Here is a 97,839-nt window from a genome sequence, read left to right as displayed (position 1 = left end):
GCCACCTTCATCGACGGCAAACTCATCGAACGACCCGCAGAATCACCCGTCCCCACAGCCGCCTAAGAACTCATGATCCACAAGTCTTGACTATTGCTCTAAAGGATGACGCTCCATACCGAAGAGGTCAGCACCATGTCAGCACCCGTGTTGATATGCACCACAATCAACCACAAACAACAAGAAGCCCCAGACTCGGGATTCGCGTCCTGAGCGGGGGCTTTGTCCTGTGTTTGACCAGGTCAGCCTGGTGTGCTGGGGGAAGTGTCGGTTTGATTAGGAAGATCATGCGCCAGCCCGTGCCGAAGAAGTCGGCGTCCACCAGCCAGCTCGCCAGCACGGGGCCGCCGACCGAGGAGATGGTCATGACCGGCCCGAACATGCCGAACGCCTTGCCCAGCTCGTGCGGCGGGAACATCTCCTTGATCAGCCCCAGGCCCTGCGGCAGCATCACGGCCCCGAACAGGCCCTGCAGCACGCGGCTGGCGATCAGCATCTCGGGGCTCACGGAGATGCCGCACAGCAGCGAGGCGAAGGTGAAGCCGGCTTGGGCTGTCCGGGGGCTTGGGCCGTCCTGGGCTTAGGTCGTGCTTAGGCCCATGTGCCTAGGCCCCGCGCCCGATGTGCTCTCCTGCCGTTTCGCCATAGTTTTCCGGTTATGACAACGACGGTTGAAGGAACTGCGGACGCGCCGGCCGGTGTGGTGTCCCGGCCGTACCGCGCACTGAGCATCGGACTGGTGGCGCTGGTCACGCTGCAGGCGTTCGAGGCCATGGCGGTGGCCACGGCCATGCCGGTGATCGCGCGTGAGCTCGACGGCATGTACCTGTACAACCTGGCCTTCAGCGCCACCCTGGCGGCCAGCGTGATCGCGACCGTGCTGGGCGGGCGCTGGAGTGACGTGCGGGGGCCGCTCCAGCCCATCGGCGTCGGCGTGGCGGCCTTCGTGGCAGGGCTGCTGCTGGCCGGGTTCGCGCCGACCATGGAGGTCTTCGTGGCGGGCCGGTTCGTGCAGGGGCTCGGCATGGGGCTGACCCAGGTGGCGCTGATGGTGCTGGTGGCCAGGGCGTACCCGGCGGCGATGCATCCGCGGGTGTTCGCCCTGTTCTCGGCGGCCTGGGTGGTGCCCTCCATGGTCGGGCCCGCCATCGCCGGCTTCATCGCGGAGAACCTCGACTGGCGCTGGATCTTCCTCGGCGTCACGGTGGTCGTCGTCCCGGCGGCGCTGCTGCTGTGGCGCGGCACCGCCGGCCGGGACGTCGAGCAGGGCGTCGCCGGGCCCGCCCCCGGTCTCGGCCGCAAGCTCGTCTTCGCCACGCTGACCGCCGTCGCCGCCGCCCTGATCCAGTACGGCAGCGCGCTCAAGCTCGCCGGCCTGCCCCTGCTCGTGGCCGGGGTCGTCCTGCTGGTCGTCTCCCTGCCCCGGCTGCTGCTGCCCGGCTCGCTCAGGGCCGCCCGCGGCCTGCCGACCGCGCCGCTGCTGCGCGGGCTGGCCTTCGGCTCGTACACGGCGGCCGAAGTGCTCATCCCCCTCATGCTCAAGAACGAGCGCGGTCTGAGCGCCACCGCGGCCGGCCTCGTCCTCACCCTCGGGGCGCTCGGCTGGTCCGCCGGCTCCTGGCTCAAGGGCCGCGGCCTGGTCGGCAACATGACGGCCCTGCGCGGCGGCGGGCTGCTGATCACCGCCGGCATCTCGCTGGTCACGCTCGTCCTGCTCGACCCGGTGCCGCTCGCGCTGGCCTACGTCGGCATGACCGCCGTCGGCCTGGGCATCGGCATGCTGCACCCCACCGTGTCGGTCCTGGTGCTGGAGATGTCGAAGGAGGGCGAGGAGGGCAACAACTCCGCGGCCGTGGGCGTGGGCGAGTCGGTGTTCACCGTGGTCGCCGTCGCGGTCAGCGGCGCCCTGTTCACCGCCGCCGCCGAGAACTACGCGGCCGGTCTCCTGTTCACCGTCGCGCTCGCCCTTCTGGGCGCCGTCCTGGCCCCGCGTTTCGTGCACTCCTCCGCAGCGGGCACTATGGAGAGAACCGCGTCATAAGGGGGGTACATGCCGCGAGTGCGGGAGCTCGAGGTCTTCCGGCTGGTCCTGCCGTACGGCAGGAGGTCGGAGACCCTGCTCGTCAAGCTCACCGACCATGGCGGCATGACCGGCTGGGGCGAGATGACCTCACCAGGGGCGAAGACCTGGTCCAAGCTGGAGGAGTCGCTGGCGGCGCTGCTCGTCGGGGTCGACTGGGAGCACCCCGACACGGTGCCCAGCGGCGACCCGGCCGTCGACATGGCCTGCTGGGACCTGTGGACCAGGATGCGCGGGGTGCCGCTGGCCGAGGCGATCGGCGGCACCCGCACCTCGCTCATGGCCACCGTGCGGCTGGCGCCCGACCCGTCCGTGGAGAGCCTCGTGTCCCGGGTCAACCAGCAGGTCTGCGCGGGTTACGGGCACGTGACGCTCGACGTCAGGCCCGGCTGGGACGTGGAGCCCGTACGCGCGGTGCGGCAGGCGTACCCGGCGCTGACCCTGGCCGTCGACTGCGGCAACGCCTACACCGACCTCGGCCAGCTCGTCGCGCTCGACTCCTACGGCCTGGAGGTCATCGAACGGCCCTTCGCCACCACCGACGTCTACGCCCACGCCTCGCTCCAGGACCAGGTGGCCGCCTCGGTCGCGGTCGAGGCCCACTCGGCGGCCGAACTCGACGACTACCTCACGCTGCGGGCGGCGCGGGTGCTGCTGCTGCGGCCCGCCGCCTTCCCGTCCCTGTCGGAGACCAGGCGCGCCCACGACCGGGCCGCGGCGGCGGGCTGGGACATCCAGTGCACGGGCGGCCAGGGCGCCGGCCTGGCCCGCGCGGCCACGGTCGCGGTCGCCAGCCTGCCCGGGTGCACCCTGCCGTGCGACGTCACGCAGCCGCCCCGCCAGAACCAGATCGTCTCCCCGATCGTGGGCGCCAACGCCGGCGTCATCGCCGTCCCCCTGACCCAGTCCGGGCTGGGCCACGACATCGACGAGCCCCGCGTCCGCCGCATGGCCAAGGAATCCTTCCACTCGTAACCGGGGCGGTCACGGGCGCGAGGCCGGCTCGGCGGGCAGCACCGCCAGGGCCCCGGTGCCGGCGGCGGCGTAGTCGCCGCGCATCTTCAGCGCCGGGCTGTTGGCCGAGACCGTGCTGAGCCGGGCGGTGTTGTCGCCGGCCGGCGCCTGGTCGAGCAGCCTTCGCGCGAGCGTGCGCACCCGCCGGGAGCGGGCGTCAGATGGGCAGGGCGTCGCGCAGGCTGACGCCGGTGAGGATGTCGGCCAGGCCGTAGAAGCGGGAGCCGGCCTCGATGACCGCGTCCCGGATCCGGTGCGCGCGATGGGTCAGCCCGCCCACGGGGGTGCTCGCGACGGCGACGCCCGGGGCGTAGTCGGTGGTGGTGGCGACGGCGGGGCCCGCAAGGGCGAAGGCGGTCAGGGCAGCGGCGGGCAGGGTGGTGGTGAGCAGGGCGGTGGTGAACAGGCGGGCAGGGCGGTGGCGCATGGCGGGATCTCCCGGGTGAACGTACGGCGACGGCCTCGTCCCAGGAGATCACGGCCCGTCACGGCTTCGGAGAGTGCGCCACGGCGGCCAGACGGGTTCTTTAACGCGCGACGGTCAGGGCGTCCCCGGCGCGGGCTCCAGCAGGCGCACGATCTCGGCGTGGCCGGTGCTCAGGAAGTACTCCGCGCGCAGCTCGCCCGTGGCCTCGCGGACCTCGGCCACCACCCGGACGTCGCCCCCTTCCGTCTTCTCGCGCCGCACGCCGATCCGCGTCCCGGGCGGCGCGTGCTCCCCGGCCCGCGCGCGCAGCTCCGCCTCGATGTCCTGGCCGGCGTGGCGGCGGGCGAGGTCGACGGGGCGCAGGCCCCTGGCGTCGGCCGCCGCCGGCCGCGCGCCGCCGTCGAGCAGCGCCCTGACCACGGAGGCCGCGCCGCGCTCGGCGGCGTGGGAGAGGGCGGTGCGGCCGGCGGAGTCGCGGGCGTCGGGGTCGGCGCCGTGGCCGAGCAGCGCCCGCACGACGGCGAGCCGCTCGTTCGCGGCGGCCCAGTGCAGGGCCGTCATGCCGCCGGGCTGCTCCGGCAGGCCGGGGCCGGCGCCCGCGTCGAGCAGGGCGGTCACCACGTCGAGGTGCCCCCAGCAGGCCGCGGCGCACAGGGGCCGCCCCTCGCCGTCGCCCTCGCTGACGCGGTCGGGGTCGGCGCCGGCCGCCAGCAGCGTGCGCACGACGGCCGCGTGCCCCTGTACGGCGGCCCGGTAGAGCGCCGTGTCGCCGTCGGCGCCGGGCCGGTCAGGGGGCGTGCCGGCGTCGAGGAGCCGCCTGACCTCGTCGTGCTCTCCGAGTGCCGCCGCCGTCAGCAGGTCGTCCGTGCTCATGCTCCCCGAGTCTGTACGCCGCACCCCGTCCGATTCCACCCGTTTTTCATGATCTACAACGTAAAGGCGGGTTCATCCCTTCGTGGACGCGCCCCCGCACCCCTCCGTCAACCCCTTGGTCGGGTCCTCGCCGCCCTCCCGGACCGGCTTCTTCGCGGACTTCCTGGGCGACGGCGACGACGAGAGAGCCGGCGAAGGGGCGGACGAAGGGGCGGCGGAGGCGGCGACCGGCGCCTTCGTCCGGGCCGAGTCCCTGATCGCCTTGGCCGCGATGTCGCGGATCTTCTCCCAGTCGGGGTAGCCCGTGTTGATCAGCGGTGGCACGAACTGCACGCTCGACACCTCGGCGTTCTTCACCTTCAGCGCCAGCGGCACCAGGTGCTGGAGCATCGGCCGGGGGATGTCGGTCCTGATCAGCTCCTTGGTGGCCAGCGCGATCTGGTTGAACCTGGTCAGCACCGTGCCCGGGTCGGCCTGGTCGAGGATGGCGCCGAGCACGCACTTCTGGCGGCGCATCCGGGTGTAGTCGTCGCTGTAGGTGCGCGAGCGGGCGTACCACATGGCGTCGGCGCCCTTGAGCTTGCGCGTGCCGGCCTTGACCAGGCCCTCGTTGTACTTGCCGAAGATGACGTCCTGCTCGACGGTGATGGTGACGCCGCCGATGGCGTCGATGAGGCGGGCGAAGCCCCACATGTTGACCAGGGCGTACCAGTCGACCTTGAGGCCGAGGGTGTAGCCGATGGTGTCCATGAGGACCTTGGCGCCCTGGTGCTGCTTGCCGTCGAAGAGCTCGGGGTGGGCGTCGGCGTACTCCCAGACGCTGTTGAGCAGGTCGCTGGCGCCGCCGCCGGGGTCCTTGGGCAGGTCGAAGCCGTTGGGGAAGCGGCGGGCCATGGGGGTGCCAGGGCGGAAGCGCACGTCCTCCAGGTTGCGGGGGAGGCTGAACAGCACGGTGTTGCCGGTCTTCACGTCGACGCTGGCCAGGTTCATGCTGTCGGTGCGCACGCCGGTCCTGTGGTCGTCGGCGTCGCCGCCGAGCAGCAGGATGTTGACCCGGTCGCGGCCGGCGAAGGGGTCTTCCGGCTTGGGCTCGGGGGGCGGGGGCTGCCCGTCGTTCTCGGGCGTCCTGAAGATCTGGTCGAGCGCCTCGCGGGAGGTGACGGCGGTCTGCGCGGCGTACCCGAAGGGCACCACGACCACGACGGCGAGCAGCCCGGCCACGGTGCCGGTGAGGATCTGCCCGGACTGGGCGAGCCGGCCGGGCCGCAGGACCACGAAGGAGTGGACGATGAGCGCGAACCAGGCCAGGCCGAGGACGATGGCGCCGGTCATGATGGCGGTGAGCCAGGAGTCCTGGGTGGCCGAGCCGGCCAGGGCGCCGAGGTCGTTGGTGAGGACGAACGCCAGCAGGCCCAGCAGCAGGGCGGCGAAGCAGGAGACGAGGACCAGCCCGGTCTTGCGCCAGCCGGCGCGCAAGTGGGCGGCCCCGGGCACGAGTGCCGCCAGCACCAGCCACCCGAGGACCGCCGTGGCGCTCACTGGTTCCTTAGCCTGCCGCACGCGCACGCCTTCCCCGTTTCCCCGCGCATTCCACCATAGGCGCAAAGTCCGCAACCTGCGCTCAACAACGCGATGCGGCCGCCTCGGGCCTTCATAGAGGCGGCAGCCTACGCATCAGATACGAAATATGTCTTTATCGGAGGGTGAACATCCGTAACCGAATAAGATTCGGGGCATGGGCTTCTCGGAGATCGAGTACGGGGTGACCGATCGCATCGCCACCGTCACATTGAAGCGCCCGGAGCGGCTGAACGCCTTCACCTTTACGATGCGCGGAGAGTTGATCGAGGCGTTCGACCGCGCCGACGCCGATGACGACGTCCGCGCCGTGGTGGTCACCGGGGCGGGCCGCGCGTTCTGCGCCGGCGCCGACCTGGGCGGGGGCGGGGGCACGTTCGGGCGCCTGCACGAGGGGGAGCGCGCGGAGGAGACCGTGGACGGCGCGCCCCGCGACGGCGGCGGCACGGTCGCGCTCCGCATCGCCCGCTCGCTCAAGCCCGTCATCGGCGCGATCAACGGCCCCGCCGTGGGCGTCGGGCTGACGATGACGCTGCCCATGGACGTCAGGCTCGCCGCCGACACGGCGAAGTTCGGGCTGGTGTTCGCCAGGCGCGGGATCGTCACCGAGGCGGCGTCGAGCTGGTTCCTGCCCAGGATCGTGGGCATCGCCCAGGCCATGGAGTGGGCGGCGACCGGCCGGGTCTTCCCCGCCGCCGAGGCGCTCGCCGGGCGGCTCGTCTCCCGCGTCTACCCGGCCGATGAGCTGCTGCCGGCGGCGTACGCGCTGGCGCGGGAGATCGCCGACAACACCTCGGCCGTCTCGGTGGCGGCCATCCGCCGGCTGATGTGGTCGGGCCTGTCGGCCGCCTCGCCCTGGGAGGCGCACGCGGCCGACTCCCGCCTCATGGCCGAGCTGGGCGGGGCGCCGGACGCGGTCGAGGGCGTCACGGCGTTCCTGGACAAGCGGCAGGCCGCCTTCCCGATGAAGGTGAGCGAGGATCTGCCCGCCGGTGTGCCGTCGTGGCCGGACGATCCCTATGGTGTCTAGCATGTACGAGATCACCGTGCTGCCCCTGCCCGACGACTTCGAGGGCGAGGTCGTGGCGACGCTGGTGTCCAGGAGGGTCGGCGCCGGCTCCCGCAGGGCCGTGCTCTACCTGCACGGGTTCACGGACTACTTCTTCCAGGACCACCTGGCCGAGCACTACGTCCAGCGCGGCATCGACTTCTACGCGCTCGACCTGCGCAAGTACGGCCGCTCCTTGCTGCCGCACCAGACCAGGGGCCTGATCAGGAGCGTCACCGACTACTTCCCCGAGATCGACGAGGCCGTGCGGATCATCCGCCGGGACCACGACGAGCTGACGATCAACGCCCACTCCACCGGCGGGCTGATCGCGCCGCTGTGGGCCGACCGGGTCCGCGGCCGGGGGCTGGTGCAGGGGCTCGTGCTCAACAGCCCGTTCTTCGACCTCAACGTGCCCACCCCGCTGCGGCTGGCGGCCGACCTGCTCAAGACGCCGCTGTCGTACACGCGCAGGGCGCTGCCGCTGGGCGTCAGCACCGTCTACGGGCGCACCCTGCACCGCAGCGAGCAGGGCGAGTGGGACTACGACCTGGAGCTCAAGCCGCTGGGCGGCTTCTCGGTGCACGGGATGTGGCTGGCGGCCATCAGGCGGGCGCAGCGGCGGCTGCACGCGGGCCTGGCGGTGGACGTGCCGGTGCTCGTGCTGGCCTCGTCGGCCGGGCTGCGGGTGCGCGACTTCGTGCCGGAGGCGCTCTCGGCCGACGTCGTGCTCGACCCGCGGCAGATCGCCCGCTGGTCCACGGCGCTCGGGCCGCACGTCACGTGCGTGCGCATCACCGACGGGCTGCACGACCTGGTGCTGTCGGCCGAACCGGCGCGCAAGCAGGTCTTCGCCGAGCTCGACCGGTGGATGAACGCGTACCTGCCGGGGGAGGGTGCGTAAAGCCGCGCCCCCATCGCGCGCCCGTTTCACCAGGGGAAGGAGAACAGGCCGTAGTAGGCCGCGGCCACCAGCAGCAGCCCGGTGCCGCCGAGCACGCCCCCGACCGCGACGTGCTGCCACCGGCTCGGCTGCAGGCCCTCGCGCAGCGCCGACACGTACGCCGCCACCGCCGTCACCTCCTGGATGAGCATCAGCACGGCCAGCACCCGCACGACCAGCCAGCCCGCCAGCACGGCGGGCCAGGCGCCGGCCTGGTTGATCGAGAACAGCACCAGCAGCGTGATGAACGCGACCACCGAGGCCAGCAGGCCCAGCCCGGTCCACGCCATCCTGCTGAGCCTGCGCCTGATCGGCGCCCACAGCCTGGCGTTGGTCTCGACGGAGGTGTGGCGGTGGCGCAGGCGTACGACCATGGCGGCGACCGGGCCCGCCACGTAGCCGACGGCGGCCAGGCAGATCGTCAGGCCGAGCATGGTGCCGCCGGCGTACCAGGGGGCGGCCGGCACGTCGCTGGCCTCGAAGCGCTGGACCGGGGTGGCGCCCGCCATGTGCACGGCCGGCTTCGCGGTGCCGGGCAGGCCCTTGATCCAGTTGGCGAGGGTTTCGAGGTAGCCCTTGGTGAACGGGCCGCCGTGGACCCGCATGGCGTGGTCGCCCTCGGCCATGAAGCGGATCGTGTAGTTGTCGTTGCCCGCCCTGCCCATCGCGGTGATGAGCGCCTTGGTGGACTCGACGAAGGGGATCGAGGGGTCGGTGGTGCCGTAGAACGCCAGGACCGGCTGCCTGACCCGGCTTAAGGCGGGCATCGCGTCGTAGCGCAGGAAGTCGAACCCGACCCCGCCCATGGCCCTGGTCAGCAGGTCGCGGGCGCCGATGGGCGCGCGCAGGCGCAGGAGCTGCTCGTTCAGCGCCCAGGCGACCTGGCGCAGCGGGGAGACGTTCGGCGAGGACACCAGCACCATGAACCCGACCGAGGAGCTCTTGGCCGCCGCGATCGGCACCACCCAGCCGCCCTCGGACACGCCCCAGATGCCGATCCGCGTGGGGTCGATCTCGGGGCGCGTGCGCAGGTACTCGACCATCCGCAGCGCGTCGTCGGCCAGCAGCCCGAAGTCGCGGTGGCGGAAGTCGTAGCCGATCGTGCGCTTGTCGAACGCGATCGTCGCCACCCCGGCCCTGGCCAGGAACTCCGCCTGCGGCGTGAACTCCGTGCGCGAGCCGTTGCCCGACCCCGACACGAACACCATCGCCGGATGCCGCCCCGGGGTGAGCGGCACCCGCAGGGTGCCCTCCAGGCGCTGGGCCTCCGCGGGGAGCGAGATCTCCTCGCGGCGGACGGGGCCGTTCGCCGCGACGGGCCGCCGCTCCTCGGCGGGTTGCGCCGGGATGGCCTGGAACGCCGGATCGACCTTGAGGGGTGGCGGGTCGAATGCGGGTGGCAGAACGTATCCGACCGAAGCGAGAGCCACCAGCACCAGGCCGGCGGCGACGCTCAAGGTGCCACGGCCAGTGCGCATTGGCCTCCCCATGTGCGTTGTTTTGCCCGCTGATCGTCCAGCCTACTCCCGGCGCTGGGACGGAAGAGACCGCATTTGTCGGTGGGACCTGTTAGCTTCCTGCGACATGCGGATCCTGCACACCTCCGACTGGCATCTGGGGCGCTCCTTCCACCGGGAGAGCCTGCTCGCCGGTCAGGCGGCGTTCGTCGATCACCTGGTCGAGACGGTGCGGGCCGAGCGGGTCGACGTGGTGGCGATCGCGGGCGACGTCTACGACCGCGCGCTGCCGCCGGTCGACGCGGTGGCCCTGCTCGACGAGGCGCTCGGGCGGCTGCGCGGGGCCGGGGCGCGGGTGGTGCTCATCAGCGGCAACCACGACTCGGCGCTGCGGCTGCGGTTCGGCTCGGCGCTGTTCGAGGAGGCGGGGGTGCACGTGCGCACCTCGCCCGACCGGTCGTGGGAGCCGGTGCTGGTGGACGGCGTGGCCTTCTACGGCATCCCCTACCTGGAGCCGGAGCTGGTGCGGGCGGCGTGGGAGCTGCCCGACCGCAGCCACACCGCCGCGATCTCGCACGCGATGACCCGCATCAGGGCCGACGCCGCGCGGCACCGGGCCTCGGTGGTGCTGTCGCACTGCTTCGTGACCGGGGGGCAGGCCAGCGACAGCGAGCGCGACATCAGCGTCGGCGGGGTGGCGCACGTGCCGCTGCCGGTGTTCGACGGGGTCGACTACGTGGCGCTCGGCCACCTGCACGGGCGGCAGCGCATGTCGGAGACCGTGCGTTACTCGGGCTCGCCGCTGGCCTACTCCTTCTCCGAGGTGGGGCACGTCAAGGGGTCGTGGCTGGTGACGCTGGGGGAGGGGGCGGAGTTCGTGCCCGCCCCGGTCCCGCGCCCGGTGGGCCGGCTCCGCGGCGAGCTGGCCGACCTGCTCGCCTCCTCCCGCTACACCGCCTACGAGGACCACTGGCTCCAGGTGATCCTGACCGACGCGGTGCGCCCCAAGTCGGCCATGGAGCGGCTGCGCGCCCGCTTCCCGCACACGCTGGCGCTCTCCTTCGACCCGGTGGGGGCCGCCCCCGCCGCCGCCCCCGTGCGGGTGAGCGGCCGGCCGGAGGCGGAGGTCGCCCTCGACTTCGTCCGCGAGGTGCGCGGCGAGCCTGCCGCACCCGAGGAGGAAGACCTGCTAAGACAGGCCATCGAGGCGTCGAGGGCGAAGGAGACGATGGCGTAGATGCGGCCGCACCGGCTCACGCTCACCGCGTTCGGGTCCTTCCCCGGCACCGAGACCGTCGACTTCGACGCCCTGTCGGAGGCCGGCCTCTTCCTCGTCCACGGGCCGACCGGGGCGGGCAAGACCACGATCCTCGACGCGTTGTGCTTCGCCCTCTACGGCCAGGTGCCCGGGCAGCGCAACAGCGCCCGCAGCCTGCGCTGCGACCACGCCCCGCCCACGGTGGGCCCGTCGGTCACGCTGGAGGTGTCGATCCGCGGGCGGTTACTGCGCATCCAGCGCTCCCCGGCCTGGCAGCGGCCGAAGCTGCGCGGCGCCGGCACCACCGAGGAGAAGTCCAAGGTCGTCCTGTCGGAGTGGCGCGAGTCCGACTGGCACGGCCTGACCACGCGCCTCGACGAGGCCGGCGACCTGGTGGGCCAGCTACTGGGCATGAACGCCGACCAGTTCTGCCAGGTGGCGATGTTGCCGCAGGGCGACTTCGCGCGCTTCCTGCGCGCCGACGGGGAGGAGCGCTCGAAGCTGCTGGAGCGGCTGTTCACCGTCAAGATCTTCACCTCCGCCGAGTCGTGGCTGGCCGACCACCGCAAGCAGGCCTGGCGGGAGGCGCAGGAGCTGCGGCAGCAGGTGGACTTCGCGGTCAAGCGCGTGGAGGAGGCCGCCGGCGACGACCTGCCCGCCACCCTCACCACCACCTTCACCACCACCGCCGCCCAGCCTTCCTTCGCGCCCGACGAGGCCGGCCCTGACGAGCCGGCGGCGCTCTTCGACCTGCCCGCCGACTCGCAGTCCGCAGGCGGGGGAGCCGTGGGCGGTTCCGTGGCGGAGGAGGAGGCGCCGACGCCGGAGTCCGATCCGGTGCGGTGGGCCGGGGCGCTGCTGGAGGCCGCGCGGGCCGTCGTGCGGCGGACCGAGGAGGAGCACGAGGCCGCCGGTCGCTCGTTGCGGGCGGCGCGGGCGCGCTTCGAGCAGGCCGCCGCCCTCGCCGACCGCCGGCGCCGCCACGCGGAGGCGGTCACCCTGCGCCGGACGCTCGACGAGCGTGCCGACGAGCGCGCCGACCTCCAGGCCATCCTCGACGACGCCGCCCGGGCCGACCGGGTGATCCCGCTCATCACGGCCGTCGGACAGCGCGTGGAGACCGCCGTCAAGGCCCGTACGATGGCCGCCGACGCCCTCGCCCGCGCCCGCCCCCTCCTGCCCGCCGCCCCGTCCGGCGCACCCACGACCCACCACCTCGACGCCCCGGCCGCGCACGCCCCGGCCGCCGGTGCCGGGGGGACCGGAGGGTTCGCGGACAGCGCCGGCGCCGGTCCCGGCGGTGGCGGGCCGTCCGTGGCCGAGCTGGCCGCTCTGGAGCGGCGGAGGCAGGACGAGATCGCCCGGCTGTCCGAGCTGCTCACCGAAGAGGCCAGGCTCTCGGTGGTGCGACGGGACCTGCGCAAGGTCGAGGAGGAGCTGGACGGGCTCGTACACACCGACGAGGCCGTGGCCGCGCGGCTGGCCGTGCTGCCCGAGCTGATCGAGCGGGCCGAGGCCGGGCTCGCCGAGGCCCGGGTGGCCGCCGCGCGGATTCCGGCGGCCAGGGCCGTACGCGACGCCGCCGCCCACCTGATCGACATCGACCGGGAGCTGGCCGGGCTGGCGGTGGAGCTCGACGCGCTGACGCAGCGCGAGGCCGAGATCGCCGCCGCGGAGGCCGAGCTGCCCGGCCGGCTCGCGGACGCCGGCGCCGCCCTGGCCGAGGTGCGCGCGCAGGCGGCGGCCATCCCCGCCGCGACCGCGGCCCTCGACGCCGCCAGGGCCGCGGCGCAGGCCGCGCACCGGCGGGAGGCGCTGGCGGCGGAGCTGGCGGCGGCCGGCGCGGCTCACCAGGTGCTCGTCGACCAGGCCCAGGCCCTCCGGGAGCGCTGGCTCGACCTGCGGCAGGCCCGCATCGACGGCATGGCGGCCGAGCTGGCGCGCGACCTGGCCGACGGGCGGCCGTGCGCGGTCTGCGGCTCCGAGCACCACCCGCACCCTGCCTCCCCGGCCCCGAGCGCCCCGTCGGCCGACGACGAGCGCGAGGCCGAGACCGCCCACGAAGCCGCCCTGGCCGCGCGCGAGGCCGCCGAGCGCGACCTCGCCTCGCTGCGGTCCCGGCACGCCGACGCGGTGGAGGCCACCGGGGGGCTCGACGTCGCGGCGGCCGAAGAGCGGGTGGAGCTGGCCGAGCAGGAGGTGGCCCGCCTCCGGGCGGCGGCCGACCGGGAGCCGGCCCTGGCCGCGGCGCTCGAACGCGTCGAGTCCGAGCGCGAGCGCGTCCGCGACCGGTCCCGCGAGCTCGCCGAGGCCCTGGCCGCCCACCGCTCCCACCGCCTGCACCTGGAGTCCGAACGCACCCGGGTCCGCGACCAGCTCGCCCGCACCCTCGACCTCACACCCCCGACCCCCGCCGGCGTGGACGGTGGCGGCGTGGACGGTGGTGGCGCGTCGGGCGCGAGCGCGCTGGACGGTGGCGGGACGCCGAGAGCGAGCGCGGCCGATGGCGCCGAGGTGGCCGGGGCGAGCGTGGTGGACGGTGCGGCGGTGCTGGCCGTGGCCGAGCGGGAGCTGCGCGGGCTGGAGGCGGTCGCCGCGCGGGAGCGCGCGCTGGCCGAGGAGGCGGGCGGGCTCAACCGGGAGCGGCAGGAGCTGGAGGAGCGCGGCCGGCGGGTGGCGGCGCGGCTGGCGGCCTGCCGCACCCGGCAGGAGGAGCTGAGCGGCGACGCGGGCCGGCTGGGCGCGCGGCTGGACGCGGCGCGGGCCGGCGACGCCACCCTGACCGCCCGCCTGTCCAGGCTGAACGACGAGGCCGAGCTGCTGCGCGAGGCGCTGGAGGCGATGCAGGCGGCGGTGGCGGCCCGTGACGAGCTGGCCAGGGCCGAGGCGGCGGCCGAGGAGGCGGCGGCCGAGGCGGGGTTCGCGGACGTGCGGGAGGCGGAGGCGGCCTACCGGAGCCAGGCGGAGCGGGAGGGCAAGGCGGAGCTGCTGCGCAGGCTGGACGACGAGCACGCGGCCGTCAGCGCCGTGCTGGCCGACCCGGAGCTGGTGGCCGCGGCGGCCGAGCCGGCGCCCGATCTGGCGGCGATCGAGGCCGAGCGGGACGCGCTGGAGGCGGCGTACACGAGGGTGTCGAGCGCCCGCGACCGGGCGGCGGCCAGGGCGCGGCGGCTGGAGGAGCTGCACGCCGAGCTGGCCGAGTGCGTCGAGCGCTGGCGTCCGGCGGCCGACCGGCACCGGCTGGCCGAGCGGATGGCGGCGCTGGCCGGCGGCACCTCCACCGACAACCGGTGGAGCATGAGCCTGTCGTCGTTCGTGCTGGGCGAGCGGCTGCGGCAGGTGGTGGCCGCCGCGAACGAGCGGCTCGACCACATGTCGGGCGGGCGCTACCTGCTACGGCACGACCTGCGCAAGACGGCGGGCTCCCGGGGCCGCGCGGGCGGCGGGCTGGGCCTGCGGGTGGCCGACGGGTGGACGGGCGTCGACCGCGACCCGGCCACGCTGTCGGGCGGCGAGAGCTTCATCACCTCCCTGGCACTGGCGCTCGGGCTGGCCGACGTGGTCATGGCCGAGGCGGGCGGCACGGAGCTGGGCACGCTCTTCGTGGACGAGGGCTTCGGCACGCTCGACGAGGACACCCTCGACGGCGTGCTCGACATCCTGGACGGCCTGCGCGACGGCGGCCGCGCCGTCGGCATCGTGAGCCACGTGGCGGAGCTGCGCTCCCGGATCACCGCACAACTCAAGGTCACCAAGACCCGCACCGGCTCCACCTTGGCCACGACCGGCGTCGGCTGATCGAGGTGCGGCCATCCCGCCGAACTGACCCACCGGCTGCCCTCACCCCGGTGGCGGCCTGCCCGCCTCTTGCGCGGACCGTGGAGGAGACGCGCCTCGGCCGGTGAGAAGGGGCGCTCTCCGACGTACGGAGTCCGGTGGCGCGGCCGGCCGGTGCGGCAGGTCCGGGTGCCCGGGATGGGCTCGGGCGTATCGGCGATGTGGGACCGGGATGGGGACGGGTGTATCGGCAGTGCGGGATCGGGGCGGGGACGGGCGTATCGGCAGTGCGGGATCGGGGAGCGATGTGCGCCCCGTCAGCGCCGGTCAGGTGCGGTAGCGGAGCCAGACCAGGCCGTCGGGGAGGCTCTGCGCGGCGACGAGGGTGAGGGGTGCGGCAGCCGGGCGGTCGCCGTACCAGTAGCGGGTGGCGCGCTCGCCGGCCAGGCAGGGGTGGACGAGGAGGCTGACCTCGTCCAGCAGCCCGCCCGCCAGCAGGGCGCCGATGAGGCGGCCGCCGCTGTCCACGCGCACGACGCTGATGCCGTCGTCGCGGGCGAGCGTGCGCAGGGCGTCGGCGAGGTCGACCCGGTCGGTGCCCGTGACGAGCTCGCGTACGGGCCGGTCGGGCGGGCGCGGGGGAGTGGCGTGGCTGTGCAGGGCCACGACGTCGGACCAGTGACCGGCCTGGCGCAGCGCCTCCCACCGGGTGACGCGGCCGCGGCCGTCCACGACGGCCAGCAGCGGCCTGCCAGCGGCCGGGCCGGGCCCACCGGCCCCGGCCCCGGCCTCGGCTCCGGCCTCGGTTGCGGTCTCGGTTGCGGCCAGGGCCGCCTCCTGGGCGAGGATGGTGTCGGAGCCGGTCAGGGTCAGGTCTTCGTTCCAGGTCTGGGCGAGCCCGTAGAAGAGGGCGAGGTCCGGCTGGAATCCCGTGGTGGCCCCGTCGAGGGACACGGCCACGTGCGCCACCACGTACGGACGTTGCGTACCTGAAGACATGCCTTCACGGTACGCGGCCGCTCAGTCGAGGGCGGCGATCAGGTCGGGCAGGGTGGCGGGGTCGTGGAAGAGCGTCGCGCCCAGACCCGACAGGCGGGAGGCGGGGGTGAGGCCGCCGGCGAAGGCGAGGCAGCGCATGCCCGCGCTGATCGCCGCCGTCACACCGAACGGGCTGTCCTCCACCACCACGCACCGCTCCGGCTCGGCGCCCATGGTGGCCGCGGCGTGCAGGAACAGGTCGGGCGCGGGCTTGCCCCGTTCGACGTCCTCGGCGCTGAAGACGCGTCCGGCGAACCGGTCGGCCAGGCCGGTCGTCTCCAGGCTGCGGCGGATGACGTGGTGCCGGCCGTTGGAGGCCACGCAGGAGGGGACGGTGAGCCGGTCGAGCGCCGCCTCGATGCCCTCGACCGCGCACAGCTCGGCCTTCAGCGCCGCCGCGTAGTCGGCGTTGACCTGCTCGCGCCAGCCCGGCGGGGTGGGGCCGATCTGCTCCTCCCAGTACTCGTGGCTGCAGCCGACGAACCGCTCGATGTACTCGGCCTCGTCGATCGTCCAGCCCAGCCGTCGTACGGCGGCCAGGCCCACGCGTACGGAGATGCGCTCGCTGTCCACGAGCACCCCGTCACAGTCGAAGATCACCAGATCGATGGCCAAACCGTGTTCCTTTCCATGAGTCACTGCCGGGTGAAACGTAACATTGCGCAGGTGGTAGCTTCTCTGTACCGCTTCACAAGACGCTAGTCCGCATAGTGAGACCGCATATGACGACATCCCCCCAGACCGCGGCGCCCAGCCGGTCACGGATCGCGGCCGCCAGCCTCATCGGCACCGCGATCGAGTTCTACGACTTCTATATCTATGGCACGGCCGCGGCCCTGGTGCTCAACACCGCGTTCTTCCCCGACATGGACCCGGTGGCGGGCAGCCTGGCGGCGTTCTCGACGTTCGCCGTCGCGTTCATCTCGCGCCCGCTCGGCTCGGCCGTGTTCGGGCACTGGGGCGACCGGGTCGGCCGCAAGTCCATGCTGGTCGTCTCGCTGCTGGTGATGGGGCTGTCGACGGTGCTGATCGGGCTGCTGCCCGGCTACGCCGCCCTCGGCGTGATCGCGCCCGTGCTGCTGGTGCTGCTGCGCTTCACGCAGGGCATCGGCCTGGGCGGCGAGTGGGGCGGCGCGGCGCTGCTGGCCACCGAGCACGCCCCGCCCGGCAAGCGCGGCCTGTACGCGATGTTCCCGCAGCTCGGCCCGTCGGCCGGGTTCATCGTGGCCAACGGGCTGTTCCTCATCCTCGGCGAGACGCTCAGCGACGCGCAGTTCGACAGCTGGGGCTGGCGGCTGCCGTTCGTGGCGAGCCTGCTGCTGGTGATCGTCGGCCTGTACGTCCGGCTGAAGATCTCCGAGACCCCCGTCTTCCAGCAGGCCATGGACCAGCGCAGGATCGCCCGCGTGCCGTTCGCCGGGCTCATGCGGCACCAGTGGCGGCGCGTGCTGCTCGGCGCCGGCGCGATGACCATCGCCTACACGCTCTTCTACACCGCCACCACCTACTGCCTGGCCTACGGCACCGACACCCTGGAGATCCCGCGGACCACGATGCTCGCGCTCACCATGATCGGCGTGGTGTTCATGGCGGCGGGCACGGTGGTCTCGGCCATGGTCTCCGACCGGCTGGGCCGCCGCCGGACGCTGATCGCCGGCACGGTCGTGGCGGTCGTGTGGGGGCTGGTGATGTTCCCGCTGATGGAGACCCGCTCGATCTTCCTGGTCGGGCTGGCGCTGGCGGGGGCGCTGGCGCTGATGGGGCTCATCTTCGGGCCGATGGGGGCGTACCTGCCGGAGCTGTTCAGGACCGAGTACCGCTACAGCGGCGCGTCCGTCGCCTACAGCCTCGGCGGCGTGCTCGGCGGCGCGGTGCCGCCGCTGGTGGCCACCAGCATGCAGGCCGGTGGGCTGGGCGTCATGGCGATCGGCGGGTACGTCTCCGCGATGGCCCTGCTGAGCCTGCTCTGCCTCATCGCCCTGCCGGAGACCGGCGACAAGACGCTCTGAGCGCGCCGACCCGCTGAGCGCGTGACCCGGGCGACCGGGCTCTCTGAGCGCGTGACCGGGCTCTCTGAGCGCCTGAGCCGGGCGGCCGGGCTCTCCGGGCGCGTGAGCCGGTGCGGGTGCGTCCCCGCCCGCCCCGGCTCTTCGGAAGAGGAGCCGGGTGGATCGCGAAAACTGTCACAAACGGCGGTGCTGTCCCGTCCTTCAGGTGGAAGACCCGAAAGGAGACGGGGCAATGAGGAAGCACATCCTGGTCGTCGGTGGCGGATACGTCGGCATGTACAGCGCGATGAGGCTGCGCGGGCTCATCCGCTCCGGCGAGGTGAGCGTGACGCTGGTGGACCCGCGCGGCTACATGACCTACCAGCCGTTCCTCGCCGAGGCGCTCGGTGGCGCGATCGAGCCGCGCCACGTCGCCGCCCCGCTCGGGCAGGTGCTCAAGGGCGTGCGGGTGCTGACCGGGCGCGTCACCCGGGTGGACCACGGGGCGCGCACCGCCGAGTTCCAGCCCGTCCAGGGCCCGGCCAGGACGATCGCGTACGACATCGTCGTCATGGCGGCCGGCTCGATCACCCGCGCGCTGCCCATCCCCGGGCTGGCCGAGCACGCGGTCGGCTTCAAGACCATCGGCGAGGCCGTGCACCTGCGCAACCACGTGCTGGCCCAGCTCGCCGCGGCCGCCTCCACCGACGACGAGCGGATCCGGCGCAGGGCGCTGACGTTCGTGGTCGTCGGGGGTGGCTTCGCCGGCGTCGAGGCGCTGGCCGAGATGCAGGGGCTGGCCGACGAGGCCCTGCGCTACCACCCCGAGATCGGGCCCGCCGAGCTGAGCTGGACGCTGGCCGAGGCCAACGACCGCATCCTGCCCGAGCTCCACGAGAACCTCGGCCGCTGGACCGTGGACGTGCTGCGCAAGCGCGACGTGGACGTGCGGCTGAACGCCCGCCTGACCTCGGCGGCAGACGGTATCGCCGAGCTGTCGGACGGGACCAGGATCGACGCCGGCACCCTGGTGTGGGCGGCGGGCGGCCGGCCGAACCCGATCGGGGCCGCCAGCGGGCTGCCGGTGGACGGCATCGGGCGGATCAGGGCGACCGAGTACCTGACGGTGGCGGGCGTCGAGGACGCCTTCGCCGCCGGTGACGGCGCCGCCGTGCCGGACCTGACCCGGCCGGGGGAGTTCACCGCGCCCAACGCCCAGCACGCGGTGCGGCAGGGCAAGCTGCTGGGGCGCAACCTGGTCGCGTACGTGCGGGGGCGGCGGCTCAAGCCGTACCGGCACGCCTATCTCGGCTCGGTCGCCGGGCTGGGCCACCACCAGGGCGTCGCCCAGGTGTACTGGATCAAGCTCACCGGGTTCCTGGGGTGGCTGGCGCACCGGACGTACCACCTGGGGTGGGTGCCGACCGCCCGGCACAAGGCCGCGGTGCTGGCCGACTGGATGCTGGCGGCGCTCTTCCGGCGCGAGACGGTGCGGCTGGAGGCCGTCGAGCACGCGGACGAGGACTTCCGCCAGGCCATGGCCGCCCTGCGACCCCCGGCCCCCGAACAGCCCGGCGGGGATGCCCGGCCGGCGCAGACCGTGGAGACCGGCGGGCACGTTCACCCCGCCCCGGCCCCCCCACAGCCCGGCGGAGAGGTCCGGCAGCTGCCGGCCGCCGAACAGGACGGGCAGGACGGGCAGGACGGGCAGGACGGGCAGGGTGTCCGGCGGACGCCGGCCGCGTGAGCGTCAGGCGTAGCCGGGGAACATCAGCGACAACTCGCGCGGGTAGGCCGCGATCAGGCGCAGCTCGTCGTCCGTGAGCGGCCTGCCCGTCATCGCGTTGCAGAGCTGGACCAGCCGGAACGACGCCTCCTCGTCGGCCACCTCCACCCCCAGCCCCTCCGTGACGTGCCGGAAGCCGGCCTTGCCGCCGTATTCGCCGGTCAGCACCACCCGGCCGGGCCGCGCGTGCCAGTCCTGCGGGAACGGCCCCAGCGTCGCCTCGTCGTACAGCTCGTAGTTGCCGTGATCCTTCAGCGCGCCGTCGGCGTGGATGCCCGACTCGTGCGCGAACGCGTTGCGCCCCACCCCGACCTGGTGGTACGGCAGCGGCTGCCCCAGCGCGTAACTCGCCCACAACCCGAACCTGCGCGCCCACGAAAGGTCCAGCGGGTCCCCGATCTCGGTCCCGGCCAGCCCGAACCCGTGGCGGAAGGCCAGGATCGTCGACAGCAGGTCGGCGTTGCCGGAACGCTCGCCGATGCCGTTCACGCACGTGTTGATCCAGGCGTCCTGCCCGGCGTCGAGGTCGCCCAGCGCGCCCGACACCGAGTTGGCCACGGCCATGCCCAGGTCGTTGTGGCAGTGGGTCTCGACCGGCATCGCCGTGGCCGAGGCCAGCCCACCACAACGTCGACTTCGCCCTGGCCGCGCTCGGCGCCGTCAGCGGCATGGCGCCCGGCGCCGGCGAGGCGATCTTCGCCGTGGCCAGGACGGCGGGCTGGCTGGCGCACGCGATGGAGGAGTACGAACGCGGCTCCCTCCTCCGCCTCCGCGCCTCCTACACCGGCCCGCCGCCCACCTGACCCCGGCCCAGCCGACCGCCTGCCCCCGGCCCGCCGCCCACCTGACCCCGGCCCAGCCGACCGCCTGCCCCCGGCCCGCCGACCGCCTGAGCGCCCTGGCCCCGGCCCGCCGACCGCCTGACGGGGCCGTCCGCCGCCGGTCAGGTGAGAGCGGGGGCGCCCCGGTCGACGTACGCCGCCAGCGCCCGCACCCGCTCGGCGTGCTGATCGTGCCCGATGATCACCGGCGGCTCGTTGTACGGCATCGCGTCCGACGACCGCCGCAGCTTGATGTACTGCCCGCAGGCGTCGATCGCGTACGGCTCCATGTCGTCCTGCAACGCCCCGATCACCGTGATCCCGTACGTCTCCCCGATCCGCCGGAACAGCGCCACCGCCTCCCTGCGGTGCTCCTTGCCCAGGTTGCGCCCCAGCTCGTCGAGCACCAGGCACAGGTGCCCGCCCCCGGACGAGGCGATGGCCGCCGCGCACACCAGCTTGACCGCCTTCTCGTCCATGAGCGCCGTGTTCGCCCGCCGGTTGTACGGCACGAACCCCTGCCCCTCGCCGCGCCGCCACTTCGGCGTCACCCGCCACTGCCAGCGCTGCTCGGGATCGGCGGGCGCGGGCGGCACCGGGAACTCCAGCGTCGCGCCGTAGCCGCCGTAGGAGGTGTCGAGCTTGTCGAACTCCTCGGCCACCCGCGTCAGCCGCGCCTTGATGGCCGCCGTCAGCGCCGCCCGGTGCACGGCCGTGGACTGCGCCGCCTCCTCCGCGCCCCTGGCCGCCGCCGCCAGGTCCCGCTGCCGGGAGACGATCTGCGCCTCGATCTGCCGCCGCTGGTGGCGTTCGTACTCCTCCTGACCCCGCAGGTAGGACGCCAGCGACCCGCACACCGCCGCGAACGTCGCCTGCTCGCGCGCCGTGCTGCCCTCCCGCTCGCTGAGCAGGAACCGCAGCTCCTCCGGGATCTCCTCCTCGTCCTCGGACGGGAACGTGTCGCGCAGCGCCTGGTCGAGGTGGCGTTCGGCGACCCGCCACCACTCCTCGGCCGCGCGGGGCCGCTCCTCCTCGGGCAGCGCCTGCAGCCATTCGCGGGCCGTCTCGACCGTGCCGCCCCATTCGGCGGCCAGCGCGCCGAGCTTGAGCGCCTCCCGCTCCGCGCCGACCCTGGCCTCCTGCTCGCGGGCCTGCGCCCGCTCGGCCTCGTGGCGGTGCCGGCGGCCCTCCAGCCGCTCGATCTCCATGTCTCTCGTGCGCGCCCGGAAGTCGAGCGCGCCCGTCTGCCGCTCGGCCTCGGCGACCCTGGGGGCCAGCTCCTCGATGGCCGCGTTCAGCTCGCCCAGCCTGGCCCGCCGCTCGGCGAGCCTGGCCTCCAGCTCGGCCAGCCGCACCCCGGCCCTGGCCCCCTCCAGCCGCCGCTGCGCCTCCGCGACGGCCTCCTCCCCGTCGCGCACGGCCTGCGCCGCCGTCTCCTGCACGTCTCTGGCCCGGTGCAGCCGCTGCTCGGCCGCCTTGATCCGGGCCTCCCGGCCGGTCGCCACCCCGTCGAACGCCCCCACGACGCTCACCCCGGCCGCGCTCACCAGCACGGACCCGGGCAGCTCCGCCAGAGCGGCGGCGGCCACGTCGAGCCGCGCGGCGTCGACGATCACGGCGTGCTCGTCGGGCCAGCCGCGCAGCGTGCCGGGCGCGGCCTCGCGGGCCTGCTCGGCTACGTCCAGCGCGTCCAGCAGGCCGGTGGCATCGATCCCGGCCGCGGCCAGCGCGTTGAGCTGGGCCGCCGCCGGCCCGCCCTCGGCGTCGTCCAGCGCGGCCTGGGCCGAGGCCACCTCCCGGTCGGCCACGCCGAGGGCCTTGAGCGCCTCGTTGAGCCGCAGGCGGACCTCTGCCAGCTCCCGTTCGGCCGCCGGCACGTCGCGGCCGTCGGAGAAGCGCCGCGTCTCCTCCAGCGCCGGGATCATTCCGCGCAGCTCGTCGGCGGAGTTCTCCGCCACGGCGCGGTCGGCGTCGAGCTTGGCCGCCCGCGCCTGCATGGCCGCCAGCTCCTTGCGGGCCTGCGAGACCTGCCGGTCGAGGGTGTCCTCGCGCAGGGTGGCGATCTCCGCCTTGACCAGGGCGATGGCCTCGGCCGCCGCCTCGCCGGCCGCCCGGTGGCGTTCGAGCTCGGCGGCCAGCGCCTCGTCCTTGCCCGCCGCGTCGGCCAGCTTGCGCGCCTGCCGGCCGCGCCAGCACCGCAGCGCGTCCGCCAGCCGGACCCGCGCCTGGTCCCGCCGGTCGAACGTGGTCAGCAGCGCCTTCGACTCCGCCTCGAACTCGGCCAGCCGGTCGGCCGCCTGCGCCGCGCGCACCCGCTTGGCGTGCTCGTCGCGGCGGGCCTCGCGCTCCTGCTCCAGCTCGGCGTCCAGGCCGGTGAGCGCGGCGATGGCCTCGAAGACGCGCTCGGGGGAGATCTCGTTGAGCGGTTGGGAGAGCAGGTTGGTGGCGACCTTGCTGCGCACGGACGTGGACAGGAACGACACGCACCTGACCTTGTCGCCGTACAGGACCTTGGTCAGGTCACGGGCCACGACGTCGCGCCGCCCGGCCGACTTCGGCAGCGACGCCCAGATCTCGTCGGCCCGCGCCACCCGCTCGGCCTCCGACGGGGACGCCGCCAGGTGCACGCCCTCCCGCCAGCGGATCTCCAGGTGCGGCGCCTCCTGGTTGACCCGCAGCCACACGGTGAGCGCCCCGCCCGAGGTGTCGGGCACCTCGAACAGCTCCCCACCCCCCTCGCCCTCGTCCGCGCCGAGCACCGGCTCCGCACCGCCCTCGCCGGGCGCGAGCCTGCCGTCCCCGCCCGTGATGGTGGCCGTGGCGGCGGAGGCGGCGGCGGAGGCGGCGGAGGTGGCGGCGGCGGCGTCCTGCGCCTCGCTCGGGGCGGGCCCATCCAGGGAAGGGGCCGGGTCGAAGCCGTTCATGCCGGGCGGCCCGAAGACGCCCACGATGTAGCCGTGGTCGGCGCTCGACCACTGCCGCGCGCCCGCGCCGCTGGCCAGCTCGGCGTTGAAGAGCAGCTCGGACACCGCCTTGGCGCCCGAGGCGAACCGCCACTGCTCGTCACCCAGCAGCGCGGTGATCGAGGCGATGAACGAGGACTTGCCCGCCCCGTTGGAGTCCTTCGGCCCCGCGCCCGCCACCACGATGAGCGTGCCGGGGACGGTGGGCACGGGATGGGTCGAGAGCCGTGAGATGTTGACCGCCTGCATGGCGATCAGCACCCGGTCCCCGACGACGTTCTCCACCTGCGACACCTCGAACCCCCGTAACCCTTCCATCCGTGACTTGCGTGACACCCGAGCCCGCCGGCTCCCCGCCACCCGCCCCCGCCGCGACCGGCGCGGCTTCCGGCCCGTGTCTCATCTGGCCGATCTTCTGGCCAGGACCGCCGCCGCCAGCGGGGTGTTCGGCCCGGCCGCCAGGATCAGCTCCTCCTGCAACCGCCGCCGCGCCGCCGGGGTGAGCCGGTGGAACTGCGGCCCGGGCACGTAACCGCCGGCCTCCTCGCCCGCCTTCACCTGGCCGAGCAGCCCGGCGTGGCGCAACCTGCGCAGCGCCGTCTCCAGCTCGCCGATCGGAAGCTGGGTGTGGCGGCGCAGCTCCTCGGCCGGCGTGGGATGCGGCGACATCCACGAGTCCTCCGGCAGCAGCCCCTCGGCCCTCGGGATGGCCACCGAATGCACCAGCACCAGCGCCAGCACGGCCCGCTCGCTCACTCCGAGCCGCCCACCCCCCGGCCCGGCCGCATCCGAGGCTCCGGCCGCGTCGAGGGCGTTGACCGCGGCGGCGACCCCGTCGTCGTAGCCGGAGGTCCACCGGTCGCGGTGCTGGATCAGCGTGCGGCCCCGCCGGGCCAGCATCTCGCCGAGCGTGTGGCGCAGCGCCGGGTCGCGCAGGGCGGCGAAGCGCACCTCCTGCACCGGCTCGGCCGCGTGCTCGACCACCATGAACGCCGCCACCAGCTCCGCCCGCCGCCGCTCGTCGTAACCACCGAGCAGGTCGTCGAACTCGGCCGCGCCCCACTCGACGCGCCCGCCGCCGAGCAGGCCCTCGGCCCCGCCAGGCCCGCCCGCGTCCGGCCCGCCCTCCTGGACGCCCTCGGCCCGTCCGTCGCCCGGCGCATTCGCGGGCGGCTCGCCGTCCCGGGGGCTGCCGCCGCGGGCGGCGGCGACGATGTCGGCGTCGCCGACCACCGTCAGCTCCGCCCGCTCCGGCTCCGGCAGGCGCCGCACCAGCTCCTGGAGCTGCGCGTGCGCCTCCACCGGCCACAACGCGCAGCGCGGCCCGAGCAGCACCACGCCGTCGTCGAGCACCACCCAGGCCGAGTCGTGCAGCCGCCGCAACGCGCCCCTGGCCCAGTTGCGCATCAGATCGTCGGTACGCCCGATCAGCTCCCGATAGGTGTCGAGCACCAGCTCCACCGGCGCCGGATCGCCCGGCCACGGGTCGGCGGACAGGTCGCTCCAGCAGCACTTGAGCACGGCGGCCAGCACCCGGCGGGTCTCGCCGGACCGCTCCACGGGCACGGGCGCCACCTGGTGCTCCTCCAGGAGCGACGGCGTCACCCCGTCGGGCCACACCGGCAGGGCCTCGCCGGTGGAGTCGGGCCGGGTCAGCCGCGCCATCCCGGGGGCGGCCGCCACCCCGGCGCCCAGCCGCGCGGGCCCGTAGGCCCGCACCAGCGCGTGGGCGACGGCGGATTGCCGCTGGTTCATGAGGTGCGCTCCAGGTAGCCGTGGGAGAGCCAGGCCGGCTCGCGCTCGGGGTCGATGGTCAGCCCGTCGGACCAGACGAGCCGGTAGGGCAGCTCGGGCCGCAGGTCCACGGTCGTCAGGTCGGCGAGCACCCGCCGCGCGGCCACCCAGTCGGAGCCGAGCACGTCGCCCAGGGCCACTCGCGGGGCGTCGCCCAGCAGCGACTCGGCCGTGCGCGTGAGGCGTTCGAGCACGGCGTCGGGCGAGTCGTCGAGCGAGGAGCCGGGACCGGGGTCGGGCAGGGTGGAGCGCGGGGGAGTGGGCTGGGCGGGGGCGGGGCGCGGGGCCTCGTCGACGGCGCGGGCGATGGCGGCCGGGTCGTGCCACGGCGCGGGCGCGTCGAAGACGAACCCGTCGAGGATCGCCGCCAGCCGCTCCTTCGACGCCGTCTGCGCGAACGTGCGCCACGTCTCGGTCGGCAGCAGCGTCAGGTTGCGGGTGGTGCCCGCCGAGTCGGCCAGCCGGCCGGCCGCGCGGCGGGAGGCGTCGCTGTAGGCGTAGATGGCCGCGCGCAGGTCGGTGCAGACCCGGTCGAGCTCGGGCCAGCGGGTCAGGATCGTGCCGTGCAGGCTCTGCGCGCGCCGCGCGATCTCCTCGGTGCCCCACAGCTTGGGCGCCTGCTCGCGCAGCTCCTCGATCGTGCCGGTGGTGAGCGTGATCAGCTCCAGCGCCCACAGGCGGAAGGCGCGCGCCAGGTTGAGCGCGCTCTGCCTGGCCTCCTCCATCGTGGTGCGCGGGTCGGCGACGTTGAGGTCTTCGAGGGCCAGCAGCCGGTGCATCTCGGACTGGCCGCCGTCGTCCATCATCCGCCGGATGAACATCAGCCCCACCACGCTCGTGAACGAGGCGCGGTAGCGGAGCTGGTTGGGCTTGGGGAACACCTCGCGGATCGCGCCGAGCCCCTTGAGCACCCGCAGCCGGTTGTCGAACTGGTCGGTGGGGTAGGCGCGGCAGGCGAAGCGCATCTGCTCGTGGGTCAGCCACTCCTCGCCGGCCTCCGCGAACGCCGCGAACAGCGTCTCGGCGATGTCGACCAGGGCCGGGTCGTCGACCACCGCCCCGCTGTCGCGCGCCAGGGCGGCGAACATGCGGCGGTAGGTGGACAGGACCGCCTCGTCGGTGAGGACGGAGTCGAGGGTCAGGGGCTGTTCGGACACGGGCACTAAGGTACGGCTTCGCACCGACACTCTGGGCACGCCGGGACCGCCGCTCCCATGGCTACCAGCGAGTATGGAGGCGGAAGGGACTCTCGGGCGCTAGGGTGATGCCCGATAATGAGCGGGCGAAACGCTCCGTAATCGTACAAACCGGGGTGAGTGACGGGTGCGGGTGCGCATGCTCCGAGGCGATCGGACCACGGCGCTGATCGCCGGCGCGGCAGCCGTGCTCCTGGTCGCCGCGGCGGCGTGGCTCGGAGTGGGCGTCTCCAGCGCCAACCCCAAGCTGGCCGACGTCGGCGCGTGGTTGTGGACCGCGGCCCGCGGCCGGATCGTGCACGTCAACGGCCTGTCGGGCGAGGTGGACGGCTACCTCGACGACAAGGCGGGTCGCCGGCTGCGCGTCGTGCAGGACGGCGGCAACGTGCTGCTCGTGGACGACCGCACCGGAAACGTCAGCCGGGTCGAGCCGAGCCGGCTCGAAGTGGACCAGACCCGCGACTTCGGCGCGGCCGGCGTGCAGCTCGCGGTGTCGGGCAACATGGCGTACGCGATCGACCCCGCCGCCGGGAAGATCCAGCAGATCGACCCCGCCACCCTCAACACCCTCGGCAACCCGGTCACCCTGCCGGCCCCGCTCGGCGCGGCCCGCATCGACGGCGGCGGGCGGCTGTGGGTGCCCGTGACGGCGAGAGGCGAGGTCGTCCCGGTGTCCGGCGGGACCGCGGCCGAGCCGGTCAAGGCCGGCGAGCCCGGCGAGGAGCTGTCGGTCACGATCGCCGGCGGCCTGCCCGTCGTGGTCAACAGCCGGGCCGCCACCGCCACGATCATCGGCGCGGACGGCGGCGTCGGCGAGATCACGCTGCCCAAGGGCGTGACCCGGGCCGGCGCGGGCGGCGCGCTCACCCCGGCCGCCACCGAGGGCCCCCTGGTGCCGATCCTGGCGCCCGGCGACTCGGGGCTGCTCGTGGTGATCGACACCGGCTCCAACTCCGTGCTCGGCACCAAGATCGCCGCGGCCGACCCCGCCCGGCTGGGGGTGCCGCAGATCCTCGGCTCCAAGGTGTACGTGCCGGACCGGGGCACCGGCTCGCTGATCGTCTGGGACAGCGCGGACGGCGGCCGTCCCACCACGCTGCGGGTGGCGCAGCGGCCGGGGCCGGTGGACGTGTTCGTCAAGGACGGCCTGCTCTGGGCCAACGACGAGAACGGCGACAAGGCCGTCGTCATCGACCCCGAGGGCCGCAAGCACGACATCGACAAGGGCGACTCCGACGTACCGGGGCCGAGCACCACCCCCAAGCCCCGGCCGACCCCGAGCCGGCAGCCCACGCGCACCACCGGCCCGCCGCTCCCCGACCCCGACCCGGTGAAGACGACCGCCCGGCCCGGCTCCACCCCGACGCGCGAGCCCGCGAAGACCCCGAGCCAGAGCCCCACGCCGTCCGCGAGCGCGCCCGGCGCGCCCGGCGCCGTCACCGCCAGGTCGGGCCCCGGCAAGGTGACGATCACGTTCGGCCCGTCCACCGGGGGCCGCGTCGAGCGCTACACGCTGAAGGCGTCCGGCCCGGGCAGCTCCCTGCCGCGATCGGTGGACGCGGGCGGGCCGTTCCGGTTCGAGTTCACCGGCGGGAGCTGCGCGGACGAGTACACGTTCACCGTGGTCGCCCACTGGGCGGGCGGCGAGGTCGAGTCCGAGCCCAGCGCGGGCGCCAGGCCGTGCGTGGCGCCCGGCGCGCCGACCGGCTTCCAGGCCAAGCCCAGGAACCGGGGCGCGGAGCTGAGCTGGACCGCTCCGGAGGGCGCCGACGCCGCCACCACGTACGAGCTGGCCGGCGCCGCCGCCGCCGAGGCCGTCAAGGGCACCTCGTACACCGTGGAGGGGCTGAAGAACAACCACAAGCACGCCTTCACGCTCAAGGCCAAGAACGCGGCCGGGGAGAGCCCCGAGGTGGTGACGGCCGAGGTCGACCTGGCCTATCCGCGACAGCAGTACAGGAACGCCAGCAACGACGACACCAACACCCTCATCCGCCCCGGCCCGTCGAAGAACGGCACGGCCGGCACGATCCCGAAGGGCCAGTACATCACCCTCACCGTGATCTGCCAGGTCAGGGGCGAGTCCTACACCGACAGCTCCACGGGCAGGAGCAGCGACATCTGGAACCGGATCGAGAGCCAGTACGGCAACGGCTACCTGAACGACACTCTTGTGGCCACTCCGGACGGCGGTTTCCCCGAGGGGCCGCTCTTCGAGTGCACCGACTGAGAAGGGGACTCAGTTGACCCAGTACAACTACCAGGACCAGCAGCCGCCGTACCAGTCCCCGCTCCCGCAGGTGCAGCCGCAGGGGCAGCAGCAGCTCGCCGGCCAGTTCGCCCAGCGCTTCCAGCTCCTGGCCGGCAACATCGAGCGCGTCATCCGCGGCAAGCACGAGGCCGTCGAGCTGGCCCTGATCTGCCTGTTCTCCGAGGGGCACCTGCTCGTCGAGGACGTCCCCGGCACCGGCAAGACCACGCTCGCCCGCGCGCTGGCCGCCAGCGTGGACGCGGAGTGGCGGCGCGTGCAGTTCACGCCCGACCTGCTGCCCAGCGACATCACCGGCGTGTCGATCTTCAACCAGGCGCACCAGAGGTTCGAGTTCCACCACGGGCCCGTCTTCGCCAACATCGTGCTCGCCGACGAGATCAACCGCGCCTCCCCGAAGACGCAGGCCGCGCTGCTGGAGGTCATGGAGGAGCGCCGCGTCACGGTGGACGCCGAGCCGCATCCGGTGCCCCGGCCGTTCCTGGTGGTGGCCACGCAGAACCCGGTGGACATGGAGGGCACGTACCCGCTGCCGGAGGCGCAGCTCGACCGGTTCCTGATGAAGATCTCCGTCGGCTACCCCGACCACGCCTCCGAGGTCGAGGTGCTCAAGGGCATGCCAACGGGGCCGCAGGTGGAGCGGCTGCCGGTGGTGGCGCGGGCCTCCGACGTGGCCGGGATGATCGACTTCGCCGCGCGCATCCACGTGGCCGACCCGGTCTACGACTACATCGTGGCGCTGTGCGGCGCCACCCGGACGAGCCCGCACCTGCGGCTCGGCGCCAGCCCCCGGGGCAGCCTCGCGCTGCTGCGCGCGGCGCGCGTCAAGGCCGCCGCGGCCGGGCGTCACTACGTGGTGCCCGAGGACGTCAAGGCGCTGGCCGTGCCGGTGCTGGCGCACCGCCTGATCCTCACCCCCGAGGCCGAGCTGCGCGAGGTCACCGCCGCCGCGGCGCTCGGCGAGATCCTCGCCGGGATGCCGGTGCCGCAGGCGGCGTAGGTGCGCTCCCAGCCGCCCCCGCCCGCCTCCCGCCCGCGGTCCGGCACGCGGTCCGGCACGCGGCTCGCCGGGGCGCTGACCCCGCTGGGCCGGGGCACGCTGGCCGGCGCGGCCGTCCTGTACGCGGCGGGCTTCGTCCTCGGCTACCCCGAGCCCGTCGTGCTGGCCACGGGCGCCCTGCTCGCGCTGGCCGCCGCGCTGGCGTGGACCGCTCCGAAACCGGCCCTGGAGGTGCGCAGGGAGGTCACCCCGCTCAAGGTGCCGCGCGGCGAGGCCGCCGTGGCCGTGCTGCACGTCGCCAACCTCGGCCGCCGCGGCCTGTCCGGGCTGCGCGCCGGGGACCGCGTGGGCGGCGCCGAGCACGTCGTCGACCTGCCCCGGCTGCCCAGGGGCGCGGCGCGCACGGTGTCGTACCCGCTGCCGACCGGCGAGCGCGGGGAGATCCCCGTGGGGCCGCTCGTGGTCGTGCGCGCCGACCCGTTCGGGCTCACGCGCCGCGTGCGCGAGTACGGTCCGCCCGCCACCCTCCTGGTACGCCCCCGCACGCTCCCCCTGCCCGTCCCGCCCTCCGGCAGGGCCCACCACCTGGAGGGCCCCGCCGGCGACAACGCGCCGAGCGGCACGGCCACCTTCCACACCCTGCGCGAGTACGTGGTGGGCGACGACCTGCGCCACGTCCACTGGCGCTCCAGCGCCCGCACCGGCACCCTGATGGTGCGCCGGCTCATCGACGCGGCCCTGCCCACGACCACGGTGGTGCTGGACACGCTCGGCCTGACGGAGCCCGCGGTGGACGCCGCCGCCTCCGTCGCGGTGGCCGCCGCCCGGGCCGGTTTCCCCGTACGCGTCCTGACCGGCGACGGCCTCCCGCCCGACGCCAGGCCGGACGCCGAGACGATCCTGGACCGGCTCGCCCTGGTCCGGCCGGGCACCGGCGCGGCGGGCGCCGCCGAGGTGCTGCGGACGGCGCGCGGCGGCGGCTCGCTGGTGCTCGTGACGGGCGACCCGGCGCAGGTGGGACGCGCGGCCGGCCTGCGCCGCCGCTTCGACCACGTCATCTGCGTGTACGCGGGCCCGGCCCCCGCCCCGGCCCCCGCGCCCGGCGTGACGATCGTCCCCATCACCTCCCTCGACGACCTGCCCCCGGCCTGGAGCACCCGATGACCCGGGCCCCTCTCGACACCCAGCACACCCCGGCCACCGCGCCACCGGCCGCGCCGCCGCGCCCTGCCGGTCACGGCGGGCGGCAGGCGTCGACACGTCCCACCGGCCGGGGCGGGTGGCAGGCGTCGTCGCGCCTCACCGGCCGGGGCGGGCGGGAGGCGTCGCCGAGCCCCGCTCCCGGCGGCGGGCGGCGGGAGCCGGGGTGGCGGTGGACGGCCGGGCTGGTCGTGGTGGCGGCCGTGTCCGGCGTGGCCGGGTGGGGGTTCCACCGGGTCTTCCCCGGCGCCGAGCTGCTGCTCGCCATCGTGCCCGCCGCCCTCGCCCCCGCCGCGGTCGCCGCGCTCACCCGCCGCCGCCCCCTCTGGCTGGCCCTGCTGCTGGACGTGCTCCTCTGGCTGGCCGGCACCGTCCCCCTCTACGGCACGCTGAGCCCGGCGGTCGTCAAGGACGTGGCCGACTCCTGGCACGCCCTGCTGTCCACCCTGCTGCCCGCCCGGCCGGACCCGGAGCTGCTGGTCCTGGTCCACACCCTCGTCTGGGCGGCGGCCACCATCGGCGCCGAGACCCTGACCCGCACCCGCACCCGGATCGCCGCCGTGCTCCCCGCCCTGGCCGTCCACGGCCTGGCGCTCGTGCTGGGCGTGGACGGCGAGGGCTCGAACCTGCCAGTGGCGGCCGCGCTCTTCGTGCTGGTCGCCGCGCTCGCCCTGCTGCGCGGCGATCATTCCCCGCTCTGGCTGCCCGCCGGCCTCCTGGCGGCCTCCGTGCTGGCCGCGCTGGCGCTGGTGGCGGCCCCGCTGCTGCCCATCGCCGCGCGGCCGTACGATCCGCGCGAGCACGCCGACCTCCCTCCGCCCGCCCGCGTGGACAGCGTCAGCCCGCTCGACCGCGTCTCGGCCTGGCTGCAGATCCCCGACCGCGACCTGTTCACCGTCAAGGCCGACCGGCCGCTCAACTGGCGGCTGGCCGTGCTCGACCGGTACGACGGCGTCCGCTGGACCTCCTCCGCCCGCTTCCGGCCCACCGGCGGCCGGGTGCCCGAGGGGGAGTGGACGGGCGCGGCCGACGTCGTGCGCCAGCGGGTCACCCTCGGCGGCCTGCCCGGCACCTGGCTGCCCGCCGCCGAACGGCCCGAGCGGGTCACCGGCGTGCGCGGCCTGGCCGTGGACCCGGACAGCGGCTCGCTGCTGGCCGCCGCCAGGCCGCCCGAGGGGTTCGCATACGAGGTGACCTCGCGGGTGCCCAGGCCGTCCAAGGAGGAGCTGCTCGCCGCCGTCCCCGTCCGGGACCCGGCCCTGACCGACGTCCCCGACGGTCCGCAGGAGCGGCTCTTGCGCGAGCTCGCCCGGCAGGCCGTCAAGGGCGCGCAGGAGCCGATCAGGCAGGCGTACCGCCTGCAGAACTACCTGCGCACCACCGCCGGCTACGACGTCACCGCGCCGCCCGGGCACTCGCTCAAGGGGCTGGAGTTCTTCCTGCGCACGACGCACCGGGGGACGTCGGAGCAGTTCGCGGCCGCGTTCGCGCTCATGGCCAGGACGCTCGGGCTGCCGTCGCGGGTGGTCGTGGGGTTCCGCCCCGGGCAGGCCGCCGGCGGGGTGTACCACGTCAGGTCGGGGCACGTGATGGCGTGGGCGGAGATCAAGTTCGCCGGGCTGGGCTGGCGGCCGTTCTACCCCACGCCCGGCCGCAGCGGGGCCAGGGACGACCACGAGGTGGCCTCCTCGGCGATCGAGGAGAGCCAGGAGCTGGCGGACGAGCTCGCCGAGGGCGGCGCCGACCGGCCAGGGAGGTCCGAGCCGCGGGCCGCGGAGCGGGGCGGGCAGGACGAGGCGGCCGGCGTGGACCCGTGGGCGCTCGCGGGGGCGCTGGCGGCCGGCGCGGCGGCGGCGTACGCGGTGGCGGTGGCCGTGGTGCCGTGGTGGCGCAGGCGGAGGCGGCGGCGCGCGCCGGAGCCCGGGCAGCGGGTGCTGGGGGCGTGGCGGCAGGCCTGCGACGACCTGGGGCTGCGGGGAGAGCACGCGCTGACGGCCGCCGACGTGGTGTCCGGGCAGCCGGAGGATATCTCCGTACATCTCCGGCCGCTGGGTGAGATCGCCAACTTCGTACGGTACGCCCCGGAAACCGGCACCGAGGCGACGGTTACCGAGGCGGCGGCCGTCGAGGCGGCGGCAAGCGAAGCCTGGCGGCACAGCGACGCCGTCCGGCGCGCCGCCCGCGCCCGCACCCCTCTCCCCGCCCGCCTGCGCGACCGCCTCCTCCTGCGATGACGCGTCCGGCTCCTGGGATGATGCCCAGCATGCCCACCACGCCCAGCACCTCAGAAAGCCGCAGCACCCCGGAAGGCCGCAGCACCCCAGAAAGCCGCAGCACCCCAGGAAGCCGCAGCACCCCGGAAAGCCGCAGCACCCCAGGAAGTCGCAGCACCTCAGGCGCGTCCGGTGAGGCGTCCGGCGTGACCGGGCCGAGGAGCGTCGAGGCGCAGCTCCTGCACCGCCCGGCCGGCCTGGGCGCGGGGGAGATCGTCCGGCGGCTGGGCGCGATGCAGGCCCAGGACGTCCCCTCGGCGCTGCTCGCCTTCCGCGCCCGCTCCGCCACCCTCACCCCGGCCGACGTCGAGGCCGCCTGGCAGGCCCGCGAGATCGTCAGGACCTGGGGCCCGCGCGGCACCCTCCACTTCGCCCACGCCGACGACCTGCCCTGGATCCACGCCGTCGCCGGCCGCGCCACGAACACCCTGCGCCGTCTCGCCGAGGAGGGCGTCACCGGCGACGACCTGCTCCCGCTCATCACCGGCGCCCTCGCGGGACAGGGCCCGCTCACCAAGGCAGACCTGGAGGAGCGGCTCAAGGGCCGCGCCACGGGCCAGGGCGTGGTGCACCTGGTGGCGCTGGCCGCCCACCACGGCCTGGCCGTGCTGGGGCCGTCCCGCGCGGGCAAGCCCACGTACGTGCACGCCGCCGACTGGCTCGGCGCCCCCGTCACCCCCGAGCCCGACCGCGAGCGCGCGCTCCGGGAACTGGCCGTCCGCTACCGCCGCGCCCACCACCCCGCCGGTCCCGAAGACCTGGCCGCCTGGTCGGGCCTGCCGCTCGGCGAGGCCCGCGCCGCCTGGCGCCTGAGCGCGGACACCCCGCCCCCGCCCCCGGCGCGGCGGCCGGTGGTGCGGCTCGCGCCCGCCTTCGACGAATACCTCATGGGCTGGCGCGACCGCACCCCGGTCCTGGCCGCCGAGCACACGCGGAAGGTGTTCCCCGGAGGGGGCGTGCTGCGTCCGTTCGTGCTGGTGGACGGCGTGATCAGGGGCGTGTGGGGGAGGAAGGGCGCGCAGGTGGAGGTGCGGCCCTTCGCGGAGCTTCCCGGGGGGCTGCTGGAGGAGGAGACGGCCGACGTACGGCGCTTCCTCGGCGCGTGAAAGCGAACCGGTGCATCGGGTGATAACAGATGACCACTGATCCATCGGAAGGTTGCACATGACGGGGGAGACCATCGCGGCCACGATGCCCTGGGCGGCCCGCGCACCCGGCCCCGCCCTGGACGCCGGGCCCTCGGGGGACGGGCCTCCGGACGCCGGGGCTCCGGACGACGGGATCCTGCGTGACACCGCCCCGCGCGGCGATCACCCGCACGCGCTGGACCACCCGCAAGCGCTGGACCACCCGCACGCGCTGGACCACCCGCAAGCGCTGGACCACCCCGCGCTGGGCCACGCGGACGCTTTCGCGGCCGTGTTCGACGCGTACTTCGGGGAGATCCACACCTACGTCGCCCAGCGCCTCGGCGCCGACATCGCCGAGGACATCGTGGCCGAGACGTTCCTCACCGCGTTCCGCAAGCGGGACCGGTACGACCCCGCCCGCGCCGGGGTCCGCGCCTGGCTGTACGGCATCGCCACCAACCTCATCGGCAAGCACCGCCGCCTGGAGGCCCGCACCCTGCGCGCGCTCGGCCGCCTCGGCCGGGACGCCGACGCCCCCGGGCACGAGGAGACCGTGGCCGTGCGCGTCAGCGCCCAGAGCCTGCGCCCCGAGCTGGCCGCCGCCCTGGCCGCGCTCGACCGGCGCGACCGCGACGTGCTGCTGCTGGTCGCGCTGGCCGGGCTCAGCCACGACGAGATCGCCACCGCGCTCGGCATCCCGTACGGCACGGTCGGCTCCCGCCTGAGCCGCGCCAGGAAGAAGCTGCGCGCCCGGCTCGGGGAGGTGCGCGTCGATGGATGAGCTGGTCCGCGAGCTGTACGGCCGGCCGAGCCCCGGCCCGCACGCCCAGAGCAGGGTGTGGCGGCGGGTGACGGCCCGGCGGCGGCGCAGGCGGCTGCCCTGGCCCGCGCTGATCCCCGCCGTGGCGGCCCTCACCCTGCTCCTGGTCAGCGTGCTTGCCCGGGAGCAGCCCATGGAGCCCGGCAGGCGGATCCTGCTGACCGCCGCCACCTCGGCCGCGAGCTCCACCACCGAGGGCGCCTACTGGCACGTGCGCAAGCTGCACGACGGCGTCAGGGAGACCGAGCTCTGGGTGACCAGGCAGGGCAGGGCGTGGACCGCCGAGCGGGGCCGGGTCACCCCCGTCACCGGGCGGTCGCCGTTCAGCATGGCGGGGCGCGACGTGACGTACGAGCAGATCCAGGCCCTGCCCGCCGACCCCGCCGAGCTGCGCGAGCGGGTGGCGGCGATGTTGCCGCCCGGCTCGGAGGGCCTGCTCGCCGACGCGCTCGGCGGCCTGTTGTGGACCAAGCCGTCCCCGCCCCCGGTGCGCGCCGCCGCCTACCGCGCGCTCGCCGACCTGCCCGGCGTCCGCTACCTGGGCACCGCCACGGACGAGCGGGGCCGCCACGGGCAGTCGTTCGCGTACGCCCTGCCGGCCGGCCGCGTGCGGACCCTGACCATCGACCCGGCCACCTCGCAGGTGCTCTCCAGCGACGACGGCGAACGCTCGGAGGTCGTCCTCGCCGCCGGCTGGACCGACGAGGGCCCCGGCTGAGCGGCCGTGACCTCGGCTGAGCGGCCGTTCAGCCGGTTGGTCGGCCGAGACGCCGGTTGGGCGGCCGTGACGCCGGTCGGGCGGCGGCCGTGACGCCGGCCGTCGCGCCGGCAGGGATGCCGCCGAGCTGAGACCCCGTTCGCGCCGCGCGGTGGGTTCCGCGCGCCCGGAAACAGGAGCCACGACATGTTCTGGCGTGCCCGCACGACCTCGGGCAGGGCCATCTGCCTGAGCGACCAGTTCCCCGGCATCAAGGTGGAGGAGGTGATGGACGGGCTCGTGACGTTCGTGGGCCTGCCGCCCGTACGGCTGGGCACGGAGTCCGACCCGGCCGCGATCGACTGGACCGCCAACCCGCACGGCAACCGCTCGTGGGCGCTGAACCTGCACGCCCTGCGCTGGGTGGGCCGCCTGGTCGCCGCCTACGAGGGCGGGGGCGAGCGGGCGTGCCTCGACCGCGCCGCCGCCGTGGCCGACCACTGGATGCGGGCGAACCCGCGCGGGGGGCCCGGCGTCAGCGAGTGGGCCTGGGCCGAGCACGCCGTCGCGCTGCGCGCCCCGGCGCTGGTGTGCCTCAGCGAGCACGTACGCACCGAGCGCCTGTGGGACGGCCTGGCCGAGCACGGCGAGGTCCTGGCCGACCCCGCGCTGTATCGCGAGGGCCACAACCACGGCCTGGACCAGGACATCGGGCTGCTGGTGATCGGCTGCCGGCTGGGCCGGGCGCGCTGGCGCGACCTGGCCGTGCGCAGGATGACGGCCTCGGCCGAGCTGGCCATCGACGCGCAGGGCGCGCTGCACGAGCAGGCCCCCCGCTACGGCCTGTACGTGCACCGGCGGCTCGGCGTCGCCCTGCGCGCGATCCGCGAGAGCGGGGCCGAGCCGCCCGAGCGGCTGGTGGCCAGGCGCCGGGCGCTGGAGTCGTACGTGGCGCACGCGACCCAGCCGGACGGGCGGCTCGTCCCCATCGGCGACAGCCCGGCCGACGCCCGCGCCGACGGGTTCCGGCACGAGGGGCCGGTGGTGAAGGTGTTCGACGCGGGGTACGTGTTCGGCAGGACCGCGTGGGACGACCCGCGGGCCGCGTACTACTCGATCAGGTTCGGGCCGGGCCGGCGGCTGCACGGCCACGAGGACCACCTGGGCGTCACCTACTCGGCGCGGGGCCGCGCGATCCTGGTGGAGACCGGGTTCCACTCCTACGAGCGGACGGGGTACGCCGACTGGACCCGTTCACCGGAGGCGCACAACGTGCCCGTGCCCACCGCCGGCACGTTCCGGCCCGGCACCGCCACCCGGCTGCTCGCCTCGTCCGCCGGCCCGTCGAGCCAGTCGTACGAGCTGGCCGACGACGCCTACGGGGTGCGCAGGACCCGGCGCGTGCTCGTCGGCCACGACCCGGATGTGATGGTCGTGCACGACTGCGTCGACTCGGGGACGCTGCGCAGCCTGTGGCACTTCGACCCGGCGCTCACGGTGGTGTCCCGGCGGGACGGGGAGGTGGTGCTGGGGGACGCCGGCGGGTTCCGGGTCACGCTCACGCAGTTCCCCGGCGGGGGGCAGGCGGTGCGGCCCGCGCTGGTCTCGACGGGCTACCTGCGTACGGCCGAGGCCGTCACCGTCCTGTCCCCCGAGGCGCCGAACGTGCTGACCGTGATCAGCGTCGGCGAGGAGCGGCCGGCCCCCGTTCCGGACCTGCCATAACCGGCCATGCCCCCCATGACCTGGCCTTGACAGTCGATCAATGCCATCGATACTGAAGGGCGTCAAGCCCCAGGACGGGTCATGGGCGGCGGAACCTCCGCGTCCTTCGTTTCCTCCGCGCGTGACCCCTGGTCTCCGGAGGAAAGGACGTACCCGCGCATGGGCATCCCGCGTGTCGCGACCGTCGCCGCGTTATGCGCCGTGGCCCTCGCGATCCCGCTGTCCCCGGCCGCCGCCGAGGAGCGGACGTCAGGCCCCGCACCGCAGCCCACCCGGGAGGTGAGCATCACCGGCCCCGGCCTCTACATCCCGCAGACCCGCGCCTTCAAGCTTGCGCAACGCGAGGAGTTCCCCGGCCTCCTGGACCGGACCCACCGGCTCACCGGCCAGGAGAACGGCCCCTTCAAGGAGCCGGCGCCGCCGGAACCCCGGCCGGACCTGTCGGCCTTCGGGCCGGGCTGGCGGGCGGAGTTCCTCGGCGGCCTGACCGGCCGGCTGCTCGACCTGAACGACGACCACGCCCGGACCGTCGAACTCGACGAGGGCGAGACCACCCGGTACACCCTGCGCGACGCCGAACCCGGCCGCCGCACCTACCGGGCCGCCACCGGCTCCGTCCTCACCGTCACCACCGCCCAGGACGCGCGGACCGGCCGCACCGTCACCCGGGCGACGGAGACCATCGCCCAGGGGGCCGGCTCCGGCGCGGACGGCTCCACGGTCAAGCCCGCCGACCTCGACCTCGTCCTCACCTGGGAGCACGTCGCCGGCGCCTGGCGCGTCACCTCCGCCGGCACGGCCGCGTACGGCACCTCCACCGTCACCTACGACGACCAGGGTCGCGTCACCGCCATGACGGACCTCGACGCGGGCGCCGGCCCGGAGACGAAGCTCACGCTGACCTACGCCGGGACGACGACGGCCACCACGGACAAGCCGGGCGACTTCGCCGGCCGCCTCGTCTCCGTCAGCAGCGAGTCCAGGCAGAGCACCGCCCGGCGGAACGCCACGTACGCCTACGACCCGCAGGGCCGCCTGCGCACCGCCGTCCTCGACGACGGACGCACCTCGGCCTACTCCTACGACGCCCAGGGCCGCCTGACCCGGATCACCACACCCGACTCGGGCACCTGGACCCTCTCCTTCCCGGCCACGGGCAGCCGCCCGAAGGCCGCCCTGGAGCGGCCGCCCGCCACCGGCGCGCCCCGCGCCGGCCTCCTCAACTACCCGCCGACCTGCCCGTACGCGTCGCAGTGGCTGTGGCACACGCAGGCCGAATGCGAGGCGGACCCGGTCGCCCACTACGGCTGGCAGCCGTCCGGCCCCAGGACCACCCCGACCGGCCACACCGTCATGGGCATCAACCACGACCACTGCAGCTCACCGACCGGGAACACGCCCGGCGGCTACGACTTCACCGCCGCCTGCGACATGCACGACTACGGCTTCGGGGTCATCGGCAACTCCTACAAGCTCCCGAACGTCACCCACCACATGACCCCTGACAAGAAGTCGGCCGTCGACGACGTCTTCTACACCACCCTGACGGACCGCACCTGCCCCGCCTACGGCTCCCCCTTCGGGTGCAGCGCCTGGGCCTGGACGTACCGCCAGGGCGTCCGCCTCGGCGACCCCCGCAACGGCGCCGACGCCACCCCGAACAACCCACCCACCCTGGCCAGAAGCAGGACCTGACCCCGTAGACCAACACACCCACCCCGCAAAGCCGAGGCCCAACCCCGTTGAAAGCAGCCCGCCCCGAAAGGTGAGGCCCAACCCCGTGAAAGCAGCCCGCCCCGAAAGGTGAGGCCCAACCCCGTGAAAGCAGCCCGCCCCGAAAGGCGAGCCCCAACGCCATTGACCAGCCCATCGCGGAAAGGCGAGGCCCAACCGCGTTGAAAACAGCCCATCCCGGAAAGGTGAGGCCCTAACCCGCTGAACTCGCCCGCCCTGGAAAGCAAGGCCCCAACCCGACAACGAGCCCACCTAAGAGGTGAGGCCCAACCCCTGACAACGGGTCTCATCCCAAGAGGTGAGGCCCCCAACTCCCAACAACCAGCCTCATCCCGATGGGTGGGGCCCAAACTTGACCCATCCGTCCTCGCCGACCGCTTTCCCGCGGCCCCGGCGAGGACACCCCACCGACCGCTTTCCCCAAGGCCGCGGAAGGCCGCTCCACCGGCGGCCAGGGCATGCCTCGCGGTCGAGGAAGGACACGCAACCGACGACCTCCCTCCCAGCCGGGGAAGAACGCTCCACCGACGGCCACGGGGCATTCCCGGGGTCCGGTGAGGACGTACCACGACGGCCACGACCTCCCCTTGTGGCCGGACGAGGATGCCCTACCGACCGGTGGAACGGGTGAAGCCGATCAATCCGGTGGAAAGGACCACGAACAACATGAGGAGCAGGCCATTGGCAACGTGGGTGGCGGGAAGTTACGCGGCACTGGTGATCCTTCTCGGGATCGTGGCCTGGTTCACCTCCCGGCGCGGCGTGCCGGACGCCTTCACCATGATCCAGACGTTGATCACGCTACCGCTGAGCTACGTCGTGTCCCGCACGACTCTGAGCGGACTCGGCTGGATCCTGGCCGTCGACCTGGTCGGCCTGATCCAGGCCGGCGCACTCTGGCTAGTCCTCGGCGGCCTCAAACACTGACCCCGCTCCGCCCTCCGACGCAACCAAAGCTTTTCCCCAGCACACGCCCCGTGCCACCCCCGAACGTCCCACCACCAAGCCCAAGACCAGCATCAGCCCGTGAACGCCCACGAACCTCCTGCGCACGCCCGGGAATGCTCACGAGCCCCTGCCGGCATCCGGGAATGCTCACGAGCCCCTGCCAACGTCCTGTCATCGGCATGGCCGGAGCCCTTCAGCGATCGAACCCACCGGCACCCTGAGCCGGCCCGGACAGATCATCCAGCATGGCCAAGGTCTGATCGACCAGTTCCCCGAAGGCCCGATCCCACTCCAGAAGCCCACCGGAAAGGAGCCCACCGGAAAGGCCGGCCTGTGCCCCGCCCTTGAGCCCTCCGCCATCGACCAGCCGAGCCAGAGTGACCATGTCACTCGCATGCTCGTCACGCAACCGCAGAATCCGGCGCTTGGCCGTGTCAAGCCGTTCTTGCGTCACCATCGCCGTCCGATCTCGTCGTGGCCGGTGTGTAAGCCGATGCGGCGGTGGAACGCCCAGGCCGAAAGCATCGTAAACCCACCCGCAACCCCTCCGAAGTCGAATCCCCCCATCCCGCCGAAAAACCTATAACCCAAACCCCTCCAAATCCCCGCAAAACCCAGAACCAACACCATGCCGACCCACTCTCACCACCTCACCGGGAATGATCCCCAGCCCTGCTCCCCTTCCGGCCTCACCCGGCCTTGTCCAGCAGAACAGGTTTGAGCTGCCGGAAAAACTCGACCGCATCCGCCAGCGCATCCCTGCCTGCGGCGTGCTCCACGATGTTGACGGTGAGAAGACGCTTGTAGTCGGGTGTCCATCCATAGACAAACGCTATGGTCTGCCCTTGCGCGTTCTTCCGCCGCGCCGCGAACCCTGGCCCCAACCCCTGGGGAAGGTCTTGCCCGTGTGTGGACGTCTTGGTCTTCTCCAGGCCTCCGGGGCTCGTAGGAGGTGGTGCGAAGACTTCGATCATGAGTCCTCGCTCATCTTGTCTGTCCGGGCTCGCGCTCACTGTACAGGACTCGAAATCTCGCCCCATATCCGTCTTTGTGCCGAACGCGTGATAGGTGGTGAGTCCTGTTGCGATTTGGATTGCGTTGGCCGAAATCAAATCGCATTCTCGCGGAGGATTGGTAACGATGCCCAGAGGCCGATGATCCGGTGCCGAAGCAGGTGAGGACATGCATCCGGTGGTCAGGGCGAAGACAATGAAAGTCGAGACGATCAGTGATTTGATCCTCATGGGCCACTCGCGGAATAGTATGTTTTGGCACTTGCAAAACCGATCTCAATGGCCTCATCCGGCGGGCCGAATATCCGGCCAGTCTCGTTCAGTGACAACCATTCGCCGTAGGACCTCCGCTCCTCGGCATTCATGCTCGCCCATGACTTGATCTTCCCGCCGGTCATGAAGCAACCATCTGAACCAGGGGAGAAGTCCCTGTATTTGTATGGGTGCGTCCCGGCGGGGACGGCGCCATCGCCAAACAGGCCATGACGCATCATCGTGGCGGCGGTGAGGTCGGTGAACATGTGTTTGGCCAATGTCGTTGCGCTGTCGGCGTTCGTGCGCACCGTGTCCTCGTGGCTGGACCTCGTCTGCCCGAGAATCAAGACCTTGGCTTCGTCCACGAGGAGGCCGATCAATTTTCCCTGCGGTCCCGGAGCGAGTTCTACGACCTGCTCGGTCATCGCCTTGAAGGTGGCGAAACGTGCGTCGGCCGCCTTTGCCGCTTCGATATCGGAGATATGTGCGGCGTCGGTGATCACCCAGGTTGTTCTACTCAAACCGCGTGTTGCCCGGGTGAATTCGGCGCCTCCGCTACGGCTCATACGATCTTCGAGGATGTCTTGCCGGGCGGCGTTGAGTTGCTGTGGGGTCGCCCCTGGATGTGTCTTTCGCCATTGTGCGAAGTCCGCCCTGACCTCGGCGGCGATCTTGCCGGCGACTTCGTCCAGCATCTTGGTCGCATAGACGCCGTGCGCGGCGACCACGGTGCGGAATGCGTCGTCGTCTGCGAATGCCCAGCTCATCGCTCTCTTGATGCTGGTGGCGTCGAACAGCGCGCCATACGGTTCCGTGCCGTGCAGATTCTTGTCGGGGTCCTGATATGCCATCACGCCAGGAACCTCCTCGCTGAAGGCTCGCGTGGCTCGGTGTACGTCGCCCGTGTACTGGGCCAGGATTCGGCTGAGGTGGGGGCGGGTGTTCGGGAGGTTGGATTGGGTTTTGGGGTCGCTCCAGAAGTGGACCGCCCACGAGGCGATCAGGGCGGACTTGTAGCCGCGTGAGCCGCCCGGCGGGAGGTCGTGGTCGCGGAACTCCGTGGCGGAGGCTTCGATGGCCCAGCCGAGCCGGGCGTCGGCGTCGCCGTGCCAGTGGTGCCGGCGCATCAGGTAGTCGAGCGGTCTGCGCTGCGGGTCGGTGAAGAAGTCCTGGGCGACGGCGGGGTGGTGGGCCAGGGCGAGCAGGGCCGTGCCCATGGGGCTGAGGTCGCCGGGAGGGGCGTCCCTGGGGCCGGGCATCGACCAGGGGTCCCGGGGCAGGGACGGGTCGGGCGGGTGGGCGAGGTCCCGGTCGTACAGTTTGCGGACGGTCGTGAGCAGGAAGGCGTGGCCGAACTCCCCGTCCTGCAGCAGCCCTCGCACCGCGAACGCGTCCTGGGGGTTCTCGATGCCGTCCACCAGCCGGTCGGCGTAGTCGTCGGGCAGGCTCATCCGGCCCGCGCCGCGCGAGGCGGTGCCGAGGAGCCTGGCGAGCATGGTGACGAGCCGGTCGGGGGTGCCGGCGTCGAGCTGGGACGGGCGGGCCGACGTGGGGAGCCCGGCTCCGTAGGCCCTGTTGATCAGGGCCTTGAGCTCGTGCGGCGGGACCTCCATGGCGAAGGCCATGGCGAAGTACGGGTCGTTCGCGTGCCGTTCGAGTTCGGCCACCAGGCGAGGGTCGAGGGAATGACCGCCGAGCTGTTCGCGTAGTTTCGTGGCCAGCGTCCTGGCGGCGGCCGCCCCTTCGGCGGGGGATTTCGAGAGCCAGGCGGATTCGTTCGCCCAGAGGATGCCGTCGTCGCCGGAGACGCGGTCGGGTTCGGCGAGGATCAGGTCGAGGCGGCCTTGGAGCGCGGGGATCTGGTCGCTCATCTGACGGCCGATCGCACGCAGCGGGGAGGGGCCCCACAGCGGGATGCCGAGTGACGTCAGCGCGTGTTCCACCTGCCGATCGACGTCCGGGATGATGCTGCTGGCCCGCTTCATGCCGTTGATCAGCCGCGTCATGAGCAGGGGGTCGATGCCGACCATGGCGCTCACCGGGACGTCGCCCCCTGGCCGGGCTCGGTCGGCCGGAGCGAGTCCAGGAGCGACAGGGCGCGGGTGAAGCGGTCTTTGAAGCCCCGGTCCCAGGCGCGCAGGTCGGCGGCGAGCCGGTCGCCGGCCGCGCCTTTGAGCGCGCCGTCATCCACCAGCCGGATGAGCGCGGTCACCTCGTGCGCGTGGTGGTCACGCAATTGTTCGATGCGCCGCCTGGCGGCGTCGATTTGTTCCCGCGTCGCCATCCTCGCCTGATCTCGTTCGTTTCATGGAACGGGTACGCCGAACCCATGGCATGGTAACCGGAGCCCGGCGACGGAGCACGCGGGAATTCGCCGTCCCTGCTGAACGGCTATGGGACGGAATTGAGCCGCCGGCGGTTCGTGCCGTTTGGCCGAGTTGTGCGGGAAGATATCTCGACGCTTATATCAATGGAATAGCTTGATATCTCGCAGCAAACGCCGACATGTCGTCGCAGCCGGCTAGAGCCAGTCGCGGCGTTTGAAGACCGTGTAAAGGGTCACGCAGACGGCGGCCATCAGCACGATGGCGAACGGGTAGCCCAGCGCCCAGTGGGTCTCGGGCATGAAGTCGAAGTTCATGCCGTAGACCGTGCCGACCAGGGTCGGCGCGAAGAGGATGGCGGCCCAGGCGGAGATCTTCTTGACCTCCTCGCCCTGCCGGATGCTGGCCTCCGTCATCCGTGCCATCTCCTCGTTCTGGGCCTGCGTCACCAGCGTCGAGTTGACGACCAGGATGTTCTGCAGCATCTGGCGGAAGGACGAGATGCGCTCGGTCACGGTGATCGCGTGGTCGGCCACGTCGCGCAGGTAGCTCTGCAACTCGTCGGTCACCCCGTACTTGCGCGCCCCCGCGATGAAGCCGTGGATCATGCCGACCAGTGGCGCCGTGGCCCGCTGGAACTCGATCACCTCGCCCGACAGCTCGTAGACGCGCCGCGACACCGACGGGTCGCCGCCGAAGACCTGGACCTCGATCTCCTCGATGTCCTTCTGCAGCCCGGCGACCACCGGCGCGTAGCCGTCGACCACGGCGTCGAGGATGGCGTACAGGACGGCCTGCGGGCCCTGCCGCAGCAGGTCGGGGTCGGACTCCATGCGCTTGCGCACGGACTGCAGGTCGGGGGCCTCGGCGTGGCGTACGGTGATCACGAAGTTGGGGCCGACGAAGACGTGCAGCTCGCCGAACGCGACCTCCTCCACGTCGTCGAGGTAGCGCGCGGCCCGCAGCACCACGAACAGCGTGTCACCGTAACGGTCGGACTTGGGCCGCTGGGAGCCGACGATGGCGTCCTCCAGCGCCAGCTCGTGCAGCTCGAACTCCTCGCCGAGCTTGACCAGCTCCCACTCCTTCGGCCGGTAGAGCCCGATCCAGGCCATCGCGTCGGGCATCTGCTTGAGGCGTTCGAAGGCGTCGGCGAGCGAACCGGGGTTGTCGATGCGCTCGCCGTTCTGGTAGATCGCGTTGTCGATGACGGTCGGGCGGTAGGGCCGCTCCTCCTCCAGGGCGCGCGGGTCCATCGAGTGCTCGGGCGCCTCCTCGCGGACCTCTCCGCTGCGCCTGAACCCCTTCGCCCTGGCCATGGCCCCTCCACTTTCGGCTATGACGGGCTCAGCCCGTCGAGCTGCGCCGTCGCGCGGTCCCTGATGGTCTTGCGCCACATCGGTGTCCATCCGAACAAAAGCCCATGTGGCCTGCCAAGTGCCATTTTCGACCATCGTTTGAAATCGAAGTCGTCGTGATGGCGAACAATCAGGTCGTCCTCGAACCTGAACAGCGCGTCGATCTCGTTGACGACCGCACGCCCCGTGCTGGAGAAGGTGTAGCGGGCGGTCCAGTGGGCGGTGCCGGTGAAGTCGTCGGCCGTCACGTCGCGGTACTCCGACTTCAGCCCGTCCCGCACGCCGAGCTGCAGCCGCCACATCCTCATCACCCTGTCGCGCCCCTCCACCTCCTGGAAGATGGGGTCGCCGAAACTCACCTCGGGGTGGTAGCAGCGCTCCATGGCCGCGAAGTCCGCGCGGCCGAGAGCGTCGTAGAAAGCGCTGATGAGCGCCACGTGCCGATCGTTCACTCTTCTATCAGACCACGCCCGGCCCGTTGTCCCGCCACGCGGTCCTGAGCGGAGAGGGAGGGCACGCGGGCCGGGACGCGAGCCGGGACGCGAGCGCGCGGGGTCAAAGCCGGTACGAAGCGGGCCCCAAGCGGGCTGGCCCCAAACGGGCCCAAGGCGGGCCCGCAGCGAGTCCCGAGCGGGTCCGGGGTGAGTCCCGAGCGGGCCCGCAGTGAGTCCCGAGCGGGTCCGGGGCGAGCCCCGGGCGGAGTCCGATGCGGCTCCCGGGCGGGGTTGTTCCCTTCCCGGCACATCACCGGCCTTCTCCGCTCCGGACGGCGGGCCGAGCGGTTAGGGTTTCTCCTCGATGGACAAGTTCTGGGCCCACCTGATCAAGGTGCAACCCGACCCCGACCCCCGGGTCGTGCTGGGTTCGGCGCTGGCCGCGCTGCTGATCGTCGGCTTCCGCATGCCCTGGCAGGTGTCCCGGGGGCTGATCACGATCGCCCACGAGGGCGGCCACGCGCTGATGGCGCTCCTCACCCGCCGCAAGCTCGAAGGCATCCGCCTGCACTCCGACACCTCGGGCGTGACCCTGACCAGGGGCAGGCCCACCGGGCCCGGCATGGTGCTGACCGCGCTCGCGGGCTACCTGGCGCCCCCGCTGCTGGGCCTGGGCGCCGCGTGGATGACCGAGCAGGGCCTCATCACGCTGCTGATCTGGGGCGTGCTGCTGCTCCTGGTCTGCATGCTGCTGCTGATCCGCAACCTGTACGGCGCGCTGATCCTCCTGGTCACCGGCGGCGCGGTGTTCGCCCTGATCATGTACGCGCCCGCGCAGGTCCAGCAGGTCGTGGCCCTGGTCGCGGCGTGGTTCCTGCTGTTCGGCGGGGTCCGGCCGATCATCGAGCTGCAGCGCAAGCGGCGCAGGCGGCAGGCCAGGGACTCCGACGCCGACCAGCTCGCCCGGCTGACGTTCCTGCCCGGCGGGTTCTACGTGTTCTTCTTCCTGCTGGTGTCCCTGGTGTCGGTGGCGTTCGGCGCATACCTCATGAATCCCTTGTAGCCACTGCGGTCCCACTAAACTCCATAGGGCAACAGGGGGAGAGTGCAGTGCTGCCAGTCGAGGACGCGCCCGGCTACCGGGTGCTCGATCAGGCCGGCCAGGGCGGGTTCGCCGTCGTCTACCGCGCCTACCAGGAGCGTCTCGACCGGGTCGTGGCGCTCAAGGTGCTGTCCGTGGACCGGGTCGACCAGCGCACGATGCGCAGGTTCCAGCGCGAGCTGCAGCTCACCGGCCGCCTGACCGGCCATCCCAACGTCGTGACCGTCTTCGACACCGGCGTGACGAGTTCGGGCAAGCCGTACATCGCGATGGACTTCTTCGAGCACGGCTCCCTCCGCGACAAGGTCCGCAAGGAGGGGCCGCTGCCGGTGCTCGAGGTGCTGCGGGCGGGCGTGAAGCTGGCCGGGGCGCTGGCCGCCGTACACGACGCCGGGGTGCTGCACGGCGACATCAAGCCGCAGAACATCCTCATCTCCCGGTACGGCGAGCCCGCGATCGCCGACTTCGGCGTTGCCAGGGTCGTGGACGCCGCCGAGATCTCGGCCACCTCGCAGGCGTTCACCCCGCTGCACGCCGCCCCCGAGGTGCTCACCGGGCAGCCCCACTCGGTCGCCTCCGACCTCTACTCGCTCGGCTCGACCCTCTACCACCTGCTGGCCGGCCGGCCCGCCTTCCACAACCCGGACGACCCGTCGATCGCGCCGCTGATGTACCGGGTGCTGAGCCTCGACCCGCCGCCGATCAACCGCCCCGACCTGCCGCCGGCGGTGTTCGAGACGGTCCTGCGGGCCATGTCCAAACAGCCCGGAACACGGTACGCGTCGGCGCGCGAGCTGGCCCGGCGCCTCCAGGCGGTGCAGGCGGAGCTGGGCCTGCCGGTGACGGACCTGATCGGCCAGGACGCCGGCACCCCGGCGACCCCGGCCCCCGGCCCGCACCACCCCCACACCCCCGCGACTCAGCCTCCCGGTCCGCACTCCTACGCCCCGGCGACTCAGCCTCCCGGCCCGCACTCCTACCCGCCGGCGACCCAGCCTCCCGGCCCGAGCGCCGACGTGCCCGCGCGGCGGCCGGAAGTGGCGTACCAGCAGGACGCTGGTGGCGTCGGGCCCGTCGCCACGGTCCGGCCGGACTCCCGGGGCGGGTCGGGCGGGCGCAGGGGGATTCTGATCGGGGTCGCGGCCGTGGCCGTCCACCTCTCGCTCCGGCCCCCCGCCACCGGCGCCGCCCAGCCCGCCCAGACCCCCGCCGCCCAGGACACCTCCGCCCCGTCCGGGAGGCAGGACACGTCCGCCCTGGTCCCGCGCCAGGTCAAGGTGACCGCCGACCGGGGCGTGGTGGTGGAGCTGCGCTGGTCGCTGCCCGCCGCCGCCCGCCGCCACCCGGTGGTCCTGCAGCGCTCACCCGGGGAGAAGGAGCAGCACACCCTCACCGCGCTCGGTCAGGGCGTCACCTCCACCCGCGTGGCCGGCCTGGACCGGGAGCGTGGCTACTGCTTCCTGGTGGGAGTTCCCCTGGAGATCTCCCGCTCGTCCGTCGTCGCCTGGTCCAAGCCGGCCTGCATCAGGGGCGCGGTCGCCGCATCGACCCAGTGACCGCGGCCCACCGACCGGCCCACCGACCGGCCCACCGCGCCCACCGACCGGCCGAGTGATCGGCGCAGGGTGCTTCACGCGGCGATCAGCCCAGAAGCTTGCGGGCCGCCTGCTCGATCTCCTCCTCCGACATCAGCACGTGATCGGCCGCCCTCCCGAGCGGGATGAAGCTGTCGGACGAGGTCACCCGCGCCACCTTCCCGGTGAACCCGGCGTCGATCAGCTCGGTCACGATCCCCTCGGAGACGCCCCCGGTGCGCCGGGTCTCGTCGGCGATGAGCACGTTGCCGGTCAGCTCGGCCGCGCGCAGCAGGTCGTCGATCGGCAGCGGCGCCAGCCAGCGCAGGTCGAGCACGCGGCAGCCGTAGCCCTCCTGGGTGAGCCGGACCGCGGCGCGCAGGCTCATCCGCACCCCGTTGCCGAACGTCACGATCGTCAGGTCGCGCCCGTCGCCGTAGGAGCGCGCCCGCCCGATCGGCACGTGGGTCTCCGCCCAGCGCGCGGGCGGCGCGTACGGGGCCGTCCAGCCCCCGTCGTCGGGCTCGAACAGGTCGCGCGTGTGGTAGAGCGCGATCGGCTCCAGGAACACGCACACCGACCCCGACGTGCGGGCCGCGGCCAGGCAGGTGCGCAGCATGGCGGCGGCGTCGTCGGGGCGCGCGGGCGAGGCGATGACCAGCCCGGGGATGTCGCGCAGCGCGGCCACCGCGTTGTCGTTGTGGAAGTGGCCGCCGAACCCCTTCTGGTAGGCGTACCCGGCCACCCGCACCACCATCGGGTTGGTGTAGGCGCCCCGGGAGAAGAACGACAGCGTGGCCGCCTCGCCGCGGATCTGGTCGAGCGCGTTGTGCAGGTAGGCGAGGTACTGGATCTCGGGGACCGGCAGCAGCTTCGACACCCCGGAGCCGAGCGCCAGGCCCAGGATCGCCTGCTCGTCCAGCAGCGTGTCGAACACCCGCCCGGCCCCGAAGCGCTTCTGCAGCCCCCGGGTCACGCCGTAGACGCCGCCCTTCTTGGCGACGTCCTCGCCGAACACCGTCATCTCCGGATAGACGGCCAGCGCGTCGGCGAGCGTGCGGTTGATGGCCTGGGAGAGCGTCATCGGCCGGTCGTTCTCGGGCAGCGCGCCGGCGAACGCCTTCTCCCTGACCGGTGCCGAGGCCGCCATCGGGCTGATCTTGGCGATCAGCTCGGGCCTGCGCGGCGCGATCGGCTCCATGATCTGCTTGGCGGAGCTGAGCCGCGGGCTGCGGGAGATCTCCAGGGCGATGCGCAGCACGTGCTCGCGCGCCGACTCGTACGTCTTGAGCAGCTCCTCCGGCGTCTCCAGCCCCGCCTCCACCAGCAGCTCCGCCGTGCGCAGCAGGGGGTCGCGCGCCAGGTCGGCCCTGATCTCCCGCTGGGTGCGGTACGCCGACTCGACGTCGGAGCCCGCGTGGCCCATCAGCCGCACGGTGGACAGGTGCAGGAACGCGGGGGAGCGGTGCTCGCGCACGTGGGTCACGGCGCGTACGGCGGCGTCGTAGGCGGCGGCCAGGTCGCAGCCGTCGGCGGCGATGTACTCGATGCCGGGCCGCCGCGCCGCCGCCTCCACCCACCCCTTGGGGGTGCGCACGCTGATGCCGATGCCGTTGTCCTCGCACACGAACAGCAGCGGCAGCGGCTGCCCCTGGTAGGTGGCGTAGGCGGCGGTGTTGAAGCCCGAGAGGGCGCTGGCGTGGTTGATCGAGGCGTCGCCGAAGCTGCACACCGCGACCGCGTCCTCCGGCCACGCGGCGCGCACCCCGAGCGCCCGCGCCCGCTCGATGGCGAACGCCACGCCCACGGCCCTGGGCAGGTGGCTGGCGATCGTGGAGGTCTGGGGGATGACGGCCAGGTCGGGATGGCCGAACACCTTGTGCCGGCCGCCCGCGATCGGCTCGTCGGCCGCCGCGGTGAGCCCCATCAGCACGTCGCGCAGGCCCTGCTCGGGCAGCCGCCCCGCCTGCTCGGACCTGGTCAGGTAGAAGGCGCCCGAGCGGTAGTGCAGCAGCGCCGGGTCGGTGGGGCGCAGGGCGGCGGCGACGGCCGCGTTGCCCTCGTGGCCGGCCGAGCCGATCGTGTAGTGGCCCTCATCGCGCTCGCGCAGCCAGCGGGCCGCGATGTCGAGCAGCCGGCTGTCGAGCTGCCGCCGGAAGAGCGCCGCGCACTGCTCGCCGGTCAGGGAGGTGCCCTCCCGGACCGGAGACCCCGGATCTCGCGCCGGGCCCGCCTTGAGCGTCTCGACCGTTTGGGTGAAATGAGTCTCAACTGTGTCCCGCGCCACAGCATCGATTATGTCTTTCATCGGCTCCGGCGTCTGCCGGAAGCCGGTGACTGTTGGTGGAGCGGTCCGATTGACCGGCATCTATAACTGTTTGTCAGAATTCCCAACTTTCCCGGCGGACCGCACGTCTACTAGAGGCACACGTGGCACCCTCAAGGCCGCGTTGAAGCACTGGGGTCTCCAGGAAAGGAACCCGCATGTTACAACGCATTCGTGTCGCCGCCCTCGCCCTCGTGGTCGGCGCCGGGGCGCTCGCCCTGGCCCCGCCCCCCGCGACGGCGGCAGCCGCCCCCACCATCTCGGACGTGACCATCAGCCCCGCCCCGCCGATCGTCGTCTTCGACGACGACGTCAGCGTCACGTTCACGTTCACCACGACCGGCACCGACAAGGCCGAGCTCAAGGTCGGCGGAGCCGCGGTCGCCGTCACGCCGGCCACGGTCTCCGGCGGCCTGAAGTGGACGGGCACCAGGTCCTTCGGCCCCGGTGCCGCCGGCAAGGTGAGCTACACCGCCACCGCCGTCGGCGAGGGCAACCCCGCCAAGTCGGGCACGTTCGACGTCGTCAAGGCGCTCACCACCACGTTCGCCGACTTCGACGCCAGCCCCGACCGGGTCGAGAAGGGCGAGACCCTCAGGCTCTCCGGCCGCCTCTTCGCCGACGGCAAGGAGTACGACGACCAGACGGTCTCCATCTCCTTCCGCGCCCGCGGCTCCGCCGACTACCGCGAGGTGGCCAAGGCGAAGACCGTCCGCGGCGGCTGGTTCGGCGCCCGCGTACGGGCCGAGGCCACCGGCTGGTGGCGCGCCCAGTTCGCGGCCACCGGCGTCGCCCGGGGCTCCGTCAGCGACGCCGACAGAGTGGACGTCAGGCGGGGCGCCCTCGCCAGCCGCATCGCCGGCTTCGACGTCCGGCCCGAGCCCGTGGACAAGGGCGACCGGCTCACCTTCAGCGGCGCCCTGCGCGTCGAGGAGCGCGGCGGCCTGCCCGGCCAGCGCGTGGGCATCTACTTCAAGGCCGACGGCTCGCGCAGGTGGGAGTACGTCACCAGCGACGTGACCGGCCGCCACGGCCGCTTCCACGCCTCCGCCGAGGCCGTGACCTCCGGCTGGTGGCGCGCCGAGTACCGGGGCACGCGCGGCGTCAACGGCTCGGTCGGCAACCCCGACTGGGTGCGGGTCGAGCAGCCCGCCCCGCCGCCCGAGGAGAAGGCCGACAGCCGGCTGATCAGGTTCAACGCCTCTCCCGAGCCGGTCAAGCGCGGCAAGTACCTGAGGTTCGGGGGCCTGCTGCAGATCGACGACGAAGGCTCGTGGGAGGGCTACGAGGGCAAGGTGGCGCTGTACTTCAAGCCGCTGGGCGCCCGGAAGTGGCAGTACGTGAAGTCCACCTGGTCCGCCGACAGCGGCCGGCTCCACACCAGGGTCAAGGCCTGGAACTCGGGTCACTGGAAGTTTGTGTTCGCCGGTGACGAGGACGCCTACGGCGACCACAGCCGCAGGGACTACGTCCGCGTGCGCCGCTGACGCGCCGGCACGGGAACGAGGCCCAAGGGGCACCACCCCGGGCCTCGTTTCCTTTTCCGCCTTTAGATGGGCCGCCTTAGTTGGGCTGCCTTAGTTGGGCTGCGGGTCGGCCAGCTTCGCGTCGATGCCGACCAGCAGCGCCTCGATCCGATCGAACCGGCTGTCGTGCCCACCGAGCCGCTGGTCGATCCGGTCGAAGCGGCCGTCCTGCGTGTCGAGCCGCTGGTCGATCCGGTCGAAGCGGCCGTCGTGTTCGTCGAGCCACTGGCCGAGCTTGTCGATCCGCAGGTCCCGTAGGCCGGTGTCGTTGTGGATCGTCTGCGCCAGCTGGGTGACCTTGGTCAGGTCCGACTGGAGCACATTCAGTTGCTTTCCGAAGTCGGTGAAGCGCTCTTCGACCTCGCCGAAGCGCTCGTTGATCACGAGCCGGACGTCGCCGATCTCGTGCTCGATGACGGTGAATCGTTCGTCGACCGACGCCTTGAAGCCGGTGAGCTCGGTCTTGACGCCGCTCAGGTCGGTCTTGACGGTGTGCAGGTCGACTTTGACGTCGCCCAGTTCGGTCTTGACGCTGCTCAGGTCGGTCTTGACGGTGTGCAGGTCGACTTTGACGTCGCCCAGTTCGGTCTTGACGTCGCCCAGCTCTGTCTTGACGTCGCCCAGTTCGGACTTGACGTCGCTCAGCTCCTTGTCGAGCCTTGCGAAGCCTTTGTCCATCTTGTCGAGGATGTTATTGCCGACAGTGTCCACGCGGGAGTGGAGCGTGTCGAATCGTTCTGCGATGGTGGAGCCGGGCATGCCACTGACCGTAACCTGCTCGAGCTTCGCGACCCTGATCTGCAGGTCACGACACGTCCTTCGAAGGTCGAACATCATCGGGTGCGCTCCTTTACGCGCCTGAGGGAAGGGTGAAGCCGCGCGGCACATCCGGAAAGCTACCCTCCGTACATGATCGGCCGCAGTCGGATGCGAAAGCCAGTCCTATTCCGTCTTCCTGAGACGTGCGGCTTGGCCTCCGACAACGCCGGGGCGACGATGTGTCGCGACAATTGCCTCACCACGGCACTGTCCGAAAGTTAACGACCCTTAACGGACGGCGGCGGCGATCGCGGCCCGTGCCATCGCGTGCAGCATCGGCCGCATGTCCTGCGCGGGCAGCTCGCCGGCGCTGTGCGGGGTCGAGTTGAGCAGCCCGAACACCGCGTGCGTGGCCGCGCGCAGCCGGGCCGCCGGGGCCGCCGGATGCAGCTCGGCCAGCACCGTCACCCACTCCTCGACGTAGAGCCGCTGCAGCCGCCTGATCTGCCTGCGGGCCGGCTCGGGCACGTTGCCCAGCTCCCTGTCGTGCACGGTGATCAGCGCGGGATGCTCGATCGCGAACTCGATCTGCACGTCCAGCAGCGCGTCCAGGATCTCTTCCGGGCCCGCGGCGGCGGTGGTCACCACCGTGACCGCCGACTCGCGCAGCCGCGAGCTGACGTCCAGCAGCATCTCCGACAGCAGCGCGTCCTTGCCATCGAAGTGCCGGTAGAGCGCGGGGCCGGAGACGCCGACCGCGCCCCCGATGTCCTCGATCGAGACGCCGTGGAAGCCGCGCGCCGCGAACAGCCGGGCCGCCGCCTCCAGGATCTCCGCGCGCCTGTTGCGCCGGGTGCGGGTAGGTGTCGGAGAGGCGGTGGTCACGTCTCACATGCTAGACGATGAGGTTAATGATGACTAACATCCGTGCCATGAGAGGGGACTCATGAGCAGTGACTGGCCGGTGCTGAAGTCGGCCGCGGACCGGGGCGGCGAGGCGTACAAACGCAACGCCGAGCTCAACGAGCGGCTCGCCGCCGAGCTGCTCGAACGCCTCGCGGCCGCCGCGCCAGGCGGGCCCGAGCGGGCGCGGCGGCGGCACGTCGAGCGGGGCAAGCTGCTGCCGCGCGACCGGGTGGACGGCCTGCTCGACCCGGGCTCCCGCTTCCTGGAGCTGTCGCCGCTGGCCGCGAACGGCCTCTACGACGACCAGGCCCCCGCCGCGGGCATCATCACCGGGGTCGGCCGGGTCTCGGGCCGCGAGTGCGTGGTCGTGGCCAACGACGCCACCGTCAAGGGCGGCACGTACTATCCGCTCACCGTCAAGAAGCACCTGCGCGCGCAGGAGGTGGCGCTGCACAACCACCTGCCCTGCGTCTATCTCGTCGACTCGGGTGGAGCGTTCCTGCCCAAGCAGGACGAGGTGTTCCCCGACCGCGAGCACTTCGGCCGCATCTTCTACAACCAGGCCACGATGTCCGCGCGCGGCATCCCGCAGATCGCCGCCGTGCTCGGCTCGTGCACGGCCGGCGGCGCGTACGTCCCGGCGATGAGTGACCAGGCGGTCATCGTCCGCGGCCAGGGCACGATCTTCCTGGGCGGCCCGCCACTGGTGAAGGCGGCCACCGGCGAGGAGGTCACGGCCGAGGAGCTGGGCGGCGGCGACCTGCACGCGCGCGTCAGCGGCGTCACCGACCACCTGGCCGAGGACGACGCCCACGCGCTGGCCATCGTCCGCGACATCGTCGCCACGCTGGCCCCGCGCGCCCCCCGCCCCTGGGAGACGATCGCGCCCGAGCCGCCCGCGCACGACCCGCGCGACCTGTACGGCATCGTGCCCGCCGACACCCGCCAGCCCTACGACGTGCGCGAGGTGATCGCCAGGATCGTGGACGGCTCGCGCTTCCTGGAGTTCAAGGCCGAGTACGGCGCAACCCTCGTCACCGGCTTCGCCCACGTCCACGGCCATCCGGTCGGCATCCTGGCCAACAACGGCATCCTGTTCAGCGAGTCGGCGATGAAGGGCGCGCACTTCATCGAGCTGTGCGACCAGCGCCGCATCCCCCTGGTCTTCCTGCAGAACATCAGCGGCTTCATGGTCGGCAAGGCCTACGAGGCGGGCGGCATCGCCAAGCACGGCGCCAAGATGGTGACGGCCGTGTCGTGCGCCAGGGTGCCCAAGTTCACGGTGGTGATCGGGGGGTCGTTCGGGGCGGGGAACTACGCGATGGCGGGGCGGGCGTACTCGCCCAGGTTCCTGTGGATGTGGCCGAACGCCCGCATCTCGGTCATGGGCGGCGAGCAGGCCGCGAACGTGCTCACCACCGTCGGCGACGCCGACCCCGACGCGATCAGGGCCCAGTACGAGCACCAGGGCAACCCCTACTACTCCACGGCCAGGCTCTGGGACGACGGCGTGATCGACCCGCTCGACACCCGCACGGTCCTGGGCCTGGCGCTGTCCGCGGCGGCCAACGCGCCGCTCGAACCCGCCGGTTTCGGCATCTTCCGGATGTGACGCGCATGCTGTTCGACCGTGTTCTGATCGCCAACAGGGGCGAGATCGCCGTGCGGATCGCGCGTACGCTGCGCCGGCTCGGCATCACGTCCGTGGCCGTGCACACGCCGTCCGACGCCGGGGCCGGGCACGTACGCGCGGCCGACCTCGCCCTCGAAGTGCCGCGATATCTGGACATCGAGGCGATCGTGGCGGCGGCGCTCGCCTCCGGGGCGCAGGCCGTGCACCCCGGCTACGGCTTCCTCGCCGAGAACGGCACGTTCGCGCGGCGCTGCGCGCAGGCCGGGGTGGTGTTCGTCGGGCCGGGGCCCGAGGCCATCGAGGCGATGGGCGACAAGATCCGCGCCAAGGCCACCGTGTCCGCCGCCGGGGTGCCCGTGGTGCCGGGCGCGACCGAGCCGGGGCTGGAGGACTGGCGCGACTTCCCCGCCCTGATCAAGCCGTCCGCCGGCGGCGGGGGCAAGGGCATGGTGCTGGTACGGTCGGCCGCCGAGCTGCCCGACGCCCTGGAGTCGGCCCGGCGCACGGCGCGGGCCGCGTTCGGCGACGACACCCTGCTCATCGAGCGTTACGTCGAGAGCCCTCGCCACATCGAGATCCAGGTCCTGGCCGACGCCCACGGCGGCGCCGTCCACCTGGGCGAGCGCGAGTGCAGCCTCCAGCGCCGGCACCAGAAGATCATCGAGGAGGCCCCGTCGCCCTTCGTCGACCCCGCCACCCGGGCCCGCATGGGCGCGGCGGCGGTGGAGGCGGCGCGGGCGGTGGGCTACGTCGGGGCCGGCACGGTCGAGTTCATCGTGGACGGCACCACCGGCGACTACCACTTCATGGAGATGAACACCCGGCTGCAGGTCGAGCATCCGGTCACCGAGCTGGTCACCGGCCTGGACCTGGTGGAGCTGCAGCTGCGGGTGGCGGCGGGGGAGCGGCTGCCGTTCGGGCAGGACGACGTGCGGCTCGACGGCCACGCGGTCGAGGCCCGCGTGTACGCCGAGGACCCCGCGCGCGGCTTCCTCCCCACCGGTGGCCGCGTCCTGGCCCTCCGCGAACCCGGCGCCACCGCCCCCGGCGCGCCTCCGGGCGGTGCGGTCCCGGGGGGTGCGGTCCCGGGTGGCGCGGTCCCGGGTGGCGCGGCCGGCGGCGGGCGGGCGGTGGTGCGGGTGGACTCCGGGCTGGTCGAGGGCGGGGTCGTCGGCAGCGAGTTCGACCCCATGCTGTCGAAGGTCGTCGCCTGGGCCCCCGACCGGGCCGCGGCGATCGAGGAGCTGGACCGGGCGCTGGCCCGCACGGCGGTCCTGGGCGTGGTGACCAACATCCCGTTCCTGCGGGCCCTGCTCGCCCATCCGGCCGTGGTGGCGGGCGAGCTGGACACCGGCCTGGTCGAACGCGCCCTTCCCGAACTGGTGCCCGCCGAACCCGTGCCGTCCGGTGACGCGCCGCCGGACGAGGCGGTCGTGGCGGCGCTCGTCTTCCACGCCATGCCCCAGGGCGACGACCCGTGGGAGATCACCGACGGTTGGCGGGTCGGCGGCCGGGCCTGGACGACGTGGCGCCTGCAGTCCAGGGACGGCGTGCACGCCGTCCGGGTGCGCGGCCTGCCGGAGGAGTCCGCCGAGGTGCTGCTGGACGGCGCGGCCGTGCCGGCCCGCCTCCGCCCGGCAGGCCCCGCCGGTCACGCGCCCGGCGCGGGCGCGCCACACCGGAACACGATCGCGGGCGGTGCCGACCGGTACGGCGGCGTCGAGGTGGTCGCCTCGATCGGCGGGCGCGGCGAGCGCTACCTCTGCGCCCGCGACGGCGACACCCTCTGGCTCGGCAGGGACGGCGCCTCACGGTCGTTCACCCGCCACCACCTCGGCGACCCGGGAGACCGCCCGGGCGCGGCGGCGGCGGGCGACGGCGTGGTCAGGAGCCCCATGCCCGGCACGGTCCTGGTGGTCAAGGCGCAGCCGGGCGACCGGGTGCGCGAGGGGCAGCCGCTGGTCATCGTCGAGGCGATGAAGATGGAGCACACCGTCACGGCCCCGCGCGACGGCGTGGTCGCCGAACTGCCCGCGCAGGCCGGCCAGCCGGTCGACATGGACGCCGTGCTGGCCGTGGTCACCGCTGAGGAGGTGTGATGGCGTACCCGATGCGAGGTCTTCCGCAGCAGGTCACCGTCTATGAGGTGGGCCCGCGCGACGGGCTGCAGAACGAGTCGGCGATCGTGCCCGTCGAGGTGAAGGCCGAGTTCATCGCCCGGCTCGCCGACGCGGGGCACAAGGTGATCGAGGCGACCAGCTTCGTGCACCCCACGTGGGTGCCGCAGCTCGCCGACGCCGACGAGCTGCTGGGGCGGCTGCACCGGAAGCCGGGCGTGCGCTACCCCGTGCTGGTGCCCAACCTGCGGGGCCTCGACCGCGCGCTCGGCCTGGGCGTGGCCGAGATCGCGATCTTCGCCAGCGCCACCGAGACGTTCGCCGCCAAGAACCTGAACCGCAGCCTGGAGAGCCAGTTCGAGATGTTCGAGCCGGTCGTGGCCAGGGCGCTGGAGCACGGGGTCAGGGTGCGGGCGTACGTGTCGATGTGCTTCGGCGACCCCTGGGAGGGGCCGACGCCGATCGCGCAGGTGGTCACGGTCGGGGAGCGGCTGCTCGGGCTCGGCTGCTACGAGCTGTCGCTCGGCGACACGATCGGCGTCGGCACCCCCGGCCACGTCACCGAGCTGATCGGCGCCTTCCGCACGCCGGAGCGGCTGGCCGTGCACTTCCACGACACCTACGGCCAGGCGCTGTCCAACACGCTGGCCGCCCTGAGAGCGGGCGTGACCACGGTCGACGCCTCCACGGGCGGCATCGGCGGCTGCCCGTACGCCGAGTCCGCCACCGGCAACCTCGCCACCGAGGACCTGGTCTGGATGCTGCGCGGGCTGGGCATCGAGACGGGGCTCGACCTCGGCAAGCTCGTCTCCACCAGCACCTGGCTGGCCGAGCTGCTGGGCCGGCCCAGCCCGTCCCGCGTCGTACAGGCGCTGTCGAAAGGCTGAGAGATGCTCAAGGACGAGTACGAAGAGCTGCGCAAGACGGTCGAGGCGTTCTCCCGGGAGGTCGTCGCGCCGGTGATCGGCGACTTCTACGAGCGGGAGGAGTTCCCGTACGACATCGTGCGCCAGATGGGCGCCATGGGCCTGTTCGGGCTGCCCTTCCCCGAGGAGCACGGCGGGATGGGCGGCGACTACTTCGCCCTCTGCCTGGCCCTGGAGGAGCTGGCCCGGGTCGACTCCAGCGTGGCGATCACCCTGGAGGCGGCGGTGTCACTGGGCGCGATGCCGATCTACCGCTTCGGCGACGACGGGCAGCGCGCGACCTGGCTGCCCCGGATGGCCGCCGGCGAGCTGCTGGGCGCGTTCGGGCTGACGGAGCCCGGCGGCGGCTCCGACGTGCCGGGCGGCATGCGCACCACGGCCGTGCTCGACGGCGGCGAATGGGTGATCAACGGGACGAAGGCGTTCATCACGAACTCCGGCACCGACATCACCGGCGTCATCGGCGTCGCCGCGCTCACCGGCGAACGGGAGATCTCCACGATCCTCGTCCCGAGCGGCACGCCGGGGTTCACGGTGTCGAAGAAGTACTCCAAGGTCGGCTGGAACGCCTCCGACACCCGCGAGCTGTCCTTCACCGACTGCCGGGTGCCGGCCGCGAACCTGCTGGGCGAGCGCGGCCGCGGCTACGCCCAGTTCCTGCAGACCCTCGACGAGGGCCGCATCGCGATCGCCGCCATCGGCGTGGGCCTGGCGCAGGGCTGCGTGGACGAGTGCCTGAAGTACGTCAGGGACCGCCGCGCCTTCGGCCACCCCATCGGCCACTACCAGGCGATCCAGTTCAAGGTCGCCGACATGGAGGCCCGCGCGCACACCGCCCGCCTGGCCTACTACCACGCGGCCGAGAAGATGCTGGCCGGGGTGCCGTTCAAGAAGGAAGCGGCGATCGCCAAGCTGGTGTCGTCCAACGCGGCGATGGACAACGCGCGCGACGCCACGCAGGTGTTCGGCGGGTACGGGTTCATGAACGAGTTCCCCGTCGGCCGCTTCTACCGCGACGCCAAGGTGCTGGAGATCGGGGAGGGGACCAGTGAGGTGCAGCGCATGCTCATCGCCCGGCAGCTCGGGCTGGGCGATCTGTGAACGGGTGTTTGCATGAGCGACGTACGACGATCTAGGGTCGTTGCTCATGACGGCTGACGATCTTCTCATCAGGAGGGCGGAGAAGTCGGACGCGGACGAGGTGTTCGCGCTGGCCCGCGAGTTCGGCCTGACCTTCAGGCCCGAGCGCGCGGCCTTCGACGCCGCCCTTCCCGCGCTGCTGGCCAACGACGACGCCCTGCTGCTCGCCGCCGTCGTGAACGGGCGGGTGCGCGGCTACCTGCTGGGCTTCGTGCACCTGACGCTGTTCGCCAACGGGCCGGTCGCCTGGGTGGAGGAGGCCATGGTGCAGTCGGGCTCGCGGCGGCAGGGGATCGGGCGGTCGCTGCTGGAGGAGTTCGAGCGGTGGGCCCGGTCGCGGGAGGCCGGTTACGTGGCGATGGCCACCCGCCGGGCGCCGGAGTTCTACCACGCGCTGGGATACGAGGCGTCGGCCACCTTCTTCCGCAAGGTGCTGCGCTGAGCCGTCTCTCGCGGGCGGTCGTCCGTGAGGGGTGGTCGGGGAGTGGGCGGAGTCACGTCCGTGACGGGCGTTCCCGTCGTGCGCTGATGGCATCCTTAGGGCGTGAGCATTCACGCTGAGAGCCCCACGTTCGTCGGGCGTGCCCGCGAGCTGGCCGCTCTCGGTGACGCCCTGGTCAGAGCGCGCGCCGGGGCGTCGTCCACCGTGCTGGTCGGCGGGGAGGCCGGGGTCGGCAAGACCCGGCTGATCAAGGAGTTCACCGCCCACCGGGCGGGCGACGCCCTGGTGCTCGTCGGCGGCTGCCTGGAGCTGGGCACGGAGGGCCTGCCGTTCGCGCCGTTCACCGCCGTGCTGCGCGGCCTGGTGCGCGAGCTGGGCCGCGACGGCGTGGCCGGGCTGCTGCCCGGCGGCAACGCGCGCGGGCTGGCGCGGCTGCTGCCCGAGTTCGGCGAGCCGGGCAAGGACGGCGCGGAGGCCAGGGCGCGGCTGTTCGAGCAGGTGCTCGGGCTGCTGGAGCGGCTGGCGGAAGAGCGGCCGGTGGTGCTGATCGTGGAGGACGCCCACTGGGCCGACCGCTCCACCCGCGACCTGCTGACGTTCCTGGTCCGCTATCAGCGTACGGCGGCGCGCCTGCTCGTCGTGGTGACCTACCGCACCGACGAGCTGCACCGCACCCACCCGCTGCGGCCGCTGCTGGCCGAGCTGGGCCGGGTCGAGTGGGTGAGCAGGGTCGAGCTGCGCAGGCTCACCCGCAAGGAGGCCGTCGCCCTGGCGGCCGGGATCCTGGAGCGCGAGCCGTCCGCCGCCGACATGGACCGCATCTACGCGCGCAGCGAGGGCAACCCGCTGTTCGTCGAGGCGCTGCTCAGCGAGTCGGGCGGGTCCGGCGGCGGCGCGACGCTGCCCGAGTCGCTGCGCGACCTGCTGCTGGCCAGCGTCGAGCGGCTGCCGGAGGAGACGCAGGAGCTGCTGCGCGTGGCCAGCGCCGGCGGCCAGCGCATCGAGCACGACCTGCTCACCGCCGTCGCCGGGCTCGACGACGGCGACCTGTCGCGGGCGCTGCGGCCCGCCGTGGCGAGCAACGTGCTCGTGGTCGACGGCGAGGGCTACGGCTTCCGCCACGCGCTCATCCGCGAGGCCCTCCACGACGACCTGCTGCCCGGCGAGCACACCCGCCTGCACACCCGCTACGCCGAGGCGCTGGAGCGCGACCTGTCGATCCTGCCCGCCCCGCGCGGCGCGATCGAGCTGGCCCACCACTGGCACTCCGCCCACGACTCCACCTGGGCGCTGGTCAGCGCCTGGCGCGCGGCCGAGGCGGCGCGCAGGTCCACCGCCTACGACGAGCAGCTGCGGATGTTGTCCCGGGTGCTGGAGCTGTGGGACCAGGTGCCCGACGCGGCCGAGCGCATCGGCGACGACCGCATCGGCGTGCTGAAGCAGACCTCCACGGTCGCCCACCTGGCCGGCGAGTACGAACGCAGCGTCGCCCTGGCCACCGCCGCCCTCGCCGAGATCGACCGCGCCGCCGACCCGGTCAGGTCGGCCCTCCTGCTGCGCCAGCGCGGCCTGACCCGCTACGACCTGGGCCGCCCCGGCCACGTCGACGACCTGCGGGAGGCCGCCGCGCTCGTGCCCGCCGACCGGCGCCGGCTGCGCGGCCAGGTGCTGGAGAGCCTCTCACGCATGCTGCACCGGCCCGAGGAGTGGCCCGAGAAGATCGCCTCCGCCCAGCTCGCCATGGAGATCGGGCACGAGGTGGGCGACGCGCCCGTCGAGGCCCACGCGCTGATCAGCCTGGCCTGGGCCAAGGCCCGCTACTCCGACATGGACGCCCAGATGGAGGCGTTCGCGCAGGCGCGCCGCATCGCCCGCCGCGCCGACGCGTACAACGCGCTGATGCGCTGCGCCATCTCCGAGTCCGACGCGCTGGAGGGCGCGGGCCGGCACGAGCGGGCCGCGCAGGTCGCCCGCGAAGGCGTCGAGGAGTCGGTCCAGTACGGCCTGGCCCGCACCTCCGGCGCGTTCCTGTCGATCAACCTGGCCGAGCCGCTGGCCTCGCTCGGACGCTGGGACGAGATGCTCCAGGTGGTCGAGCACGCGCTCGACCTCGCGCCGCCCGCGCCCTACCGGGCGAGCCTCCAGGGGTTCGCCACCGACATCGCGCTGGCGCGCGGGCAGCTCGACCGGGCCGGGCAGCTGCTCGACTCCTCGCGGAGCATCCTGTCGCGCGGCGTCCACCGGGACCAGGTCGTGCTGCCGCACCTGCGCAGGGAGATCGTGCTGCTGCAGGCGCGGGGGCAGCTGGGCGAGGCGGTGGAGTTCGCGGCCCGGGCGCTGGAGGAGCGCGACCTGGTGAGCAACCCGCGCTACTCCTGGCCGGTGCTGGTGGCCATCGCGCGGCTCGTCTGGGCGGCGGTGCCGCCGGCGCGGCTCACCGAGGCCCTGACGGCCGGTGGCTTGGCCGCCGCGGCCAGTGCCGTGGGCGATGACGCGGCCGGCGCGGCCCTCCCCGGCGCGGCCCTCCCCGGCGCGGCCCTCCCCGGCGCGGCCCTCCCCGGCGCGGCCCTCCCCGATGAGGCCCTTTCCGGCGCGGCCCTTTCCGGCGGGCGCGGCGGGGCGGGCGCGGGGGCGGGCGCGGGGGCGGGCGCCGCCGTCGCCGGGGGAGCTTCCGACGGTGCCGGAGGGCTCGGGGCGCTGGCCCGGCTCGCGCTGTCGCTGGTGCCCGCGCTGCGGCGGCTCGGGCGCGAGCTGGAGGTCGAGGGCGATCTGCAGCAGGCCCACCGGCTCACGTTCACGGCGCTGACCGGGCCCGAGACGCCGCCGCAGCCCGGCGCCGAGCCGGCCGCGTGGTGGTTCGGGGCCTGGGAAGCGGCGGTGGCGGCCTGGGAGGCGCTGCGGCAGCCGTACGCGGAGGCGCAGTGCCTGGTGGGCGCGGCGCAGGCGGCGCTGGCGGGCGGCGACCGGCAGGGAGCGGCGGCGCGGCTGGCGCGGGCCCGCGAGCTCGCCCGCGACCTGGGCGCCACGCCGCTGCTGGAGCAGCTCGACGCCTTCGCCCGGCGGGCCAGGATCGCGGGGGGCGCCTCCTCCTCCGAGGAGGGGGCCGACGGGCAGCCGCTGGGGCTCACGGCCCGGGAGCTGGAGGTGCTGCGGGAGGTGACCCACGGGCGCAGCAACCGGGAGATCGCCCAGGAGCTGGTCATCTCCGTCAAGACGGTGAGCGTGCACGTGTCCAACATCCTGGCCAAGCTCGGCGTCGCCACCCGGGGCGAGGCCGCGGCCACCGCCCACCGCCTCCACCTGTTCGACCCGGCCCCGTGAGCCGCGCCGGGGTCAGGCGGTGAGCTGGGCTTCCAGGCGGTAGCCGTCCACCGTGACGTACACCTGGTCGCCAGGCCGGGCGTTCAGGCGCATGAGGACGGGCTGGAGCGAGTCGAAGACCGGCTGGTGACCCTGCCAGACCAGGACGATGGCGTTGTTGCCCGGGCCGGTCACCGACAGCAGCGTGCCGGGACGCATGCCGAGCTGCGCCGCGTACCCCTCGGGGACCGCCACCGGGCCGCCCCTGAGGTGCTCGGGCGTGACCTCGATGCGCTGCCAGCGGCGCGGGTCGGAGGACGGGCTCGGCAGCGGCGGGGGAGGCGTGGACGGCGCGCCGGCGGCAGGCAGCATCGACGGGCGCCCGCCCGACAGCGCCGACAGCGTGGCCAGGGCGGCGGAGGGGTCGATCGAGCCGGCCGTCGCCGACGGGATGGGCTGGCCGCCGCGATGGTGGTGGCCGTTGGCCCCCGGCGTGCGGCGGGGGAGCGGCTGGGCGGGCGACGGGGCCGAGGCCACCGGGTCGCGGGACGTCTCGGGAGGCAGGGCGTCGAGCCAGGCCTGGGCGGAGTGCGTACGGATGCCCAGCTCGGCCACCAGGCCCACGAGGTCGGCGTCCGGCGGGGCGGAGGCCAGCAGCTGCCGCGTACGCGCCTGGAGGCCGTGGAGGTCGCCCACGACCAGCCAGCCGTCCTGGAGCCGGCGGTCGGGCATGAGCGTGACCAGCACCCGCCACAGCGGCGTGCGCAGCGACGGGACCATCACCGGGTGGGCCGGGTCCGCGCCGATGAGCTGCTCCTCGGTGGCCGCCGCGCCCAGCCACTCCGTCAGCCGGAACATGTGGCCCGTGACCGGCGCGGACTCGGAGGAGCGCAGCCACTGCAGGATGCGCTCCTCGGCGGTGCGCTGGGCCTGCGAGAGCGCATCCCGCTCCACCAGCATCTTGTGGGCCAGGGTGCGCAGGCTGACCGGGTCCTCGGCGAACAGCCGGTGCACGGCCACGGCCAGCTCCAGCTTGTCCAGGGCGCGGAAGAGGTTGTCCACGACCCGGACCATCGCGTGGTCGGTGTCGGAGGGGACGGGGGTCGCGTACGAGGGCGCGCCCTTGGCGGCCTCGGAGCCGGGGACGGGCGGCAGCGAGCCGCCGGGCAGCGGCGGGATCGAGCCGGTGCTCGGGCCGCTGGCGGCGGGAGCACCCGGGACCGGACCGGGAGCCGGGGCCGGCCCGGGCGTCGAGACGGAGCCGGGGGTCGAGATCGAGCCGGGGCTGCCCGGCAGGGAGGGGGAGCCGGGGCCGCCGGGGCGGGAACCCTGCTGGCCGGGCTGGCCGGGCTGGCCGGGCTGGCCGGGCTGGCCGGGCTGGCCGGGCCGGGGCGGGGTCGCTCCCGGGGCGGCCGGCGTGGCGCCGGGGACGGACGGTGCGGCGCCCGCGCCGGATGGCGTGGCGCCGGGCTCCTGGCGGCCCGCCTGCGGGCCGGTGGGGCGCTGGGGCAGGCGTTCGGGCTGGCCGGGGGCCTGGCGTTGCGGCAGGCCGTTCTCGCCGGCGAGCCCCTGACGCGGCGCGTCACCGCTCTGCGGCTGCGCCGGGAACGATCCGCTCAGAGGCTCCGGCAGCGGGCCGCCCTGGGACTGCCCGGGAGCGCCCTGCGGCCGGCCGGGGAGCGGACCGGTCTGGCGTGACCCCGGCGCGCCGTCTTCACCCGGCACCGCGGGGAAGGAGCCGGTCTGGCGGTCGGAGGGCTGCGGCGCGCCGGGGAAGGAGCCGGTCTGACGCTCCGAGGGACCCGCGCCCGGGAAAGAGCCGGTCTGACGGTCGGAGGGGCCCGCGCCCGGGAAGGGGCCGGTCTGGCGTTCGGGAGCCTGCGGCGCGCCCGGGAAGGGCCCGGTCTGACGGTCGGAGGGGCCCGCGCCGGGGAAGGGGCCGGTCTGGTGCTCGGCGGGCTGTGCCGCGTTCGGGAAGGGGCCCGTCTGGCGTTCGGCGGGCTGCTGCGGCGCGCCGGGGTAGGAGCCGGTCTGGGACTCGGGGTGCTGCGGCGCGGCCGGGAAGGAGCCCGTCTGGCGCTGCGGGTGGCCGCCGCCCGCGCCCTGCCCCGCGAACGGGCCCGTGGTGGGCTGCGCCTGCCCGGCGGCCTCGCCCTGGGCCGGGAACGATCCGCTCTGGGCGGCGAGGGCCCCCGGCTGGGCGGGGAAGGAGCCGGTGCCCTGGCCGGCCGGCTGCGGCGACTGGCCGCGCTGGAGCGGGCGGGTGACCTCGGGATGGCCCGGCCGCGCGCCGGCGGCGGACGAGGGCGCTTCGCGCTGGGCCGGGATGCGGCCGAGGATCTCGCGGAAGACCGAGCCGATCACGACCTCGGGCGTGGCCGACGGGGTGCTCAGGTCACCGGGGGACAGGCGGCGCAGCCGCTGCCATCCGCCGAGCCCGGCGATCGCCGTGCGGGTGGCCTCGGGCCAGCCGGGCAGCGCGGGGTCGATGTGGTGAACGGCCAGCGCGGGCAGCAGGTCGGCCAGCGGCAGGTGGTCCCAGCGGGAGGCGGCCAGCCGGGCCAGGCGCTCGCAGATCCAGTCGAGTCCCGCCGTGCCCAGCGCCTTCGACAGCGCCAGGGAGGACCACCAGCCCGCGGGCAGGCGTGGATCGCCCAACGCCTCGGCCACCTGCTGCGGGCGGCTCCAACGCAGCGCAGGGACTAGGTCGCTCAGGCAGATCGATGACTCGACTTCCATCGGCGGACCTTATCCTCCCCAGTGAGCCGCGTGGTGCTGCCCGTAACGCATGTGGCTAATGGTGCAGCCTACGCGGCAAGCTATCAATCAGTGTGAATAGGGTAAAGACGGTTCAGATCCAAACCGTACCGTGGACGGCCGCCCACCTGGGCCACACATTCGGCACCAGCACGGCAACCCGCCTCCAGTGCGGCCTGCTCATCGGCGCCGCGCAGGGTCGCCGTGAGGAAGCCCGCGGCGAAGGCGTCGCCCGCTCCCGTCGAGTCCACCACCTCGGCCGACACGCCCTTCGCCGACGCCACCACCGCGCCGTCCACTGCGGCCAGCGCGCCGTCCGCGCCCAGCTTAACCACGGCTGTGCCGTATCTCTCACTCAACCGCACGGCGGCTTCGCGCGCGCTCCCGGCGCCGCTGAGGAGCAGGGCCTCGGCGAGGTTGGGGATGACCAGGCCGGCCGGGGCCGTCTCCTTGATGAAACGTTCGACGCCGAAGTCGCGCAGCGGGCCGGTGGAGGCCGGATCGACGCTGATCGCGACGCCCGCCTCCGCCGCGTCGGCCATCGCCCGCCGGGCCAGGCCGAGGCCCGGGTCGGCGAAGAGCACGTAGCCGGACAGGTGCAGGCGGGCGACGCCGTCCAGCAGGGACGGGTCCCAGTCGGCCTCGGAGATCAGGCCGCCCGCGCCGCGGTTGGTGAGCATCGAGCGCTCGCCGCTCTTGTCCACCATCGCGATCACCACGGCCGTGGGCCGGTCGGGGTCCACGACGGTGTGCGGCCGTACGCCCGTCTTGACCAGCTCGGTGGTGTGCCACTCGCTGCTGTCGTATCCCAGCCTGGCCAGCAACCGCACGTCGCCGCCCAGGCGGGCGGCCCAGGCGGCGGTGTTCGCGCCGGAGCCGCCGGGGCGCAGGACGATGTCGGCGGCCGTGTCGGTGCCGCTCATGACCGGAGAGCCGTGCAACGCCACCACGTCGGTGACGACGTCGCCGATGACCAGGAGGCCGCCGCCCCGGCCCGGCCCCGTCATGATCGGGCCCACGCCACGGCGATCCGGGCGGCCAGCGCGGTGTTGCCGCGCACGGCGGCCAGGTTGGCCTCCAGGGAGGCGCCGGCGGTGCCGTTCACCAGGTAGCCGAGCAGGAACGGGGTGATCGCCTGCCCCTTGACGCCCTCGCGCTCGGCGGCGGCCAGCGCCTCGCCCAGCACGCGGTCGTGCAGCTCCGGATCGAGCTGCTGGTCCTCGGGCACGGGGTTGGCCACGATGAGCGCCGTCTCGGGGCCGCCCAGCACGTCCTGGCCGCGCATGATCGCCGCCGCCTCCTCGGGCGTCTCGATCCGCCAGTCGATCGGCTGGCCTGAGGAGTGCAGGTAGAAGCCGGGGAAGGTCTCCGTACGGAACCCCGCCACGGTCACGCCCCGCGTCTCCAGCCGCTGCAGCGTGGCCGGCACGTCGAGGATCGACTTGACGCCCGCGCAGACCACGGTGATGCGCGTGCGGGCCAGCGTGTCGAGGTCGGCCGACTCGTCCTGGTCCTCGGTCCAGCCGCGGTGCACGCCGCCCAGGCCGCCGGTGGCGAAGACCCGGATCCCGGCGCGGGCGGCCAGGAACGACGTGGCCGACACCGTGGTCGCGCCGCTGGCCTTCAGCGCCGCCGCCACCGGCAGGTCCCGCTGGCCCAGCTTGCGCAGCCCCGACTCGGTCGCGACGCGCTCCAGCTCGACCTCGTTCAGCCCGACGCGGGGCACGCCGTCCAGCACGGCGATCGTGGCCGGCACCGCGCCCGCCGCCCGCACGACCGCCTCCAGCTCGCGTGCGACCTCGAGGTTGCGCGGCTGGGGCAGCCCATGGGAGATGATCGTGGACTCCAGCGCCACGACCGGCGCGCCGGCCGCCAGAGCCGCGGCGACCTCGTCGGACGGCTGAATTACGGAGTCGATGGTGCTGCCCATGGTGAGTTTCGTGCTCCTTGAGTGGTCCTGGCCCGGCTAACGAGGAACGGCCGCTTTCGCGGTATTTGTTCCAAACTGAGCAGAATACGGGGCCGTGGCCCGGCCGTCCACTACGAGAATCACACGAGCAACAGGACCCCGGCCAGAGACGTGGCCGCGATGATCGCCGTCGCGATGCCGCCGAGCAGCGCCGCCCGGCCACCGCGGAGCAGTTTCCGCACGTCGATGCCGGTGCCGAGGCCGAACAGCGCGGCGGCCATGAGCACGTTCGTCACCCCCGGCACCGCCTCCGTGACGGCCTCTGGCACCAGCCCGGTGCTGCGCACGGCCACCATGGCCAGGAACGCGCCGACGAACAACGGCACGATCGGCGGCCTCCGCCCCGCCTTCCGCCCCGCCGCGTCTCCCCGCCCCGCCTCGTCTCCCCGCTCTGCCGTGTCCCTCCGCTGTGCCACGCCCCGCCGGGCGGCGGGGCGCGCGCTCCCGGCCGCCCGCCGCCGGTACGACGTCAGCGCAACGATCGGCGCCAGCAGGACGACGCGGCCCAGCTTGACCGTCACGGCCGCGGCCAGGGTGCCCGAGGTGGCGCCGATCGCGGCCACCTGGGCCACCTCGTGCACGGCCGCGCCCGTCCACACGCCGAGCTGGGCGGGCGTCAGGCCCATGAGGGAGGCCAGCAGGGGCATGAGGGCGATGGCGGCGGTCCCGTACAGCACCACGACGCCGAGCGCGCCCCCCGCGGCCTCCTCGTCGTCGGGCAGGTCGGTGCTCTCGCGCATCGCCGCGATGGCCGCCGCGCCGCAGATCGACACGCCCGTCGCGATGAGCAGGGACGTGCCGGGGCTCAGCCCGAGCCGGCGGCCGATCGGCGGCGTCAGGGCGAACGTGAGCCCCGTCGCCACCGCCACCACGGCCAGGGTCTGCCAGCCGAGCGCGAGCACGTGCGGAACGGCGATCTGCAGGCCGAGCAGCGCGATCGCCACCCGCAGCACCCGCCGGGACACGAACGCCAGCCCCGGCCGCAGCCGCTCGCCCACGCCCGCGGCGTTGGCCAGGGCCGCCCCGGCGGCGACGGCGACGACGGCGGTGCTGAGCGCGGGGACGTACCGGTTGACGAGCGCCGAGAGCACCACGGCCACGGCCGCGACGGCGAGACCCGGGCCGAACGGGCGCACCCGGGTGACGGCGCTGGTGACGGCACTGAGGACAGCACTGGGGACGGCACTGGGAACGGCGCGGAGCCGCGCGCGGACGGAGGAGCGGGGGTGTCCCTGGGCGGGGGTGGTGCCGGGACGGGGCGGCCGCGGGGTGGCGGGCCCTGGTGCGCTGGTGAGCATGATCTCAGTCTTCTGACCGGCCGGAACGCCCGGTAGCCACGCCTTGCCTGTGAGGTCATAGCCTGTGGCTATGAGTGCGCTGCCCGATCTCGACTCGCTCAAGCTCCTCGTCGACGTCGGCGAGCTGGGCAGTCTCGGCCGCGCCGCGAGGGCGGCGGGGATCGCGCAGCCGTCGGCGAGCAAGCGGATCGTCCAGCTCGAACGCGGCCTCGGCGTGCCGCTGATCGAGCGCACGCCGCGCGGCTCCACGCTCACCTCCGAGGGCAAGATGGTGGCCGGCTGGGCCGCGCAGGTGCTGGCGGCGGCCGAGGAGCTCATGCGCGCCGTGCAGGCCGTGCGCCACCGCGAGGCCGTTCACCTGAGGGTGGTCTCCAGCATGACGGTGGCCGAGTACCTGGTGCCGCGCTGGCTCGGCGAGCTGCAGAACCGGGAGCCCGAGGTCCAGGTGGGGCTCGACGTGATCAACTCCGCCGACGTCGCGGCGCGGGTGCTCGCCGGGGAGGTGGAGCTGGGGTTCGTGGAAGGGCCGGGCCTGCCGGACGGGCTGGCGGGGCGGGTCGTGGGGACCGACCGGCTGGTGGTCGTGGTGGCGCCGGGGCACCCGTGGGCGCGCCGCCGTACGGTGCTGCGGGCGCCCGAGCTGGCCGCGACGCCGCTCGTGGTGCGCGAGCCCGGCTCCGGCACCCGCGAGACGCTCGACGTGGCCTTCCGCGGCCTGCACCGGGCCGGTCCGCGGCTGGAGCTGGGGTCGAACTCGGCGGTCAAGGGCGCGGCGCAGGCGGGCGTGGCGCCGGCGGTGCTGAGCGGGTACGCGGTGGAGTCCGACGTGGCCACGGGACGGCTGGTGGAGGTGCCGCTGGCGGGCGTGAACCTGGTCAGGAACCTGCGCGCGGTGTGGCGGCGGGGCCGTCCCCTGACCGGCCCCGCCGCCACGCTCCTGTCCATCGCCAGCCGCCCCTGACCGGGTCGGCCGCCGGCGGCCGACGTCCGTGACCTGCGGCCGGTGGCCCGGGTGGGCGTGGGCGTGGGAGGCGGGGCGTTGACGGGGGAGGCCGGGTGGGTCGTAGGGTGCGGGGGTGGGCTCGTATGACGTGGTCGTGGCAGGCGGGGGACACAACGGGCTGGTCGCGGCGGCGTACCTGGCCGGGGCCGGGCGGCGGGTGCTCGTGCTGGAGAGACACGCGCACGTCGGCGGCCTGGCGATCTCCGCGCGGCCGTTCCCCGGCGTGGACGTGCGCCTGTCGCGTTACTCCTACCTGGTCAGCCTCCTCCCCTCCAAGATCGTCCGCGATCTGGGCCTCGACCTGGAGCTGCGCCGCCGCAGGTACGCCTCCTACACCCCCAAGGGCGACACGGGCCTGCTGGTCGACAACGAGGACGACCTGCGCACGGCGGCCTCGTTCAGGAGCGTGACGGGCGGCGAGGCGGACCACGCGGCCTGGCGGCGCTTCTACGGCCTGGTCGGCGAGGTGGCGCACGTTCTGGCCCCCACCCTGCTCGAACCCCTGCGCTCCCAGACCGAGATCGAGCGGCTGGTCGGGCCGGAGGCGTGGCGCGACCTGTTCGCGCGACCCATCGGCGAGACGGTGGACGAGCGGTTCGGCGACGACACCGTACGCGGCGTCGTGCTCACCGACGCGCTGATCGGCACGTTCGCCGACACCGCCACCGACCTGGCGGCCAACCGGTGCTTCCTCTACCACGTGATCGGGGACGGCACCGGCGAGTGGAACGTCCCCGTCGGCGGCATGGGCGCGGTCTCCGGCGCGCTGGAGGCGGCGGCCAGGCGGGCGGGCGCCGAGATCAGGACGGGCGCCGAGATCATCGGCATCTCACCGTCGGGCGAGGTGACGTTCACGACCCGGGACGACGAGACCGGGGCGAGCGGCGGGCCCGGGACGAGCAACAAGCCCGGGACCGGCGGGTCCGGGACGAGCGGCGGGCCCGGGACCGGCGGGCGGGAGCGCGAGCACACCGTGACCGGCCGGCACGTGCTGGTCAACCTGCCGCCCGCCGTGCTGGACCGGGTGATGGGCCGCCCGGCGACGGCGCCCGAGGGCGCCCAGCTCAAGGTCAACATGGTGCTCCAGCGGCTGCCCCGGCTCAAGGACGCCTCGGTCGACCCCCGGGCGGCCTTCAGCGGGACGTTCCACATCAACGAGGGACGCGACCAGCTCGCGGCGGCGTACGAGCAGGCGGCCCGCGGGCAGATCCCGGCGCTGCCGCCGGCCGAGGTCTACTGCCACTCGCTGACGGATCCGTCCATCCTCGGCCCCGAGCTGAGAGGCCGGGCGGAGACGATGACGCTCTTCGGCCTCCACATGCCCGCCCGGCTCTTCCGGGAGAATCCCGAGGCGGCCAGGGAGGCGGCCCTGCGCGCGACGTTCGCCTCCATCGACTCCGTCCTGGCGGAGCCCATCGAGGAGTGCCTGCTCACCGCGCCCGACGGCACCCCGTGCGTGGAGGTCAAGACCCCGGTGGACCTCGAACGGGAGGCGGGCCTGCCCGGCGGCCACATCTTCCACACCGACCTGAGCTGGCCGTACGCGGAGGAAGGCGGCTGGGGCGTGGAGACCGGGCACGAGCGCGTGCTGATGTGCGGGGCGGGCGCGCGCAGGGGCGGCGGCGTCAGCGGCATCGGCGGCCACAACGCCGCCATGGCCCTCCTGACCCCTTAGTCCTCCTGCCCTCTTAGCCCTCCTCACCTGCCCGGGGAGGGCGTTCATCAGGTTCTCATGATGTTCGCTTAGCGTTTGCTGTATGAGTGAGCCCGCACGGTTGCTGGTGGTGGACGACGAGCCCGCGTTGCGCGAGGCGTTGCAGTCGAGCCTCGAGTTCGAGGGCTACAAGGTCGTCACGGCCGTCGACGGGCAGGAGGCGCTCGACGCGCTGGCGGCCGACTCCTATGACGCCGTGCTGCTCGACGTGATGATGCCCCGGCTCGACGGCCTGACCACGTGCCGCAGGCTGCGCGCGTCCCGCAACCACACGCCGGTCCTCATGCTCACGGCCCGCGACGCGGTCGGCGACCGGGTCTCCGGCCTCGACGCGGGGGCCGACGACTACCTCGTCAAGCCGTTCGAGCTGGACGAGCTGCTGGCCAGGGTGCGCGCGCTGCTGCGGCGCGGCGCGCTGAGCGCGGGCGCGCAGGAGGGCGACACGCTGACCTACGGCGACCTGCGCATGGACCCGGTGACCAGGGAGGTCACGCGCGGCGCCCGCATCCTCGACCTGACCAGGACCGAATACCTGCTGATGGAGCTGTTCCTCGCGCACCCCCGCCAGGTGCTGACCAGGGACCAGATCCTGAGCGAGGTGTGGGGCTTCGACTTCGAGCCGACCTCCAACTCGCTCGACGTCTACGTGATGTACCTGCGGCGCAAGACCGAGGCCGGCGGCGAGCCGCGCGTGATCCACACCGTGCGCGGGGTGGGTTATGTGCTGAGGGCGACGGCATGACCGGTGGCCTGAAGACCCGCCTGACGGCGCTGGCCATGCGGGGCAGCCTGCGCACCCGGCTGACGCTCCTGGTCACGGTGGCCGTGGTGGTGGCCATCGCGATGTGCGCGGGCTTCTCCTACATCATTCTGGCCGACCGGCTCCGCGGCGGCCTCGACATGAGCATCCTGGAGTCCGCGCGGCAGGGTGACAAGGGATTCCTGGAGCGCAACTGCACGCCGGACGGGACGGGCCCGTTCGTCGACGGCATGGCGACGCTGCTGACGGCCGGCGGCGAGACCTGCTCGATCGGGCCTCCCATCGTGCCCGACTACAACGAGGACGTGAAGGCCTTCGAGCCATGCGACCCGGTCTACCGCTACGGCAAGACGCGCGAGGGCAAAGAGGTCCGCGTCGTGACGATCAACTTCAAGCCCGGCGTGGCCGTGCTGGAGGCCAGGCCCCTGGGGCACATCGAGCGCACCAAACGGATGGCCGCGCTCATGCTCGGGGGCATCACCGCGCTCGGCGCGATCGGCGCGGCCTGGGCGGGGCTGGCGATCTCGCGGGCCGCGCTGCGTCCCGTGGGCGACCTGACCAGGGCGGTCGAGCACATCGCGCAGACCGAGGACCTCGACACCCGCATCCCCGTCACGGGCACCGACGAGATCGCCCGCCTGTCCTCCTCGTTCAACGCCATGACGGCCGCGCTGGCCGGGTCGCGGGAGCGGCAGAAGCAGCTCGTCGCCGACGCCGGCCACGAGCTGCGCACCCCGCTCACCACCCTGCGCACCAACATCGACCTGCTGCTGCGCAGCGAGCAGACCGGCCGCAGCCTCGACCCGGGGGCCAAGGAGCGCCTGCTGGTCAACGTCAAGGCGCAGTTCGCCGAGCTGTCCACGCTGGTCGCCGACCTGCTCCAGCTCGCCAGGGGCGACAACGACCACGAGCCGCACGTCGAGCTGGGCTTCCACGAGGTGGTCACGGCCGCCGTCGAGCGCGCCAGGCTGCGCGGCGCGGAGGTCGTCATCGACCTCGAACCGTGGTACGTCGTGGGCAACGCCACCTCCCTGGAACGCGCCGTGCTCAACCTCATCGACAACGCCGCCAAGTTCAGCCCCGGCGGCCAGGTCGAGGTGAAGCTGCGCCACGGCCGCCTGACCGTGCGCGACCACGGGCCGGGGCTGCCGGAGGAGGAGCTGCCGCACGTCTTCGAGCGGTTCTGGCGCTCACCGTCGGCGCGCGGCCTGCCCGGCTCCGGGCTCGGCCTGGCGATCGTGGCGCAGTCCGTCGCGGAGGCCGGGGGGACGGTCAGCCTGGCCAACGCCCCAGGTGGCGGGGCCATCGCGACCATGGATCTGCCGGGAACTCTCATCCGCCGCTCACAAACGGATAAGTCACCTTAAAGGCCCAAAACGTGAGCTGGCTGCATGGAAACAACAGCAGTGCGGACCCGCCTGGTCGAGGTGGTCGTCCCGGTCCACAACGAGCAGCGGGCATTGCGGGCCAGCATCACCCGGCTGCACACCTACCTCACCGGGAACCTCCCCTACGGCTTCCGCATCACGATCGCCGACAACGCCAGCACCGACAACACCTGGCAGCTCGCCACCGAGCTGGCCGGGGAGCTGCCCCACGTGCGGGCCGTGCACCTCGACGAGAAGGGGCGCGGGCGGGCGCTGCGCCGGGTCTGGTCGCAGAGCGAGGCCGACGTCGTCAGCTACATGGACGTCGACCTGTCCACCGACCTGGACGCGTTCCTGCCGCTGGTGGCGCCGCTGCTGTCCGGTCACAGCGACCTGGCCATCGGCACCCGCCTGGCCAGGGCCGCCCGGGTGGAGCGGGGGCCCCGGCGGGAGTTCATCTCGCGCTCGTACAACCTGCTGCTGCGCCTCGGCATGGGCGCCGGGTTCTCGGACGCGCAGTGCGGCTTCAAAGCCGTCCGTACGGAGGTCGCCCAGGCCCTGCTGCCCGCGGTCGAGGACGAGCAGTGGTTCTTCGACACCGAGCTGCTGCTCCTGGCCGAACGCCACGGGCTGCGCATCCACGAGGTGCCCGTGGACTGGGTGGACGACCCGGACAGCCGGGTGGACATCGTCAGGACCGCGCTCGACGACCTGCGGGGCCTGGTCCGGGTCACCCGCAAGGCGCTGTCCGGGGCCGCCCGCCGCACCGCGCCGGCCGGGGCCGAGCGGGCCGCGCTGCCCCAGGGCATGGCCAGGCAACTGCCCAGGTTCGCCGTGGTGGGGGTGGTCAGCACGCTGGCGTACGTGCTGCTGTACTCCCTGCTGCGCCAGGTCGTGCCCCCGCTGGCCGCCAACGCGGTCGCGCTGCTGGTGACGGCCGTGGCCAACACGGCCGCCAACCGGCGCTTCACCTTCGGCGTCAAGGGCCCGGGCGGGGCCGTGCGGCACCAGGTCGAGGGGCTCATCGCCTTCCTCGTCGGGCTCGCGCTCACCTCGGGCGGCCTGGCGCTGCTGCCCGCCGGGGTCTCGCACGGCGTGGAGCTGGCCGCGGTCATCGCCGCGAACGCGGCGGCCACCCTCGTACGGTTCCTGCTGCTGCGCGCCTGGGTCTTCAACCCCGGGCGCCGGGCCCGGGGGAGCGACGCCCGATGAGCGTCACCGCGATCCGCACCCCCGGCCGCCGGGCCGCCGGGAGGCGCGGCGCGCCCGCCCGCGCCCTCCTCGGCGCCGAGGGCGATCCGCGCTGGTCACGCCCCGCGCTGTGGGCGGTGCTCGCCGCCGCGTTCGTCCTGTACGCGTGGGCGCTCAGCGGCGACGCCAACGAGTACTACGCCGCCGCCGTCCTGTCCGGCACGCAGAGCTGGAAGGCGTTCTTCTTCGGCGCCATCGACGCCGGCTCCTTCATCACCGTGGACAAGCCGCCGCTGGCGCTGTGGGTGATGGGGCTGTCGGCGCGCGTCTTCGGGTACGGCACGTGGAGCATGCTGCTGCCGCAGGCCGTCGCGGGGGTCGCGGCCGTCGCGCTGGTGCACTCGGCCGTGCGGCGCTCGTTCCCGGCGGAGCCCGAGCCTGCAGGCGCTCGGTCGGGCGGCCTCCGGGTCCTTCGGTCCGGTGGTCCCGGGGGCGCCCGGTCCGGTGGTCTCCGGGGCGCCCGGGCCGGCGGTCCCCGGGGCGTTCGGGCCGGCGGTCGCCCGGGGCACGTCGCGGCGCTGGTCGCGGCCGTCGTCATGACGCTCACGCCCATCACCGTGGCGATCAACCGGGACAACAACCCCGACACCGTCCTCGTGCTCCTCCTCGTGCTGGCCGGCTGGTTCTGCCTGGAGGCGCTGCGCACCGGGCGGCTGCGGACCCTGCTGCTGGCGGCGTTCTTCGTGGGGCTGGGGTTCAACGCCAAGATGTTGCAGGCGTACCTGGTGGTGCCGGCGTTCGCGGTGGCGTACCTGGTGTGCGCGCGGGGGACATGGCGGCGGCGGGCCGGGCGCCTGCTGGCGGCCGGGGGCGTGCTGGCCGGGGCCAGCGCCTGGTGGATGGTGATCACCGACCTGTGGCCGCAGGACTCCCGGCCCTACATCGGCGGCTCGACCGACAACACCGTCCGGGACCTGGTCATCGGCTACAACGGCCTGGGCCGCATCTTCGGCCAGGACGGGAGTGGCGTCGGTGGCGGCCTCGGTGGCGGCCTCGGTGGCGGCGGCGGTGGTGGTGGCGGCTTCGGCGGTGACGGCCTCGGGGGCGGGGGCGGTGGCGGCTTCGGCGGCTTCGGTGGGGAGCCCGGGGCCGGGCGGCTGTTCAACGACATCCTGGCCGGGCAGATCTCCTGGTTGCTGCCGTTCTGCGCGGTGACGCTGGCGTTCGCGCTCCTCGTACGGCTGCGGCGGCTGCCGCTGGGCGGGCCCTCGGGGGCGGCCTGGCTGCTGTGGGGCGGCTGGCTGGCCGTCCACTCCGTGGTGTTCAGCTTCTCCAGCGGGACCTTCCACCCGTACTACACGACCGCCATGGCGCCGGCGGTGGCCGCGCTGACGGGGATGGGCGTGGTCGTGATGTGGCGGGCGTACCGGTGGTCGCGGGCGTGGGCCTGGGTGCTGCCCGTGGCCGTGACGGTGACCGGCGGATGGTCGTTCGTGGTGCTGCGCCGTACGCCGGAGTGGGTGCCGTGGCTGGCCTGGGTCGTGCTCGGGGCGACCCTGGTGGCCGTGGTGGCGCTCGTCCTGGCCCGGCCGCGGGCGCGGATCGCCGTACGGCTCGCGGTCCTGGCGCTGGTGGCGGCGATGGTCGCGGGGCTGGCCGGACCGGCCGCGTACGCCGTCACGCCGCTGCAGTCCCCGATCAACGGGACGAACCCGACGGCCGGCCCTTCGACGGGCCGCGCGGGCGGCTCCGGCCGCCCCGGCGCGATGCCCGGCAGCCCACCCGGCGACCTCCCGGGCACCGGCGCATCATCCCGGCAGAACAGGCCGGATATGGGCACCCGGTCGGACGGCGGCCTGCCGGGCACGGAGGCTCAGCCGGGTTCCGGTGCACAGGGGAGCGGAGGCCGGTCGGGCTCCATGGGGCGGGGCGGCCCGGGGGGCGGCGTCAGTGACGCGATGGCCGAGTATCTGGTGGCCAACCAGGGCGGGGCCACGTGGCTGGTCGCGGTGAACAGCGCCCAGCAGGCGGCCGGCCTGATCCTGTCCACCCGCAAGCCCGTGATCGCCATGGGCGGCTTCACCGGCGGCGACCCCGCCATGACCGTGGACCGGCTGCGCTCGCTGGTCTCGTCGGGGCGGCTGCGTCACGTCCTGACGGGCAGCGGCGGCGGACCGGGCCGGGGTGACACGGAGGTGTCGAGCTGGGTGCGGGAGAACTGCACGGCGGTGGCGGGCCAGGAGGGTCTTTACAACTGCGCAGAATAGCCGAGGGCGGGGCATCGTGACGGTGCCCCGCCCATCGATGTCGAACCAGGAATACTGTCGGGTATAACAGCGAAAATCTCCGCCTGAACATAACCCGACTCGTCCGAATTTATGCTCTCAATCATCCCTACTGGGTGGGATGCCAGGGATTGGTGGGGTTCGGGGGTAATGTACTGCCGCATGGGGACGGGGCATGATCACAGCACCGGCCGGGGCGGGCCGCGCGAGGCGTACGCTCCCGTCTGGCGGCCGCCCACCGAGGTCGAGCACGGCCTGTACGAAGCCAAGACACGCGGCGACTGGCCCGCGTACTTCGACGTGCTGGCCGCCACCGACCTCTACCACGCCATGTCGCGCGCCCAGGCCGACTCGCGGCCCGGCTGGATCCACTTCAACGCTGCGCTCTGGGGCCCTCGGCACGGCGCCAAGTCCCTGGCGTTCTTCACCCCCGGGATGTTGCCCGCGCCCGTGCCCGATCCGGTCTTCTTCGCCACCGACCTGGGCCGGCTGGCCCGGGAGTGGCCGCAGGACGACGAGTGGCTGGCGATCAACCCCGGCACGCCCTGCGAGGCGTTCTTCCCCGCGACGGCCGCGCACCGGCAGACCTGGCGCCTGCACGCCGAGCGGGTGACGGCTCCCGCGCGGCCCCGGCTGCGGACCCTCTGGGTCGGCGGCCCGCTGCACGGCCCCGTCGCGCACGGGCTCGCCTGCGGAGCGCTCCTGTGCGTCAGCAACGGCTCCCTCTGGAACGCGATGGGCTGGCACGGCACAGGCTACGTCCGCGAGCGCGGGCGCCTGCGGGAGTGGTGGGACATCACCACCAGGGAGCAGTGGATGAGAGCGCAGGAGGCGCTGCTCGACGGGCGGATGAGCAGCTCCGTCTGGTCCTTCGTGCTGGGCGTGCGCCAGGCCCTCGCGCGCGGCTTCGGCGGCGTGGTGGAGGTGGACCACTGGCGGAACGCGACCACGCGCGTCCTGCGGCGCCAGGCGGGGCAGGACGACGGCCCGGGGGGCGCCGTCGTCACCGACGCCGAGGTGGAGGCCGAGATCGCCGGGGCGCAACGGCTCATCGGGCGCATCGCCCGCTACGAGGCCCGCTTCCGGGCCGACGGGCTGCTCGGCGAGGGCAGGTTCGTGCACTCGGTGGAGGCGTGGGACTACGGGCGTGCGTCGAAGATGGCCCGCTGGGGTCTCGGCGCCCGGTTCTGCAGCCTGGCGGAGGCCGAGTCTGCGGTCCTGCGCGCGGGCCGGGTCAGCCGGATCAACTACCGCTCCTGGGAGGACTTCTCGGCCGCGTACATCCTGGGGCGGTGTCTCCACTTCGACGAGGAGGAGTTCGGCGACTGGTACGAGGACATGCTCGCCGCGCACCGGATCCTGACCACCGATCCGAACAGTCCCTGGCTCAACATCCCCTTCAAGACGCCCTGACGGCGGGCGGGCAGGCGGCTCAGGCGGGCAGGGCGGCCAGGAGGAAGGCGAGGCGGGCGGCGGCGGACTCGACGTCGTCGGCGGTGCCCAGGCGGTAGCCCCACGAGGTGATGAAGGCGCCCTCTTCGGAGCAGGTCACGGTCTCCACGAGGGTGGCCGAGAAGCGGTTGCGGACCGACACATATGCAGGGTCGCTGGCCAGGGCCAGGCTCTGGACCGACAGGTCGGCGTGGCGACCGGCGTGCCAGGCGAACCGCTCGAGGCAGAGCGCGGTATCAAGCATCATGCGTCACCTCCGCAACGTCTCGCGTCAGAATTGCACGATCTTGCGGGGGCTGGCAAGCAATTGCTGCGATTAATGTGGAGGTTGTTTCCGATATTCGTGAAGAATGGAGATGATGACTTCCCGTCCAGATTCGTCGAACTCTGCCGCTTTTGCGAAGTCGTCGAAGGCGTGCACGTAGAAGGAGACGTCGTCGGGATCGCGCAGGATCAGGTCTTTCGTCATCGTGCCGACCGCGACCATGGCCTCGTTGTAGATCCAGAAGCCGTGGATCGGGTTGGCCGGCAGCTCGGTGCGGAAGGGGATGACGCCGAACTCCACGTTCGGCAGCGTGCTGACCGCGAGCAGGCGGTCGAGCTGGCCGTGCATGACCTCGGGCGGGGCCAGGGACATGCGCAGCGCCGCCTCCGTCACGACGAACCTGAACGTGCGCGTGCGGTCGTAGAGGATCTCCTGGCGCTGCATGCGCACGCGGACGGCCGCGTCGATCTGGTCGGCGGCGCTGTAGAGCCGCTTGACCTTGCGGAAGACGTGCCGGGCGTACTCGGAGGTCTGCAGCAGGCCGACGATCAGCACCGGCTCGAAGGCGCGGAAGACCTTGGTGCGCGCCTCCAGGTCGCGCATGTCCTCCTGGATCGCGGCCAGGCCGCTGCGGTGGCGCTGCTTCCAGTCGTCGTGCCGCTCCAGCAGCGCGATCGACTGCCTGAGCAGGTCGTCGGTCGTGTCGGGCGAGGCACCCACGGCCTGCGCCCACACGACCACGTCGTCCTCGGTCGCCGTCTGACGGGCGTTCTCCAGCCGGGAGACCTTGGACGGCTGCCAGCGCAGCCGCTCGGCCAGTTCCTTGCCGGACAGATGGGCGGCCTCGCGCAGCTGACGCAACTGGCTGCCGAGGTCGATGCGCGCCTGCTGAAAGGACGTCACGGCGCAAGAGGCTAGCCCGGTCGGGACCGATCATGCCAGGGCCCCGCGCGATTGTGATCAACCGGTTGCCGACGGTGTTCCGCCGCTGGTGGAGAAGGAAGTCGCTGAGCCGCCGGACAGGACGCGGCGGGCGATCTCGGTGATGAGCTCGCGGGGCGCCTCGACCGCGGTCTCGCCGTCGAGGACGTCGCGGAGGTCGGCCGGCGCCTCCGTGTCGGTGACCTGCAGACCTTGGACGACGATGGTGCCGCGGTCGGTCTCGTACAGGGTGGGACAGGCGCCCGCCTCCGAGGTGGAGCCGAGGAACCGCATGCGCATGACGATCCTCCTCCGAAACAAGTGCAATCGCGCGCAATTGTATGGCTCGGGGCGCGTCCTGTGATCGTTATCCCAAATATCGGCATACGGTGGACGGCATACGTCGGAGGTCAGTCGAGGGCGCCCTCCATGAACTCCCCGGCCCGCTCGAAGAGCCCCAGCGTCGTCGCGTGCAGCAGGTCGCCGATGTCCCTGGGCGCCTTGCCGGCGTACGCCCGGGCGTGGGTGCCCTCCAGCACGATGCCGAGCTTGAAGCAGGCCATGACCGCGTACCAGTCGATGGCCGACAGGTCCCGCTCCGACAGCGCCGCGTAGTACGCGACCAGCTCCCGCGGCGGCGGCAGCCCCGGCACGTGGCCGTTGCCCGCCGGCCACATCGCCAGCAGCCAGCCGAGGTCCACCAGCGGGTCGCCGATCGTGCACATCTCCCAGTCGACGATCGCGGCCACGCGGGGGCCGTCGGCGGCGAACATGAGGTTGGCGAAGTGGTAGTCGCCGTGCATGACGCCGGGGGTGAACGTCCTGGGCAGCCGCCTAGTGAGCCAGTCGGCCGTCTTGCGCAGGCCGGGGATGTCGGGTCCTGGGTAGCCGTCGAGCTCGCCGTACGAGTCGAGCTCCTTGAGCCAGCGCGGCACCTGCCGCTCCAGGAACCCCTCGGGGCGCCCGAACCCCGGCAGCAGCCCCGGGTCGACCCGCCCCAGCTCGGCCAGCGCCGCCGCGGCCTCCAGGCCCATGCGGTGCCTGATCGCCGGGTCGGAGGCGTGCGGCTCGGGCAGGCCCGTCGAGGGATTGAACCCGTCCACCGGCTCCATCAGGTAGAACACCGGCTCCACGGCCGTCTGCGCGGCCACCAGCCGGGGCGCGGGGACGGACGTGCCGCGCAGCGCCGCCAGCACCCGCGCCTCGCGGCGCAGCACCTCGTTGCTCTTGGCGCGGGCGTGCACGGGAGGGCGGCGCAGGATGTACGGGCGGCCGCCGCGCTCGAAGCGGACCATGACGTTCTGCGTGCCGCCCGGGACCGGCGCGACGCCGGTGATCGGGCCGCCGGGCAGGCCCTGGCCGTCCATCCACGCCCCGAGCGCGTCGAAGTCGATGGCGCCGACGTCGATGTGGGTGGAGGTCATGTGCCGTCCTTCGACATACAGAATCATATTCTGGTGCCCGACCCTACGAGAGCGCCGCTCGTACGGTCAACCCAGCGCCTGCATGAACGGCAGATACTGCGCCGGCCGGTCGCCGGGCAGGTCGCCGGCGCGCACCATCATCGAGACCTGCCAGGGATCGCCGATGCCGTGTGCGGCGGCCCACGCGATCATCGACTCGCGGGCCAGGTCGAAGTCCATGCGCACCTCGCCGCCCGCCTCCAGCGCCAGGTCGCCGATCAGCGCCCTGGCCGTCTCCTCGTCCCTGGCCACGACCGGGCCGATCACCACGTTGTCGTCGTTGCGCCAGCAGTGGCCGAAGCCGCCGTCCGCGACGCGCACCTGCACGCCGAAGCCGAACATCCGGCGCAGCAGCGGGGAGCGGTCGGTGCCGAACAGCTCGGCGTCGAGCGCGAGGATGCCCGGCAGGTCCGCCTCCGTGGCCGGGGCGGTCCGGCCCGAGGGCGCGCCGCGGAAGACGCCCGTGTGCTTGGCGGCGCGGCCGACGACCCGGAAGCCGAGCTGCTCGTACAGGGGGCGGCCGTGGTCGGTGGCGTACAACGAGACCGTGCGGTCGCCGGCCCGGTCCAGGACGTGGCTCATGAGCGTGCGGGCCAGGCCCCGGCGGGCGTACCGGGAGGCGGTCAGGACCATGCTGATCACGGCGTGGTCGTCGCCGTAGCGGGTCAGGACGGTGGTGGCGGCCAGGCCGTCCCCGTCGGCGGCGTCGATGCCGTACGCCTCGCCGACGTCGAACAGCAGGCGCCACTTGCGGCGTTCCGGCAGCCAGCCCCGGTCCTTGGCCAGGCGGGCGCAGTCGTCGAGGTCGTCGTGGGTGAGGCGGCGTACGGTCATGGGGACATTCTTCCCTCAATGGGATATCCGCCTCAAAGCGATTATTGGCCGTGGGGATGGGTGGAAAATGGGCGGATGGAATATGTCGTAGCGGTTGATGTCGGCGGCACGACCATGAAAGGCGGATTTGTCGCCCACGACGGGACGATTCTTCATGTCGAACGCCGGCCGACGCCGCGCTCCGGCGGGCCGGAGCGCGTGATCGCCGCCGTCGCCTCCTTCGTCGCCGACCTCGCCGCCACCTCTCCGCCCGCCACCTCCCCGCCCGCCACCTCTCCGCCCGCCACCTCTCCGCCCGCCACCTCTCCGCCCGCCACCTCTCCGCACGGCGGGGGCCGCCCCGCGGCCGTGGGGCTGGTCGTGCCGGGGCTGGTCACGCCCACGCACGCCGTCTTCTCCGCGGCCTTCGGGTGGCGGGACGTGCCCGTGTCCGCGTTCGCCGCCGTGGACCTGCCGGTGGCGCTGGGACACGACGTCCGGGCCGCAGGGGAGGCCGAGCTCGCGTTCGGCAGGTCCGGCGACGCAGCCGGCGACGCAGCCGGTTACGCAGCCGGCGAGCACGTGCTGTACCTGCCGATCGGCACGGGGATCGCCGGGGCCGTCGTGCTGTCCGGTGCCCTGTACGGCGGGGCCGGCGGGTGGGCCGGGCAGATCGGGCACATCCCCGTGTGGCCGGACGGGCTCGCCTGCGGGTGCGGCCAGCGGGGGTGCCTGGGGGCGTACGCGGGCGGCGCGGCCATCGCGGCGCGCTGCGGCGCGGACGGGGCCGAGGAGGTGGCCCGGCGCGTGCTGGCGGGCGACAGCAGGGCCGTGGAGGTGTGGCAGGAAGCCGTGGAGGCGCTCGCGGTGGCGCTGGCGACGTACACGCTGCTGCTGGACCCGGCGGCCATCGTGATCGGCGGCGGCGTCTCGCGGGCGGGAGAGACCCTCCTCGCGCCGCTGCGGGAGCGGCTGGCGGGCCGGCTGGCCTTCCGCGCCGCCCCGGAGGTGCGCGCGTCACCGCTCGGCCCCGACGCCGGCCTCCTGGGCGCCGCCCTGCTCGCCCGGCGGGCCGCCGCGGCGGCGTAGACCACCCCTGGACCAGGCGGCCACCGTCCGTGCCGGGACCCCTGCCGTGGGTCCGTGCGAGGCCGTGCGGGGTGCAGGGCTCGTGGGCCAGGGCGGAGGCGTGTGGTCAGTCCTGGGGGACCCACTTGGGCGGGCGTTTGGCCATGAACGCGGCGATGCCCTCCTGGCCCTCCTCGGAGGTGAAGCGCTCGGCCGACAGCTCGGTCATCCGGCGCAGCCCGTCGCCGAACGGCATCCCCGGCACCTCCTTGACCAGGCGCTTGGTGATCGCGAGGGCCTCGGGGCCGCCCTTGACCAGCAGGTCGACGTAGTGGGCGACGGCCGCGTCGAGCTCCTCGGGCGGCACGGCCCGCGAGAGGAGGCCGATCTCCACCGCCCGCGCGGCGTCGAACGTCTCGCCGGTCAGGAAGTACTCGGCCGCCGCCCGGGCGGTCAGCCTCCTGAGCACCGGGACGGCGATCATGGCGGGCGCGACCCCCAGCCGCACCTCCGTGAACGCGAACGACGCCGTCAGGGGCGCGATCGCGAAGTCGCACGCGGCCACCAGCCCCAGGCCGCCCGCCCGCGCGGTGCCGTTGAGCCGGCAGACGACCGGCTTCGGGCTCTCCCAGATCAGCTCCAGCACCTCGGGGAACGACGCCGTCACCGGCGCGCCGGGCCGGTCCTGGGAGGCGCGCTGCTCCTTGAGGTCGGCCCCCGAGCAGAACACGTGACCCGTGGCGGTCAGCACGATCACCCTGGCCGCCGGCTCGGCCAGCGCCCACCTGAGGTGATCGGACAGCTCGCCCAGCAGGCGCACGGACAGCGCGTTGCGGTTGGGCGGCGAGTCCAGGGTGATGGTCGCGACGCCGCCCGCCAGCTCCTTGTGCACCAGGCTCGTCATGGGCTCCCCTCCCGGATGCTCGCCGGCGCCGCCGCCCGGGGCCGGTGCCCGCCGGCACCGCCTCCGGGGTACGGCGTCCGCCGGCCCTTCTCCACGTGCTCCGCCGTCGGCGGGACGGCGATCATGCCAAGCACGTTAGCGCAGGCCCGGCGTACCGGCACAGAGCGGGCCGCCGCCCGGCGAGGGCGACGGCCCGAACGTCACGACGGTGGCGGCGTCAGCTGCAGTGGCTCCAGCCGGACTTCCAGCTCTGGGTGCCCCACGAACCGCCCCAGATCACGCACTTCTTGGCCGCGGACACGCGCACCGGGCCGGCGTAGGAGGTGAACGAGCCGCTGTTGGTCACCGGCGTGCCGCCCTTGACCTGCAGCGTGGCGCTCATCGGCATCTTGCCCGGCCACTGCAGCTTCGACATGGTGACCACGCAGTTCTTGCCCGCGCCGCTGTTGTAGAGCAGGTAGATGACGGCGCTGCTGCCCAGCGCGCGCGAGTTGATCACCTTGTAGCCCGCGCCGCACGCCCCGGTCGCCGTGTACGGGTTCGGCGACGGCCTGGGCCTGGGCCTGGGCGGGGGCGTCTTGCCGGCGGGCAGGGTCCTCGTGGGGCCGTCGGACGGCTTCACCGTCGGCTCCTCGCCGGGCTCCACGACCGTCGACGTCTTCTTCTTCCTGGTCTTCGTCGGCGTCGGCTCGGGCCGCTTGGTGGTGGGCCGGGACTGAGGAGCCTGCGTGACCGGGTTCGGCACCTGGGCGACGGGCTCCCTGGTGGGCTTCTTGGCCTTCTTGGTCTTCGTCTCTTCCGGCTCGATGTCCAGCGTGGGGATCGGCGCCATGGTGTCCGTCGGGAGGGTGACGGGCGGGGACTGCTGGGCCGTCGGCGGCTCGACCGGCTGGCCCGCGCCCGAGCCGCCGTCGGAGTCGTTGGAGGACTTGCCCACGGCCACGACCGGGACCTCCTTGCCGGCCGCCTGCACGACGACCGCCCCGACGACCACGAGCAGGGCCGCGGCGGCGGCGCCGGACAGGGCGAGCGTCAGGGTGCGGCGCTGCTTGGCGGGCGCCCCGTCACCCGGCCGCGTCCCGGCGGCTCCGCCGGGCCCCGTGGGGCCGTTCGGGCCGCCCGGCCTGCCCTGCTGGTAGGGGTGGCCGGGGGGAGTCCCCGGGCCGTGCGGCGGCCTGCCGGCCGCGCCGGGCTGCCCGCCCGGGCCGCCCTGGGCGTGCGGGGTCTGGGGGCCGCCGGGCCTGCCGGGCTGACCCGCGGGCCCGAACGGCATCCCGGCCTGCGGCCCGCCGTTCGGCGCGGCACCGGGCCCACCCTGAGCGGGCCCACCTTGACCGGGCCCACCTTGACCGGGCCCGCCCTGACCGGGACCATTCTGGCCCGAGCCGATCTGACCCGGACCCACCTGGCCGGGCCCGCCTTGCGGCATGCCGGCCTGAGGGCCGCCCTGGGGCGCGCCCGCCTGCGGTCCGTGCGGGCCGTTCGGCGCGCCGCCCTGCCCCGAAGCGCCGGGCACACCCTGGCCGGGCACACCCTGGCCGGGCACACCCTGGCCGGGCACACCCTGACCAGGGCTGCTCTGACCGGGCACACCTTGAGCCGGGCCGCCCTGAGCCGGGCCGCCGTGCGGCAGGCCGGACTGCGGGCCGCCCTGGGCGGCGCTGCCCGCGCCGCTCTGCCCCTGCGCCGCCGCGGCGGCCGCCTGGCCGTAGTCGCCTGTCTGCGGCGGGGCAGGCTGCGCGCCGCCCACCGCGTGGGGGCCGGTCGGCTGGGTCCAGGGGCCGGGGTAGTCGTCCTGGCCGGACGGGGAGGCGGCGCCGCCGTCGGCGCCCGCACCGGAAGCGGCGCCCGCACCGGAAGCGGCGCCCGCACCGGAAGCGGCGCCCGCACCGGAAGCGGCAGCGGCAGCCGCGCCGGCCGCGCCCGCGGCCACGTTCTGGCGGCCCGTGACGGGCTCGATGGCGGCCTTGGGCGCGGGCTGGCCCGTGAGGTGCACGATCAGCTCGTCCGCGCTCGGCCGCTGCGCCGGGTCCTTCGACAGGCAGGCGGCCACCAGGTCGCCCAGCAGCCCCTCCATCTTCCCGAGCTGCGGCTCCTCGTTGAGGATGCGGTTCATCACCACGGGGATGGAGTCGGCGCCGAAGGCCGGCTTGCCGGTCGCCGCGAACACCATCGTGACGCCCCAGGCGAACACGTCGGCCGCCTCCGACACCGCGGCGCCGGTGAGCTGCTCGGGCGCCAGGTACGAGGGCGTCCCCATGGCCATCCCCGTGGCCGTCGCGCCGGGGGAGTCCAGGGCGCGGGCGATGCCGAAGTCGATCACGACCGGGCCCTCGGGCCCCATGAGCACGTTCGCGGGCTTGAAGTCGCGGTGCAGGATGCCGGCCCGGTGGATGGCCGCGAGGGCGGTCGCCGTACTGATCGCCAGGCGTTCCAGCGCCGCGCCCCGCCGCGGCCCCTCGTTGATGACCAGCTCGCGCAGGGAGGGCCCCGGCACGTACTCGCTCACGATGTACGGGCGGCTCCCGTCGAGGTCGGCGTGGAGCACGGGGGCGGTGCAGAAGCGCGCCACCCGCTGCGCCACCGCGACCTCCCGCAGGAAGCGCGTCCTGGCGTCGGCGTCGGCCACGAGCGCGTTGTGCAGCAGCTTGACCGCGACCTGTTCCCCGGAGTCGCTCTTGCCGAGATAGACAACGCCCTGGCCGCCCTCGCCGAGCCGGGCGACGATGTCATACGCCCCCAGCCGCCGCGGATCGTCCGCCGCCAACGGCTGGAACTGATTCACGTCGGACCCCCATCACAACCCAGTAGATGAGGCAAAACGCTACCAGCGTGACTATCGGGACGTCTGCCGGACGTGTCAGAAGATTCATCTTTTGACGCAAAAAGTCAGCGTCTCGTCGCAGGTCGTGTGGGTCCTGGCACCCAAGGTCACGGCTTGATCAAGGCAAGATCAACTCTGGCCATCAGATGGCCTTGCCCGGATTGAGGATGCCCAAGGGGTCGAAGACGGCCTTGATCCCCCGCTGCAGCTCACCCGCCACCGGCCCGGACTCCAGCTCCAGCCAGCGCCGCTTCAGCAGGCCCACCCCGTGTTCGCCGGTGAGCGTGCCGCCCAGCTCCAGCGCGTCCTTGAACACCTCGTCCGCCGCGGCCCACACCTCGGGCGGCGGCTCCAGGCTGCCGTGCGCGAAGATGAAGACCGGGTGCAGGTTGCCGTCGCCGGCGTGCGCCACCGTGGCGATCCGCACCCCGTGCCGGACCGCCGCCGCCTCGATCCTGGTGATCATCTCGGGCAGCGCGGACCGCGGCACGCACACGTCCTCGACCAGGCACGCGCCCTGCCGCTCCTTGGCCCCGTACGCCAGCCGGCGCAGCCCGATCAGCTCCTCGGCCTCCTGCGGGCTGGAGGAGACGGCCACGAACGAGGCGCCGTTGTCGGCGCAGATGCGCCGCATGCGCTCGGCCACGGCCTGGCCGTCGGCCGCGTCGGACTGGCCGATCAGCATGGCCTGCGTCGCCGGTTCGAGCCCGATGTTGCGCCACTCGTCGATCGCCTCCAGGGTGGCGCGGTCGAGCAGCTCCATGAGCGACGGCTGGCAGCCGGCCGCCATGATCGCCGACACGGCCGCCCCCGCGTCCCGCAACGAGCCGAACTCGGCGGCGAACGTCGCGGGCGGCGCGGCCGGCGCGCGGCGCAGCCGCACGGTGGCGGCCGTGATCACGCCGAGCGTGCCCTCGGAGCCGACGAACAGCCCGGTCAGGTCGTAGCCGGTGACGCCCTTCATCGTGCGCCGGCCGGTGTTCAGCACCCGGCCGTCGGCCAGCACGACCTCAAGACCGAGCGCGGAGTCCCTGGTCACGCCGTACTTCACGCAGCGCAGCCCGCCGGCGTTGGTGGCCAGGTTGCCGCCGATGGTGGAGATCTCGTACGACGACGGGTCCGGCGCGTACATCAGGCCGTGCTCCCTGGCGGCCCGGTCGAGGTCGGCGGTGATGACGCCGGGCTCCACGACGGCGATCTCGTCGGCCGGGGAGAGCTCCCTGATCGCGGTCATCCTGGCCAGCGACAGGACGATCGAGCCGTCGCCGGCCACCGACGCGCCCGCCAGGCCGGTGCCCGCGCCGCGCGGCACCACCGGCACGCGGTGCTCGCTCGCCCACCTCAGGGTGGTCACCACGTCGTCGCGGGAGGCGGCCAGCACGACCCCCAGCGGCTTGCCGGGCGCGACGAACGTGCGATCGCGGGCATAGGAGTCGATCACGTCGGGGTCGGTCAGGACGCGGGCTTCGGGCAGGGAGTCCACCAGGGCATCAATCGGTCTCACATGATGCAGACTATGGTTTGCGCAGGACGTTCCCAAAGGCCAGACTGCCCTGGGTGAAAGTCGGGTGCCCCTTGTGTTCGGAGAGTGACCAGGTTGTCGCGGTTCCGGGGGCGGTCGCCGCCGGCACCACGTACAAGATCGGGCGGGTCAGGTTACCGGGCGCGCGCGAGGTCGCCGACCTGCCGACGGCCGCGGCGCTGGGGGCGTCGAAGCACGTCATGCACCGCACGCAGCTCGCGGTGTGGCTGTCGTTCCCCAGCCGTCACTACACGCCGTGGGCCAGGAACCAGGGATACGTGCTGCTGCTGGTCGCGGCCCTCGTGCACCTGGTCGTGTCGCTGGTGATCGCGATGGGCCAGGACCCGAACTGGGGCGAGGTGCTGCTGGCCCCGTTCTGCCTGACGGGCGTGTTCTGGGGGCTCGGCCTGCTGAACGTGCTCGGCTCGTACGGCGCCCGCAAGCGCGACGCGCTGGAGGCCCCGGCCAGGGAGAAGGCCCTGTCGGTGTGGGAGGGCCTGTACTACTGCGCCCGCGACAACGTGGTCTTCGAGCCCGGCGTCGACGTCTGGTTCCATCCCAGCGAGACGCGGGAGTACATCTTCGGCTTCAGGAACGGCGGCGGCCCCCGCTGAGATCCGGCGGGGGCCGCCCCTCACGTCGTGCCCGGGGTCAGCCGCGCTCCTCCGCGACCAGGCGGACGCAGACGGCCAGGCCGTCGATGGCCTGCTCCAGCTCGTCCAGGCCGGGGAAGGTCGGCGCGATCCTGATCGTGCGGTCGTCGGGGTCCTGGCCGTACGGGTGCGTGGCGCCCGCGGGCGTCAGCGCGATGCCGGCGGCCTTGGCCCGGGCCACCACCTCGGCGGCGTGCGGCACCTCCAGGCTGATGAAGTAGCCGCCCCGCGGGCTCGTCCAGGTGGCCAGGTCGCCGAGCCGCTCGCTCAGCATCTTGTCCACCAGCTCGAACTTCGGCCCGATCAGCTCGGCGTGCCGCCGCATGTGCGCGGCCACGCCGGCGCCGTCACGCAGGAACTCCACGTGACGGAGCTGGTTGATCTTGTCGGGGCCGATGGACTGCTTCGAGGTGTTGTGCAGGAACCACTTCACGTTCGCCGGGGAGCCGCCGAAGAACGAGACGCCGGAGCCGGCCAGCGTCACCTTCGAGGTCGAGGCGTAGACGAACACCCGGTCGGCGTTGCCGTGCGCGGTCGCCAGCGCCAGCAGGTCGGCCAGCTCGTCGGGGGTGTCGGTGAGGTGGTGCACCGCGTACGCGTTGTCCCAGAAGATCCGGAAGTCGGGCGCGGCCGTCGGCATGGCGGCCAGCCGGCGCACGGTCTCGTCGCCGTAGGTGATGCCGGACGGGTTGCTGTACTTCGGGACGCACCACATGCCCTTGACGCTCGCGTCCTCGGCCACGAGGCGCTCGACCACGTCCATGTCGGGGCCGTCCGCGTTCATCGGGACGGGCACCATCTTGATCCCGAACCGCTCGCAGATGGTGAAATGCCGGTCGTAGCCGGGGACGGGGCACAGGAACGTGATCTCCGGCTCCTCGACCCACCGGCGCGCGGCGCCCGGCACCGGGGTCAGCAGCGCGTGCACCACGGTGTCGTGCATCAGGGTCAGGCTGGAGTTGCCCCCGACGACGAGCTGCTCGGCCGGCACCTGCACCAGCGGTGCGAACAGCTCGCGCAGCTCGGCCAGGCCCTGGAGGTTGCCGTAGTTGCGGCCGTCGGTGCCGTCGGCCGCCTTGTAGGACGCGGGCAGTTTGAGCAGATCGTTGGAGAGGTCGAGCTGGCGCGGCGACGGCTTGCCCCTGGTGAGGTCGAGCGAGAGCCCTCGCTGGACGAGGTCGGCGTAGTCACGCTGGGCGGTCACGAGCATCTCCTCCGATTCTGTGTGGCCTACGAAGGATAGAAGATGTCGCCAGGTAGGCCGGTAAGTATCCGCAATGTGGACCGCGCCGGATCAAAGCTTTCGGCCGCCAATCGCAAAGAACGCCTAGCCGAGCGGCGATCGTTGGCGTGGAATGGGTAGATCGGGGCAGGCACAACTCCGCGTCGGAGGGGAGCAGCCGTGACGACCGTTCGGGAGACCTCGATCGAGCAGGTCAGGCGCCGTCGCACCGGGACCGTCATCGCGTCCTGGTTGTCCACGACCGACCACAAGGTCATCGGGTACCTCTACCTGATCACCTCGTTCGGGTTCTTCCTGATCGCGGGCGTGATGGCCATGTTCATCAGGGCCGAGCTCGCCGCCCCCGGCATGCAGATCGTCAGCCAGCAGCAGTACAACCAGCTCTTCACCATCCACGGCACGGTGATGCTGCTGCTGTTCGCCACCCCGCTGTTCGCCGGGTTCGCGAACGTGATCATGCCGCTCCAGATCGGCGCGCCCGACGTGGCCTTCCCCAGGCTGAACGCGGTGGCGTACTGGTTGTTCCTGTTCGGCGGGCTGATGGTGCTGGCCGGGTTCTTCACGCCCGGGGGCGCGGCCGACTTCGGCTGGTTCGCCTACACGCCGCTGTCGTCGTCGATCTACTCGCCGCAGGTCGGCGCGGACCTGTGGATCATGGGGCTGGCGTTGTCCGGGCTCGGCACGATCCTCGGCGCGGTCAATTTCATCACCACGATCATCGGCATGCGGGCGCCCGGCATGACCATGTTCCGGATGCCGTTGTTCACCTGGAACGTGCTGCTGACCAGCATGCTCGTGCTGATGGCCTTCCCCGTGCTGGCCGCCGCGCTGCTGGTGCTGGAGTCGGACCGCAAGCTCGGCACCCAGGTCTGGTTCTTCGGCCATCCCGAGGTCTACATCATCGCGCTGCCGTTCTTCGGCATCATCACCGAGGTCATCCCGGTCTTCAGCCGCAAGCGCGCACCACATGTTCCCGACCGGGCAGGTGCTGCTGCCGTTCTTCTCGTTCATGACGTTCCTGATCGCGGTGCCGACCGGGGTGAAGTTCTTCAACTGGATCGGCACGATGTGGCGGGGGCACCTGACGTTCGAGTCGCCGATGCTGTTCTCGATCGGCTTCCTCATCACGTTCCTCCTGGGCGGCCTGACGGGCATCATCCTGGCCTCGCCGCCGCTCGACTTCCACATCACCGACACCTACTTCGTCGTCGCCCACTTCCACTACGTGGTCTTCGGCACGGTCGTGTTCGCGATGTTCGCCGGCTTCTACTTCTGGTGGCCGAAGATGACCGGCCGGATGCTCGACGACCGGTTGGGCAAGGTGCACTTCTGGACGCTGTTCATCGGCTTCCACACCACGTTCCTCATCCAGCACGTGCTCGGGCAGCTCGGCATGCCCAGGCGCTACGCCGACTACGGCCCGGCCGACGGCTTCACCACGCTCAACGAGATCTCCTCCGTCGGGGCGTTCCTGCTGGGCGCCTCCACGCTGCCGTTCCTCTACAACGTCTGGAAGACCGCCAGGCGCGCGCCCAGGGTCACGCTCGACGACCCCTGGGGCTACGGCAACTCGCTGGAGTGGGCCACGAGCTGCCCGCCCCCGCGCCACAACTTCACCAGCATGCCGCCCATCCGCTCCGAGCGGCCCGCCTTCGACCTGCACTATCCCCACGAGGAGCAGGACGAGAGCCCCGAGGAGCCCGAGGCCGGCCAGGGCCCGCGCCCGCAGGAGCCGCCGCGCGACGGCCCGTCCGGCTGACCCCCCATGAAATTCGCCCATCTAAGGAGATCGGCGATGACAGGCACGAAGATCCCCTTCGACCCCGAGACGGCCCCCTGCGGGAAGAAGTCCGGTGGTGAGCGCCTCGTCGACGACGACGGCTACGGCCTGCTGATCCGTGACCAGCTCTTCGACTGCGGCTGCCGCCGGATCCGCCACGAGTACCACGACGGAAGCATCCACCTGTCCGCCGTCCGCCACGACGGCAAGCGGGTGAAGGACCCGATACAGCCGGACCACGGGAAGTGACGTCAATGATCGATGTGCTCATCGTCGGGGGAGGCGGGGCGGGGCTGCGGGCGGCGATCGCGGTGGCCGAGACGGACCCCGCGCTGAAGGTGGCGGTCGTGTCGAAGGTCTACCCGATGCGCAGCCACACCGTCTCCGCCGAGGGCGGCGCCGCCGCCGTGATCGGCGCCGGCGACACGCTCGACGAGCACTGCTACGACACCATCTCCGGCGGCGACTGGCTGTGCGACCAGGACGCGGTCGAGGCGTTCGTGGCCGAGGCGCCCAGGGAGCTGATCCAGCTGGAGCACTGGGGCTGCCCCTGGAGCCGGGAGAGCGACGGCCGGGTGGCGGTGCGCCCGTTCGGCGGCATGAAGAAGATGCGCACCTGGTACGCCGCCGACAAGACCGGCTTCCACCTCCTGCACACGCTCTTCCAGACCACCCTGAAATATAGGGACATCATCAGGTACGACGAGTGGTTCGTCACCAAGCTCGTCGTCGACGACGGCCGCGTCCACGGCGTCGTGGCCGTGGAGATCAGGACCGGCCGCATCGAGACCATCCCCGCCAGGACCGTCATCCTGGCCACCGGCGGCTGCGGCAAGGTCTTCCCCTTCACCACCAACGCCGCCATCAAGACCGGCGACGGCATGGCCCTGGCCTACCGGGAGGGCGCGCCGCTGAAGGACATGGAGTTCGTCCAGTACCACCCGACCGGGCTGCCGTTCACCGGCATCCTCATCACCGAGGCGGCCAGGGCGGAGGGCGGCTGGCTGATCAACAAGGACGGCTACCGCTACCTCCAGGACTACGACCTCGGCCGTCCCACGCCCACCCCGAAGCTGCGCAGCATGGAGCTGGGGCCCCGTGACCGGCTGTCGCAGGCGTTCGTGCACGAGCAGCACAAGAACCGCACCGTGGACACCCCGTACGGGCCGGTCGTCTACCTGGACCTGCGCCACCTCGGCGAGGGGAAGATCGACTCGCGGATCCCGTTCGTGCGCGAGCTGTGCCGCAGCTACCAGAACCTCGACCCGGCCACCGACCTCATCCCGGTGCGCCCGGTCGTGCACTACATGATGGGCGGCGTGCACACCGACGTGCACGGCGCCACCCCGATCGCCGGCCTCTACGCGGCCGGGGAGACGGCCTGCGTGAGCATCAACGGCGCCAACCGGCTCGGCTCCAACTCGCTGCCGGAGATCCTCGTGTTCGGCCGCCGGGCGGGCCTGGCCGCCGCCGAGTTCGCCCGCTCGCACGCGGGCGGCGAGGCCCCGGCCGCGCGCAGCCAGGGCGCGGACGAGCGGCGGCGGTTGGAACGCGCGCGCGAGGGCAGCAGGCACGGTGAGCGGATCGCCGACCTGCGCGAGCGGATGCAGCACACGCTGGAAGGCGCCGCCGGCATCTACCGGACGGGCGACGTGCTGACCAAGGCCGTCGACACGCTCGCGGAGCTGCGCGAGCGGGCCGAGCGGGTCCGGGTCGACGACACCAGCGCCGCCTTCAACACCGAGCTGATCAACCTTCAGGAGCTGCACGCCATGCTGGAGATCGCCCAGACGATCGTGGCCTGCGCGCTGAACAGGCAGGAGTCGCGCGGCGCGCACCAGCGCACCGACTTCTCCGCCAGGGACGACGAGACGTACCTGGCGCACTCGCTGGTGCACCGCGCGCCCGACGGCACGCCGTCGGTCGGGCTGCTGCCCGTGACGATCACCCGCTGGCCTCCCGGAGAAAGGGTCTACGGCCGTGACTGACACGACGGAACAGGTACGGCGGGCGGCGGGCACCCGGACGATCCGGATGGAGGTGGCCAGGTACCGCCCCGGCCAGGACGCCGAGCCCGTCTTCCAGGGCTACGACGTGCCGCTCATGGCCGACTGGGCGGTGCTCGACGGGCTCAACCACATCAAGGACCAGCTCGACGGCAGCCTGTCCTACCGCTGGTCGTGCCGGATGGGCGTGTGCGGCTCGTGCGGCATGACCGTCAACGGCGAGGCCCGGCTGACCTGCGGCACCTTCCTCAGCGAGTACGGCGACGGCCCGGTCAGGATCGAGCCGCTGAAGGGGTTCCCCGTCATCAGGGACCTGGTCGTGGACATCGACGACTTCCTGGCGAAGCTGTCGTCGGTGCGGCCGTGGCTGATCCGGGAGGGGGAGGAGCTGCCGCTGACCGCCGAGCACGCCCAGACGCCCGCGCAGCTTGAGGCGTACAAGCAGTACAGCATGTGCATCAACTGCCTGCTGTGCTACTCGGCCTGCCCGGTCTACGTGCTCGACCCCGACTTCCTCGGCCCGGCCGCGATCGCGCTGGCCCAGCGGTACAACCTGGACTCGCGGGACATGGGCGACCGGTTCGACGTGCTCGGCGCGGACGAGGCGGTGTGGGGGTGCACGTTCGTCGGCGAGTGCACCCGGGTCTGCCCGAAGCACGTGGACCCGGCCGAGGCCATCCAGCGGTACAAGGTGACGGCCGCGCTCCGCTCGGTGCTGCCGTGGAGCAAGCGGTGAGGGCCCGGGACGTGCCGAGCGGCAGGGTGGGCGGCAGGGTGGGCGGCGGGCCCGCCGAACGGGGCCGTGGCGCAGGCGCCGGCCGGAACGGCGGCGGGGGTGGCGGCGAGGTCACGCCGAGTGCCGCCGTGCGCACGACGTCGGCCGGCTACCGGCCGCGGCGCGACCGCCTGTGGTTCGCCCGCACCCGCGCCTACACGCTGTTCGTGCTGCGCGAGCTGACCAGCGTCTTCGTGGCCTGGTCGATCGTCTTCCTGCTGATGCTCGTCGCCGCGGTGCTGGACGGGAGCCTGGCCGGTTTCGCCGCGCTGGCCGCCCGGCCCTGGATGATCGCGATCAACGTGGTCGCCCTGGCCGCGACCGTCTTCCACGCGGTCACGTTCCTGAACCTCGCCCCCAAGGCCACCGTCGTCCGCCTGGACGGCTACCGGCTGCCGGCCTGGATGATCCAGGGCGGCAACCACTCGTTGTGGCTGGTGGTCTCGGCGGTCATCGCCTTCTTCGTGCTGAGGGGATTCCAGTGAGAGCGAGACGGTCGCCGGAGCCGTACCTGTGGCTGCTGTTCAGCGGCGGGGGAGTGGTGGCGGCGCTCGTGCTGCCCGTGCTGGTGCTGCTGTTCGGGGTGCTCATGCCGCTGGGGATCGTGGACTGGCCGGCCGCCGACCACCTGCGCGGCCTGCTGGACCACGCGCTGGTCAGGGTGGCCCTCGTCGTGGTCGTCGTGCTGTGCCTCTTCCACGCCGCGCACCGCATCCGCCACACCAGCGAGGAGCTGCTCGGCATCGCCAGATTCGACCTTCCGGTGGCGCTGCTCTGTTACGGGGCGGCCATCGCGGGCGGGGTCGTCGCGGTGAGGTTGCTGGGGTAGCCGCGGCGAGGTTGCTGGGACAGTCGCTGTGAGGTTGCTGGGGTAAATGTCGTAGTTTGATCACGTTTCAACAACGTACTTTACGAGCGGTTGCGTACCCTCTAGCGTCCGGCATTGCACACCCCATGGCCATGCGCCCGGCGATCCCGGGCAGAGAGGGTTCCTGGTGCCCAGCACAAAGCGCTTGTTAGCGACGTTCCCGGCGGTCGCCCTCCTCGGCGCCGCACTGTCCGTGCCCCCGGCCTCCGCGTCCTCGGTCGCGACCTACGAGCCCACGGCCGCGGACTTCTACATCAACTACGCCCCTCCCCAGGTCGAGCCGGAGGTGAAGGAGCCCACGCCGGCCGAGGCCGGCGCCAAGGCCCGCTCCCTGACCCCCGCCCAGAAGTACGACCGCAAGTTCAACAGCGGCAACCCGGTGACCGGCCGCATCCTCGCCGCCCGCGAGGACCAGGCCATCAGGACCGGCCGCAACCCCGCCGAGTGGATCTTCAAGAACACGAAGCAGACCAAGACGGCCAAGCTCCTGACCGTCCTGGTCGAGTTCAACGAGCAGGCCAACGACGACTTCTCCGGCTACAACCGGCTGCGCACCACCGACAGCGGCCCGGACGACTGCGTCGTCGAGCCGCCCGGCACGCTCATGAACGGCCCGCTGCACAACCAGATCCCCGACCCGGCCACCCTGCCGCACAAGGACAACAACTCCTTCTGGGTCAAGGACTTCAGCACCGAGCACTTCAACAAGATGCTCTACACCGACAAGGGCATCACCGAGCGCGTGCGCCCGGACCTGAAGGACCCCCGCGACGGCAAGCCCGGCATCGACATCTCCGGCTTCACGATGAAGAAGATGTACGAGGAGATGTCGAAGGGCGCCTACTCCGTCACCGGCTCCGCGGTCGGCTGGATCAAGGTGCCGCACTCCGAGGCCTGGTACGGCGCCGCGGCCTGCGGCAACGCCCCCCAGGACATGTCGGGCCACCCCGACAACCCGCTCGGCGCCCAGCAGCTGCCCATCGACACAGTCAACGCCCTCGCCCAGGCCCAGCCTGACTTCCCGTGGGCCGACTACGACGTCGAGGACATCTCCGACGCCGACGGCGACGGCAACTTCGCCGAGCCCGACGGCGTCATCGACCACCTCGTGCTGGTGCACGCCGGCAAGGACAAGTCCTCCGACGGCGGGGCGCAGGGCACGTACGCGATCTGGGCGCACTCCAGCGCCGTCGCGGGCGGCTACCGCATCCCCGGCACCGACAAGAAGATCTCCAACTACATCGTGCAGCCGGAGGACTCCGGCGTCGGCGTCTTCGCCCACGAGTACGGCCACGACCTGGGCCTGCCCGACCTGTACGACACCTCGGGCGCCTACAGCTCCGCCGTGGACTTCTGGGACCTGATGTCCAGCGGCTCCCACTCGGGCCCCATCTTCCAGTCCATGCCCACCCACATGGGCCTGTGGGACAAGTGGGTGCTCGGCTGGGCCAACCCGACGACGTTCGACCCCGGTGACCGGGCCAAGCTCGTCACCGTCGGGCAGACCTCGCGCACGCCCAAGCTCACCGCCGACGGCATCCGGGTCAACCTGAAGTCCTCGCCGCTGAAGATGATCGACGTGCACAGCGGCTCGAACGCCTGGTGGAGCGGTCTCGACCAGGACTGGGCCAACCTCAGCCTGACCCGTGACCTGCCCGTCCCCGCCGGGACCGACCTCAAGCTGTGGATGTGGAACAACTACGAGATCGAGCAGGACTGGGACTTCGGCTTCGTCGAGGTCTCGACCGACGGCGGCGAGACGTGGGCCCAGCAGAAGGTCTACGACGAGGCCGGCAACGAGGTCACCACGCCGGACGACTACCCGGACCCGTACAAGAACCTCAAGACCTTCGGCAACAAGAAGTACGGTCTCACCGGTGACACCGGCGGCGCCTGGCGGCACGACTACGTCGACCTGACGCCGTTCGCCGGGCAGACGATCAAGCTGCGGCTGGTGTACAACACC

At 73.2% G+C, this 97,839-nt stretch carries 77 protein-coding genes and 1 pseudogene (1 of these 78 cut by a window edge); 44 read left to right on the top strand and 34 right to left on the bottom strand.

The annotated features are described in order from the left end of the window. Window positions 1–166: 166 nt before the first annotated feature. Complete coding sequence (locus IO39_RS29155) at window positions 167–496, bottom strand: MFS transporter (RefSeq protein ID WP_043629519.1); 330 nt, start codon at window positions 494–496, stop codon at window positions 167–169. Between the two features lie 162 nt (window positions 497–658). On the opposite strand from IO39_RS29155, the gene IO39_RS29150 reads away from it, so the two are divergent. Together IO39_RS29150 and IO39_RS29145 are read left to right on the top strand one after the other, a co-directional pair. After that, window positions 659–2,041: an MFS transporter gene (locus IO39_RS29150; RefSeq protein WP_063765363.1), complete on the top strand. Its 1,383-nt coding sequence runs from the start codon at window positions 659–661 to the stop codon at window positions 2,039–2,041. 9 nt (window positions 2,042–2,050) lie between these two features. After that, the gene (locus IO39_RS29145; protein WP_043629517.1) at window positions 2,051–3,055 is read left to right on the top strand and encodes an enolase C-terminal domain-like protein; all 1,005 of its coding nucleotides are present in this window, start codon (window positions 2,051–2,053) and stop codon (window positions 3,053–3,055) included. A gap of 9 nt (window positions 3,056–3,064) precedes the next feature. Here the strand turns inward: IO39_RS29145 and IO39_RS54945 are convergent, their stop codons facing one another. From IO39_RS54945 to IO39_RS29130, 4 genes are all read right to left on the bottom strand, one after another. After that, a complete protein-coding gene (locus IO39_RS54945) occupies window positions 3,065–3,235 on the bottom strand; it encodes a hypothetical protein (protein ID WP_157549024.1) in 171 nt (56 codons plus the stop codon). 16 nt (window positions 3,236–3,251) lie between these two features. Next, window positions 3,252–3,521 carry a hypothetical protein gene (locus IO39_RS29140; protein WP_043629515.1) on the bottom strand — a complete coding sequence of 90 codons (270 nt, stop codon included), beginning with the start codon at window positions 3,519–3,521 and terminating at the stop codon, window positions 3,252–3,254. 114 nt (window positions 3,522–3,635) lie between these two features. Next, window positions 3,636–4,394 carry an ankyrin repeat domain-containing protein gene (locus tag IO39_RS29135; protein ID WP_043629512.1) on the bottom strand — a complete coding sequence of 253 codons (759 nt, stop codon included), beginning with the start codon at window positions 4,392–4,394 and terminating at the stop codon, window positions 3,636–3,638. A gap of 72 nt (window positions 4,395–4,466) precedes the next feature. Further along, window positions 4,467–5,933 carry an LCP family protein gene (locus tag IO39_RS29130; RefSeq protein ID WP_043629510.1) on the bottom strand — a complete coding sequence of 489 codons (1,467 nt, stop codon included), beginning with the start codon at window positions 5,931–5,933 and terminating at the stop codon, window positions 4,467–4,469. A 196-nt stretch (window positions 5,934–6,129) separates the two neighbouring features. Here IO39_RS29130 and IO39_RS29125 point away from each other — a divergent pair, with 196 nt between their 5' ends. Together IO39_RS29125 and IO39_RS29120 are read left to right on the top strand one after the other, a co-directional pair. Further along, window positions 6,130–7,002, top strand: coding sequence for an enoyl-CoA hydratase-related protein (locus tag IO39_RS29125; RefSeq protein WP_043629507.1), 873 nt, complete (start codon window positions 6,130–6,132; stop codon window positions 7,000–7,002). Between the two features lies 1 nt (window position 7,003). Beyond that, window positions 7,004–7,924: an alpha/beta hydrolase gene (locus IO39_RS29120; protein WP_052423519.1), complete on the top strand. Its 921-nt coding sequence runs from the start codon at window positions 7,004–7,006 to the stop codon at window positions 7,922–7,924. A gap of 26 nt (window positions 7,925–7,950) precedes the next feature. Here the strand turns inward: IO39_RS29120 and IO39_RS29115 are convergent, their stop codons facing one another. Continuing rightward, the gene (locus IO39_RS29115; RefSeq protein WP_043629504.1) at window positions 7,951–9,441 is read right to left on the bottom strand and encodes an alpha/beta hydrolase family protein; all 1,491 of its coding nucleotides are present in this window, start codon (window positions 9,439–9,441) and stop codon (window positions 7,951–7,953) included. 106 nt (window positions 9,442–9,547) lie between these two features. Between IO39_RS29115 and IO39_RS29110 the strand changes: the two genes are divergently transcribed. Then, window positions 9,548–10,657, top strand: a complete 1,110-nt coding sequence (locus IO39_RS29110) for an exonuclease SbcCD subunit D (protein ID WP_043629501.1) — start codon at window positions 9,548–9,550, stop codon at window positions 10,655–10,657. Beyond that, on the top strand, window positions 10,658–14,476 hold the full coding sequence (locus tag IO39_RS59100) for an AAA family ATPase (RefSeq protein ID WP_043629498.1): 3,819 nt from the start codon (window positions 10,658–10,660) through the stop codon (window positions 14,474–14,476). 306 nt (window positions 14,477–14,782) lie between these two features. Here IO39_RS59100 and IO39_RS29100 read toward each other — a convergent pair whose 3' ends face one another. After that, entirely contained in the window at window positions 14,783–15,454 is a 672-nt protein-coding gene (locus IO39_RS29100; RefSeq protein ID WP_043629495.1) for a dihydrofolate reductase family protein, read from the bottom strand. Window positions 15,455–15,475: 21 nt separating this feature from the next. Beyond that, window positions 15,476–16,108 (bottom strand): HAD family hydrolase, encoded by a 633-nt coding sequence (locus tag IO39_RS29095; protein WP_211267210.1) that lies wholly within the window; start codon window positions 16,106–16,108, stop codon window positions 15,476–15,478. 107 nt (window positions 16,109–16,215) lie between these two features. On the opposite strand from IO39_RS29095, the gene IO39_RS29090 reads away from it, so the two are divergent. Beyond that, window positions 16,216–17,502, top strand: a complete 1,287-nt coding sequence (locus IO39_RS29090) for an MFS transporter (protein ID WP_043629492.1) — start codon at window positions 16,216–16,218, stop codon at window positions 17,500–17,502. 232 nt (window positions 17,503–17,734) lie between these two features. After that, complete coding sequence (locus IO39_RS29085; RefSeq protein WP_084773669.1) at window positions 17,735–19,228, top strand: NAD(P)/FAD-dependent oxidoreductase; 1,494 nt, start codon at window positions 17,735–17,737, stop codon at window positions 19,226–19,228. 3 nt (window positions 19,229–19,231) lie between these two features. On the opposite strand, the gene IO39_RS29080 is transcribed toward IO39_RS29085, so the two are convergent. Beyond that, on the bottom strand, window positions 19,232–19,867 hold the full coding sequence (locus tag IO39_RS29080; RefSeq protein ID WP_245642331.1) for a hydroxymethylglutaryl-CoA lyase-like TIM-barrel protein: 636 nt from the start codon (window positions 19,865–19,867) through the stop codon (window positions 19,232–19,234). Between the two features lie 68 nt (window positions 19,868–19,935). Between IO39_RS29080 and IO39_RS53055 the strand changes: the two genes are divergently transcribed. Next, window positions 19,936–20,070: a citrate/2-methylcitrate synthase gene (locus IO39_RS53055; protein ID WP_245642329.1), complete on the top strand. Its 135-nt coding sequence runs from the start codon at window positions 19,936–19,938 to the stop codon at window positions 20,068–20,070. Between the two features lie 140 nt (window positions 20,071–20,210). On the opposite strand, the gene IO39_RS29075 is transcribed toward IO39_RS53055, so the two are convergent. The 3 genes from IO39_RS29075 to IO39_RS29065 all read right to left on the bottom strand — a co-directional run bounded on the left by IO39_RS29075 (window position 20,211) and on the right by IO39_RS29065 (window position 26,002). After that, complete coding sequence (locus tag IO39_RS29075; protein ID WP_245642327.1) at window positions 20,211–23,369, bottom strand: coiled-coil domain-containing protein; 3,159 nt, start codon at window positions 23,367–23,369, stop codon at window positions 20,211–20,213. A gap of 81 nt (window positions 23,370–23,450) precedes the next feature. After that, complete coding sequence (locus IO39_RS58050; protein WP_245642325.1) at window positions 23,451–24,806, bottom strand: hypothetical protein; 1,356 nt, start codon at window positions 24,804–24,806, stop codon at window positions 23,451–23,453. Then, a complete protein-coding gene (locus tag IO39_RS29065) occupies window positions 24,803–26,002 on the bottom strand; it encodes a hypothetical protein (protein ID WP_043629490.1) in 1,200 nt (399 codons plus the stop codon). Before IO39_RS29065 ends, IO39_RS58050 begins: the two co-directional genes overlap by 4 nt. Before the next feature lie 178 nt (window positions 26,003–26,180). Between IO39_RS29065 and IO39_RS29060 the strand changes: the two genes are divergently transcribed. From IO39_RS29060 to IO39_RS29015, 10 genes are all read left to right on the top strand, one after another. Then, window positions 26,181–28,271, top strand: a complete 2,091-nt coding sequence (locus IO39_RS29060) for a fibronectin type III domain-containing protein (protein WP_157549023.1) — start codon at window positions 26,181–26,183, stop codon at window positions 28,269–28,271. Window positions 28,272–28,284: 13 nt separating this feature from the next. Beyond that, window positions 28,285–29,310 carry an AAA family ATPase gene (locus tag IO39_RS29055; protein ID WP_245642323.1) on the top strand — a complete coding sequence of 342 codons (1,026 nt, stop codon included), beginning with the start codon at window positions 28,285–28,287 and terminating at the stop codon, window positions 29,308–29,310. Beyond that, the gene (locus tag IO39_RS29050) at window positions 29,311–30,474 is read left to right on the top strand and encodes a DUF58 domain-containing protein (RefSeq protein ID WP_052423517.1); all 1,164 of its coding nucleotides are present in this window, start codon (window positions 29,311–29,313) and stop codon (window positions 30,472–30,474) included. Next, the gene (locus IO39_RS29045) at window positions 30,471–32,744 is read left to right on the top strand and encodes a transglutaminase TgpA family protein (RefSeq protein ID WP_043629486.1); all 2,274 of its coding nucleotides are present in this window, start codon (window positions 30,471–30,473) and stop codon (window positions 32,742–32,744) included. The genes IO39_RS29050 and IO39_RS29045 overlap by 4 nt, the downstream gene beginning before the upstream one ends. 185 nt (window positions 32,745–32,929) lie before the next feature. Further along, window positions 32,930–33,889 carry a winged helix DNA-binding domain-containing protein gene (locus tag IO39_RS29040; RefSeq protein WP_052423516.1) on the top strand — a complete coding sequence of 320 codons (960 nt, stop codon included), beginning with the start codon at window positions 32,930–32,932 and terminating at the stop codon, window positions 33,887–33,889. Between the two features lie 58 nt (window positions 33,890–33,947). Beyond that, on the top strand, window positions 33,948–34,694 hold the full coding sequence (locus tag IO39_RS29035; RefSeq protein ID WP_342671449.1) for an RNA polymerase sigma factor: 747 nt from the start codon (window positions 33,948–33,950) through the stop codon (window positions 34,692–34,694). Further along, window positions 34,687–35,451 carry a hypothetical protein gene (locus tag IO39_RS51100; RefSeq protein ID WP_052423515.1) on the top strand — a complete coding sequence of 255 codons (765 nt, stop codon included), beginning with the start codon at window positions 34,687–34,689 and terminating at the stop codon, window positions 35,449–35,451. The genes IO39_RS29035 and IO39_RS51100 overlap by 8 nt, the downstream gene beginning before the upstream one ends. A gap of 186 nt (window positions 35,452–35,637) precedes the next feature. Beyond that, the gene (locus tag IO39_RS29025; protein WP_052423514.1) at window positions 35,638–37,155 is read left to right on the top strand and encodes a heparinase II/III domain-containing protein; all 1,518 of its coding nucleotides are present in this window, start codon (window positions 35,638–35,640) and stop codon (window positions 37,153–37,155) included. A gap of 159 nt (window positions 37,156–37,314) precedes the next feature. After that, window positions 37,315–38,850 carry a phospholipase A2 gene (locus IO39_RS29020; RefSeq protein ID WP_052423513.1) on the top strand — a complete coding sequence of 512 codons (1,536 nt, stop codon included), beginning with the start codon at window positions 37,315–37,317 and terminating at the stop codon, window positions 38,848–38,850. Between the two features lie 657 nt (window positions 38,851–39,507). Further along, a complete protein-coding gene (locus IO39_RS29015; RefSeq protein ID WP_157549021.1) occupies window positions 39,508–39,816 on the top strand; it encodes an SCO4225 family membrane protein in 309 nt (102 codons plus the stop codon). A gap of 214 nt (window positions 39,817–40,030) precedes the next feature. Here the strand turns inward: IO39_RS29015 and IO39_RS29010 are convergent, their stop codons facing one another. The 6 genes from IO39_RS29010 to IO39_RS28980 form a co-directional block, all read right to left on the bottom strand. Then, window positions 40,031–40,294, bottom strand: coding sequence for a hypothetical protein (locus IO39_RS29010; protein WP_043629480.1), 264 nt, complete (start codon window positions 40,292–40,294; stop codon window positions 40,031–40,033). Between the two features lie 232 nt (window positions 40,295–40,526). Further along, window positions 40,527–41,081: a hypothetical protein gene (locus tag IO39_RS54940; RefSeq protein WP_157549019.1), complete on the bottom strand. Its 555-nt coding sequence runs from the start codon at window positions 41,079–41,081 to the stop codon at window positions 40,527–40,529. Further along, a complete protein-coding gene (locus IO39_RS28995) occupies window positions 41,078–43,135 on the bottom strand; it encodes a hypothetical protein (protein ID WP_043629473.1) in 2,058 nt (685 codons plus the stop codon). Before IO39_RS28995 ends, IO39_RS54940 begins: the two co-directional genes overlap by 4 nt. Before the next feature lie 5 nt (window positions 43,136–43,140). Beyond that, window positions 43,141–43,389 (bottom strand): hypothetical protein, encoded by a 249-nt coding sequence (locus IO39_RS28990; protein WP_157549017.1) that lies wholly within the window; start codon window positions 43,387–43,389, stop codon window positions 43,141–43,143. Between the two features lie 237 nt (window positions 43,390–43,626). Continuing rightward, window positions 43,627–44,748 carry a magnesium and cobalt transport protein CorA gene (locus IO39_RS28985; RefSeq protein WP_043629469.1) on the bottom strand — a complete coding sequence of 374 codons (1,122 nt, stop codon included), beginning with the start codon at window positions 44,746–44,748 and terminating at the stop codon, window positions 43,627–43,629. A 17-nt stretch (window positions 44,749–44,765) separates the two neighbouring features. Beyond that, window positions 44,766–45,224: a nuclear transport factor 2 family protein gene (locus IO39_RS28980; RefSeq protein WP_169789137.1), complete on the bottom strand. Its 459-nt coding sequence runs from the start codon at window positions 45,222–45,224 to the stop codon at window positions 44,766–44,768. A 361-nt stretch (window positions 45,225–45,585) separates the two neighbouring features. Between IO39_RS28980 and IO39_RS28975 the strand changes: the two genes are divergently transcribed. Both IO39_RS28975 and IO39_RS51095 read left to right on the top strand, forming a co-directional pair. Continuing rightward, complete coding sequence (locus tag IO39_RS28975; protein WP_043629462.1) at window positions 45,586–46,284, top strand: M50 family metallopeptidase; 699 nt, start codon at window positions 45,586–45,588, stop codon at window positions 46,282–46,284. A gap of 47 nt (window positions 46,285–46,331) precedes the next feature. Further along, the gene (locus IO39_RS51095; protein ID WP_052423512.1) at window positions 46,332–47,879 is read left to right on the top strand and encodes a serine/threonine-protein kinase; all 1,548 of its coding nucleotides are present in this window, start codon (window positions 46,332–46,334) and stop codon (window positions 47,877–47,879) included. Window positions 47,880–47,964: 85 nt separating this feature from the next. On the opposite strand, the gene IO39_RS28965 is transcribed toward IO39_RS51095, so the two are convergent. Next, window positions 47,965–50,184 (bottom strand): thiamine pyrophosphate-dependent enzyme, encoded by a 2,220-nt coding sequence (locus IO39_RS28965; protein WP_211267209.1) that lies wholly within the window; start codon window positions 50,182–50,184, stop codon window positions 47,965–47,967. A 197-nt stretch (window positions 50,185–50,381) separates the two neighbouring features. On the opposite strand from IO39_RS28965, the gene IO39_RS51090 reads away from it, so the two are divergent. Further along, window positions 50,382–51,710: a hypothetical protein gene (locus IO39_RS51090; protein ID WP_052423511.1), complete on the top strand. Its 1,329-nt coding sequence runs from the start codon at window positions 50,382–50,384 to the stop codon at window positions 51,708–51,710. A gap of 90 nt (window positions 51,711–51,800) precedes the next feature. Here IO39_RS51090 and IO39_RS28955 read toward each other — a convergent pair whose 3' ends face one another. Further along, window positions 51,801–52,586, bottom strand: a complete 786-nt coding sequence (locus tag IO39_RS28955) for a hypothetical protein (RefSeq protein ID WP_043629456.1) — start codon at window positions 52,584–52,586, stop codon at window positions 51,801–51,803. A gap of 210 nt (window positions 52,587–52,796) precedes the next feature. Then, window positions 52,797–53,393 (bottom strand): SACE_7040 family transcriptional regulator, encoded by a 597-nt coding sequence (locus IO39_RS28950; protein ID WP_043629453.1) that lies wholly within the window; start codon window positions 53,391–53,393, stop codon window positions 52,797–52,799. 61 nt (window positions 53,394–53,454) lie between these two features. Here IO39_RS28950 and IO39_RS28945 point away from each other — a divergent pair, with 61 nt between their 5' ends. The 6 genes from IO39_RS28945 to IO39_RS28920 all read left to right on the top strand — a co-directional run bounded on the left by IO39_RS28945 (window position 53,455) and on the right by IO39_RS28920 (window position 62,993). After that, window positions 53,455–55,026 carry a carboxyl transferase domain-containing protein gene (locus IO39_RS28945; protein WP_043629451.1) on the top strand — a complete coding sequence of 524 codons (1,572 nt, stop codon included), beginning with the start codon at window positions 53,455–53,457 and terminating at the stop codon, window positions 55,024–55,026. A gap of 5 nt (window positions 55,027–55,031) precedes the next feature. Beyond that, window positions 55,032–57,146 (top strand): acetyl/propionyl/methylcrotonyl-CoA carboxylase subunit alpha, encoded by a 2,115-nt coding sequence (locus IO39_RS28940; protein ID WP_169789138.1) that lies wholly within the window; start codon window positions 55,032–55,034, stop codon window positions 57,144–57,146. Then, a complete protein-coding gene (locus tag IO39_RS28935; RefSeq protein ID WP_043629450.1) occupies window positions 57,146–58,051 on the top strand; it encodes a hydroxymethylglutaryl-CoA lyase in 906 nt (301 codons plus the stop codon). Before IO39_RS28940 ends, IO39_RS28935 begins: the two co-directional genes overlap by 1 nt. 3 nt (window positions 58,052–58,054) lie before the next feature. Next, window positions 58,055–59,191, top strand: coding sequence for an acyl-CoA dehydrogenase family protein (locus IO39_RS28930; RefSeq protein ID WP_043629449.1), 1,137 nt, complete (start codon window positions 58,055–58,057; stop codon window positions 59,189–59,191). 46 nt (window positions 59,192–59,237) lie between these two features. Further along, window positions 59,238–59,672 (top strand): GNAT family N-acetyltransferase, encoded by a 435-nt coding sequence (locus IO39_RS28925; RefSeq protein ID WP_043629448.1) that lies wholly within the window; start codon window positions 59,238–59,240, stop codon window positions 59,670–59,672. A 102-nt stretch (window positions 59,673–59,774) separates the two neighbouring features. Then, window positions 59,775–62,993 (top strand): helix-turn-helix transcriptional regulator, encoded by a 3,219-nt coding sequence (locus IO39_RS28920; protein WP_043629447.1) that lies wholly within the window; start codon window positions 59,775–59,777, stop codon window positions 62,991–62,993. Window positions 62,994–63,005: 12 nt separating this feature from the next. Here IO39_RS28920 and IO39_RS54935 read toward each other — a convergent pair whose 3' ends face one another. The 4 genes from IO39_RS54935 to IO39_RS28900 all read right to left on the bottom strand — a co-directional run bounded on the left by IO39_RS54935 (window position 63,006) and on the right by IO39_RS28900 (window position 68,996). Beyond that, a complete protein-coding gene (locus tag IO39_RS54935) occupies window positions 63,006–65,711 on the bottom strand; it encodes a hypothetical protein (RefSeq protein WP_157549015.1) in 2,706 nt (901 codons plus the stop codon). 83 nt (window positions 65,712–65,794) lie between these two features. Then, on the bottom strand, window positions 65,795–66,748 hold the full coding sequence (locus IO39_RS28910; RefSeq protein WP_245642321.1) for a carbohydrate kinase family protein: 954 nt from the start codon (window positions 66,746–66,748) through the stop codon (window positions 65,795–65,797). Next, window positions 66,733–67,659 carry a pseudouridine-5'-phosphate glycosidase gene (locus IO39_RS28905; RefSeq protein ID WP_043629442.1) on the bottom strand — a complete coding sequence of 309 codons (927 nt, stop codon included), beginning with the start codon at window positions 67,657–67,659 and terminating at the stop codon, window positions 66,733–66,735. The genes IO39_RS28910 and IO39_RS28905 overlap by 16 nt, the downstream gene beginning before the upstream one ends. Before the next feature lie 119 nt (window positions 67,660–67,778). Beyond that, window positions 67,779–68,996, bottom strand: coding sequence for a YeiH family protein (locus IO39_RS28900; RefSeq protein WP_084773657.1), 1,218 nt, complete (start codon window positions 68,994–68,996; stop codon window positions 67,779–67,781). Between the two features lie 70 nt (window positions 68,997–69,066). On the opposite strand from IO39_RS28900, the gene IO39_RS28895 reads away from it, so the two are divergent. From IO39_RS28895 to IO39_RS28865, 7 genes are all read left to right on the top strand, one after another. Continuing rightward, a complete protein-coding gene (locus IO39_RS28895; protein WP_043629441.1) occupies window positions 69,067–69,957 on the top strand; it encodes a LysR family transcriptional regulator in 891 nt (296 codons plus the stop codon). Window positions 69,958–70,072: 115 nt separating this feature from the next. Then, window positions 70,073–71,674, top strand: coding sequence for a phytoene desaturase family protein (locus IO39_RS28890; protein WP_043629440.1), 1,602 nt, complete (start codon window positions 70,073–70,075; stop codon window positions 71,672–71,674). An 82-nt stretch (window positions 71,675–71,756) separates the two neighbouring features. Continuing rightward, window positions 71,757–72,455 (top strand): response regulator transcription factor, encoded by a 699-nt coding sequence (locus IO39_RS28885; RefSeq protein ID WP_043629439.1) that lies wholly within the window; start codon window positions 71,757–71,759, stop codon window positions 72,453–72,455. Continuing rightward, complete coding sequence (locus IO39_RS28880) at window positions 72,452–73,840, top strand: HAMP domain-containing sensor histidine kinase (protein ID WP_245642319.1); 1,389 nt, start codon at window positions 72,452–72,454, stop codon at window positions 73,838–73,840. Before IO39_RS28885 ends, IO39_RS28880 begins: the two co-directional genes overlap by 4 nt. Window positions 73,841–73,864: 24 nt before the next feature. Then, window positions 73,865–75,052 (top strand): bifunctional glycosyltransferase family 2/GtrA family protein, encoded by a 1,188-nt coding sequence (locus tag IO39_RS28875; RefSeq protein WP_043629430.1) that lies wholly within the window; start codon window positions 73,865–73,867, stop codon window positions 75,050–75,052. Beyond that, the gene (locus tag IO39_RS28870) at window positions 75,049–77,298 is read left to right on the top strand and encodes an ArnT family glycosyltransferase (RefSeq protein WP_043629428.1); all 2,250 of its coding nucleotides are present in this window, start codon (window positions 75,049–75,051) and stop codon (window positions 77,296–77,298) included. The genes IO39_RS28875 and IO39_RS28870 overlap by 4 nt, the downstream gene beginning before the upstream one ends. Window positions 77,299–77,478: 180 nt before the next feature. Beyond that, window positions 77,479–78,729 carry a DUF1266 domain-containing protein gene (locus IO39_RS28865; RefSeq protein WP_043629583.1) on the top strand — a complete coding sequence of 417 codons (1,251 nt, stop codon included), beginning with the start codon at window positions 77,479–77,481 and terminating at the stop codon, window positions 78,727–78,729. 19 nt (window positions 78,730–78,748) lie between these two features. Here the strand turns inward: IO39_RS28865 and IO39_RS28860 are convergent, their stop codons facing one another. From IO39_RS28860 to IO39_RS28840, 5 genes are all read right to left on the bottom strand, one after another. Then, window positions 78,749–79,015 (bottom strand): hypothetical protein, encoded by a 267-nt coding sequence (locus IO39_RS28860; protein WP_084773656.1) that lies wholly within the window; start codon window positions 79,013–79,015, stop codon window positions 78,749–78,751. Between the two features lie 69 nt (window positions 79,016–79,084). Continuing rightward, window positions 79,085–79,936: a helix-turn-helix domain-containing protein gene (locus IO39_RS28855; RefSeq protein WP_043629425.1), complete on the bottom strand. Its 852-nt coding sequence runs from the start codon at window positions 79,934–79,936 to the stop codon at window positions 79,085–79,087. Between the two features lie 57 nt (window positions 79,937–79,993). Then, window positions 79,994–80,254, bottom strand: a complete 261-nt coding sequence (locus tag IO39_RS28850) for a hypothetical protein (RefSeq protein WP_043629422.1) — start codon at window positions 80,252–80,254, stop codon at window positions 79,994–79,996. A gap of 110 nt (window positions 80,255–80,364) precedes the next feature. After that, complete coding sequence (locus IO39_RS28845; RefSeq protein WP_043629421.1) at window positions 80,365–81,378, bottom strand: phosphotransferase family protein; 1,014 nt, start codon at window positions 81,376–81,378, stop codon at window positions 80,365–80,367. A gap of 66 nt (window positions 81,379–81,444) precedes the next feature. Then, window positions 81,445–82,251 (bottom strand): GNAT family N-acetyltransferase, encoded by an 807-nt coding sequence (locus tag IO39_RS28840; protein WP_043629420.1) that lies wholly within the window; start codon window positions 82,249–82,251, stop codon window positions 81,445–81,447. A 75-nt stretch (window positions 82,252–82,326) separates the two neighbouring features. On the opposite strand from IO39_RS28840, the gene IO39_RS28835 reads away from it, so the two are divergent. Then, window positions 82,327–83,319, top strand: coding sequence for an ROK family protein (locus tag IO39_RS28835; protein WP_043629419.1), 993 nt, complete (start codon window positions 82,327–82,329; stop codon window positions 83,317–83,319). 106 nt (window positions 83,320–83,425) lie between these two features. Here IO39_RS28835 and IO39_RS28830 read toward each other — a convergent pair whose 3' ends face one another. From IO39_RS28830 to IO39_RS28820, 3 genes are all read right to left on the bottom strand, one after another. Then, a complete protein-coding gene (locus tag IO39_RS28830) occupies window positions 83,426–84,202 on the bottom strand; it encodes an enoyl-CoA hydratase-related protein (protein WP_043629418.1) in 777 nt (258 codons plus the stop codon). 217 nt (window positions 84,203–84,419) lie between these two features. Further along, window positions 84,420–86,987 carry a serine/threonine protein kinase gene (locus IO39_RS56915; protein ID WP_245642317.1) on the bottom strand — a complete coding sequence of 856 codons (2,568 nt, stop codon included), beginning with the start codon at window positions 86,985–86,987 and terminating at the stop codon, window positions 84,420–84,422. 181 nt (window positions 86,988–87,168) lie between these two features. Beyond that, entirely contained in the window at window positions 87,169–88,530 is a 1,362-nt protein-coding gene (locus tag IO39_RS28820) for an FAD-binding oxidoreductase (RefSeq protein WP_245642316.1), read from the bottom strand. 71 nt (window positions 88,531–88,601) lie between these two features. Between IO39_RS28820 and IO39_RS28815 the strand changes: the two genes are divergently transcribed. Then, window positions 88,602–89,162, top strand: a complete 561-nt coding sequence (locus IO39_RS28815) for a hypothetical protein (protein ID WP_043629416.1) — start codon at window positions 88,602–88,604, stop codon at window positions 89,160–89,162. A 37-nt stretch (window positions 89,163–89,199) separates the two neighbouring features. Here IO39_RS28815 and IO39_RS28810 read toward each other — a convergent pair whose 3' ends face one another. Then, window positions 89,200–90,411 (bottom strand): aspartate aminotransferase type Ic, encoded by a 1,212-nt coding sequence (locus tag IO39_RS28810; RefSeq protein WP_043629413.1) that lies wholly within the window; start codon window positions 90,409–90,411, stop codon window positions 89,200–89,202. A gap of 192 nt (window positions 90,412–90,603) precedes the next feature. Here IO39_RS28810 and IO39_RS28805 point away from each other — a divergent pair. From IO39_RS28805 to IO39_RS28775, 7 genes and pseudogenes are all read left to right on the top strand, one after another. After that, window positions 90,604–92,203: pseudogene (locus IO39_RS28805) on the top strand (cytochrome c oxidase subunit I). Window positions 92,204–92,239: 36 nt separating this feature from the next. Continuing rightward, a complete protein-coding gene (locus IO39_RS28800) occupies window positions 92,240–92,473 on the top strand; it encodes a hypothetical protein (protein ID WP_043629410.1) in 234 nt (77 codons plus the stop codon). 5 nt (window positions 92,474–92,478) lie between these two features. Beyond that, window positions 92,479–94,212: a fumarate reductase (quinol) flavoprotein subunit gene (frdA, locus tag IO39_RS28795; RefSeq protein ID WP_211267208.1), complete on the top strand. Its 1,734-nt coding sequence runs from the start codon at window positions 92,479–92,481 to the stop codon at window positions 94,210–94,212. Then, window positions 94,205–94,966 (top strand): succinate dehydrogenase iron-sulfur subunit, encoded by a 762-nt coding sequence (gene sdhB / locus IO39_RS28790; RefSeq protein WP_245642314.1) that lies wholly within the window; start codon window positions 94,205–94,207, stop codon window positions 94,964–94,966. Before frdA ends, sdhB begins: the two co-directional genes overlap by 8 nt. Beyond that, window positions 94,963–95,490: a fumarate reductase subunit C gene (locus tag IO39_RS28785; RefSeq protein WP_052423508.1), complete on the top strand. Its 528-nt coding sequence runs from the start codon at window positions 94,963–94,965 to the stop codon at window positions 95,488–95,490. Before sdhB ends, IO39_RS28785 begins: the two co-directional genes overlap by 4 nt. After that, the gene (gene frdD / locus IO39_RS28780) at window positions 95,487–95,834 is read left to right on the top strand and encodes a fumarate reductase subunit FrdD (protein ID WP_043629401.1); all 348 of its coding nucleotides are present in this window, start codon (window positions 95,487–95,489) and stop codon (window positions 95,832–95,834) included. Before IO39_RS28785 ends, frdD begins: the two co-directional genes overlap by 4 nt. A gap of 184 nt (window positions 95,835–96,018) precedes the next feature. Beyond that, window positions 96,019–97,839, top strand: partial view of an immune inhibitor A domain-containing protein gene (locus IO39_RS28775; protein ID WP_245642312.1) — the 5' portion only. It continues 912 nt past the right edge of the window; 1,821 of the gene's 2,733 nt are visible here — the first part of the coding sequence; it begins with the start codon at window positions 96,019–96,021; its stop codon lies off the right edge, out of view.

This window comes from Nonomuraea candida (assembly GCF_000725485.1).
GTDB lineage: Bacteria > Actinomycetota > Actinomycetes > Streptosporangiales > Streptosporangiaceae > Nonomuraea > Nonomuraea candida.
This window is presented reverse-complemented; position numbering and strand designations above follow the sequence as displayed.

What these genes read in the sequence shown, in the direction of transcription:
- IO39_RS29100 (WP_043629495.1), bottom strand. Translation starts at nt 15,454, where the DNA reads ATGTCTTCAGGTACGCAACGTCCGTACGTGGTGGCGCACGTGGCCGTG.
- IO39_RS29155 (WP_043629519.1), bottom strand. Translation starts at nt 496, where the DNA reads ATGCTGATCGCCAGCCGCGTGCTGCAGGGCCTGTTCGGGGCCGTGATG.
- IO39_RS29045 (WP_043629486.1), top strand. Translation starts at nt 30,471, where the DNA reads ATGACCCGGGCCCCTCTCGACACCCAGCACACCCCGGCCACCGCGCCA.
- IO39_RS51100 (WP_052423515.1), top strand. Translation starts at nt 34,687, where the DNA reads ATGGATGAGCTGGTCCGCGAGCTGTACGGCCGGCCGAGCCCCGGCCCG.
- IO39_RS29025 (WP_052423514.1), top strand. Translation starts at nt 35,638, where the DNA reads ATGTTCTGGCGTGCCCGCACGACCTCGGGCAGGGCCATCTGCCTGAGC.
- IO39_RS29035 (WP_342671449.1), top strand. Translation starts at nt 33,948, where the DNA reads ATGACGGGGGAGACCATCGCGGCCACGATGCCCTGGGCGGCCCGCGCA.
- IO39_RS58050 (WP_245642325.1), bottom strand. Translation starts at nt 24,806, where the DNA reads ATGAACCAGCGGCAATCCGCCGTCGCCCACGCGCTGGTGCGGGCCTAC.
- IO39_RS29080 (WP_245642331.1), bottom strand. Translation starts at nt 19,867, where the DNA reads ATGCCGGTCGAGACCCACTGCCACAACGACCTGGGCATGGCCGTGGCC.
- IO39_RS28945 (WP_043629451.1), top strand. Translation starts at nt 53,455, where the DNA reads ATGAGCAGTGACTGGCCGGTGCTGAAGTCGGCCGCGGACCGGGGCGGC.
- IO39_RS28845 (WP_043629421.1), bottom strand. Translation starts at nt 81,378, where the DNA reads ATGACCTCCACCCACATCGACGTCGGCGCCATCGACTTCGACGCGCTC.
- IO39_RS28840 (WP_043629420.1), bottom strand. Translation starts at nt 82,251, where the DNA reads ATGACCGTACGCCGCCTCACCCACGACGACCTCGACGACTGCGCCCGC.
- IO39_RS28885 (WP_043629439.1), top strand. Translation starts at nt 71,757, where the DNA reads ATGAGTGAGCCCGCACGGTTGCTGGTGGTGGACGACGAGCCCGCGTTG.
- IO39_RS54935 (WP_157549015.1), bottom strand. Translation starts at nt 65,711, where the DNA reads ATGGAAGTCGAGTCATCGATCTGCCTGAGCGACCTAGTCCCTGCGCTG.
- IO39_RS29140 (WP_043629515.1), bottom strand. Translation starts at nt 3,521, where the DNA reads ATGCGCCACCGCCCTGCCCGCCTGTTCACCACCGCCCTGCTCACCACC.
- IO39_RS29085 (WP_084773669.1), top strand. Translation starts at nt 17,735, where the DNA reads ATGAGGAAGCACATCCTGGTCGTCGGTGGCGGATACGTCGGCATGTAC.
- IO39_RS51090 (WP_052423511.1), top strand. Translation starts at nt 50,382, where the DNA reads ATGTTACAACGCATTCGTGTCGCCGCCCTCGCCCTCGTGGTCGGCGCC.
- IO39_RS29110 (WP_043629501.1), top strand. Translation starts at nt 9,548, where the DNA reads ATGCGGATCCTGCACACCTCCGACTGGCATCTGGGGCGCTCCTTCCAC.
- IO39_RS28905 (WP_043629442.1), bottom strand. Translation starts at nt 67,659, where the DNA reads ATGGGCAGCACCATCGACTCCGTAATTCAGCCGTCCGACGAGGTCGCC.
- IO39_RS28900 (WP_084773657.1), bottom strand. Translation starts at nt 68,996, where the DNA reads ATGCTCACCAGCGCACCAGGGCCCGCCACCCCGCGGCCGCCCCGTCCC.
- frdA (WP_211267208.1), top strand. Translation starts at nt 92,479, where the DNA reads ATGATCGATGTGCTCATCGTCGGGGGAGGCGGGGCGGGGCTGCGGGCG.
- IO39_RS28835 (WP_043629419.1), top strand. Translation starts at nt 82,327, where the DNA reads ATGGAATATGTCGTAGCGGTTGATGTCGGCGGCACGACCATGAAAGGC.
- IO39_RS29010 (WP_043629480.1), bottom strand. Translation starts at nt 40,294, where the DNA reads ATGGTGACGCAAGAACGGCTTGACACGGCCAAGCGCCGGATTCTGCGG.
- IO39_RS28895 (WP_043629441.1), top strand. Translation starts at nt 69,067, where the DNA reads ATGAGTGCGCTGCCCGATCTCGACTCGCTCAAGCTCCTCGTCGACGTC.
- IO39_RS28940 (WP_169789138.1), top strand. Translation starts at nt 55,032, where the DNA reads ATGCTGTTCGACCGTGTTCTGATCGCCAACAGGGGCGAGATCGCCGTG.
- IO39_RS29145 (WP_043629517.1), top strand. Translation starts at nt 2,051, where the DNA reads ATGCCGCGAGTGCGGGAGCTCGAGGTCTTCCGGCTGGTCCTGCCGTAC.
- IO39_RS28850 (WP_043629422.1), bottom strand. Translation starts at nt 80,254, where the DNA reads ATGCGCATGCGGTTCCTCGGCTCCACCTCGGAGGCGGGCGCCTGTCCC.
- IO39_RS28975 (WP_043629462.1), top strand. Translation starts at nt 45,586, where the DNA reads ATGGACAAGTTCTGGGCCCACCTGATCAAGGTGCAACCCGACCCCGAC.
- IO39_RS28990 (WP_157549017.1), bottom strand. Translation starts at nt 43,389, where the DNA reads ATGGCGACGCGGGAACAAATCGACGCCGCCAGGCGGCGCATCGAACAA.
- IO39_RS29125 (WP_043629507.1), top strand. Translation starts at nt 6,130, where the DNA reads ATGGGCTTCTCGGAGATCGAGTACGGGGTGACCGATCGCATCGCCACC.
- IO39_RS29060 (WP_157549023.1), top strand. Translation starts at nt 26,181, where the DNA reads ATGCTCCGAGGCGATCGGACCACGGCGCTGATCGCCGGCGCGGCAGCC.
- IO39_RS29150 (WP_063765363.1), top strand. Translation starts at nt 659, where the DNA reads ATGACAACGACGGTTGAAGGAACTGCGGACGCGCCGGCCGGTGTGGTG.
- IO39_RS28985 (WP_043629469.1), bottom strand. Translation starts at nt 44,748, where the DNA reads ATGGCCAGGGCGAAGGGGTTCAGGCGCAGCGGAGAGGTCCGCGAGGAG.
- IO39_RS28955 (WP_043629456.1), bottom strand. Translation starts at nt 52,586, where the DNA reads ATGATGTTCGACCTTCGAAGGACGTGTCGTGACCTGCAGATCAGGGTC.
- IO39_RS28925 (WP_043629448.1), top strand. Translation starts at nt 59,238, where the DNA reads ATGACGGCTGACGATCTTCTCATCAGGAGGGCGGAGAAGTCGGACGCG.
- IO39_RS29135 (WP_043629512.1), bottom strand. Translation starts at nt 4,394, where the DNA reads ATGAGCACGGACGACCTGCTGACGGCGGCGGCACTCGGAGAGCACGAC.
- IO39_RS29020 (WP_052423513.1), top strand. Translation starts at nt 37,315, where the DNA reads ATGGGCATCCCGCGTGTCGCGACCGTCGCCGCGTTATGCGCCGTGGCC.
- IO39_RS29075 (WP_245642327.1), bottom strand. Translation starts at nt 23,369, where the DNA reads ATGGAAGGGTTACGGGGGTTCGAGGTGTCGCAGGTGGAGAACGTCGTC.
- IO39_RS28830 (WP_043629418.1), bottom strand. Translation starts at nt 84,202, where the DNA reads ATGACGAGCCTGGTGCACAAGGAGCTGGCGGGCGGCGTCGCGACCATC.
- IO39_RS28995 (WP_043629473.1), bottom strand. Translation starts at nt 43,135, where the DNA reads ATGGTCGGCATCGACCCCCTGCTCATGACGCGGCTGATCAACGGCATG.
- IO39_RS28860 (WP_084773656.1), bottom strand. Translation starts at nt 79,015, where the DNA reads ATGATGCTTGATACCGCGCTCTGCCTCGAGCGGTTCGCCTGGCACGCC.
- IO39_RS28810 (WP_043629413.1), bottom strand. Translation starts at nt 90,411, where the DNA reads ATGCTCGTGACCGCCCAGCGTGACTACGCCGACCTCGTCCAGCGAGGG.
- IO39_RS59100 (WP_043629498.1), top strand. Translation starts at nt 10,658, where the DNA reads ATGCGGCCGCACCGGCTCACGCTCACCGCGTTCGGGTCCTTCCCCGGC.
- IO39_RS28800 (WP_043629410.1), top strand. Translation starts at nt 92,240, where the DNA reads ATGACAGGCACGAAGATCCCCTTCGACCCCGAGACGGCCCCCTGCGGG.
- IO39_RS54940 (WP_157549019.1), bottom strand. Translation starts at nt 41,081, where the DNA reads ATGAGGATCAAATCACTGATCGTCTCGACTTTCATTGTCTTCGCCCTG.
- IO39_RS28870 (WP_043629428.1), top strand. Translation starts at nt 75,049, where the DNA reads ATGAGCGTCACCGCGATCCGCACCCCCGGCCGCCGGGCCGCCGGGAGG.
- IO39_RS28930 (WP_043629449.1), top strand. Translation starts at nt 58,055, where the DNA reads ATGCTCAAGGACGAGTACGAAGAGCTGCGCAAGACGGTCGAGGCGTTC.
- IO39_RS29120 (WP_052423519.1), top strand. Translation starts at nt 7,004, where the DNA reads ATGTACGAGATCACCGTGCTGCCCCTGCCCGACGACTTCGAGGGCGAG.
- IO39_RS28865 (WP_043629583.1), top strand. Translation starts at nt 77,479, where the DNA reads ATGGGGACGGGGCATGATCACAGCACCGGCCGGGGCGGGCCGCGCGAG.
- IO39_RS53055 (WP_245642329.1), top strand. Translation starts at nt 19,936, where the DNA reads ATGGCGCCCGGCGCCGGCGAGGCGATCTTCGCCGTGGCCAGGACGGCG.
- IO39_RS29115 (WP_043629504.1), bottom strand. Translation starts at nt 9,441, where the DNA reads ATGCGCACTGGCCGTGGCACCTTGAGCGTCGCCGCCGGCCTGGTGCTG.
- IO39_RS28875 (WP_043629430.1), top strand. Translation starts at nt 73,865, where the DNA reads ATGGAAACAACAGCAGTGCGGACCCGCCTGGTCGAGGTGGTCGTCCCG.
- IO39_RS28880 (WP_245642319.1), top strand. Translation starts at nt 72,452, where the DNA reads ATGACCGGTGGCCTGAAGACCCGCCTGACGGCGCTGGCCATGCGGGGC.
- IO39_RS28935 (WP_043629450.1), top strand. Translation starts at nt 57,146, where the DNA reads ATGGCGTACCCGATGCGAGGTCTTCCGCAGCAGGTCACCGTCTATGAG.
- IO39_RS29090 (WP_043629492.1), top strand. Translation starts at nt 16,216, where the DNA reads ATGACGACATCCCCCCAGACCGCGGCGCCCAGCCGGTCACGGATCGCG.